The organism is Pseudomonas sp. NPDC096925, assembly GCF_044762545.1.
Classification (GTDB): domain Bacteria; phylum Pseudomonadota; class Gammaproteobacteria; order Pseudomonadales; family Pseudomonadaceae; genus Aquipseudomonas.
In genome coordinates this window covers 190948-300190 of record NZ_JBIWEM010000006.1, presented here as the reverse complement: position 1 = coordinate 300190, position 109243 = coordinate 190948, and the positions used below count along the sequence as shown (strand labels likewise).

Annotated in this window: 112 protein-coding genes, 1 pseudogene and 2 riboswitches (2 of these 115 running past the window's edge); of the genes and pseudogenes, 48 read left to right on the top strand and 65 right to left on the bottom strand. The window is 63.2% G+C overall.

Annotation, left to right across the window (positions count from 1 at the left end; all coding sequences use genetic code 11):
* From ACIQYU_RS18690 to ACIQYU_RS18665, 6 genes are all read left to right on the top strand, one after another.
* Nucleotides 1-349 carry the 3' end of an NEL-type E3 ubiquitin ligase domain-containing protein gene (locus ACIQYU_RS18690; protein ID WP_402801418.1) on the top strand. 4127 nt of this gene lie to the left of the window's left edge, so the window shows 349 of its 4476 coding nt (coding positions 4128-4476); its start codon lies beyond the left edge, outside the window; it ends in the stop codon at nt 347-349.
* Nucleotides 350-459: 110 nt separating this feature from the next.
* Nucleotides 460-4956, top strand: a complete 4497-nt coding sequence (locus tag ACIQYU_RS18685) for an NEL-type E3 ubiquitin ligase domain-containing protein (RefSeq protein ID WP_402801416.1) — start codon at nt 460-462, stop codon at nt 4954-4956.
* 210 nt (nt 4957-5166) lie between these two features.
* Nucleotides 5167-5718, top strand: coding sequence for a DUF4174 domain-containing protein (locus ACIQYU_RS18680; protein WP_207837393.1), 552 nt, complete (start codon nt 5167-5169; stop codon nt 5716-5718).
* 163 nt (nt 5719-5881) lie between these two features.
* The gene (locus ACIQYU_RS18675) at nt 5882-6373 is read left to right on the top strand and encodes an EF-hand domain-containing protein (RefSeq protein WP_207837390.1); all 492 of its coding nucleotides are present in this window, start codon (nt 5882-5884) and stop codon (nt 6371-6373) included.
* A gap of 76 nt (nt 6374-6449) precedes the next feature.
* Complete coding sequence (locus tag ACIQYU_RS18670) at nt 6450-7298, top strand: DUF692 domain-containing protein (protein ID WP_233694272.1); 849 nt, start codon at nt 6450-6452, stop codon at nt 7296-7298.
* Nucleotides 7291-7989 carry a DUF2063 domain-containing protein gene (locus ACIQYU_RS18665; protein WP_207837385.1) on the top strand — a complete coding sequence of 233 codons (699 nt, stop codon included), beginning with the start codon at nt 7291-7293 and terminating at the stop codon, nt 7987-7989. Before ACIQYU_RS18670 ends, ACIQYU_RS18665 begins: the two co-directional genes overlap by 8 nt.
* A gap of 75 nt (nt 7990-8064) precedes the next feature.
* Here the strand turns inward: ACIQYU_RS18665 and ACIQYU_RS18660 are convergent, their stop codons facing one another.
* The 4 genes from ACIQYU_RS18660 to ACIQYU_RS18645 form a co-directional block, all read right to left on the bottom strand.
* A complete protein-coding gene (locus ACIQYU_RS18660) occupies nt 8065-8553 on the bottom strand; it encodes a DoxX family protein (RefSeq protein WP_207837383.1) in 489 nt (162 codons plus the stop codon).
* A gap of 14 nt (nt 8554-8567) precedes the next feature.
* Nucleotides 8568-9185, bottom strand: a complete 618-nt coding sequence (locus tag ACIQYU_RS18655; RefSeq protein ID WP_207837381.1) for a ferric reductase-like transmembrane domain-containing protein — start codon at nt 9183-9185, stop codon at nt 8568-8570.
* A 248-nt stretch (nt 9186-9433) separates the two neighbouring features.
* On the bottom strand, nt 9434-10720 hold the full coding sequence (locus tag ACIQYU_RS18650; RefSeq protein WP_241106489.1) for a HAMP domain-containing sensor histidine kinase: 1287 nt from the start codon (nt 10718-10720) through the stop codon (nt 9434-9436).
* A complete protein-coding gene (locus ACIQYU_RS18645; protein WP_003250463.1) occupies nt 10717-11457 on the bottom strand; it encodes a response regulator in 741 nt (246 codons plus the stop codon). The genes ACIQYU_RS18650 and ACIQYU_RS18645 overlap by 4 nt, the downstream gene beginning before the upstream one ends.
* A 221-nt stretch (nt 11458-11678) precedes the next feature.
* On the opposite strand from ACIQYU_RS18645, the gene ACIQYU_RS18640 reads away from it, so the two are divergent.
* A complete protein-coding gene (locus ACIQYU_RS18640; RefSeq protein ID WP_233694274.1) occupies nt 11679-11954 on the top strand; it encodes a DUF2790 domain-containing protein in 276 nt (91 codons plus the stop codon).
* Nucleotides 11944-12480: a thioredoxin family protein gene (locus ACIQYU_RS18635; protein WP_233687780.1), complete on the top strand. Its 537-nt coding sequence runs from the start codon at nt 11944-11946 to the stop codon at nt 12478-12480. Before ACIQYU_RS18640 ends, ACIQYU_RS18635 begins: the two co-directional genes overlap by 11 nt.
* A gap of 116 nt (nt 12481-12596) precedes the next feature.
* On the opposite strand, the gene ACIQYU_RS18630 is transcribed toward ACIQYU_RS18635, so the two are convergent.
* On the bottom strand, nt 12597-13445 hold the full coding sequence (locus ACIQYU_RS18630; RefSeq protein WP_207837376.1) for a shikimate dehydrogenase: 849 nt from the start codon (nt 13443-13445) through the stop codon (nt 12597-12599).
* Nucleotides 13442-13891: a type II 3-dehydroquinate dehydratase gene (aroQ, locus tag ACIQYU_RS18625; RefSeq protein ID WP_207837374.1), complete on the bottom strand. Its 450-nt coding sequence runs from the start codon at nt 13889-13891 to the stop codon at nt 13442-13444. The genes ACIQYU_RS18630 and aroQ overlap by 4 nt, the downstream gene beginning before the upstream one ends.
* Before the next feature lie 237 nt (nt 13892-14128).
* Between aroQ and ACIQYU_RS18620 the strand changes: the two genes are divergently transcribed.
* The 3 genes from ACIQYU_RS18620 to ACIQYU_RS18610 are packed head-to-tail and all read left to right on the top strand — an operon-like array spanning nt 14129 to nt 19734.
* Complete coding sequence (locus tag ACIQYU_RS18620; RefSeq protein WP_207837371.1) at nt 14129-15382, top strand: TolC family protein; 1254 nt, start codon at nt 14129-14131, stop codon at nt 15380-15382.
* Complete coding sequence (locus ACIQYU_RS18615; RefSeq protein ID WP_207837368.1) at nt 15375-16571, top strand: efflux RND transporter periplasmic adaptor subunit; 1197 nt, start codon at nt 15375-15377, stop codon at nt 16569-16571. The genes ACIQYU_RS18620 and ACIQYU_RS18615 overlap by 8 nt, the downstream gene beginning before the upstream one ends.
* Before the next feature lie 16 nt (nt 16572-16587).
* Complete coding sequence (locus ACIQYU_RS18610; protein ID WP_402801403.1) at nt 16588-19734, top strand: efflux RND transporter permease subunit; 3147 nt, start codon at nt 16588-16590, stop codon at nt 19732-19734.
* A 94-nt stretch (nt 19735-19828) separates the two neighbouring features.
* Here the strand turns inward: ACIQYU_RS18610 and ACIQYU_RS18605 are convergent, their stop codons facing one another.
* From ACIQYU_RS18605 to ACIQYU_RS18580, 6 genes and pseudogenes are all read right to left on the bottom strand, one after another.
* On the bottom strand, nt 19829-21166 hold the full coding sequence (locus ACIQYU_RS18605; protein ID WP_207837362.1) for an MFS transporter: 1338 nt from the start codon (nt 21164-21166) through the stop codon (nt 19829-19831).
* Between the two features lie 219 nt (nt 21167-21385).
* Nucleotides 21386-23536, bottom strand: a complete 2151-nt coding sequence (locus ACIQYU_RS18600; RefSeq protein WP_241106493.1) for a TonB-dependent siderophore receptor — start codon at nt 23534-23536, stop codon at nt 21386-21388.
* Nucleotides 23537-23606: 70 nt separating this feature from the next.
* The gene (locus ACIQYU_RS18595; RefSeq protein WP_233694278.1) at nt 23607-24017 is read right to left on the bottom strand and encodes a DUF2946 family protein; all 411 of its coding nucleotides are present in this window, start codon (nt 24015-24017) and stop codon (nt 23607-23609) included.
* A 59-nt stretch (nt 24018-24076) separates the two neighbouring features.
* Nucleotides 24077-24211 (bottom strand): annotated as a pseudogene (locus tag ACIQYU_RS18590) (ParA family protein); the annotation flags it as partial.
* Nucleotides 24212-24438: 227 nt separating this feature from the next.
* A complete protein-coding gene (locus ACIQYU_RS18585; protein ID WP_233687775.1) occupies nt 24439-26010 on the bottom strand; it encodes a sensor domain-containing diguanylate cyclase in 1572 nt (523 codons plus the stop codon).
* A 78-nt stretch (nt 26011-26088) separates the two neighbouring features.
* A complete protein-coding gene (locus tag ACIQYU_RS18580; protein WP_233687774.1) occupies nt 26089-26568 on the bottom strand; it encodes a hypothetical protein in 480 nt (159 codons plus the stop codon).
* A gap of 188 nt (nt 26569-26756) precedes the next feature.
* On the opposite strand from ACIQYU_RS18580, the gene ACIQYU_RS18575 reads away from it, so the two are divergent.
* Nucleotides 26757-27080 carry a hypothetical protein gene (locus ACIQYU_RS18575; protein WP_233687773.1) on the top strand — a complete coding sequence of 108 codons (324 nt, stop codon included), beginning with the start codon at nt 26757-26759 and terminating at the stop codon, nt 27078-27080.
* A gap of 53 nt (nt 27081-27133) precedes the next feature.
* Here ACIQYU_RS18575 and ACIQYU_RS18570 read toward each other — a convergent pair whose 3' ends face one another.
* The 9 genes from ACIQYU_RS18570 to lpxO form a co-directional block, all read right to left on the bottom strand.
* Entirely contained in the window at nt 27134-28474 is a 1341-nt protein-coding gene (locus ACIQYU_RS18570) for an OprD family porin (RefSeq protein ID WP_207833865.1), read from the bottom strand.
* 16 nt (nt 28475-28490) lie between these two features.
* The gene (locus ACIQYU_RS18565) at nt 28491-29279 is read right to left on the bottom strand and encodes an ABC transporter ATP-binding protein (protein ID WP_207833863.1); all 789 of its coding nucleotides are present in this window, start codon (nt 29277-29279) and stop codon (nt 28491-28493) included.
* Nucleotides 29276-30289 carry an iron ABC transporter permease gene (locus tag ACIQYU_RS18560; protein ID WP_233687772.1) on the bottom strand — a complete coding sequence of 338 codons (1014 nt, stop codon included), beginning with the start codon at nt 30287-30289 and terminating at the stop codon, nt 29276-29278. Before ACIQYU_RS18560 ends, ACIQYU_RS18565 begins: the two co-directional genes overlap by 4 nt.
* The gene (locus ACIQYU_RS18555) at nt 30289-31299 is read right to left on the bottom strand and encodes an ABC transporter substrate-binding protein (protein WP_402801391.1); all 1011 of its coding nucleotides are present in this window, start codon (nt 31297-31299) and stop codon (nt 30289-30291) included. Before ACIQYU_RS18555 ends, ACIQYU_RS18560 begins: the two co-directional genes overlap by 1 nt.
* Nucleotides 31300-31409: 110 nt before the next feature.
* Nucleotides 31410-31607, bottom strand: a riboswitch (cobalamin riboswitch).
* A gap of 28 nt (nt 31608-31635) precedes the next feature.
* Nucleotides 31636-32802 (bottom strand): DUF1624 domain-containing protein, encoded by a 1167-nt coding sequence (locus ACIQYU_RS18550; RefSeq protein ID WP_402801388.1) that lies wholly within the window; start codon nt 32800-32802, stop codon nt 31636-31638.
* 202 nt (nt 32803-33004) lie between these two features.
* Entirely contained in the window at nt 33005-35131 is a 2127-nt protein-coding gene (locus tag ACIQYU_RS18545) for a TonB-dependent receptor (RefSeq protein WP_402801385.1), read from the bottom strand.
* A gap of 108 nt (nt 35132-35239) precedes the next feature.
* Nucleotides 35240-35448, bottom strand: a riboswitch (cobalamin riboswitch).
* Nucleotides 35449-35622: 174 nt separating this feature from the next.
* Complete coding sequence (locus ACIQYU_RS18540; protein ID WP_063915069.1) at nt 35623-36192, bottom strand: GNAT family N-acetyltransferase; 570 nt, start codon at nt 36190-36192, stop codon at nt 35623-35625.
* Between the two features lie 78 nt (nt 36193-36270).
* Complete coding sequence (locus ACIQYU_RS18535) at nt 36271-36615, bottom strand: carboxymuconolactone decarboxylase family protein (protein ID WP_013973174.1); 345 nt, start codon at nt 36613-36615, stop codon at nt 36271-36273.
* 119 nt (nt 36616-36734) lie between these two features.
* Nucleotides 36735-37634, bottom strand: a complete 900-nt coding sequence (lpxO, locus tag ACIQYU_RS18530; RefSeq protein ID WP_063915068.1) for a lipid A hydroxylase LpxO — start codon at nt 37632-37634, stop codon at nt 36735-36737.
* Nucleotides 37635-37792: 158 nt separating this feature from the next.
* Here lpxO and thpR point away from each other — a divergent pair, with 158 nt between their 5' ends.
* Complete coding sequence (gene thpR / locus ACIQYU_RS18525; protein ID WP_207833854.1) at nt 37793-38338, top strand: RNA 2',3'-cyclic phosphodiesterase; 546 nt, start codon at nt 37793-37795, stop codon at nt 38336-38338.
* Between the two features lies 1 nt (nt 38339).
* Here the strand turns inward: thpR and ACIQYU_RS18520 are convergent, their stop codons facing one another.
* On the bottom strand, nt 38340-38936 hold the full coding sequence (locus tag ACIQYU_RS18520; protein WP_207833843.1) for an NAD(P)H-dependent oxidoreductase: 597 nt from the start codon (nt 38934-38936) through the stop codon (nt 38340-38342).
* A 93-nt stretch (nt 38937-39029) separates the two neighbouring features.
* On the opposite strand from ACIQYU_RS18520, the gene ACIQYU_RS18515 reads away from it, so the two are divergent.
* Nucleotides 39030-39626 (top strand): TetR/AcrR family transcriptional regulator, encoded by a 597-nt coding sequence (locus tag ACIQYU_RS18515; RefSeq protein ID WP_233687769.1) that lies wholly within the window; start codon nt 39030-39032, stop codon nt 39624-39626.
* Between the two features lie 48 nt (nt 39627-39674).
* On the opposite strand, the gene ACIQYU_RS18510 is transcribed toward ACIQYU_RS18515, so the two are convergent.
* A complete protein-coding gene (locus tag ACIQYU_RS18510; protein WP_063915064.1) occupies nt 39675-40580 on the bottom strand; it encodes an AraC family transcriptional regulator in 906 nt (301 codons plus the stop codon).
* A gap of 180 nt (nt 40581-40760) precedes the next feature.
* On the opposite strand from ACIQYU_RS18510, the gene calA reads away from it, so the two are divergent.
* Complete coding sequence (calA, locus tag ACIQYU_RS18505) at nt 40761-41813, top strand: vanillin reductase (RefSeq protein WP_402801377.1); 1053 nt, start codon at nt 40761-40763, stop codon at nt 41811-41813.
* Nucleotides 41814-41952: 139 nt separating this feature from the next.
* Here the strand turns inward: calA and ACIQYU_RS18500 are convergent, their stop codons facing one another.
* Nucleotides 41953-43269 carry a hypothetical protein gene (locus ACIQYU_RS18500; protein WP_207833838.1) on the bottom strand — a complete coding sequence of 439 codons (1317 nt, stop codon included), beginning with the start codon at nt 43267-43269 and terminating at the stop codon, nt 41953-41955.
* Nucleotides 43270-43477: 208 nt separating this feature from the next.
* Here ACIQYU_RS18500 and ACIQYU_RS18495 point away from each other — a divergent pair, with 208 nt between their 5' ends.
* Nucleotides 43478-44692, top strand: a complete 1215-nt coding sequence (locus ACIQYU_RS18495; RefSeq protein WP_207833836.1) for a sugar transporter — start codon at nt 43478-43480, stop codon at nt 44690-44692.
* Nucleotides 44693-44847: 155 nt separating this feature from the next.
* Here ACIQYU_RS18495 and ACIQYU_RS18490 read toward each other — a convergent pair whose 3' ends face one another.
* The gene (locus ACIQYU_RS18490) at nt 44848-45771 is read right to left on the bottom strand and encodes a LysR family transcriptional regulator (protein ID WP_207833828.1); all 924 of its coding nucleotides are present in this window, start codon (nt 45769-45771) and stop codon (nt 44848-44850) included.
* 103 nt (nt 45772-45874) lie between these two features.
* Between ACIQYU_RS18490 and nfsB the strand changes: the two genes are divergently transcribed.
* The 3 genes from nfsB to ACIQYU_RS18475 all read left to right on the top strand — a co-directional run bounded on the left by nfsB (nt 45875) and on the right by ACIQYU_RS18475 (nt 47511).
* Entirely contained in the window at nt 45875-46528 is a 654-nt protein-coding gene (nfsB, locus tag ACIQYU_RS18485; protein WP_063915060.1) for an oxygen-insensitive NAD(P)H nitroreductase, read from the top strand.
* 99 nt (nt 46529-46627) lie between these two features.
* Entirely contained in the window at nt 46628-47077 is a 450-nt protein-coding gene (locus ACIQYU_RS18480; RefSeq protein WP_063915059.1) for an antitoxin Xre/MbcA/ParS toxin-binding domain-containing protein, read from the top strand.
* Entirely contained in the window at nt 47074-47511 is a 438-nt protein-coding gene (locus ACIQYU_RS18475) for an RES family NAD+ phosphorylase (RefSeq protein ID WP_063915058.1), read from the top strand. Before ACIQYU_RS18480 ends, ACIQYU_RS18475 begins: the two co-directional genes overlap by 4 nt.
* Nucleotides 47512-47518: 7 nt before the next feature.
* Here ACIQYU_RS18475 and ACIQYU_RS18470 read toward each other — a convergent pair whose 3' ends face one another.
* Together ACIQYU_RS18470 and ACIQYU_RS18465 are read right to left on the bottom strand one after the other, a co-directional pair.
* The gene (locus ACIQYU_RS18470; protein WP_207833826.1) at nt 47519-48673 is read right to left on the bottom strand and encodes a cysteine desulfurase family protein; all 1155 of its coding nucleotides are present in this window, start codon (nt 48671-48673) and stop codon (nt 47519-47521) included.
* A 195-nt stretch (nt 48674-48868) separates the two neighbouring features.
* A complete protein-coding gene (locus tag ACIQYU_RS18465; protein ID WP_063915056.1) occupies nt 48869-49795 on the bottom strand; it encodes a LysR family transcriptional regulator in 927 nt (308 codons plus the stop codon).
* A gap of 140 nt (nt 49796-49935) precedes the next feature.
* Between ACIQYU_RS18465 and ACIQYU_RS18460 the strand changes: the two genes are divergently transcribed.
* Together ACIQYU_RS18460 and ACIQYU_RS18455 are read left to right on the top strand one after the other, a co-directional pair.
* Nucleotides 49936-51165, top strand: coding sequence for an acyl-CoA dehydrogenase (locus ACIQYU_RS18460; protein ID WP_063915055.1), 1230 nt, complete (start codon nt 49936-49938; stop codon nt 51163-51165).
* A gap of 294 nt (nt 51166-51459) precedes the next feature.
* Nucleotides 51460-52860 (top strand): PAAR domain-containing protein, encoded by a 1401-nt coding sequence (locus ACIQYU_RS18455; protein WP_207833824.1) that lies wholly within the window; start codon nt 51460-51462, stop codon nt 52858-52860.
* Between the two features lie 393 nt (nt 52861-53253).
* Here ACIQYU_RS18455 and ACIQYU_RS18450 read toward each other — a convergent pair whose 3' ends face one another.
* From ACIQYU_RS18450 to ribBA, 7 genes are all read right to left on the bottom strand, one after another.
* Entirely contained in the window at nt 53254-54318 is a 1065-nt protein-coding gene (locus tag ACIQYU_RS18450) for a TerC family protein (protein ID WP_207833822.1), read from the bottom strand.
* Nucleotides 54319-54714: 396 nt separating this feature from the next.
* Nucleotides 54715-56022 (bottom strand): substrate-binding domain-containing protein, encoded by a 1308-nt coding sequence (locus ACIQYU_RS18445; RefSeq protein ID WP_207833819.1) that lies wholly within the window; start codon nt 56020-56022, stop codon nt 54715-54717.
* A gap of 157 nt (nt 56023-56179) precedes the next feature.
* Nucleotides 56180-57328, bottom strand: coding sequence for an ABC transporter ATP-binding protein (locus tag ACIQYU_RS18440; protein ID WP_207833817.1), 1149 nt, complete (start codon nt 57326-57328; stop codon nt 56180-56182).
* 19 nt (nt 57329-57347) lie between these two features.
* On the bottom strand, nt 57348-58157 hold the full coding sequence (locus ACIQYU_RS18435) for an ABC transporter permease (RefSeq protein WP_015270845.1): 810 nt from the start codon (nt 58155-58157) through the stop codon (nt 57348-57350).
* 6 nt (nt 58158-58163) lie between these two features.
* The gene (locus ACIQYU_RS18430) at nt 58164-59081 is read right to left on the bottom strand and encodes an ABC transporter permease (RefSeq protein WP_063915048.1); all 918 of its coding nucleotides are present in this window, start codon (nt 59079-59081) and stop codon (nt 58164-58166) included.
* The gene (locus ACIQYU_RS18425) at nt 59078-60103 is read right to left on the bottom strand and encodes an ABC transporter substrate-binding protein (RefSeq protein WP_233694284.1); all 1026 of its coding nucleotides are present in this window, start codon (nt 60101-60103) and stop codon (nt 59078-59080) included. The genes ACIQYU_RS18430 and ACIQYU_RS18425 overlap by 4 nt, the downstream gene beginning before the upstream one ends.
* A 328-nt stretch (nt 60104-60431) precedes the next feature.
* Nucleotides 60432-61553 carry a bifunctional 3,4-dihydroxy-2-butanone-4-phosphate synthase/GTP cyclohydrolase II gene (gene ribBA, locus ACIQYU_RS18420; protein WP_233687763.1) on the bottom strand — a complete coding sequence of 374 codons (1122 nt, stop codon included), beginning with the start codon at nt 61551-61553 and terminating at the stop codon, nt 60432-60434.
* A gap of 78 nt (nt 61554-61631) precedes the next feature.
* On the opposite strand from ribBA, the gene ACIQYU_RS18415 reads away from it, so the two are divergent.
* Nucleotides 61632-61925: a DUF1330 domain-containing protein gene (locus ACIQYU_RS18415; protein WP_402801361.1), complete on the top strand. Its 294-nt coding sequence runs from the start codon at nt 61632-61634 to the stop codon at nt 61923-61925.
* Between the two features lie 114 nt (nt 61926-62039).
* Here ACIQYU_RS18415 and ACIQYU_RS18410 read toward each other — a convergent pair whose 3' ends face one another.
* Together ACIQYU_RS18410 and ACIQYU_RS18405 are read right to left on the bottom strand one after the other, a co-directional pair.
* Nucleotides 62040-62762, bottom strand: a complete 723-nt coding sequence (locus ACIQYU_RS18410) for a pirin family protein (RefSeq protein WP_233687761.1) — start codon at nt 62760-62762, stop codon at nt 62040-62042.
* Nucleotides 62763-62816: 54 nt separating this feature from the next.
* Entirely contained in the window at nt 62817-63836 is a 1020-nt protein-coding gene (locus ACIQYU_RS18405) for an alpha/beta hydrolase (protein WP_207833808.1), read from the bottom strand.
* A gap of 146 nt (nt 63837-63982) precedes the next feature.
* On the opposite strand from ACIQYU_RS18405, the gene ACIQYU_RS18400 reads away from it, so the two are divergent.
* Nucleotides 63983-64867 carry a LysR family transcriptional regulator gene (locus ACIQYU_RS18400; protein WP_333957997.1) on the top strand — a complete coding sequence of 295 codons (885 nt, stop codon included), beginning with the start codon at nt 63983-63985 and terminating at the stop codon, nt 64865-64867.
* Nucleotides 64868-65224: 357 nt separating this feature from the next.
* Here ACIQYU_RS18400 and ACIQYU_RS18395 read toward each other — a convergent pair whose 3' ends face one another.
* The 6 genes from ACIQYU_RS18395 to purU are packed head-to-tail and all read right to left on the bottom strand — an operon-like array spanning nt 65225 to nt 72048.
* Nucleotides 65225-65830, bottom strand: coding sequence for a sarcosine oxidase (locus ACIQYU_RS18395; RefSeq protein ID WP_402801355.1), 606 nt, complete (start codon nt 65828-65830; stop codon nt 65225-65227).
* A 3-nt stretch (nt 65831-65833) separates the two neighbouring features.
* Entirely contained in the window at nt 65834-68737 is a 2904-nt protein-coding gene (locus tag ACIQYU_RS18390; protein ID WP_402801353.1) for a 2Fe-2S iron-sulfur cluster-binding protein, read from the bottom strand.
* Nucleotides 68734-69039, bottom strand: a complete 306-nt coding sequence (locus ACIQYU_RS18385; protein WP_063915037.1) for a sarcosine oxidase subunit delta — start codon at nt 69037-69039, stop codon at nt 68734-68736. The genes ACIQYU_RS18390 and ACIQYU_RS18385 overlap by 4 nt, the downstream gene beginning before the upstream one ends.
* Before the next feature lie 11 nt (nt 69040-69050).
* Nucleotides 69051-70292 (bottom strand): FAD-dependent oxidoreductase, encoded by a 1242-nt coding sequence (locus tag ACIQYU_RS18380; RefSeq protein WP_207833773.1) that lies wholly within the window; start codon nt 70290-70292, stop codon nt 69051-69053.
* Nucleotides 70274-71185, bottom strand: a complete 912-nt coding sequence (folD, locus tag ACIQYU_RS18375; RefSeq protein WP_402801349.1) for a bifunctional methylenetetrahydrofolate dehydrogenase/methenyltetrahydrofolate cyclohydrolase FolD — start codon at nt 71183-71185, stop codon at nt 70274-70276. The genes ACIQYU_RS18380 and folD overlap by 19 nt, the downstream gene beginning before the upstream one ends.
* Nucleotides 71182-72048: a formyltetrahydrofolate deformylase gene (gene purU, locus ACIQYU_RS18370; RefSeq protein ID WP_013973142.1), complete on the bottom strand. Its 867-nt coding sequence runs from the start codon at nt 72046-72048 to the stop codon at nt 71182-71184. The genes folD and purU overlap by 4 nt, the downstream gene beginning before the upstream one ends.
* Nucleotides 72049-72311: 263 nt before the next feature.
* Here purU and ACIQYU_RS18365 point away from each other — a divergent pair, with 263 nt between their 5' ends.
* The 5 genes from ACIQYU_RS18365 (at nt 72312) to ACIQYU_RS18345 (ending at nt 75458) form a co-directional block, all read left to right on the top strand.
* Nucleotides 72312-72713: a hypothetical protein gene (locus ACIQYU_RS18365; protein WP_063915033.1), complete on the top strand. Its 402-nt coding sequence runs from the start codon at nt 72312-72314 to the stop codon at nt 72711-72713.
* A 119-nt stretch (nt 72714-72832) separates the two neighbouring features.
* Nucleotides 72833-73054 (top strand): MbtH family protein, encoded by a 222-nt coding sequence (locus ACIQYU_RS18360; RefSeq protein WP_003256222.1) that lies wholly within the window; start codon nt 72833-72835, stop codon nt 73052-73054.
* Nucleotides 73051-73770 carry a thioesterase II family protein gene (locus ACIQYU_RS18355; RefSeq protein WP_402801344.1) on the top strand — a complete coding sequence of 240 codons (720 nt, stop codon included), beginning with the start codon at nt 73051-73053 and terminating at the stop codon, nt 73768-73770. The genes ACIQYU_RS18360 and ACIQYU_RS18355 overlap by 4 nt, the downstream gene beginning before the upstream one ends.
* Before the next feature lie 57 nt (nt 73771-73827).
* Nucleotides 73828-74379 (top strand): hydrolase, encoded by a 552-nt coding sequence (locus tag ACIQYU_RS18350; RefSeq protein ID WP_402801341.1) that lies wholly within the window; start codon nt 73828-73830, stop codon nt 74377-74379.
* Between the two features lie 26 nt (nt 74380-74405).
* The gene (locus ACIQYU_RS18345) at nt 74406-75458 is read left to right on the top strand and encodes a DUF1615 domain-containing protein (protein ID WP_233687757.1); all 1053 of its coding nucleotides are present in this window, start codon (nt 74406-74408) and stop codon (nt 75456-75458) included.
* A 125-nt stretch (nt 75459-75583) separates the two neighbouring features.
* Here the strand turns inward: ACIQYU_RS18345 and ACIQYU_RS18340 are convergent, their stop codons facing one another.
* The 9 genes from ACIQYU_RS18340 to ACIQYU_RS18300 form a co-directional block, all read right to left on the bottom strand.
* On the bottom strand, nt 75584-76447 hold the full coding sequence (locus ACIQYU_RS18340; RefSeq protein WP_207833735.1) for a metal ABC transporter solute-binding protein, Zn/Mn family: 864 nt from the start codon (nt 76445-76447) through the stop codon (nt 75584-75586).
* Entirely contained in the window at nt 76444-77343 is a 900-nt protein-coding gene (locus tag ACIQYU_RS18335) for a metal ABC transporter permease (protein ID WP_063915028.1), read from the bottom strand. Before ACIQYU_RS18335 ends, ACIQYU_RS18340 begins: the two co-directional genes overlap by 4 nt.
* On the bottom strand, nt 77343-78089 hold the full coding sequence (locus ACIQYU_RS18330; RefSeq protein ID WP_207833723.1) for a metal ABC transporter ATP-binding protein: 747 nt from the start codon (nt 78087-78089) through the stop codon (nt 77343-77345). The genes ACIQYU_RS18335 and ACIQYU_RS18330 overlap by 1 nt, the downstream gene beginning before the upstream one ends.
* The gene (locus ACIQYU_RS18325; protein ID WP_063915026.1) at nt 78086-78988 is read right to left on the bottom strand and encodes a metal ABC transporter substrate-binding protein; all 903 of its coding nucleotides are present in this window, start codon (nt 78986-78988) and stop codon (nt 78086-78088) included. The genes ACIQYU_RS18330 and ACIQYU_RS18325 overlap by 4 nt, the downstream gene beginning before the upstream one ends.
* A 16-nt stretch (nt 78989-79004) precedes the next feature.
* Nucleotides 79005-79574, bottom strand: coding sequence for a DUF6162 family protein (locus ACIQYU_RS18320; RefSeq protein WP_207833721.1), 570 nt, complete (start codon nt 79572-79574; stop codon nt 79005-79007).
* A complete protein-coding gene (locus tag ACIQYU_RS18315) occupies nt 79571-79891 on the bottom strand; it encodes a hypothetical protein (RefSeq protein WP_063915024.1) in 321 nt (106 codons plus the stop codon). The genes ACIQYU_RS18320 and ACIQYU_RS18315 overlap by 4 nt, the downstream gene beginning before the upstream one ends.
* A complete protein-coding gene (locus ACIQYU_RS18310; RefSeq protein WP_207833718.1) occupies nt 79888-80427 on the bottom strand; it encodes a thiamine pyrophosphate-binding protein in 540 nt (179 codons plus the stop codon). The genes ACIQYU_RS18315 and ACIQYU_RS18310 overlap by 4 nt, the downstream gene beginning before the upstream one ends.
* Complete coding sequence (locus ACIQYU_RS18305; RefSeq protein WP_402801334.1) at nt 80424-81617, bottom strand: PepSY-associated TM helix domain-containing protein; 1194 nt, start codon at nt 81615-81617, stop codon at nt 80424-80426. Before ACIQYU_RS18305 ends, ACIQYU_RS18310 begins: the two co-directional genes overlap by 4 nt.
* Before the next feature lie 313 nt (nt 81618-81930).
* Entirely contained in the window at nt 81931-83265 is a 1335-nt protein-coding gene (locus ACIQYU_RS18300) for a lysine N(6)-hydroxylase/L-ornithine N(5)-oxygenase family protein (protein ID WP_207833708.1), read from the bottom strand.
* Between the two features lie 175 nt (nt 83266-83440).
* Between ACIQYU_RS18300 and ACIQYU_RS18295 the strand changes: the two genes are divergently transcribed.
* Complete coding sequence (locus ACIQYU_RS18295) at nt 83441-83887, top strand: hypothetical protein (protein ID WP_233694296.1); 447 nt, start codon at nt 83441-83443, stop codon at nt 83885-83887.
* Nucleotides 83888-83940: 53 nt separating this feature from the next.
* Here ACIQYU_RS18295 and pbpG read toward each other — a convergent pair whose 3' ends face one another.
* From pbpG to ACIQYU_RS18265, 6 genes are all read right to left on the bottom strand, one after another.
* Nucleotides 83941-84867, bottom strand: a complete 927-nt coding sequence (gene pbpG, locus ACIQYU_RS18290) for a D-alanyl-D-alanine endopeptidase (RefSeq protein ID WP_063915020.1) — start codon at nt 84865-84867, stop codon at nt 83941-83943.
* 131 nt (nt 84868-84998) lie between these two features.
* Nucleotides 84999-86192, bottom strand: coding sequence for a tyrosine-type recombinase/integrase (locus ACIQYU_RS18285; RefSeq protein WP_402801329.1), 1194 nt, complete (start codon nt 86190-86192; stop codon nt 84999-85001).
* Nucleotides 86193-86413: 221 nt separating this feature from the next.
* Entirely contained in the window at nt 86414-86728 is a 315-nt protein-coding gene (locus tag ACIQYU_RS18280; RefSeq protein ID WP_402801326.1) for a hypothetical protein, read from the bottom strand.
* Between the two features lie 51 nt (nt 86729-86779).
* The gene (locus ACIQYU_RS18275; RefSeq protein ID WP_402801323.1) at nt 86780-86974 is read right to left on the bottom strand and encodes a hypothetical protein; all 195 of its coding nucleotides are present in this window, start codon (nt 86972-86974) and stop codon (nt 86780-86782) included.
* Nucleotides 86975-87017: 43 nt separating this feature from the next.
* Nucleotides 87018-87413, bottom strand: a complete 396-nt coding sequence (locus tag ACIQYU_RS18270; protein WP_402801320.1) for a phage protein NinX family protein — start codon at nt 87411-87413, stop codon at nt 87018-87020.
* On the bottom strand, nt 87410-87739 hold the full coding sequence (locus ACIQYU_RS18265) for a hypothetical protein (RefSeq protein ID WP_402801317.1): 330 nt from the start codon (nt 87737-87739) through the stop codon (nt 87410-87412). Before ACIQYU_RS18265 ends, ACIQYU_RS18270 begins: the two co-directional genes overlap by 4 nt.
* Nucleotides 87740-88089: 350 nt before the next feature.
* Between ACIQYU_RS18265 and ACIQYU_RS18260 the strand changes: the two genes are divergently transcribed.
* Nucleotides 88090-89172 (top strand): hypothetical protein, encoded by a 1083-nt coding sequence (locus tag ACIQYU_RS18260; RefSeq protein WP_402801314.1) that lies wholly within the window; start codon nt 88090-88092, stop codon nt 89170-89172.
* Here ACIQYU_RS18260 and ACIQYU_RS18255 read toward each other — a convergent pair.
* On the bottom strand, nt 89158-90102 hold the full coding sequence (locus ACIQYU_RS18255; RefSeq protein WP_402801311.1) for a DNA cytosine methyltransferase: 945 nt from the start codon (nt 90100-90102) through the stop codon (nt 89158-89160). The genes ACIQYU_RS18260 and ACIQYU_RS18255 overlap by 15 nt on opposite strands.
* A 13-nt stretch (nt 90103-90115) precedes the next feature.
* Nucleotides 90116-90505: a hypothetical protein gene (locus tag ACIQYU_RS18250; RefSeq protein WP_402801308.1), complete on the bottom strand. Its 390-nt coding sequence runs from the start codon at nt 90503-90505 to the stop codon at nt 90116-90118.
* A 107-nt stretch (nt 90506-90612) separates the two neighbouring features.
* Here ACIQYU_RS18250 and ACIQYU_RS18245 point away from each other — a divergent pair, with 107 nt between their 5' ends.
* Nucleotides 90613-91242: a hypothetical protein gene (locus ACIQYU_RS18245; protein ID WP_402801306.1), complete on the top strand. Its 630-nt coding sequence runs from the start codon at nt 90613-90615 to the stop codon at nt 91240-91242.
* Here the strand turns inward: ACIQYU_RS18245 and yejK are convergent.
* A complete protein-coding gene (gene yejK / locus ACIQYU_RS18240) occupies nt 91233-92246 on the bottom strand; it encodes a nucleoid-associated protein YejK (RefSeq protein ID WP_402801303.1) in 1014 nt (337 codons plus the stop codon). The genes ACIQYU_RS18245 and yejK overlap by 10 nt on opposite strands.
* 126 nt (nt 92247-92372) lie before the next feature.
* Here yejK and ACIQYU_RS18235 point away from each other — a divergent pair, with 126 nt between their 5' ends.
* Nucleotides 92373-92957: a hypothetical protein gene (locus ACIQYU_RS18235; RefSeq protein ID WP_402801300.1), complete on the top strand. Its 585-nt coding sequence runs from the start codon at nt 92373-92375 to the stop codon at nt 92955-92957.
* A 197-nt stretch (nt 92958-93154) separates the two neighbouring features.
* On the opposite strand, the gene ACIQYU_RS18230 is transcribed toward ACIQYU_RS18235, so the two are convergent.
* Together ACIQYU_RS18230 and ACIQYU_RS18225 are read right to left on the bottom strand one after the other, a co-directional pair.
* Complete coding sequence (locus ACIQYU_RS18230) at nt 93155-93424, bottom strand: hypothetical protein (RefSeq protein WP_402801297.1); 270 nt, start codon at nt 93422-93424, stop codon at nt 93155-93157.
* 19 nt (nt 93425-93443) lie between these two features.
* The gene (locus tag ACIQYU_RS18225; RefSeq protein ID WP_402801294.1) at nt 93444-93827 is read right to left on the bottom strand and encodes a response regulator transcription factor; all 384 of its coding nucleotides are present in this window, start codon (nt 93825-93827) and stop codon (nt 93444-93446) included.
* Between the two features lie 247 nt (nt 93828-94074).
* Here ACIQYU_RS18225 and ACIQYU_RS18220 point away from each other — a divergent pair, with 247 nt between their 5' ends.
* Both ACIQYU_RS18220 and ACIQYU_RS18215 read left to right on the top strand, forming a co-directional pair.
* Nucleotides 94075-94413, top strand: coding sequence for a hypothetical protein (locus ACIQYU_RS18220; RefSeq protein WP_392524657.1), 339 nt, complete (start codon nt 94075-94077; stop codon nt 94411-94413).
* Nucleotides 94414-94721: 308 nt separating this feature from the next.
* The gene (locus tag ACIQYU_RS18215; RefSeq protein ID WP_402801291.1) at nt 94722-95039 is read left to right on the top strand and encodes a DUF1654 domain-containing protein; all 318 of its coding nucleotides are present in this window, start codon (nt 94722-94724) and stop codon (nt 95037-95039) included.
* 43 nt (nt 95040-95082) lie between these two features.
* On the opposite strand, the gene ACIQYU_RS18210 is transcribed toward ACIQYU_RS18215, so the two are convergent.
* From ACIQYU_RS18210 to ACIQYU_RS18200, 3 genes are all read right to left on the bottom strand, one after another.
* Nucleotides 95083-95658 carry a hypothetical protein gene (locus ACIQYU_RS18210; protein WP_402801289.1) on the bottom strand — a complete coding sequence of 192 codons (576 nt, stop codon included), beginning with the start codon at nt 95656-95658 and terminating at the stop codon, nt 95083-95085.
* A 115-nt stretch (nt 95659-95773) separates the two neighbouring features.
* Nucleotides 95774-96124 (bottom strand): hypothetical protein, encoded by a 351-nt coding sequence (locus tag ACIQYU_RS18205; protein WP_402801287.1) that lies wholly within the window; start codon nt 96122-96124, stop codon nt 95774-95776.
* A gap of 31 nt (nt 96125-96155) precedes the next feature.
* The gene (locus ACIQYU_RS18200; RefSeq protein WP_402801285.1) at nt 96156-97007 is read right to left on the bottom strand and encodes an XRE family transcriptional regulator; all 852 of its coding nucleotides are present in this window, start codon (nt 97005-97007) and stop codon (nt 96156-96158) included.
* A gap of 88 nt (nt 97008-97095) precedes the next feature.
* Between ACIQYU_RS18200 and ACIQYU_RS18195 the strand changes: the two genes are divergently transcribed.
* From ACIQYU_RS18195 to ACIQYU_RS18130, 14 genes are all read left to right on the top strand, one after another.
* A complete protein-coding gene (locus ACIQYU_RS18195) occupies nt 97096-97272 on the top strand; it encodes a Cro/CI family transcriptional regulator (protein ID WP_402801283.1) in 177 nt (58 codons plus the stop codon).
* Nucleotides 97273-97413: 141 nt separating this feature from the next.
* The gene (locus tag ACIQYU_RS18190) at nt 97414-98271 is read left to right on the top strand and encodes a replication protein (RefSeq protein ID WP_402801281.1); all 858 of its coding nucleotides are present in this window, start codon (nt 97414-97416) and stop codon (nt 98269-98271) included.
* The gene (locus ACIQYU_RS18185; protein WP_402801279.1) at nt 98261-99073 is read left to right on the top strand and encodes an ATP-binding protein; all 813 of its coding nucleotides are present in this window, start codon (nt 98261-98263) and stop codon (nt 99071-99073) included. The genes ACIQYU_RS18190 and ACIQYU_RS18185 overlap by 11 nt, the downstream gene beginning before the upstream one ends.
* 2 nt (nt 99074-99075) lie before the next feature.
* Entirely contained in the window at nt 99076-99372 is a 297-nt protein-coding gene (locus tag ACIQYU_RS18180; protein ID WP_402801277.1) for a DUF1364 domain-containing protein, read from the top strand.
* Nucleotides 99369-100694 carry a tyrosine-type recombinase/integrase gene (locus tag ACIQYU_RS18175; RefSeq protein WP_402801274.1) on the top strand — a complete coding sequence of 442 codons (1326 nt, stop codon included), beginning with the start codon at nt 99369-99371 and terminating at the stop codon, nt 100692-100694. Before ACIQYU_RS18180 ends, ACIQYU_RS18175 begins: the two co-directional genes overlap by 4 nt.
* A gap of 296 nt (nt 100695-100990) precedes the next feature.
* Nucleotides 100991-101380 carry an antiterminator Q family protein gene (locus tag ACIQYU_RS18170; protein WP_402801272.1) on the top strand — a complete coding sequence of 130 codons (390 nt, stop codon included), beginning with the start codon at nt 100991-100993 and terminating at the stop codon, nt 101378-101380.
* A 51-nt stretch (nt 101381-101431) separates the two neighbouring features.
* On the top strand, nt 101432-102649 hold the full coding sequence (locus ACIQYU_RS18165; protein ID WP_402801269.1) for a hypothetical protein: 1218 nt from the start codon (nt 101432-101434) through the stop codon (nt 102647-102649).
* 223 nt (nt 102650-102872) lie between these two features.
* Nucleotides 102873-103193, top strand: coding sequence for a phage holin family protein (locus ACIQYU_RS18160; RefSeq protein WP_402801267.1), 321 nt, complete (start codon nt 102873-102875; stop codon nt 103191-103193).
* A gap of 12 nt (nt 103194-103205) precedes the next feature.
* Nucleotides 103206-103937 (top strand): hypothetical protein, encoded by a 732-nt coding sequence (locus ACIQYU_RS18155; protein WP_402801265.1) that lies wholly within the window; start codon nt 103206-103208, stop codon nt 103935-103937.
* A gap of 170 nt (nt 103938-104107) precedes the next feature.
* Nucleotides 104108-104602: a terminase small subunit gene (locus ACIQYU_RS18150; RefSeq protein WP_402801262.1), complete on the top strand. Its 495-nt coding sequence runs from the start codon at nt 104108-104110 to the stop codon at nt 104600-104602.
* Entirely contained in the window at nt 104586-106634 is a 2049-nt protein-coding gene (locus ACIQYU_RS18145) for a phage terminase large subunit family protein (protein ID WP_402801456.1), read from the top strand. Before ACIQYU_RS18150 ends, ACIQYU_RS18145 begins: the two co-directional genes overlap by 17 nt.
* Complete coding sequence (locus ACIQYU_RS18140) at nt 106622-106852, top strand: primosomal replication protein PriB/PriC domain protein (protein WP_402801261.1); 231 nt, start codon at nt 106622-106624, stop codon at nt 106850-106852. Before ACIQYU_RS18145 ends, ACIQYU_RS18140 begins: the two co-directional genes overlap by 13 nt.
* Entirely contained in the window at nt 106849-108399 is a 1551-nt protein-coding gene (locus tag ACIQYU_RS18135; RefSeq protein WP_402801259.1) for a phage portal protein, read from the top strand. The genes ACIQYU_RS18140 and ACIQYU_RS18135 overlap by 4 nt, the downstream gene beginning before the upstream one ends.
* Nucleotides 108329-109243, top strand: the 5' portion of a protein-coding gene (locus ACIQYU_RS18130; protein WP_402801256.1) for a ClpP-like prohead protease/major capsid protein fusion protein. Its footprint extends 1170 nt past the window's final position; only the first 915 of its 2085 coding nucleotides appear in the window; its start codon is at nt 108329-108331; its stop codon lies off the right edge, out of view. Before ACIQYU_RS18135 ends, ACIQYU_RS18130 begins: the two co-directional genes overlap by 71 nt.

The following is a 109243-nucleotide window of genomic DNA, read 5'->3' as shown; positions in this document are numbered from 1 at the left end:
CGACGAAATGCTCAACCCAGGCGTTGCCAACCTGTCGCGGCAGGATATCGACGCCGCCGCGCAGCTGGTGCGGGTTGCCCAGTCCAGGGACGCGCTGGTCGATTACCTGTCGACCACACCGTTCTGGAAGGAGTACCTGACTCGCGTCTTCGCGACGCGCTTGAGTACGCCGCATTTCTTTCATGCCGAACTGGAAGCGCTGGTCGAGCGCAACGCCGCGCAAGTGGATATCGATCGGCTTCAGGACCGCGTACAGCAGTGGGAACTCAATGTGACCAGGCAACTGACACGGGAGGCGCTGGGCCGCCACCTGGCGGCTGTGATGATACCCGTGGCTGCGCCCAGGTAGCGGTGCCTGGGCGGTTGCCCTTGCCGGTGAAGCGGGTAGTAATCCGCTAGGCACCTGGGTGTCTCGCCCGCCGATAGCCTTGCGTTTTTTCAGCACGCGGAGGCGGCATCATGGGTACCCTGCAAGCCACACACGACCTGCTCGAACAAGCCGAGCAGGACGCCATCATCGCCAAGCGCTTGCCCGGCTGGATGCGCCCGGGCAACCCCGAGCACATGAGGGTCCTGTGCCAGGCATTGAGGGGCAGCCTGGACTGCCGATACCGCTTGCAGGCCTTGTTGCAGCAGATTGTACCAATCGACCGCTTCGCCACGCCCTTGCTGAAACAGGCACTGCAAGCCCGATACGGCCTGAAACAGGACCTTGATCATTTGTGGATGCGCGCGGCATTTGAAAAACCACTGAGCACCTATGCGCCGATTCGCGTGCCTTTGACCGAGCGGGTCTATTACCAGATTCCCCTGCTCGAGGCTGCGTTGCACGGCTTTACCGCTGCCGAGGCCAAGGCCGGTGGCCAGGCGCCGGACTGTGGCCTCTACGAGGCCGACGGCATGCCACTGGAGGCTCCCAGCGCCATGGCCTTTGCCAGCCTGGTACGCGAGCTGGACCTGGGCCAGCGTTACCAGCAGCATCTGGACAGCCACCTGGCAACTCCGCAGAGCAAGGCGTTGTTGGCCGACAGCGTGCGCCACGGCATGTTGATCGATGCCATGCAGGCTCGCCACGCGGGTGTGCTCGACGCAGCAGAGCTCGAGTTGCTGGTCAAACTGTGGCGTGACGGTTGGTTATCCCAGCTCGATGACACTCGGGTGCTGGGCAAGCGCCTCGAAGTGCTGGGTTGCCCGCTGCAGCAGATCCTGGTGCTCGACGTTCGCGATGAGACCTTTGCCCCGCTGCACACCAGTACCAGACGCGTGCTGGTGTATATCCCGGGTGACCCCCAAGGCGCGTGGAGCGCCCATGACGATTTGCAGCAATTTGCCCAGCGCGTGCTGGGGCAGCGCTTGCGCATGGTCACCTACCGGCAGTTTTTCGCTCGCTTCGTGCGGGCGCGTGACAGCCAGGCGTTTTTTTCGCGCATCGGGGCGGGCTACGATGACCTGACGAAATGGGCCAACATCGACCTTGATGAGCGCATGCACCCTATGGGGGCTTATGTGTTCAAAAACCTCGCGGCACTGCGTGTTGCCCAGGTCAAGGATGATGCGCAAGTGTTCGCGCCTTCTGTAGCGAAGCTGGACCGGGAGGTCCAGCAGGCGCACGCGCAGCGCCTGGCGGCGTTGGGGTTGACCGCCCTGAGTGCTGCCAGTCTTTACCTGCCTGCACTGGGAACCGTGCTGCTGGCCATGCTTGCCTGGAAATGGCTGGATGACGTGTTTCAGTCGGTGGCGGCGTGGCAGGAAGGAGAGGTTCGTGAAGCACTGGACCATGTCACCGAGGTGGCCATCGACCTGGCCGTGATCGCTGCCACAGGCACCGCGCTGGGCGGGGCGCGGCGCCTGTGGCAGCGCTCGCTGCGGGTCGACAGCATGCCCCAGGCGCGCCTGGAGGACGGTGCCGTGTGTTTATGGGACGGTGACCTGGCAGCCTTTCGTGGCGAGGCGCCGCCTGCCGATGCGCTGAGTGATGCGCAAGGCGTTTGGCGCCAGGGTGAGCGGGCCTGGGTGGCCATCGATGAGCACTTCTACCGGGTGGTGCAGCGCAGTACCGATGGCTGCTGGCAATTGCTGCCGCGCCATGGCCACGGGCCGCTGCTGTTGCACAATGGTGCCGGAGCCTGGAGGCTCTGGTACGAACAGCCGTTGCAGTGGGATGCGCCTCGCTACCTGTTCAGGCGCCTGGGCGGCCAACTGGCGCAGTTGCAGGACGAACAGGTTGACGAAGTGCTGGGCATCCATGGCCTGGGCAGCGACCAGCTAAGAGCCTGGCATGTACTGGGACGGGCGCCGGAGCCGGGGGTAGTCGACAGCGCCCAGCGGGTGCTGATCGACCAGCGCATTCGTACGCTGGTGGCCCGTTTGCGGTCAGGGCAGCAACCCGAAGACAGTGTGGTGCTGGCGCAGCTCGAAGGCCTCGAAGGGGCCGCTGGCCTTTCCGGGCAAGCCCTGGCGGACCTGGCCTGGGCCCAGCGGCGGCGGTTGTTCGAGCAGGTTTATCAGGCCGAAGCCCAGGTGACGGCAGGCAACCCCGACATCACGGCACTGCGGCGTGTGTTCCCCGGCCTTCATTGGCGTGCCGCACAGGCGCTGCTGGCCAGGGCCAGTGCAGCGGACCGTGAGCGCTTGCAACTGACCGGGCGTATCCCGTTACGCCTGGGCGAGGCCGCCAGGCAGCGACTGACTGACGTGCGCAAGGTTCGGGTGTTCGAAGCGCTGCACTGGGACACCCCGCAAAACCTCGACCTTGCCCGCGTTGTGCTGGCGATGCTCGAGCACTTGCCGGCGGCCAGCGGCGGGATACGCTGGCGGCTGTTCAATGGCGGGGAGCGCGCTGCGCCGGTGGCCACGATGCAGGCGGGTAGCCCGGTCTGCGACCTGGCTTTCGAGGACGGGCTGTTCCAGCGTATCGGCCCGCAAGGGCTGGCCGTTGGTGAGGCGGGCGAGCTGTTCGAGGTCATCAGCCATGCCTATGGCGATGACCTGCGCGCAGCCCTGCAGGTGTCCGAGCCTTTTGCCCATAACCTGCGGGTGCTGCTCACGCGCCAGGCCCTGGCCAGGCGTCAGGCTGTCGAGCAACTGCTCAGCCCTTCGCGTACGTCGGGGCTGCACCTACCCACCCGGCTGGCGGACGGCCGCATCGGTTATCCCTTGAGCGGGCGTCTTCCGGGCGGCTCGCCGAGTGCGTATCGACCCGGGCCGATCCTGCGCCGCGTGCGTTACCTGTACCCGACCTTCACCGATGAGCAGGTGTTTGCCTGGGTAGAGCGGGCGCGCAATTCGGTCGTGGGGCTGGAGCGCACGTTGCAGCAGTACGAACAGACCTTCGACGCACTCACTACCCAGCTGCGGCGCTGGGTTCATGCAGCCCCCGACACCGCCGAGCGAGAGAACAGGCGCAGGTTGCGACGTGCATTGCGCTGCTGCTGGCAACAGATGCTCGAGGAGGGGGCGCACGAGGTGGGGCCTGGCACGGTCTACCGTTGGGACATGACTGAAATGCGCACCAGTAACCTGCCGGCGTTTTCCGAGCAGGTGGTGTTTGCCCATGTGCATGTGCTGACGCTGCAGAACATGCAGCTTGAGGATGTGCCCGAGAGTTTCTTGCGCGCATTCCCGAATATCCGTGGCCTGGAGATGCCCAACAACCGGCTCGCCCGAATCCCGCAAGCGCTGCTGGGCATGCCCAACCTGCAGCGTCTGAGCCTGCAGCGAAACCGCATCCGCCTGGATGCCGGGCAAGCCACCATTCTTGCCAGCTGCCCCAACCTGGTGTCCGTCGATTTGTCGCATAACCCTCTGGGTCGACCGTTTTCGTTGAGTGGGCTGCCGCGCCTGCGCGAGCTGCGGCTTGCCGACACGGGCATACGGGATGTCCCTTATGGTCTCCTCCAAAGCACCTCCTTGAGGGTGGTGGACTTTCGCGACAATCTGATAACCACCATGCCGGAGGGTTTCTATGATTCCCGGCTGTGGATGGAGCACGAAGTGCGCCTCAGAGGTAACCCCTTTAGCGAGCCCGAAGCCCAACGGTTGCATGCAGTGTTGCTTGCCGCAATGGCCGATGGGGGCGCGGCGGCGGTGCCCGCGCGGTTGCGCTGGATGGATGCTGCCGGGATCAGCTTGCGTACCGAGCTCGGTGCCCATTGGGAGGCGCTGGAAGCCATGCCTGATGCCACGCAGTTCTTCAACCTGCTTGAACGCTTGATGGAGACCGAAGACTTCCAGCATCTGACCGGGGCACGTTACCTGGCTGGCCGGGTGCTGGAACTGCTGCGTGCCATGAGAGAGTCGGACGAGCTTCGCGACCTGATGTTCAATGACGCCGAGCAGTTGACCTGCCAGGACAGCGTGGCCCTGCGTTTCAGCGACCTGGAGCTGCGTTTGCTGGCGTGGCGGGCCCGTACTCAGGCGGCGGCGGGCGGGCAGGAGCAAGCACTGCTGCGGCTCGGTCGGCAAATGTGGCGGCTGGATGAGGTCGATCAGTTTGCCCAGCAGGATGTGCTTGCGCGTGAGTTCGAAGGGCGAGGCACAGACCCGATCGACATAGTGCTGGCTTATCGTCTGGGCCTGCGCGAGCAACTTGAGCTCCCGATTCTGACCAGTGGCATGACGTTTCGTACGCTTGCCCAGGTAGGGGCAGCGCAATTGGCGCAGGCGCGGAACTGGGTGCTGGCCAATGAAACCGGGGAGCGGCTTGCCAGTTCATTGATCGTGCGCGATTTCTGGCAAGCTCACCTGCGCGCTGCCCATGCAGCGCGGTTCGAGTTGCTCGACGCCCCCTTCCACGAGCGCCTGGAGGCGTTGCAGGGCAATTTCACCCTGCCCGAGGCGGAGCGTTTGACCGAAATCAATCGGGTGGCCAGCGAGCGGCAGGCGGCGGAACGCGAACTGATGATGACGCTGACGCTCGATGCGCTGGACGGGCAGGCAGAACAGGCGGCGACTTGAAGTCGTCGGTGCCGGCACGGGCAGTGGTATGGCGATGAACTATGCTGATTATCGGGCATCGACGGCGTGCTTGAGCGCCGCATGTGCCTGGGGGAAATGCCAGGTTACCTTTGCATACGCACGTGCCGGCTCGGTTGGTTTAGGCTCGCTTGTAGGATCTTTCTCCCTGATCTGTAGTCTTTGGTTTATCGAGAGAATAAGGAGATACGCATGCTCGTCCGGTCACTGACCCTCGCCACCTTGCTCGCATTTGTCGGCCCCGTATTTGCCGCCGACAGTGACGCGCCGCTGGCCAAGGAACTGGGCAAGGCCAGGCCCTTGGTCGTCATTGCGCCCAGTAGCGCCGACCCGACGTTGCGTGGGTTGAACGAAGCCCTCAAGGACCCGGCCACCCAGGCCGCCTTCAAAGAGCGCAACCTGGTGGTCTACAGCGTCGCCAACATGATGGGCAAGCGTGAGGACAAGAACCTCGAGCAGCAGACCACCATGGCCCTGATCCGCGAGTTGAAGCTGGGTGCCAGCAAAGGCACCAAGGTGATCCTGGTGGGCAAGGACGGTGAGCGGCACATGCTCAAGGACGACGAGAGTGGCGAGGTTATCGACCCGCAGGTGATTCTCAAGGCGGTCGATGACCTGCCCGCCAGCGAAAAAGCCGTGACGGCGCCCGAGCCTGTGGCCGCGGCGGTACCGGAAACCAAAGCCAAGGCCAAGGACAGCAAGCCCGCCAAACCGGCCGCGCCGCCCAAACCGCTGGAAGACTGACCCGGCACAACGGCCCCGGCGCACCTCGGGGCCGTTGTGTATCCCACTGTATCTGCTCACGCCGCAGACCCATTCCCATACAAAACCGCACCCCGTGCGATACATCCACGACATACCGCAACGGCCTAATGGCTCCACATTCCAACCACAGTGGAGCAACACCATGACTCAAGTACGAAACACCCTCGGCCTGCTCGGCGCTGCCCTGATCGGCAGCATGGCTTTGAGCAGCAGCGCCTTTGCCGTCGAGCCGTTGGCCCAGGGTTACCAGCTGGCTTCGGCCAAGGTGGCCGGCGAGGGCAAGTGTGGTGAAGGCAAATGTGGTGGCAGCGCCAAGGCCACCCAGGGCGAAGGCAAATGTGGTGAGGGCAAGTGCGGCGCCAGCGCCAAGGCCGGTGCCGAGGGCAAGTGTGGCGAGGGCAAGTGTGGTGATGCCTCGTTCGCCAAGACCGACAGCAACCACGACGGCAAGGTCTCGCGCGACGAGTTCCTGGTGGTGGCCAAGGACCGTGCCGGCGACTTCGACAAGATCGACCGCAACCATGATGGCTTCATCTCCGAGCAGGAAGCCGCGGATCACCTCAAGGCGATCTACCAGGCTAATGGCAAGGCCATGCCCGAAGGCTTGTTCAGCCACCTGACCGGCAAGCCCTGACCTTCTGCCCCACGAACCGCGCAACGCCCCTCCTGCTGGTCAGGCGGGGCGTTGTGCCTGTTGCGGAGACCTGCTCATGCACCCCACATCTTTGTCTCCCGTCCCTTTACGGGTCGGGCTCGGCCTGCGCCGCGGGCTGTTGCCGGAACTGCTGGCCATGGAAACTGACGCCGTGGACTTTCTCGAATGCGCACCGGAAAACTGGATTGCCGTAGGTGGTGCCTACGGCAAGGGGCTGGCGCAGCTGGCCGAGCGTTTTGCCATTACCTGCCACGGGCTATCGTTGTCGCTGGGTGGCAGCGAGCCGCTGGACCGACATTTCCTTGGCCAGACCCGCCAGTTTCTCGATCGCCATCAGGTACGCCTGTACAGCGAGCACCTGAGCTACTGCAGCGATGACGGGCACCTGTACGACCTGATGCCAATTCCATTCACTGACGAAGCGGTGCGCCATGTGGCCGCGCGGATTCGCCAGGCCCAGGAATACCTGGAACGGCGCATTGCCGTGGAAAACATCAGCTACTACGCCGCGCCGTACCAGGCGATGAGCGAACTCGATTTCATCCGTGCGGTACTTGATGAGGCCGACTGCGACCTGCTGCTGGACGTCAACAACGTCTTCGTCAACGCCTGCAACCACGGCTATGACGCCCGCGAATTCCTTGCAGGCTTACCCCTGGCGCGGGTGGCCGGCATGCACGTGGCCGGCCATTACGATGAAGCGCCGGACCTCAAGGTAGATACCCACGGGGCTGCGGTAAAGGAAGATGTATGGGCGCTGTACGCGGTCGCCTGTGCGCGCTTCGGTGTGCAACCGACCGTGCTCGAGCGTGATTTCAACTACCCGCCGCTGGCCGAACTGCTCGCCGAAACGGCGCGCATCAGCACTGTGCAGCGTGTTTCGGGAGGGCATGCAAATGAATGAGACCTTGCGTGAGCAGCAGTACACCTTGGCCCGGCACCTGCGTGACCCGCAGCGCCATGCGCCGCCGCCTGGCATAGAGGCCCGGCGGCTGAAGATCTACCGCGAGCTGTTCTATGGTGCTATCGAAGGTTTGCTGGCCGGCAGTTTTCCGGTGATGCGCCAGGCGTTGGGCGAACAGCGCTGGCATGCGCGAGTGCGAGATTTCTATGCCAACTATCGCAGCCAGACACCGTTGTTCACCGAGATTGCCGAAGCGTTCGTCGAGTACCTGCAAGGCATCGAGCTGGATGCGCCCTGGCAGTTGGAGCTGGCGCACTATGAGTGGGTCGAGGCGCAGTTGTATCTGAGCGATGCCGAGGACCCGGCCCATGACCCGGCAGGCGACCTGCTGGAAGGGGAGCCACTGTTGTCGTGCGTGGCACGGGTGTTGGCCTATCGCTGGCCGGTGGAGCGGATCGGGGCGGATTACCAGCCAGCGGTCGCGCCAGAGACGCCGACCTTGTTGCTGGTTTATCGCGATGCGGAGTTGAAAGTGCGCTTCGCGCGCCTGGCACCGCTGGCGTACCGGTTACTGGCCTTGGAACAGGGCAGTGGGCGGGTGCGGTTGGAGGCGTTGGGAGGTGGTATGGAAGAGGGGTTGGCGTTGCTGGAGGGGCTGCGCGAGCAGGGGGTTATCATCGGTACAGGTTGAATCGTTGGTATGGGGGGCGCTTTGCGCCCCATCGCCGGCAAGCCGGCGATGGGCTGCAACGCAGCCCCGGCGAAATCACCTGCAGAACCGCCCCCTGAGCCAATGATCCAGGCTCAACCTCCCAGCCCCTTTCAGCAGCAGTGGCAGCAACGCCACCAGGTAGATCAGCGGCAACTTGAAGTTGCCAAAACCCTGGTCGGTAATCGCATACCCTTGGGCCAGCTCGGCCAGGCTCGACCAGTGCGCCGGCCAATGCACCGCGGCAATCGCCACCACGGTCAGCACCATCAGCCCCAACGAGGCCAGCCGGGTACCTAGCCCCAGCAACAGCAGTAACGGCAGGATCAGCTCCGCCCACATCGACAGCTGCCAGTTCAGCTCTGCAGGCAGCAGGTTGAAGGGGAACGGGAAGTTCGCTTGCAGGTCGGCGAACCAGTTGCTGCCATTGAATTTCTCCCAGCCGGATTCGAAAAATTCCCAGGCCAGAAACAGCCGCAACGGCAGGTCGGCGCTCCAGGTACCGAAACGGTCGAAGGTGGTCAGGGTGCGGGTCAAGGTAGTCATGCTGGTTTCTCTCTTCAGGAAAGGGCACGGGCGTTACGGCGTTGCTGACGGGCCAGCTTGGCGGTGAGCTTGACGGCGATGGCGCTGAACATCAGGGCGAACGCCAGCGGGTACCAGCCGCCCATGGGGATGCGTTTGTAGAACGACAGGCAGAACACCGCGGCCAGTACCCACATGCCGGTGCTGTGCAGGGCCTGCCAGGCACGGCCACCCAACAGGCGCATCGGGGCCTTGAACGAGGTGATGGTCAGCAGCAGCAGGAACAGGTAGCCGAGGGTACCGGGCAGGCTGGAGGTGAGCGTGCGGCCGGCCCAGAACAGCTCGGGGAATTGCTGGGCGTAGCGGTAGATCAGTACGCCATGCACGGTGTGGGAAAAGGCGAATGCCAGCCCCAGATAGCGCCGTTCCTGGAGGAGGCGGCGGCTGCTTGTGCCAGGCAGCAGGGTCACCAGCGACGAAGCCAGGAAGGCCAGCAGGAATAGCGCGAAGGAGCTGCGCGCAGTGGCACGGATCGCGCTGCGCAGGCCGTCGGGATCAGGTTGGCTGGCCAGGACCATGGCGGTCATCGCCAGGGTCAGGCCGGCGAGCGTGGCGAACAGCTTCCAGCCGGAGGGAAGGGTGAGGGGTTTCATCAGGGAGGCTCCCGGGGTGTGGTTGTGTGACCGGAAGTGTGTCGGGGAGGGGTATCTGCAGTGTGTCGGCGGTGGTGGGGTTGTGTATCGGATTGTAGAAGTCGCTCAAGCGCCGCAGTCCCTGTAGGAGCGGCCTTGTGTCGCGATGGGCTGCGAAGCAGCCCCAGGTTTTCAGCTTCGGCGCATGAATTGCCGGGGCCGCTTTGCGGCCCGATCGCGACACAAGGCCGCTCCTGCCTGAGATTGCCTTACCTCAGCTCGATCTGCGCGCACAGCCCGCCGCTTGCGCGATTGCTCAGGGTCAGTCGGCCACCCATGGCCTGGATCAGCTGGTGGGCAATCGCCAACCCCAGCCCGGTGCCGCCGGTGCTGCGGTTGCGTGAGCCTTCCACGCGATAGAACGGCTTGAGCACTTCATCCAGTTCGTCACCAGGTATGCCTGGCCCGTTGTCGAGCACGCGGATCACGGTCATGTCACCCTCGCGGCCCACCTCCAGCTCGGCAGCACCGGCAAACTTGAGAGCGTTGTCCACCAGGTTCACCAGCACCCGTCGCAGCGCATGGGGGCGAGTTTCCAGCAGGCTGCCGCTGCTGCCATGGCGCTCGACCCGGGCGCCACTGTCCTGGTAGTCGAACACCAGGCTGTCGAGGAAGGCATCGAGGTTCACCCGGCACGGTGCCTCGGTGCTGGTGTCCATGCTGCGGGCATAGGCCACGCCTTCGCGCACCAGGTGTTCCATCTCGCCCAGGTCGCTCCACAGCTTGTCCTTTTCAACCCCGTCGTCCATCACTTCGACGCGCAGTTTCATGCGCGTGATCGGCGTTTGCAGGTCGTGGGAAATGGCTGCCAGCAACTGCATGCGTTCCTTGAGGTAGGCAGCGATGCGCGCCTGCAGGGCGTTGAAGGCCACGGCGGCGTAGCGCACCTCGCGCGGGCCGCTTTCATCCAGCTGCACGCCAGGCTTGTCCGGGTCGAGGTTGTCCACCGCGTGGGCCAGGCGGGTCAGCGGGCCGATCGCCAGGCGTACCGCCAGCCAGGTGCACAGCAACAGCACGGCCAACTGGATCAGCAACACCACGGGCAGCCAACGTGCCACCGGAACCGGCGATGGGGTTACGTCGATGGTCAGCGGTGCGCCATCAGCTAGGGTCAGGTGTGCCTGGAAGTGCGCGTTCGGGCCGGGGATTTCCTGGAAGGAAAGGCGATAGTCGGCGCCAATGGCCTTGACGATCGAGTCGGCAGCCATGGGCGGGTCGCTGCTGGGCATGGCTTCGCCCGCCAGGCCATGGTCCAGCCGGTAGCGGTAGGTACGCCGCTCCAGGCGTGGCAACCAGGCGGCGCGCTCGGCCGCGGGCAGGCGGTCGAGGATGGCCACCGAGGTGGCCACGTCCTGCTCCAGGGTGCTGAGCATCATCGAGCGGCTGCTGATGTAGCGCTCGTAGGCCTGCAGGCCGAACGACAGGCCGTAGGCCAGCACCAGGCCGGTGAAGAAGATCAGTGCCAGGCGCGAGGCCAGGGTACGTGGCCACTTCATGATGGCGACTCGAGCAGTTGCACCGGCAGCGAGAACACGTAGCCCTCGCTGCGCACGGTCTTGATGCAGCTGGGTTCGCGGGCGTCGTCTCCCAGGCGCTGGCGCAGGCGGCTGACCAGCAGGTCGATGGAGCGGTCGAAGATGTCGGCTTCGCGGCCTTGGGTCAGGTTGAGCAACTGCTCACGGCTCAGCACCCGCTGCGGGTGGTCGAGAAACACCCGAAGCAGGCGATATTCGGCACCACTCAGGGCAACCAGGGTGCCTTCGCTGTCGAGCAGATGGCGCGCGGTGGTGTCCAGCCGCCACTGGCCGAAGCCGAGCAGGCGGCTGCTTTCGCTGATGGTCAGGTTGGGCGGCAGCATGCGCGTGCGGCGCAGCACGGCGTTGATGCGGGCCAGCAGTTCGCGAGCCGAGAACGGTTTGGTCAGGTAATCGTCGGCGCCCATTTCCAGGCCGATGATGCGGTCGGTTTCGTCGTTGCGCGCGGTCAGCATCAGCACCGGGGTGTTGCGGTGCTTGCCGGCGCGCAGCTCGCGGCACAACAGCAGGCCGTCGTCGCCGGGCATCATGATGTCCAGGACGATCAGGTCGACGCTGTTGGCTTCGAGAAAGGCGCGCATCTGCCGGCCGTCGGCGACGATGCTGGTGCGCAGGCCGTTCTTTTTCAGGTAGTTGCCGACCAGTTCGCGGATTTCGCGGTCGTCGTCGACGATCAGGATGTGATCGACGTGTTCCATGCGCTGCGTTCCTGTGCAAGAGGGGATGGGCGCAGTGTACCGAGCGTGTTCGCCCTTGCCTGCGGGGTTTTGTATTGCAGTGTATCTGGCGTGCGGACAGACACAGGAGGAAGCACATCACCGCTTCGGGCGACACATACGGGATACCTGGCTGGCGTGAAATGGCTCTCGACCGGGGAGCACACCTCCCCACCCCCAAAGCGTTACACAGGAGAGATGCCATGAAACTCAATACCTTCGTCAGTGCCAGCCTGTTCGCCGTGCTCAGCTTCGGCGCCATTGCCGCCCAGGCCTCCACGATGCCGATGAACGATACCGGGGTCATGCAGTACCGCTACGGCGACCACCTGGATGTGAAGAAAGTGCTGTCGATACAGGATGACCAGAGTGATGCTTGCGGCCTGGTGAACACCCGCATGGACTACCTCGACTCCAAGGGCCAGCAGCAGAGCGTGCAGTACCGTACCTACGCCACCGGCGGTTGCCATGAGAATTGATCGCCGCTTGTTGTTGAAGGTTGGCGGCATTGCCCTGGCGCTGGCCGGCCTGGGCCTGGCTGGGCACCTGATGGCCCGCGACAGCTACGGTGCCATGCCGTCGCTGTCGGGAGCCAGCCAGTGGCTCAATTCGGCGCCGCTGGATGGCCCCGGGCTCAAGGGCAAGGTGGTGCTGGTGGACTTCTGGACCTGGGACTGCATCAACTGCCGGCGCAGCCTGCCCCATGTGAACGAATGGGCGCGGCGCTATGCCGACCAGGGCCTGGTGGTGGTCGGCGTGCACACCCCGGAGTACGACTACGAGCACGATGTGGGCACCTTGCGTGACAAGGTGGCCAGGCTGGGGATCGGTTACCCGGTGGCGGTGGATAACGACTACAAGGTGTGGAATGCCTGGGGCAACCAGTTCTGGCCGGCGCACTACTTTGTCGACCGCAAGGGGCAGGTGCGCCATGTGCACTTTGGCGAGGGGGATTATGGGGGGCAGGAGCAGGTTATACAGGCTTTGCTGGATGAGAAAGAGTAAGTGGTCTGTGCCGGCCTCTTCGCGGGCTTGCCCGCTCCCACGGGTACTGCACCGCTTGCAGGCTGTGCGATCCCTGTGGGAGCGGGTTCACCCGCGAAGAAGCCAACAACGATCTGTCAGGTGAAACTGGCGAAATGCGCCTGCATCCGCGCCGCATCCGCCTGGCGCCCGCTGAACAGCTCGAACGCCTTCACCGCCTGGAACACGGCCATATTGCTGCCGTCCAGGGTGCGGCAGCCCAGTGCCCGGGCGGCGCGCAGCAGTTCGGTTTCCAGCGGGAAGTAGATGATCTCCGCCACCCACAACCGCGCATGCAGCAGCTCCACCGGCAGCGGCGTGCCCGGCAGCTTGGCCATGCCCACCGGCGTGGTGTTGACCAGCCCGTCCGCCTCGGCCAGGGCCGTGGCCAGGTCAGTGCCGACCACGGCGCGCCCGGCACCGAAATGGGCATTCAGGTTGTCTACCAAGGCTTGCGCACGGGCCGCATCCACTTCGAACAGCACCAGCCGCTCGACCCCTTCACCCAGCAGGGCATGGGCTACGGCGGAACCGGCGCCACCGGCACCCATCTGCACCACCTGGCGCCGTGCCACGTCGGGCAGGCCACGGCGCATACCTTCGGCAAAGCCCAGGCAGTCGGTGTTGTGACCGACCCGCTTGCCGTCCTTGAGCACCACGGTGTTCACCGCGCCGATGCCGCGGGCTTCGTCCGACAGTTCGTCGAGCAACGGCAGGATCGCCTGCTTGAACGGGTAGGTGATGTTGAGCCCGGTAAAACCGGTGTGTTGGGCGGCGTCGAGCAAGCCGGGCAGGGCGCTGTCGTCCAGGTGCAGCTGGTCGGCATCGATCAGCCGGTACAGGTAGCGCAGCGCCTGGGCATCACCTTCGTGTTCGTGCAGGGCTGGGGTGCGCGACAGCTGGATGCCGCGGCCGATCAGGCCGGCGAGGATGGCTTGCTGGCTCATGCGCCGTGCTCCTGCACCCTTTCGGCGAAGTGGCTGATGGCCATGCGGTAGCCATGGCTGCCCAGGCCGCAGATGACCCCGACGGCGATGGACGAGATGAACGACAGGTGACGGAACGGTTCACGCTTGTGCACGTTGGACAGGTGCACTTCGATAACCGGCACTTCGCTGGCCACCAGGGCATCGCGGATGGCCACTGAGGTATGGGTCCAGGCACCGGGGTTGATCACGATGCCGGCGCAGCGACCACGAGCGGCATGGATCCAGTCGATCAGTTCGCCTTCGTGGTTGGTTTGGCGGAATTCAATTTCCAGGCCATGGGCATGGGCAGTATCGGCACAACCCCGGGCCAGGTCGGCGAGGGTTTCGTAGCCGTACTGGGCAGGCTCGCGGGTGCCCAGCATGTTCAGGTTGGGGCCGTTGAGCACGAGAATAATGGGCTTCATTACGGGCATCGCTTTGTTGTTGTTGGATTCACCTAGTTTTGTACCGCCTGGTTAGTTTAGTCAATTGGACTAAACCGCTGTGCCAGGAAAGTGGGCGATTATCGAACCCTGCATGTACACATCCCCGGTAGGAGAGAACGCAGGCTGGATTACAGAATTGTAATTTTTCCGCCACCCCCCCGATAAGCACGGCTTTTTACAGTTCCTCGCCAAAGCTCGCCGACGAGGACCTGTTTCGTGCCCATTCACCGCAAGACCGCCTTGCTCTGCCTGTTGCTGGCCGGCGCCGCCAGCGCCCAGGCCAGCCAGAGCCTGAGCCTGCCCCAGGCGCTTGACGCCGCCTTTGCCCAGAACCCGGAACTGGCCGCGGCTGGCCGGGACATCGGCATTGCCGACGGCGAGCGGCGCCAGGCCGGGCTAATCCCCAACCCGGAACTGTCCTGGGAGGTCGAGGACACCCGGCGTGACACCAGCACCACCACTGTCACCCTCAGCCAAGCGCTGGAGCTGGGCGGCAAGCGCGGCGCACGCATCGCCGTGGCCGGTGCCGGCCAGGCCATTGCCCAACTGGACCTGGAGCGCCAGCGCAACGGCCTGCGCGCCGATGTGGTGCAGGCCTTCCATGCGGCCTTGCGCGCGCAGACTGCGCTTGAACTGGCGCAGCAATCGCAGGCGTTGACCGAGCGTGGGCTGCGGGTAGTGCAGGGGCGGGTGACCGCCGGCCAGTCATCGCCCGTGGAGGCCACCCGGGCCCAGGTGCAGCTGGCCCAGGCCCAGGCCGAAGTGCGCCGTGCACAAACCCAGCGCAGCGTGGCCTATCAGGCCCTGGCACGGTTGACCGGCAGCCCGTTGGCAAGCTTCGACCAGTTGCAGGCCGCCGACCTGTCCCCCGGTGACGCGCCCAGCGCCGACGCCCTGCTCAGCCAGGTCGAGCAGACGGCCGAATGGCGCCTGGCCGCCGCCCAGGTCGAGCGCGGCGACGCGTCCCTCGGGTCGGAAAAGGCCCTGCGCATTCCCAACCTCACCGTCAGCCTGGGTAGCCAGTACAGCCGCGAAGACCGCGAGCGAGTCAATGTGGTGGGCCTGTCGATGCCCTTGCCGTTGTTCGACCGCAACCAGGGCAACGTGCTGGCCGCGGCGCGCCGTGCCGACCAGGCGCGTGACCTGCGCAACGCCGTGGAGCTGCGCTTGCGCAGTGAAACCCGCAGCGCCGTCAGCCAGTGGGCCACGGCCATGCAGGAAGTGCAGGCCTACGACCGCACCATCCTGCCTTCTGCGCAGCAGGCCGTGGACACCGCCACCCGCGGTTTCGAAATGGGCAAGTTCGCCTTTCTCGATGTACTCGATGCCCAGCGCACGCTGATCGAGGCACGCGGGCTGTACCTCGAGGCACTGGCCTCGGCGACCGACGCGCGGGCGCAGGTCGAGCGGATCTATGGCGACCTCGATGGCCTGAGCAACAAATTGAACAGCAGGAGCAACAATGACTAATCCACGCAAGATAGCCCTTCTGGCTGCCGCCATTGCCGCGCTTGGCCTGGGTGGCCTGGCCTGGACCGACAACCTTGGCAAGGCGTCGAGCACGCAAGCCCGGCACGACGATCACGGCGACAGCCACGGCCACGGCGAGGAACAGGCCGGCGAAGGCCACGAAGAAGAAGAGGGCAAGCTGCACCTGTCCATCGCCCAGATCGAAGCGGCCGGTGTGCAACTGGCCAACGCCGGCCCTCGTGAGCTGGGTACCGCCATCAGCTTCCCGGGTGAAATCCGCTTTGACGAAGACCGTACCGCCCATGTGGTGCCACGCGTGCCCGGCGTGGTCGAGGCGGTGCAAGCCGAGCTGGGCCAGGCGGTCAGGCGCGGCCAGGTGCTGGCGGTAATCGCCAGCCAGCAGATTTCCGACCTGCGCAGCGAGCAACAAGCTGCCCAGCGCCGCCTGGAACTGGCGCGCCTGACTTTCCAGCGCGAACAGCAGCTGTGGCAGGAACGCATCAGCGCCGAGCAGGATTACCAGCAGGCCCGCCAGGCCTTGCAGGAAGCCGAGATTGCCCTGGCCAACGCCCGGCAGAAGGTCGCCGCCGTGGGGCCGGCCGGCACCGGCAACCGCTATGAACTACGCGCGCCGTTCGATGCAGTGGTGGTGGAAAAGCACTTGACCGTGGGCGAGGTGGTCGATGAGACCAGCAACGCCTTCACCCTGTCTGACCTGAACCGGGTCTGGGCCACCTTCGCCGTCGCCCCGCGCGATCTGGACAAGGTGGTCACCGGCCGCAATGTCACGGTCAGCGCGCCGGACCTGGGGGCCCAGGTCGAGGGCAAGGTCAACTACGTTGGCAGCCTGCTCGGCGAGCAGAACCGCGCTGCCACTGTCCGCGCCACCCTGGCCAACCCCAACGGCGCCTGGCGCCCGGGGCTGTTCGTCAATGTTGCGGTCAGCGTCGAGCGCTTCAAAGCCGCCGTGGTGGTGCCGGAAAGCGCCCTGCAAACCTGGGAGGAGCAGACCGTGGTGTTTGCCCGCACCGAGGAAGGCTTCGAGGCCCGCCCGGTGAAGACCGGCCGCCGCGACGCCGGTCAGGTGGAAATCACCACCGGCCTTGCCGCCGGAACCCAGGTGGCCGCCGCCGGCAGCTTTGTCCTCAAGTCCGAGCTGGGCAAGGGCTCGGCCGAGCACAGCCATTGATCACGGGGACGCCTGCATGTTCGAACGCCTGATCCAATTTGCCATCGAGCAGCGCCTGGTGGTGATGCTGGCCGTGGTCCTGATGGCTGCGGTGGGTATCCACAGCTACCAGAAACTGCCGATCGACGCTGTACCGGATATCACCAACGTCCAGGTGCAGATCAATACCGCCGCGCCCGGCTATTCGCCGCTGGAGACCGAGCAGCGCATCACCTTCGCCATCGAGACCGCCATGGCCGGCCTGCCTGGGCTCAAGCAGACCCGCTCGCTGTCGCGCTCGGGCCTGTCGCAGGTCACGGTGATTTTCGACGACGGCACCGACCTGTTCTTCGCCCGTCAACTGGTCAACGAGCGCCTGCAAGTGGCACGCGAGCAGTTGCCCGATGGCATCGAAGCGGGCATGGGGCCGATTTCCACCGGGTTGGGTGAAATCTTCCTGTGGACGGTGGAGGCCGAGCAGGGCGCGCTGAAGGAGGACGGCACGCCCTACACCCCGACTGACTTGCGGGTGATCCAGGACTGGATCATCAAGCCGCAACTGCGCAATGTACCCGGGGTGGCCGAGGTCAACAGCATCGGTGGCCATGCCAAGCAGTACCTGATTGCGCCGGAGCCCAAGCGCCTGGCGGCCTACAAGCTCACCCTCAACGACCTGATCGCGGCGCTGGAACGCAACAACGCCAACGTCGGCGCCGGCTACATCGAGCGCAATGGCGAGCAGTTGCTGATCCGCGCGCCAGGCCAGGTGGCATCGGCCGAGGACATCGCCAACATCGTCATCTCCAGTGTCGACGGCACGCCAATCCGCGTCAGCCATGTTGCCCAGGTCGGCCTGGGCGAAGAGCTGCGCTCGGGCGCGGCTACCGAAAATGGCCGGGAAGTGGTGCTGGGCACGGTGTTCATGCTGATTGGCGAGAACAGCCGCACGGTGTCACAGGCGGTTGCCGCCAAGCTGGTGGAGATCAACCGCAACCTGCCCAAGGGCGTGGTCGCGGTGACGGTGTACGACCGCACCAATCTGGTGGAAAAGGCCATCGCCACGGTGAAGAAGAACCTGGTCGAAGGGGCCATCCTGGTCATCGCCGTGTTGTTCCTGTTCCTGGGCAACATCCGTGCTGCGCTGATCACCGCCATGGTCATTCCGTTGTCGATGCTGTTCACCTTCACCGGCATGTTCAGCAACAAGGTCAGCGCCAACCTGATGAGCCTGGGCGCACTGGACTTCGGCATCATCGTCGACGGCGCGGTGGTGATCGTGGAGAACGCCATCCGCCGCCTGGCCCACGCCCAGCAACGCCATGGCCGCATGCTGAGCCGCGCCGAGCGCTTCCATGAAGTGTTTGCGGCCGCCCGTGAGGCGCGCCGGCCGCTGATCTACGGCCAGTTGATCATCATGGTGGTGTACCTGCCGATCTTTGCCCTGACCGGGGTGGAGGGCAAGATGTTCCACCCTATGGCCTTTACCGTGGTCATCGCCCTGCTCGGTGCCATGATCCTCTCGGTTACCTTCGTGCCAGCGGCCATTGCCCTGTTCGTCACTGGCAAGGTCAAGGAAGAGGAAGGCCTGGTAATGCGCACGGCGCGCCAGCGCTATGCCCCGGTGCTGGCCTGGGTGCTGGGCCGGCGCAAGCTGGCGTTCGCCGCCGCCGCCACCCTGGTGTTGTTGTCCGGGGTAATGGCCAGCCGCATGGGCAGCGAGTTCATCCCCAGCCTCAGCGAAGGCGACTTCGCCCTGCAGGCCCTGCGCGTGCCGGGCACCAGCCTGTCGCAATCGGTCGACATGCAGCAGCGTCTGGAACAGGCGATCATTGCCCAGGTGCCGGAAGTGGAGCGGGTGTTCGCCCGCACCGGCACCGCCGAGATCGCCTCCGACCCGATGCCGCCGAACATATCCGACGCCTATGTGATGCTGCGTCCGCGTGAGCAATGGGGCGACCCGGGCAAGCCGCGTGATGAGCTGATCGCTGAGGTACAACGTGCCGCTGCCAGCGTGCCAGGCAGCAACTACGAGCTGTCGCAGCCGATCCAGTTGCGCTTCAACGAGCTGATATCGGGGGTGCGCAGCGATGTGGCGGTCAAGCTGTTCGGTGACGACATGGACGTGCTCAACCGCACCGCCGCGCAGATCGCCAGCAGCCTGCAAGGTGTGCCGGGCGCGTCCGAGGTAAAGGTCGAGCAGACCACTGGCCTGCCGGTGCTGACCATCGATATCGACCGCGACAAGGCGGCACGCCATGGCCTGAACGTGGGCGACGTGCAGGACGCCATTGCCATTGCCGTGGGGGGCCGCACGGCCGGCACGCTGTACGAAGGTGACCGCCGTTTCGACATGGTGGTGCGCCTGTCGGAAACCCTGCGTACCGATGTCGACGGGATGGCCAGCCTGCTGATTCCGGTGCCGGCCAGCGCTGCAGCGGGTGCCGGGCAGATCGGCTTCATCCCGCTGTCGCAGGTGGCCACGTTGAACCTGCAGCTGGGGCCGAACCAGGTCAGCCGCGAGGATGGCAAGCGGGTGGTAGTGGTCAGTGCCAACGTGCGCGGGCGTGACCTGGGCTCGTTCGTCGAGGAGGCCGAACAGACGTTGATCGAGCAGGTGCAGATACCACCGGGTTACTGGACACGCTGGGGTGGCCAGTTCGAGCAGCTGCAGTCGGCGGCCGAGCGTCTGCAGGTGGTGGTACCGGTGGCCTTGCTGCTGGTCATGGCACTGTTGCTGATGATGTTCAACAACCTCAGGGATGGCCTGCTGGTGTTCACCGGCATTCCGTTCGCCCTCACTGGCGGGGTGCTGGCGCTGTGGTTGCGGGACATCCCGTTGTCCATATCCGCTGGCGTGGGGTTCATTGCCTTGTCGGGGGTGGCGGTGCTCAACGGGCTGGTGATGATCGCCTTTATCCGTGGCCTGCGGGAGGAGGGGCGTACGCTGCGGGCGGCCGTCGAGGAGGGCGCGCTGACGCGCTTGCGGCCGGTGCTGATGACGGCACTGGTGGCGTCGCTGGGGTTCATTCCGATGGCTTTGGCTACCGGGACCGGGGCCGAGGTGCAGAGGCCGCTGGCGACCGTGGTGATTGGCGGGATTCTGTCCTCCACTGCACTGACCTTGCTGGTGTTGCCGGCGTTGTATCAGTGGGCGTATCGGCGCGAAGAGGTGCAGGAGGGTTGAGCCCCCGGGGCCGCGTTGCGGCCCTTCGCGGGCTTGCGCGATCCCTGTGGGAGCGGGCAAGCCCGCGAAGGGCTGCAAAGCAGCCCCCAAAATATCAAACGGTACTACGGGCTCCGGGCCGCGCGCTCTCCGTTCCCGCCTCATCATGCAACGAAATCCGCGAAGTCTCCGGCAACGCCAACCCACCCACCAAGGCCACCAGCGCAATCACCACCAGGTAGAACGCCGGTGCCAGGCTGCTGCCGGTCTGCCCGATCAGCCAGGTCGCCACCAATGGCGCGGTGCCGCCAAACAGGGTATAGGCCACGTTGTAGGTAATCGCCGAAGCGGTATAGCGGGTGCGGGTAGGGAAGCTTTCCGACAGCAATGCCGCCGTGACCACACCACTGCACAATGCCCCCACTGCCAGCAGGATCACCCCCAGCAGCGCGCCGGACATCGAGCCGGAGCTGGCCAGCCAGTACGCCGGGAACACGCACAGCATCACCCACAGGCAGGTAAAGCCGATGGTCTTGCGCCGCCCTACGCGGTCCGAGAACGCGCCGGCCAGCGGGCAGCCGACGGCGGCGAACAACAGGGCCACGGTGGTCACCAGCAGCGATTGCGCGCGGGTCAGGTTGCCGACCAGTTGCAGGTAGGTGGCGAAGTAGGTGGTGAACATGTAGAACGACAGCGCGGTCAGCGAGATGAAGGCCCCCAGATTGCGGATCGCCCGGCCATGGTTGCGCAGGGTTTCCTTGAGCGGCGAATGTTCATGCTCCTTGCCCTGGGCGATGGCTTCGCGGAACGCCGGAGTTTCTTCCATGCGCCAGCGCAGGTACAGGCCGACCAGCCCCAACGGTGCCGCGATCAGGAACGGGATGCGCCAGCCCCAGGCATTCATCGCTTCGGCCGACAGGCTGGCTTCCAGGCCATAGGCGATCACTGCCGCACAGGCAAACGCGGAAAAGGTCGAGACCGGCACGAAGCTGCCATAGAAGGCGCGCTTGTCGTTGGGCGCGTGCTCCATCAGGTAGGCGCAGGCCCCGGCATATTCGCCACCGGCAGAAAAGCCCTGCAGGCAGCGCGCCAGGGTCAGCAGTGCGGGGGCTGTCAGGCCGATGCTGGCGTAGGTCGGCAGCAGGCCGATCAGGGTCGTGGAGCCGGCCATCAGCAGGATGGTCAGCGACAGGATGCGCTTGCGCCCCAGGCGGTCACCCAGCGCGCCGAACACGATGCCGCCCAGCGGGCGCAGGGCGAAGGCTACGGCGAACACCGCAAAGGTCTTGAGCAAGGCCACGCTGGCGTCTTCGCCGGTGAAGAACTGGCTGGCGATCAGGGTAGCGAGAAAGCCGTAGACGGCGAAGTCGAACCATTCGACGAAATTGCCGATGGCCGAGGCGGCTATCACCCGGCGCAGTGTGGCGGGGGATACCTCGTGAGGTGTGGGCATGCGAGTGCTCTCCGGTTCCATTGGCAGGCATGATGAAAGTGGCGCGGTCGGGCCGCGCCATCATTGTTGTGCTTGCCAGTAGATAACCGGGCGCTGGAGAACGCTTTGTCGAGGGCGACCTCGGGATACCTGAATCAACCGCGAGTTGTTCGCTTTGCGCGGTCCGCTCCCACAGGAGCCAACGCAGGCCGGGGTGTTCATGCAAGACAAGCCATGCGCTCAGAAACGCATGTCCAGCGCCAGTTCGAAAGTGCGCGGCGGCCCCATGTAGTACTGGTTGTTGTAGGCCTGCTTGGCATACACCTCGTCGGTCAGGTTGCGTACCCGCCCGGTGAGTGAGGTGTGTTCATCCAGCCGGTAGCGGGCGAACGCGCCGAACAGGGTGTAGGCCGGGGCCTTGAGGCTGTTGGCATTGTCGGCATACACCGAGCCCACATAGCGCCCGTCTGCCCCCACCGACCACGCCGGGGTCAGGCTGTAGGTCAGCCACAGGTTGGCGATGTTGCCCGGTACGTTCACCGGTGCGTTGCCCTTGCGCGACACCGACACGCCATTGACCGCCTCGTTGAACTCGTCGTACTGCGCATCGACGTAGGCATAGTTGGCCTCGGCCAGCAGCTTTGGTGTCACCTGCAGCCGCCCGGACAGCTCGACACCGCGCGAGGTCTGCTGCCCGGCCTGGACCGTGAGGTTGGCGTCGTTGGCGTCGCGCACGGCGAAGTCCTTGCGCACGATCTGGTACAGCGCCAGCGTGGCCGCACCGCGCCCGTCGAGAAAGTCGAACTTGCTGCCCACTTCCCACTGCTCGCCCTTGGACAGGTCGAACAGCCCGACGTTGGAGTAGGTCGCTGCCGCCAGCGAGCCGGCCGGCAAGTCGGCGGAGGTACTGTACTGCGCATAGAGGCTGGCCGAGGGCGTCAGCGCATAGGTCAGGCCGATACGCCCGGAAAGCGGCTCCCAGCGCCGCTCGAAGAACGCCGGCGAGGTTGGCGTCACCGCGCCGTAGTTGGTCACTTGCATGTCCAGGTAGTCGTAGCGCAAGGCGGTCAGCAGGGCCAGGCGTTCGGTGAGTTGCAGGCGGTTTTCGGCAAACACTGCGCGGTTGGTCACCTCGTGACGGCGTTGCTTGGTCAGGCCGGCATTCACCCCGGGGATGTCGTCGAAGCTGCCGGGGTCGAAGTGCTCGGCATCGACCACGTCGCTCCAGCTGCTCGAGGTGGGGTAGAGGGTCTGGCGCATGCGCGAATACTCCAGCCCCAGTGACCACTGGCTGGCCAGGCCGAGCAGCTGGTTGTCGTGGCGCAGCTCGATGCGGTCGCCCAGCAGGTTCTGGTCATGGCGCTGCAGGTAAGGGCTGCTGCGGCGTACCTTGCCATCGTCGGTGTAGCTGTAGCGTTCGAGGTTGCGGTAGTCGCGCTGGGCGTTGTAGTGGTACAGCGTGTTCTGCACGCTGGTGCTGTCGCTGAGCTGGTAGTCGAGGATCGAGCGCAGCCAGCGTACCCGCTGCTCATAGCGCCCGTCGCCGACGTTGTAGTTTTCGAAGCGGCGGCTGTTGTCGATTTTCATCGTGCTGCGCCCGGGCAGGATCGGTGAGCCCCAATACGGGCTGTCTTCGCGATCTTCCTGGTACTCCACGGCCAGGGTATGGGTGAGGTTGGGGGCGAGGTCGCTGAGCAGCGAGAAGGCCAGGCTGTCGGTGTGCCGTTCGTTGCGGTCGATGTAGCCGTTGCCATGCCCACGGCTGAAGTCCAGGCGCATGAAGTGGCGGGCATCGGCGGGGTTGCTGGCCAGTGCCTGGTTGATGCCGAACGCCACTTCGCTGTCGTCGAAGCTGCCATAGCGGATACGGCCGTCGATGGTCTGTTGATCGCGGCTGGCCAACTTGGTGATGTAGTTGATCGAGCCGCCTACCGCGCCCGCACCATGCAGGAACGACGACGGCCCGCCGATCAGCTCGACGCGGTCGAGCACCCAGGCATCCACTGGCCGGGTGGCGCTGCTGTAGCCCAGGTTGATGCCGTTGTACAACTGGGTAACCTGGTTCTGGGTGAAGCCGCGGTAGGCGACGAAGCCGCCAAAGCCGGGGTTGGCCGAAGCGTTGACGCCGGTCATGGCGTTGATCACGTCCTGGCTGTCCTTGGCGTCGCGCTCTTCGATCAGGCGGCGGTCCGAGACACTGACCGAGGCAGGCGTTTCTCGTGCGGTGAGGCCCAGGCGCGAGCCGGTACGGATCGGCTCGTCCAGTTGCACGCCGCTGGCGGCGTCGCGTTCACCGTCGATGGTGGTGGCGCTCAGTTCAACCGGGGCAGCGTCCGCCCAGGCAAGGCTGCAGGTGCCCATGAGGAGCACCAGGGAGGTATTGCGAAGCATGTTGGTGTGTCTTCCACGCAAAGGTCATGGCTGACCGCGAGCGCGCGCAATCAGGCGCGCCCGGCTGAGGTCAGGCGAAATGAAGTACGGCTGCGGGGAAAGAGGCGGGGGAGGCGCGGGGGTTGAGGGCGGGGCGTTGATAGCGTGGCGGCGGTTGCGCCCAGCTGCGCACCACGATGGGCGAGGTGGCCACGGCTTGCGCCGGGGTGAACGACCAGCCGCCGCTGCTGAGCGGCACGGCCAGGCTGAACGAGGAACACACTGGGCAGTCGAGCTGGGCCATGTGCTGGTCGCCGCCCGCGCCATCCAGGTCGATGGCTACACCGTGTTCGCTGTTGACCGAGCAGAAACCGCCTTCCAGGCCGGCCAGGCGCAGGCCACCCATCTGGCCGTGGTGCAGGCCGCACAGCACCAGGCTGAACAGGACGCTGGCGTAGAGCGTCCAGGCAGTCAGCGTGCGGGTGTGCCGGGTGGTTTTCATGGCGGCGAATCTATCATCCGGATGAACGCTCGGGTAGTGCTTCGGGCTCAAGATTTTTAGTAGGTGGCATTGGTCTGCGGGTCGAGGTCGACCAGCAAGGTCCGGTAGCCTTCGGCGGTACTGGCGGCGGCAAGGTTGCAGGCGATGCTGGACTTACCGACACCGCCCTTCTGATTGAAAACCACAGGACGCATGAGGCGTTCATCCATGACTGAAACGCGACAGTTTCATGACAAGGATTGTTACAGCCAGCTAAGTTCATTTCTTCATGTGGCAATGGGGCTGCCTTGAGCGGTGTAGTGTCTGTTCCGGCCCTTTTGCGGGTGAACCCGCTCCCACAGGTTATGCACCATCCTTAAGGGCGGCGGGGTGTGGGAGCGGGTTTACCCGCGAAGATGCCAGAACAGGCAAGCAAGGGCGCTCAGGCAACGACTACTCGATTACGCCCCTGCTGCTTGGCCCGGTAAAGCGCCTGGTCAGCCTCGCTCAACGCATCCCCCGGTTCGCTATCGGCCTCGCCATCCCAACGCGCAACCCCTAGCGACACCGTCACCGCCCCCGCCGGCTCCACCGGGGTATCCTGCACCGTCACCCGCAGCCGTTCGGCCACCGCTGCTGCAACGTCCAGGCTGGCCCCTGGCAGCAGCATCAGGAACTCTTCGCCGCCGGTGCGGCACAGCAGGTCACCCTCGCGGCAGCAGCGGCGCATCAGCTCTGCGAGCCGGCGCAGCACCTGGTCACCTATTTCATGCCCGTGGCAGTCATTTACCCGCTTGAAATGGTCGATATCCAGCACGATGGCCGCAAATGCCCGACCCTCGGCTTCCAGCAACGACAGGCTGAACTCCAGGCTGCGGCGGTTGCCCAGGCCGGTCAGCGGGTCGGTCTGGGCGTCGCGGTTGAGCCGGCCAATACGTTCCTGCAGCAGGTTGAGCCCGAACAGCAGCGCGCGCTTGAGCTCGGCCGCTTCGAAGTACCAGGCTGGTACCCGATGCAGGCGCTCGGCAGTGCCGGCACGGTCCATCGAGCGGGCGCCGGCGGCAAGCTGCCACAGCGGCCGGGCGATGGTCATGGCCAGCCACCACAGCAGCAAGCTGCCCACCAGCGCCAACGGTACGGAGGTGCCGACCACGTTGAGGATCAGGTTGCTCAGTGGCGCCAACGTCTGAGTCAGCGGCTGCTGCGCCACCACGCCCCAACCGGTGCTGGGTACGGTGGCGAACCCGGCGAGCATTTCCACGCCGAGGCTGTTGGTCAGTTGCCGGGTACCGCTGCCCAGGGTCGTCAGCTGGTCGATCAATGCGTTGCCTTCAACCACCGTGCCCACGCGCTGGCTGTCGGGGTGGTACAGCAGACGGCGGTTGCGGTCGACCACGTACAGGTAGGAGCCGTCCTTGTAGAAGTGCTCGCCCAGCAGGCTGTTGAGGATGTTGTGTTTACGCAGGTACAGGCTGCCGCTGACATACCCCAGGTAGCGGCCATTGCTGTCGAAAATGGGTTGCGACAGCGCCACCACCAGGTTATTGGCCGCCGTCACGTAAGGCGTCGACACCAGTGCTCGGCGCGCGTGCAGCGCCTCTTGAACGCCGGGCGACTGCATGTGCCTGCCGACCAGGTGCCGCAACGGGGCGGGGGAAATCGCCAGCAGCACCCCGTTGGCATCGATCACGAACGTGGAGTTGAAGGCCAGGCTCTGGCTCAGGACACGCTCGGTCTCTGCCTGCAGGGCAACGGCGTCACCGAACTGCCGGCCTTGCACGCCAGCGCTGAACGACAGTTGCTGTAAAGCGTTGCCGATAAAGGTCTCGGTGATGGTGGCCAGTTTCATCGCGTACACCCGGTTGGCTTCCAGGGCGTGGTCGATGAGCAGTTGGCGCTGCACCCGGTAGCTGGCGAAATAGCTGGCGCACAGCATGACCACGGCGGTAAGGGCGCAGAGCACCAGAATGAGTGTGCGTAAATCCAGGCGCAATCCGTGCTTGGTGTGTGGCAATCCTGACCTCGGGTGATCGAAAAACAGCTATGAAATGGGAATAACCTTACGCGTTATGGCCGCAGCGGGGAACCACGCTCAGGAGCCTGCCTTTTCCAGCGCGTCCAGTTCGTCTTCGACCTGTTGCATGCGCTGCTCGGCCAAGGCCTGCACCTTCGCGTCGCGGGCGGTCTCGCGCATCAGGGCGGTCAGCTTCTCGCTCAGGCGCTTGCCGGCCTCGGTGTCTTCCAGGGCACGGGCCTTGGCCGGGTCCTGGGTGGCCTCGACGATGGTGGCGAACTCGGCATCGCTGAAGTTCTTTTCGCTGTACAGCCGGAACAGGTCCTGGCGCTGGTCCTCGACGGTCAGGTACTTGCGCAGCACGCCCTGGATGGTCGCCTGCGACAGCTGCGGGTGTGTGCGGCCGAGCAGCGCTGCCATGCGCTCGATGTTGTGCGTGTAGGCATCCTGCAGCGGCAGCTGGGCCAGGATTTGTTCTTCACGGGAGGGTTGCTGGTCGCAGGCGGTGAGGGCGGCAGTCAGCAGCAGGGGCAACAGCAACTTCTGGAAGCGAGGCATGGCGTGGCCTGGTTGGGCAGTGAGTGCTGCCGATTATACCGATGTCGGCCGTTGTGGCTGCGCTGGCAGGTCAGAAAGTGCCTACAAAGATGCTGCTCAGCTAATCGACGCGTTCATTTCAAAACCTGCCCGGGTTGCTTACCTTCCGAGGTGCACGGATTTTTCAATGCACCCAAGGGAGATTCACGATGACGCACATGGCCCTGTACAAACTCAAACTGCTGGACGAGTTCGAAGACCGCAGAGACCTGTGGACCTTCGGTGATTTCGAGAACAGGTTGATGGACCTGTGGCGTGGAGCGACGCGGCATGACGCCAAAGGCATCATCCATGCGGCGCACAAGGAAAGGCGCTGGCCCAGGACCGTGAAGCGCTACCTGCTGACCAATTACCGGGTGTTTGGCAATGTCAGCTCAGAGCTGGAGCGGACCTTTGCCGAGGTGGTGGCGACGCTGAGTGCGCAGGAACGGGCGGAGTGGGGGGTGCAGCCTGTTGGCAGTTCGGTCGTCTGATCGGTTTTTGGGGCCGTCATGCGGCCCCAGGATCTTTCCGACCACGCGATACATCAGAACTCACCCCCCAACGGCCATTCCACCGCCAACCGTATCTGGTCCCCATCCAGCTCCGCCTGCGCCGTGTTGCCCCGATGCACGTCATGGCGCAGCGAAAACACGGTGCCCTTGGCCTTGCCACTCTGTACCACATACCGTGCCTCGAGGTCGCGCTCCCAATGTTTGCCCCCCTTGCCATACCCCAGGTACGCATACCCGCCTGCAGGGTCGACATGAGTGCCGTCGATATCGAACCCGCGCACGTACAATGCCGTCAGGTTCAACCCTGGCACGCCGTAGGCGCCCATGTTCAGGTCATAACGCGCCTGCCACGACTTCTCGTTCGGCGCGTTGAAGTCCGACATCTGCACCGCGTTGGCAATGAAGATCGCCCCCCGCGTCACGTAGTCGAATGGCGTGTTGCCGTCCACCTGCTGCCAGCCCAGGCTGAAGCCGTGCGGCCCGTGGTTGTAGCGTGAGACCAGGCTCCAGGTGGTGTTGTCGATGCGCCCGGACAGCGCCTTGCCGGTGTCGGTGGTGCGGTACAAGTTGAGGTCGAGGCTGAGGCTGCGGCGCTCATCCAGGGCATGGCTGAGGGTGCTGCCCAGGTAGTGCTGGTTCCAGCTGTCCTGGTAGCGGGAGGTGTACAGGCTGCCGCTGAAGGCGGCGCCGGGGTTCCACACCACGCCAGCCAGGTCGAAGCTGTTGCCCTGGCGGCCGTTGGAGTAGTTCACCACGAAGCCCTGGTCGTGGCTGGAAGCATTACGGTCGGTACTCTCGTTGAAGTGCCCGGCCACCAGCTTCAGGGTGTCGAATTCGTTGCTGGCAAGGAAGAAACCGGTGGCTGTCTCGGGTAGCAGGCGGCTGTCCGAAGAGCTGAACACCGGGGTCTTGACCCGTTGCTCACCGTAAGACAGCACGGTATTGGACATGCGCAGTTTCAGTGCCGCGCCGGCACGGCTGTATTCGTTTTTCGGGTGCCCCTCGTTATCCACCCCGAGCAAGCGCGCCTTGCCTGCGCGCCCGCCGCCGCTGTCAAGTTGCACACCCAGGTAGGCGTGGGCATCGACCCCGACACCGATCAGCCCCCGGGTGAAGCCGGACTGAAAGGTGCCCATCAGCCCATAGGCCCATTCCTCGGCCTTGCCGTTACGTTCACTGCGCGGCTTGTAGGCGTTGCGCGCGGCACTGTTGCGCCCGCCATGCTTGTAGTCGCGCTGGTCGAATACGCTGCGGTTGAGCAGGCTCCAGCGGCCATCCTCGACAAAGCCGTTGCTTTGCGACTGGGCGGATTCGGCCAGCGCGGCCGGTGCTAGCAGGGTGCCGGTGAGCAGCAGGGCGACAGGGCGCGGCATGGGCAAAGCTTCCTGTTCAGGAGGCGCGAAAACGCAAGATGCGTGCGCCGTCGAAGGGGTCGGTGAGGTAGTGGGCGTGCACGCCGAAAGTGCTTAGCAGGCGCTCGGGGTTGAGCACTTCGAGCGGTTTGCCGAGGGCGACCAGGCGGCCCTTGTCGAGCACCGCGACGCGGTCGCAGGTAAGTGCCTGGTTGAGGTCGTGCAAGGCCACCAGGGTGGTCACCGGCAGGGCTTGCACCTGTTGCAGCAGGCCCAGCTGGTGCTGGATATCGAGGTGGTTGGTCGGCTCGTCCAGCAGTAGCACCTGCGGCCGTTGCGCCAGGGCACGGGCGATGTGCACGCGTTGGCGCTCGCCACCGGACAGCGAGCCCCACAGGCGTGTGCGCAGGTGCAGGGCGTCGAGGTCGGCCAGGGCCTGTTCGACGATCGCGCGGTCTTCCCGGGAGAACGGCGCCAGCGCCGACAGCCAAGGGGTGCGGCCCAAGGCAACGGCGTCGAACACGCTGATCGCATCGAGGGTATCAGCCTGCTGTTCGACCAGCGCCAAGGCTTGGGCGACACGGCGGCGGGGCAATTGTGCCAGCGGCTCGCCCAGCAGCTGCACGCAGCCGCTGCCTGGCTTGCGCAGCCCGGCCAGCACCTTCAGTAGCGAAGACTTGCCGGAGCCGTTGGGGCCGACGATGCCGAGGGTTTCACCGGCGACAACGCTTAGTTCGATATCGCTGAGCACGCTATTGCCGGCCAGTTGCAGCCCCAGGCTCTGGCAACTCAAGGGGGCCATCGGTACAGCCGTCATGACCGTCATGGGCGCCCCCGGCGGCTGACCAGGATCAGCGCGAAGACCGGTGCGCCGAGCAGCGCGGTGACCACGCCAACGGGGATCACCTGGCCAGGAATCAAGGTGCGCGACAGGATGTCGGCAGCAATCAGAAACAGTGCCCCGCCCAGGGCACTGGCAGGCAGCAGGCGGCTGTGCCCGGGGCCAAGCAGCAGGCGCAGGGCATGGGGAATCACCAGCCCGACAAAACCGATGGCGCCGACGATGGACACCATCACGGCGGTCACCAGCGCCGCGCAACTGATCAACAGCAACTGGGTACGCCGTACCGGGATGCCCAGCGACGCCGCCGAGTCGGCACCGAAAGTGAAGGCATCCAGCGCACGGCGGTACCACAGGCACACCACCAGCCCGAACAGCGCCACTGGCACGGCCAGCCACACCGAAGGCCAACGCACGCCACTGAGGTTGCCCAGCAGCCAGAACAGGATGCCGCGCGCCTGCTCGGCGGTGGCCGACTTGGTGATGAGGAAGGCGGTGAGGGCGTTGAACAGTTGCGAGCCGGCGATCCCGGCGAGGATCACCTGGGCGTTGTTGCTGCCCGGGCCGGCTGCGCGGGCCAGCACCAGCACCAGGGCGAATGCTGCCAGGGCGCCGATGAAAGCGCCGCCGGACATGCTCAGCGCCAGGCTGCCCAGGCCCAGCAGGCCGACCAGCACCGCACCGGTCGAGGCGCCGGCAGACAACCCCAGCAGGTAAGGCTCGGCCAACGGGTTGCGCAACAATGCCTGGAGGATCACGCCGCAGATGGCCAGGCCGGCGCCGCAGGCCGCAGCGACCAGGGTGCGGGTCAGGCGGTAGTTCCAGATGATGCCGGCGTCGATCGGGTCGACCGGGTAGCCGGCCTGCCACAGGTGGTTGGCCAGCACCTGGCCGACCACGCCGGGTGACAGGTTGGTTTCGCCGATGGCGGTGCCGGCCAGCAAGGCCGCCAACAGGGCGACCAGGGCAACGGCGATGGGTAACAGGCGCATCATCACTGGGCTGCTTTGCCGCTGGCTAAGGCGGCGGCCAGCGTCTGCAGGCCGCTGAACAAGCGAATGCCGGCCTGCATGGCGTCGGCGTCGAGGATGATGATGCGGTCGTGCTTCACCGCATCCATGTTGCGCGTTACCGGGTCGCTGCGCAGGTATGCCAGCTTCTTCTGATAGTCGTCGGCGGGGTAGCGGCGGCGGTCCATGCGGGCGATGATCAGCCAGGTGGGGTTGGCCTTGGCCAGGGTTTCCCAGCCAACGGTCGGCCACTCTTCGCTGGACTCGACCACGTTGCGCACGCCGAGGGTGCGCAGCATGAAATCGGCGACCCCCTGGCGGCCTGCTACGTAGGGGTCGATGTGCAGGTCGGCGCTGGAGAACCAGAACAATGCCGAGGTGGTGGACAGATCCTTGCCGGCCAGTTGCGCCTTGGCGCTGTCCAGGCGGTTTCTGAGCTCGGCATTCAGGGCTGTGCCACGGTCCTGCACGTCGAAGATTTCCGCCAGCTGGCTGACGCTCTTGTAGATGCTTTCGACCTGGAACGCTTGCAGGCGGGTGCCGTCGGCGCCCACCAGGTTGTCCTTGCCTTCGCAGTCCGACGGCAGCAGGTAGGTGGGGATGCTCAGTTCATCGAACTGCTCGCGGGTGCCGACCGCCCCCTGGGCACCGACCATCCATTCGAACTGCACCGTCACCAGTTGCGGGCGCTTGCCCACTACTGCCTCGAAGCTGGGCTCGTTGTCGGCCAGGCGCGGCACCTTGTCGTTCTGCACCTGGTACTCGGGCAGCACGTTGTTGAACCACAGCGAGGTGGCCGCCAGTTTGTCACCCAGCCCCAGCGCGTAGAGCATCTCGGTACCGGCCTGGCCAATGGTGACCGCGCGCTCCGGCGCCTGGGCGAAGGTTTGCGGTTTGCCGCAGTTGTCGACCGTCAGCGGGTAGTGGGTGGCAGCAGCCTGGGCCAGGCCGGTGAGGCCGAGGCTGGCGAGCAGGGGGGCAAAACGGGGCAGCATGCTGGGCGATCTCCTATCGGACAGTTCGGGTGAGGAACGCACGGACAGGCATCGCCGAGCCCCCGCTGGCGGCAGGGGCAACACTGATAGCCAATCCTGGACACCCCGCCGGTTGGTGAATGTAGGCCGGCAGGTCTCCTGACTGGTGCGTCATGGCCTGGCTCCGCCTTCCCGGGTTGGTGGCCCAGTGGCATCGATGGAGCAGGCTCGGCACCTACAGTTGCGGGGGCAGTTCCGTTTGGCCCGAATTGGCGGGCCTGGGATTCCCTATTGATTCCGTGGTGGAAACCGGCGGCCGGCATGGTAGACCATCGCGCCGCCGGGTGAAAACGCTTTTCAGAAGTACTTCAGCCAGGTGATGTCGCGCCGCCGCGCCTTCAGGCGGGCGAACCAGCGTACCGGCAGGTACAGCGAAACCGCCAGCAGCACCGCCCCCAGCCACACCGCGGCGATGCCGTCGAAGCCGAAGTAGTCGCCATGGTTGCGGCCGAACAGCGCCACGCTGGCCAGGTACAGCAGCTTCAGCACATACAGGTGCAGCAGGTAGAAGAACATGGGGGCTGCACCGAACACCGCCAGGGCGCTGATCCAGCTGGCCTGGCCGGCGCGTTCGAAAGCGCGCAGCAACAGCAGGCCACAGCCCAGGGTCAGGGCCAGGAACAGCAGCGACGGTGGGTACTTGGTGATGTTGAAGAAGCTCATCAGGGTTTGCGTGAGGGTTGGGTAAGCGCTCCACGGCGCCTCGCCGTAGCCGTTGAGCAGGCGCAGCACGACAAAGCCCGGCAGCGCGATCAACCCGGCCAGCAGCAGGCGATGCTGGCGCTGGCCGGCCTCGCTGCCACGGGCGAACCACGGGCCAAGGCCGTAGCCCAAGGCGATGACACCGATCCACGGCAGCACCGGGTAGGAGGTGCGCAGGCGCAGGCTTTCGGAGAACTCAAGCCAGCCCCGGTCATGCAGGATTGCCCATGGCACGTGCAGGGCGGATTCGGCGCCAAAGTGCAGGCCATCGAGCAGGTTGTGGCCGGCGATGATGATTGCGCCCAAGGCGATCAGGGCGGCACGTGGCAACCAGACCAGCAGCGACAGGGCGATCATGCTGACGCCGATGGCCCAGATTACCTGCAGGTAGATGACGCTGGGCGGCAGCTGGAAGGTCCAGGCGAAGTTGACCAGGGTGAATTCCAGCACCACCAGGAACAGCCCGCGCTTGAACAGGAACGCCGAGACATCGCCGCGGCCCTGGTGTTTCTCGCCGTACAGCCAGGCTGACAGGCCGGTCAGCATGACGAACACCGGCGCGCACAGGTGGGCCAGGGTGCGGCTGAGGAACAGCGAGGGCTCGGTGGTATCGATGGCCATCGGGTCGCTGACCTGGCGGTGCAGGAAGAAGGTTTCGCGGACGTGGTCCAGGAGCATGAACAGGATCACCAGACCGCGCAGGGCATCGATGCTCTGCAGGCGCTGGGTGAGCAGGGTGGGGGTGGCACTGGCGCTTGTCATGAAAGTTCGCTGGTAGGAATGGATGTCAAATGAAATGTTATCTTATAACTAAATAATCATGGATTGGTAGATTTTTTGTGCTGCCTGCACCGGCCTCTTCGCGGGTAAACCCGCTCCCACAGGTACGTTACAGGTTTCAAGGTCTGTGATGTCCCTGTGGGAGCGGGTTTACCCGCGAAGAGGCCGGTGCAGGCAGATAGGATCAGAAGCTGTAATCCACCGTCGCAAAGTACGACCGTGGCATCCCCAACAGCCACTGCTGGCCACTGAACGCCGACTGCACATATTCACGGTCGAACAGGTTGTTCAGCTGCAACCCCAGCCGCACATCCGGCAACACCTGCCAGCCGATGTTGGCATCGACCACGGTGTAGCCGGGGGCACTCCGGGTGTTGGCGGTGTTGGCATAGCGCTCATCCACATAGCGCGCGCCAATGCCGGCCTCCATCCGCTGGCCGAAGCCTTTGCTCAGCCACAGGTTGGCGGTACGCCGTGGGATATTGGCCGGGCGATTGCCCGCACGGTCCTGTGCCACGCCGCCGACCACTTCGTCGAAATCGTCGTACCTGGCGCGCACCACCGACGCGTTGGCCGACACCTGCCACTGGTGCGCCAGCGCCAGTTCCAGGGTTGCCTCCAGGCCGTCGGATGTCTGCTGACCAGCCTGTTGCTTCTCGTGGGTGACCGGGTCATCCACCAGCAGCTTCTTCTTGACGATGTGGTAGGCCGCCAACGTCCATTCGCCACGCCCTTCCCAGAAGCGCTGCTTGAGGCCCACCTCGGTCTGCCTGGCTTCGGTCAGGTCGTAGTGCATCTGGTTGGCGCTGAGGCTGATGAGGTTGTCGACCCCGTCCTCGCTGGTGGAGTACTGGCCATACAGCGACAGGTCGTCGCTGACCGCAAACACCAGCCCGGCACGCCAGTTGCCACCTTGCAGGCTGCGGTCGCTGCGGCTGTCGACGGTCAGTTTTTCCTGAACGATGTGGTTCTGGTCGCGGCGCACGCCGGTAACCAGCGACAGGCGATCGCTCAGCTGCAGGCGGTTTTCCGCGAACAGGGCAAAGGTGTGGGTGGTGGACAAGGTTTGCGGGCGCAACGGCGAGGCGCTGTGGAACCAACCCGGTTGCGGCTGCCACGGGTCGACGTAGTCGCCGCCCACATCGTTGTAGGGCGCGTTGCTGTCGACGTTGAAACGGACCTTGTTGTACTCGGCACCGACCATGGTCTTGCTGGCCAGGCCGAACAGCGTGTGGTCGAGGGTGAAGGTCTGGCGGTCGCCGAACTGTTCCTGGTTGTGCTTGATTTCCAGGTAGCTGCCGCGCAGCAGCTGCTGGCGCTCGGCGTCCCAGCTGAAGTCCTCGGCGTTGCGCCAGTGCCGGCGGCTTTTGATGTAGTACAGCTGGTTGCTGGCGCTGAGGTGGTCGTTCAACGTCCAGTCAGTGTTCAGGCGGGTCCATTCATCGACGTAATGCTGCACGTCGTTCTGCACGTTGTAGTTCTTCTTGCGCAGGCTGCTGCGGTAGTGGCCGTCGATCAGCGGGGTGCCGTAGTAGTTGGCAGGCTCCGCATCGCCGCGGTCGTGGGCGAGGGTGAAGCTGAGGTCGTCGCTGGCATCGAAGCGCAGCGCGGCGCTCAGCGCCAGGCTACGTGAAGGGGTGCGGTCGACCCAACCGTTACTGGCTTGCTGGTTCAGGACCAGGCGGTAGCTCAGGCGTTCGCCGAGGCTGCCGCCGCTGTCCAGGCCAAGCTGCTGGCGGTCCCACGAACCGTAGCCCAGGCGCAGGTGGTTGCGTACCTCGCCGGCAAACGGCTTTTTCGGGATCACGTTGACTACTGCACCGGTGGCGCCTTCGCCATACAGCACCGAGGCCGGGCCGCGAATCACATCGATGCGCTCGACCATCCACGGGTCGACCGGGAACGTCTGGGTACCGGCACCGGTGTACAGGCGTGCGCCGTCGAACAAGGTCATCACCGAGCTGTGGCCGGCAAAGCCGCGGGCGGAAAGGCCCGTGCCGCCGTCGCCCGGGGAGCCGACGTAGCTGATACCCGGCGAGCGGGTCACTGCGTCCTGCACGGTGAGGTTGTTGCGCTGCTGGATCTGCTCGGCGCTGATGCTGCTGGTGCTGGCCGGTGTTTCCAGGGCGCTGAGGCCCAGGCGCGAGCCAGCCTGGGTCGGGGTGGCCAGGTCGATGGCGTGGCTGCCCTGGGTGTCGGTGATGGTCGTGGAGGGCAGGGCCAGGGGCTGTCGGTCAAGGTCGTCGGCCAGGGCCGGCAGGGAAACGGCCAGGCAGGCCGCCAGGGGGTGAAGCTTTAACATACGGGACATGTCGTTCCACTGCTGCAGGAATGAATGGATCCCGGTGGAAAACACGCAAAGGCGCACCGTGCCCACAGGTGCGCGCACGGATACCGGCCTGCGCCCGCCCACCGCGGGTTGCCAAGTGAAGCTCCAGGCCGGTCTCCGGGCTTGCGAGGGGCATGAAACCTTCACCTTCCCATGCAGGTGCACAGTGGTATCTCGAAGGGTTCGCTCGCTTACCGTTGCGGGGGCAGCGCCGGACTTGTCGTGGGCAACACGACGCACCGGCTTCCCGTTTCACCCTGCGCGCGGCGGCGCAGGGCACCTGAAACTGGCGGGCATCTGACCATTGAAACGTGGGGGCGTCAAATCTGGTGTGATCATTGGGAGGAGTTGTAGGCAGGCCTGGCCTCTTCGCGGGTAAACCCGCTCCCACAAGTAAAACACCGGCCCAGAAGCCCGTGATATCCCTGTGGGAGCGGGTTTACCCGCGAAGAGGCCAGGCCTGCGAGAGAAGATCAGCGCCCGCGCCGCCGCGATACCCGCGCCTCGATATTCTTGCGCCCGATCAGCAGCGGTGGCTTCTCCACCACTGGCTCATCCGCCAGCCACTTGTACATTACCAGGCAGTCCACCAGCCCCAGGCGGGCGTGGCGATAGGCCTTGGGCAAGCGGCCAACGGTTTCGAAGCCCAGCTTGTGCCACAACGCCACAGCCACCTCATTGGTGGCCACCACCGAGTTGAACTGCAGGGCCAGAAAGCCCTCCTGGCGCGCCTGTTTCTGTGAGTGCTCGCACATCAGCCGCGCCACGCCCCGGCCGCGTGCCGACTCACAGACCATGTAGCCGCAATTACCCACGTGCCCGCCAGGCCCGGCGGCGTTGGCCTTGAGGTAATACGAACCCAGCAGCTCGCCGTCTTCTTCGGCCACCAGCGTGCGCATGGGCAGCTCCAGCCACAGCTGGCGGGCCTGGTCGAAGCTCAAGGCCGGGTCGAATGCGTAGGTTTCACGGGCCTGGACAACGGCCTGGAAGGTGGGCCAGAAGCGTTCGAAGTCTTCCGGCGTCATGGGGCGGATGTGGATCATGCGGGTTCCTGCAAGGGCTGGGCCGCCCAGTCTGGGTGGCGCGGCGCCGTCGCGCAAGGGCGGCGACGCCAATTGCACTCAGCCGTTGGCCTTGCCCACCGCATCCATGGCCCGTGCCGAGTAGACCAGCGCGGCTCCGGCGTTCATCGCCACGGCAACGCCAAGCGCTTCGGCGATTTCCTCACGGCTGGCGCCGTGCTTGACGGCTTGCTGCGAGTGCACGGCGATGCAGCCGTCGCAGCGGGTGGTCACGGCCACGGCGAGGGAGATCAGCTCGCGGGTCTTGGCGTCCAGGTGGTTGGTCTTGGCCCCTGCGCCGCTGGCGGTCATGTAGCCGGCAACGGTATCAGGGGAAAGCTGCTTGAGATCGCCGATGCCGGCCATCAACTGCTTACGGTAGGCGTCCCAGTCCATCATGCTCATCGTCTTCACCTTGGGGAGGTTGCGAGTGGAGCTTTCAGGCTAGTCGAAGAGTGGGATGTGTGAGACTCGTACTTTGGTTGGTTGCGCGCAGGCCTTTGGGCTGCGCGCTCCCGCACCGGTCAGATGTAGATGAACACCAGCACCAACGCCGCAACGAATGCCCACTTCTCCAGGTAGTAGCGCGTGCGGTTGCGCTTCTTCAGCGCCTTGCCACGTTCGCGGATCTTGTAGATGCGGGTGAACAGCCGGTTGATGCCACCGGTCTTGTCGCCGGCATCGTTGGGTGCCGCGGCGGCGGCCATGACGTTGCGGCTGAACCAGCGGTTGAACGCGGTTGCCCAGCGGTACTTGAGCGGGCGTTCCACGTCGCAGAACAGGATGATGCGGTTGTGCTCGGTGGTGTTGGCCGCGTAGTGGATGTAGGTCTCGTCGAAGACCACGCCCTCGCCATCGCGCCATGAGTACTTCTCACCGTCCACGTCGATGTAGCAACCGTCGTCGTTCGGCGTGTCCAGGCCCAGGTGGTAGCGGTAGGAGCCGGCATACGGGTCACGATGGCGCACCAGCTTGGCGCCCGGCGGCAGGGTGGCGAACATGGCGGCCTTGACCGTGCCGATGCCTTTGAGCAACTCGGTGGTGCGTGGGCACAGGGTCATCGCCGACGGGTGGCTTTCGCCGTACCACTTCAGGTAGAAGCGCTTCCAGCCGGTCTTGAAGAATGAGTTGAAACCGACATCATCGTAATTGTCGGACTTCTTGATTTCGCCCACATGCAGCAGCTGGCGGGCCTCTTCGCGGATTTCCTGCCAGTGGTCCTGCAGTGTCTGCAGCTCGGGGAAGGCCTCCACCGGCAGGTAAGGCTTGGCCGGATGCCTGGAAAACAGGTACAGGAAGCTGTTGACCGGTGCCAGGAAGCTGGAGTGGTCGCCCAGCTGACGGGTCAGCTTGTGGCGAACCCGACCGCGCAGGTGAACATAGGCGATCGAGAGGACGAAGATGAGTACGAGTGCAATTTTCATGGACGTTTACTTGTCGAAAAATGGCCATGCGCCATGGCATGAGCCCGCCAGCATAAACAATCATGGGGGTAGTTTGTACTTATTGTTACGCAATGACGGGGCGACTTAGGTTTAATGCCCTGCAGCCTTGCGCAAACGTTTCATGTTCAGGAGTTCGTATGATTCAGGACGTACGCCCCAGCGGTACCCCCTTCAAGCGGCTGTTCTTCGCCTTGCCGGTCAGCGATGCCCAGCGCCGCGCGCTGGCTCAGTGGCGACGTGACTTGAGCCTGCGCAGCGGCAAGCCGGTGCCGGCCGCCAACTTCCATGTAACACTGCTGTTCCTCGGCGATGTGGATACCGCCCAGGTGCCTGCAATTTGTGCGGCAGTCGACCAGCTGGCGCTACCGGCCACGGCACCACGGCTGTTACTGGACCGCTTGCAGGTATGGCAGCGGGCCAGCGCCCTGGTGCTGGAGGCGCAGCAGACGCCAGCGGCCCTGTTGCAACTGGTGTACAGCTTGCAGCAGGCACTGCTGCCGTTGGGGGTGGAAGCGGCGGACCGTGAGTATCGCCCGCACCTGACGCTGGCCAGGGATTACCGCGGCCAGCCGCCAGAGGCCAGCAGCGCGCCGGATTTCTACCTCGCCGCCCGCCATTTCACACTGTACGAGTCGCGCAAGGGCGCTTACTGGCCGTTGGCGCAGTGGCCGCTGTCGAGCTGATTCAGGCCGTGGCCTCGCAGTCTGCGAACATCCGCTCACCCAGCCTGCGTGCCGTGTGCAGGTGCGGTGCCGGGTCCGCGTCTTCGCTTTCGTCAAGCAGGGTGGAACTGAGTACCTCGGCGCCGCAGTAGTCGAAAATGCCGTGCTCGATCTGTACGCGCATCGCCTCGCCATAGCCATGACGTTCGAAGGTGCCGCCATCGGCACCGGCGACACCGACCAGGTGCACCTTCATGCCGCGCAGCTTCTTGACGGTGATCCCCCCTTCATAGTCGAACGCCCAGCCATTGCTGAACACCCGCTCGACCCAGCCTTTGAGCAAGGCCGGCAGCGACCACCAATAGATGGGGTAGACCAGCACCAGCGTATCGGCGCGCTCGATGCGCGCCTGCTCCTTGAGTACATCCGCCGGCGGGGCTGCGAGCCGGCGGTGCACCGCATGGTCGGCCAGGCCGAAACGCGGGTCGAAACCTTCACTGGCCAGGTCGGCGATTTCGCTGCCGTGGCCGGCGTTGGCCAGGCCGTTGGCGATCTGCCGGGCCAGGGCATGGGTGAGGGATTGCGGGTCGTGATGGCCGACGACGATCAGGGCGTGCATGGTGGTCTCTCCAAGACAGGGATGCAGGATTACCCGGAGCGCTATATACTCAAGGTAAGTTACGTTTGGTAAGTTACTTTTGGTAGGTTATAGATGTCAAGCGATGATCAAGCCCGCTCGCGCAAGCGCCTGAGCCGCGACGAGCGCCGTCGGCAGTTGCTCGATGTGGCCTGGCAATTGGTGCGGGAGGAAGGCACCGATGCCCTGAGCCTCGGCCGTTTGGCCGAGCAGGCGGGGGTGACGAAGCCGGTGGTGTACGACCACTTCGAGACCCGCACAGGGCTGCTGGTGGCGCTGTATCAGCAATACGACGCACGCCAGACGCGAATGCTGGAGCAGGCGCTGGTGCGCTGTGATGCCAGCCTGGCCAGCCGCGCCGGGGTAATTGCCGAGGCCTACGTGGACTGTGTGATGAGCCAGGGGCGTGAGATACCGGGAGTGTCGGCGGCATTGGCCGGCTCGCCGGAAATGGAAGCGCTCAAGCGGGCGTATGAGCAGCCGTTTCTGGACAAGTGCCGCGAGGCGTTGGTCGGGTTTTCGCCCAGTGGCAACATTGGGCTGGCGGGCATGCGCCTGATGGTGGGGGCGGCGGATGCCTTGTCGCAGGCAGCTGCGGCGGGGGAGCTGGACGCCGGGCAGGCCAAGGCCGAATTGCAGGCAGCAATAGTGGCGATGGTCGAGCGGCAATGAAGCCTTGAGAGTGCCCGGGCTGCTCTGCAGCCCATCGCCGGCAGGCGATTACACCGGCAGGCTCTGATGCGGCAACTCATCCCCCGGGCTGCGGGCGAACTGACGCTTGTACTCGCGGCTGAACTGCGAGGTGCTCTGGTACCCGACCCGGTGCGCGACCTGCGCCACCCCCAGGCCTTCGCCGATCAGCATTTGCTGGGCTTTCAGCAGCCGCAGGCGCTTGAGGTACTGCATCGGTGCCATGTCGGTGCAGCGCTTGAAGTGCTCGTGGAAGGTCGAAACGCTCATGTTGGCGCGCGCGGCCAGCGCTTCCACGCTCAGCGGCTCGGTGTAGTGCTCGCGCAGGTGGGCAAGGGCGGCGCCGATGCGGGCGAAGTGCCCCTGTTGCTCCACCAATGCCCGCAACACGCCGGCCTGTGGGCCGCGCAGGGCGGTGTACAGCACTTCGCGTACCCGCGCCGGGCCCAGCACCTTGGCGTCCATTGGGTCCTGCAGGCAGCGCAGCAGCCGTTCCACGCATTCGCGCATCGGAGCATCGAGTGCCGCCGAGGTCATCGACTGCGGGGTTTGCGCCTGCACCGCGGCATCCGGCGCCAAGGCCATGCTTTGCACCAGTTCACCCAGCACGCCGCGGTCGATGTCCACCGCCACGCCCAGCAACGGCGCTTCGGGGGTGGCGAAGGTTTCGCACATGAACGGCACCGACAATGCCTGCACCAGGTAATGCCCGGCACCGTACTCCAGGGTACGCGGCCCCAGGCGCGCCAGCTTGCTGCCCTGGGCCAGGATCATCAGGCTGGGTTCGTAGATCTGCGGGCTGCTGGCCACATAGTGCTCCCAGCTCAGCACCTGCACCTGGGGCAGGTGCGTGGGCACGAAGCCCGGGCGCGTGGCGAGGCTGCGGATCAGTGCGCAAAGCGGCGCATTGGCGTCGACATGGCGGGTCAGTTGCATGATGGACCTGGGCAGAGAATCGGACAGTCTAATCATCGCAGAATGACGGCCCGGCGCCAGGCACTGCATGGCATCTTCGGAGAATCAGGCATGGATGCCGGAGAATCAGCTGTGGGCGAGGCGGCGCATGGCGCGCAGAATGCGCCGCCTGAATCGTTTCACTTCTTAGCGAGGCCCTGCATGTACACCGCCATCGGTTACGCCGCCCAGACCCCTACCAGCCCCTTGACCCCCATGACCTTCGAGCGCCGCAGCCCGCGCCCGGACGACGTCGCCATCGAGATCCTGTACTGCGGTGTGTGCCACTCCGACATCCACCAGGCGCGCAACGAATGGGGCATTGCCGTGTACCCCCTGATGCCTGGCCACGAGATCATCGGCCGGGTCACCGCAGTGGGCGACAAAGTGACCGCGCACAAAGTCGGCGACCTGGTCGGCGTGGGCTGCATGGTCGATTCGTGCCGCCACTGCGAAGCCTGTGCCAAGGACCTGGAGCAATACTGCCTGGAAGGGCCGACCATGACCTATGCCACCCCGGACCGGGTCGACGGCAGCAACACCATGGGCGGTTACTCCAGCAGCATCGTGGTCAGCGAGCACTTCGTGGTGCGCATTCCGGCCGGCATGGACCTGCCCAGCGCCGCGCCGATCCTCTGCGCCGGCATCACCACCTATTCGCCGCTCAAGCACCACGGTATCGGCCCCGGTCACAAGATCGGCATCCTTGGCATGGGCGGCCTGGGCCACATGGGTATCAAGCTGGCCAAGGCCCTGGGCGCCGAAGTGACCCTGTTCACCCGCTCCCAGGCCAAGGCCGAGGAAGCCCGCCGCCAGGGTGCCGACCATGTGATCGTGTCTACCGATGCCGAGCAGATGCGCGCTGCGGCGGGTCGCTTCGACTTCCTGCTCGACACCATCCCGGTGCAGCACGACCTCAATCCGTACCTGGAAACCCTCAAGTTCGATGGCGTGCACATCCTGGTCGGCCTGATCGAGCCGATCGACCCGGCGGTGCATGCGGCCAATCTGGTGATGAAGCGTCGGGTGCTGGCGGGGTCGTTGATCGGTGGTATTGCCCAGACACAGGAAGTGCTGGACTTCTGTGCCGAGCACGCCATTCGTTGTGATATCGAGCTGCTGGATATTCGCAACATCAACCAGGCGTATGAGCGGATGATTGCCGGGGATGTGAAGTACCGGTTCGTGATCGATATGGCCACTTTGCAGGGCTGACTGATGGGTTGCCTGTGCTGGCCTCTTCGCGGGTGAACCCGCTCCCACTGGTAAATCACAGCTTCCGAAGTCTGTGCAGTACCTGTGGGAGCGGGCGAGCCCGCGAAGAGGCCGAGACAGGTAATGAATACTGGATCTGTTACCAGGCCAATGCCCTGTCCCAGCCTTTCCAGAACAACCACCGCCGTACCTCGCCATGTGCCCCGGTACCGATCTGCCAGGCCGGCCGCCCGCTGTCCAGGGCAATCACCGAAACAAACCCGGCATGGCTCGCCGCCACCAGCGTACGCCCGTCGGCACTGATATCCAGCGCACTGATGGTCGACCCCAGGTAATGCTGCCAATGCTCCACGCCATCTTCGCCAAACGCCCGCAGGTAACCATAGGCATCCCCCACGATATATTCGCCGTCGCGTGCCACACCGGCATACACCCGCGCGCCATCCTGCACCAGCGGGGTGCGCGGGTCCTGGCTGTAGTAATCGGTATCCAGCCCCGGCAAGTCGGCCACCCTGACTGCCAGCGTGGCGCCACTGTAGAAATGGCAGGCATTGAGTATCAACTGGTCTCCCGCGCGGTTGAACAGCGCGAAGTGCGGGTACTCGCTGGCCGGGCCGATTGCTGCCACGGGCCTGAGCTGCTCGTCCAGCACCAGGTGACGGCTGCCTTGCTCGCCGACCACGATCAACTGGCCATCTGCCGACACCGCACCGTGCTCCATGCTCAGCCCCAGGTAGATGTCGTCCGGGTCGGTGCCTTCGTCCAGCTCGTCGAGCACCCGCGCCTGGTGTGGCAGCAGGCGGGTCGCGCCGTGGCGGGTCAGCAGGAAGATACCCTCGGCACTCACCAGCAGCACACGCTGGCCATCCGGGAAGGGGATCAGCGCGGTCGGCGTGGGCGGCAGGTCGAACGGCTCGAACGGGTAACCCGGCGGCAACCCCTCCAGCCCCGTGGGCCAGGCCAGGCGCAGCACTTGCGGGCCGCCCCAGCCATCGGTCACGCGCACGCCCTCGGCATTGGCCAGGGCGAAGTAGCGGCGGGCCGGGCAGCGGCCGAAATGATCGACGCCGATCACCGGGGTCACCCCGTGACGGTCGATGCGCACCACCTGGCCTTTGTCATGCGGCATGCCGATACGTGCCAGCAGGCTGCCGTCGTCCAGCAGCAGGACGTTGCAGATGCCTTGTCCGTTCTCCTTGATCAGCGCCAGCAATGGGTGGTGGGCGGGCGGCCAGGCTTCGCGGAAGGCTTGCTGCTCGAAGGCTTCGACACCAGGCCGGTTGGCGGCTTGCAGGGCTTCGAGCCAGGCATCGAGCAAGTGTTCGGTGGCTTGCGGCAGGGGTTCTTCGAGGTCATCCCAGCCTTGCGCGCGGCCCTGCGCGACATAGTCGTTGACAGCCTGGGCGTAGGCGGTGACCGCCTGCTGCCACTGCTGCTGTGGGGGCTGCTGGTCCATGAGCGGATCGGGCTCCTTGTTGCTGCATACGCGTTTCATACAAAGCGCGCATGGTACTCCTTCTACCCGCCTCGCGGTTGTGAGGCCCCGGCGTGACGCGTACCATGCCGGCATTCCTTCCAATAACAAAGCGTGCGTCGACACCCCGGCAAGCGGGTGGCTGGCGTGCGTCCTGTTGCCTTGTCTGCGGAGAACCGGTTTCCACCCCATGAACGGACCCACACCTACCAACATGCCACCCACGGCGGGTAGCGGCAGCTGGCTGAGCGTCATTGCTCTGGCCCTGGCGGCCTTTATCTTCAACACTACCGAGTTCGTCCCGGTGGCGCTGCTCAGCGACATTGGCCGCAGCTTCGACATGAGTACTGCCCAGGTCGGCCTGATGCTGACCATCTATGCCTGGGTGGTGGCGCTGGCCTCGCTGCCGATGATGCTGCTGACCCGCAACATCGAGCGGCGGCGCCTGTTGCTGTTCGTGTTCCTGGTGTTCATCGTCAGCCACTTGCTGTCGTGGTTGTCACAGAGCTTTGCCATGTTGCTGGTCAGCCGCATCGGCATTGCCCTGGCACATGCGGTGTTCTGGGCCATCACTGCCTCCCTGGCGGTGCGCGTGGCACCGCCCGGCCAGCAGGCCAAGGCGCTGGGCCTGCTGGCCACCGGCACCACCCTGGCCATGGTCCTGGGCATCCCGTTGGGCCGTGTGGTGGGCGAAGCGCTGGGCTGGCGCATCACCTTCCTGAGCATTGCCGGGGTGGCGCTGGCGACCATGCTGTGCCTGATGAAGTCGCTGCCGCTGCTGCCCAGCCAGAACTCGGGCTCGCTGCGCAGCCTGCCGGTCCTGTTCAAGCGCCCGGCGCTGGTGATCACCTATGTGCTGGTAACGCTGGTGATTACCGCACAGTTCACCGCCTACAGCTACATCGAGCCGTTCGCCCTGCACGTGGCGCAGATCGGCGGTGAGCGCACCACGCTGTTGCTGCTGCTGTTCGGCGGTGCCGGGGTGTTCGGCTCGTTGCTGTTCAGCCGTTACAGCGAGCGCTTTCCGCATGGCTTCCTGGTGGGTTCGATCGGCCTGCTGGCGGCATGCCTGTTGCTGCTGTTGCCGCTGTCGGGCAACTTCCATGTGTTCGCCGCGTTGAGCATGTTCTGGGGGGTGGCGATCCTCAGTTTCAGCCTGTCCTTGCAGTCCAAGACCCTGAAACTGGCATCCGATGCCACCGATGTGGCCATGGCGCTGTTCTCGGGTATCTACAACATCGGTATCGGCGGCGGCGCGTTGCTGGGCAGTATCGTCAGCAGCCAGCTGGACGTGGCGGATATCGGCCTGGTGGGCGGTAGCGTGGCGGTGGTCGGGTTGCTGCTGGCCGTTGTCAGCACCCGGCGGTTCCGCGAGGCGCTGGGCGGGGTGCCTGGGCATTCCTGAATGACCGTGCCGGTTTTTTCGCGGGCACGCCCGCTCCCCCAGGTACTGCATCGCTTCTGACGTTGATGCAGTACCTGTGGGAGCGGGCGTGCCCGCGAAGAGGCCGGTACTGGCAATAGAAGGCTCAAACCAGTACTGCAGCCCATGCCCGCTGTTCAGTCTGGAACGATTGTGCAGCCGTTGGTCAGCGCCCGGTTGCGCAGTGCCTCGAAGCGTTCGCGCAGCCACAGATGCAGTTGTGCCACTGCGGGCGTGAGTTGCTTGCGGTGCGGGCACACCAGGGTGACCGGGGCGGGTTCACCGAGGTATTCGGGCAGGACGATTTCCAGTTCGCCGGCCACGATGTTGGCGCTTACGTCCAGCCACGACTTGTAGACGATACCTTCACCCTGCAAGGCCAGGCGGCGGATCACGTCGGCATCGTCGCTGACCAGCGGCCCGCGCACCTGCACGGTACGGTTGCCCACCCGCCATTTGTCATAGACCCGGTTGTGCTGCATGTACAGCAGGCAGGCGTGCTGCTGCAGGGCGTCGGGCGTGAGCGGGTGGCCGTGGCGGGCCAGGTAGTCGGGCGCGGCGACCAGCACCCGGCGGTTCCAGTCGGCCAGCGGCAGGGCAATGTAGTTGGCGTCCTGGTTGAGGCCATAGCGGATCGCTACGTCCACCGGGTCGCGGTTGAGGTCGGCGATCTGGTCGGACAGGAAGAAACGCAGGTGCAGGGCCGGGTGTTCGCGGCGGAAGGCGCTCAGCCAGGGCAGCAGCATGTTGCGGCCCAGGTCGGACGGTGCCGACACTTGCAGGGTGCCGCGCAGGGAGCTGGGGTTGCCATGCAGGTCCTCACGGCCCTGACGCAGGCTCTCCAGCACATTCAGGGCGGTCGGCAGGTACAACTCGCCTTCAGCGGTCAGGCGCAGGCTGCGGGTGGTGCGGGCGAACAGGCGCACGTCGAGTTCGCGCTCCAGGCGCTTGATCGCGGCGGCCACCTGGCCCGGCAGCAGCTGTGCCTCGTGAGCGGCGGCGGTAAAGCTGCCCAGCACGCTGCTGCGGACGAACAGTTCGAGGTCGGCGATGCGCAGCATTTTCACTCCTGGGATGAAAGTGTTGCTGCATTGTGCCGGTTTTTCTTTTCTGCAGGAAAGATAAGATGCCCGGCAAATCCCCCGTTCATTCCCGGAGTTTTGCATGGATACCGTCTCGCTGGCCAAGCGCCGCTACACCACCAAAGCCTACGATGCCTCGCGCCGTATTCCCCAGGCCACTGTCGATGCTCTGCTCGAGCAACTGCGCCACAGTCCGTCCTCGGTCAACTCGCAGCCGTGGCATTTCATCGTTGCCGACAGTGCCGAAGGCAAGGCCCGCCTGGCCAAGAGCACCGCAGAGCGCTATGCCTACAATTCGCCGAAGATCCTCGATGCCTCGCATGTGATCGTGTTCTGCACCCGTACCGAGATGAGCGAAGCGCACCTGAATGCCGTGCTCGACCAGGAAGCTGCCGATGGCCGCTTCCGTGATGAGCAGGCGCGTGCCGCGCAGAACCAGAGCCGCCGGCACTACGTCGACCTGCACCGCTTTGACCAGAAAGACGTGCAGCACTGGATGGAAAAGCAGACCTACCTGGCGTTGGGTACTGCCTTGCTGGGGGCTGCTGCACATGGGCTGGATGCCACGCCGATCGAGGGCTTCGACAGCAAGATTCTCGATGCCGAACTGGGCCTGCGCGAACGTGGCTTCACCAGCGTGGTGGTTCTCAGCCTGGGCTATCGCAGCGAGACGGACTTCAATGCCGGGCTGAACAAGTCGCGGTTGCCGGCTTCGCAGGTGTTCACCTTCCTGTGAGATTGGGGGGGGCCGCTCTGCGGCCCCATCTTCCCGGTCGGCTTGCAAAATCCGGCATATGCCGCATACTTCTCGGTAAACGCCGGAAGGGAGAGCGCCATGCTTGCCGAAGTGCTTCGCGACAACGGTTACCACGAGTACCGGGCGCGCCTGCATGCACTGCTGGAAATCCCCGAACTCGCCAGTGATTTCGAAATCCACACCCGCATCACCCATGGCTTTGCCGCCACCTGGCTGGTGAAACTGACCGAACTCGGTGTGTTCACCCCCGTGGAGCGTGACCAGATCATTCCCCTGCGTACCCTGAAATCCCGCATCGAACGCGACCAGCCACTGACCGTGGAAGAAAGCGACCGGCTGTTCCGCTCGGCCCATATCACCGCCATGGCCGAAGCCGTCTTCGGCGAAGCGGGCAAGGCCAAGCGCTGGCTGTCCAAGCCCAAGGAGCGCTTCTCGGGGCTGACCCCCATGCAGATGCTCACCACCCAGCAAGGCACCACCCAGGTCGAAGAGATGTTGCTGCAGATCGCCGAGGGTTTTGGCCTGTGATTCTGTGGCGCATCAGCGCCTATGCAGATTTGAGCGGAACGGGCGGCTTGCGTATCAGCGGCCGCTGGCACCAGGCGGGCCGGCCAGTGGTGTATGCCGCCACCAGTCCGGCCGGGGCGATGCTCGAGGTGCTGGTGCACCTGGAGATCGACCCTGAGGATTTCCCCTCCACCATGAGGCTGCTTCGCATCGAATTGCCCGATACCGTTTCGCAAGCGCAGTTGCCCGTATTGCAGCCTGGCTGGTCGAGCCAGACCGAACTGACCCGGGGCCTGGGCAACCGCTTTCTGGATGAGTGTTCGGCATTGCTGCTGCCGGTGCCGAGCGCGATCATGCCCAGCACCACCAATTACCTGTTCAACCCGCGCCATCCACAGGCAAACAGCGCCAGGCTCGAGGTCGAGGACTTCACTCCGGACAGCCGGCTTTTCTAGGGCAGCTTCACCAAAGCGCTGCTGATGCCGCTGTCAGCACCCGGCCAAACACTTCTAGCGCCTTGTCCACTTCAGCCTCGTTGCTGAAACGCCCGATGCTCAGGCGCACGCTGTTGCGTGCCTGGCGCTCATCCAGCCCCAACGCCAGCAGCACATGCGAGGCTGCATTGCTCGCCGAGTTGCAGGCCGAGGTAGTCGACAACGCCAGCTCGCTGGCCAGCGCCGCACTGTTGAAGCCCTTGTTGTCGATACACAGGTTCAGCGTGTGGGGAATGCGCTGGTTGGCGCAGCCGTTGAGGGTGACGCCGGGCAGGGCCAGCAGGCCTTCGCGCAGGCGCCTGGCCAGTTGCTCGAGGCGCAGGTGTTCGCTGTCGCCGGGCTGGCCGGCCAAGGCAAAGGCGCTGCCCATGCCGGCAATCTGGTGGGTCGCCAGGGTGCCGGAACGCAGGCCCTGCTCATGGCCGCCACCGTGCATCTGCGCGCGCATCAGCGTACGGGCGCGCGGCCCGACGTAGAGTGCACCGATGCCCTTGGGGCCATACACCTTGTGCGCCGAGAACGACATCAGGTCCACGGCCATTACGCTCAGGTCGATGGCCAGTTTGCCCACCGCCTGCGCCGCATCCACGTGCAGCAGGGCACCGTGGGCACGCACCTGTTCGCCAATTGCGGCAAAGTCGGTGATCGTACCCAGTTCATTGTTGACCGCCATCAGCGACACCAGGCGGGTGTCGGTGCGTAACGCTGCCTGTACCGCTGCGGGCTGAATCAGGCCGGCGGCATCCGGTGTCAGGCGGGTAATGGCCCAGCCCTGGCGCTCCAGTTCGGCCACGGTGTCGAGCACGGCCTTGTGTTCCAGCTGGCTGGTGATCAGGTGCCCGGGCTGGCCGAGGCCTTGGGCAATGCCCTTGAGCGCCAGGTTATTGGACTCGGTTGCACCCGAGGTCCAGACCAGTGCATCGGCCTGTGCGCCGACCCGTTCGGCCACTTGCTGGCGGGCTTGCTCCACGGCGCGGCGGGCGGCCTGGCCGAAGGCATGGCCACTGGACGCCGGGTTGCCGAAGTTGGCCTGGCTGCCAAGGCTGGCGAGCATGGTTTCGATGACCCGGTCGTCGACCGGAGTGGTGGCGGCGTAATCGAAGTAGAGCGGGGCGCTAGGCATTGGGGCGGGTCCGTGTCTGTTGCCGTGAAATCGGCGATCGTTGAAGCAAGCGTACCCACTGCTGGAGAGACATTTTTCGCTTCCAGCGACTCTGTTCTCAAGATTGTTGAAAAAAATTTCGCTCTAATAAGTTATACATAGAATATTTTTCTCTTGGCCGGGAGGGGCTCACCAAAGGCCCCTCGGTAGCCCTCTTCAGGCCGACTCCACAGCCTTCTCTTCCTCGGCCACCACGCGTTCGCACAACTCGGTGATCTGCTCGCGCATCCAGCGGTTGGCCGGGTCCTGATCGGTGCTTTCATGCCAGTACAGGTGCGTTTCCAGCGCTGGTACCTCCACCGGCAGTGCTTGGTAGCGCAACTGATGGCGGCGGGCAAAGCGCTCGGGGACGGTCATCGCCATGTCGGTCTGCTGCAACACCTGCGAGGCCATCAGGTAATGCTGCGAGCGCAAGGCAACCTTGCGTTGCACGCCCATCTTGCCCAGGGCCAGGTCGACGTAGCCCAGGCCATTGCGGCGGCTGGAGATATGGATGTGGGTCATGCCCAGGTAGTTGTCCAGCGTCAGCTTGCGGTCTGCCAGTGGGTGGCCCTGGCGCAGGGCGCAGACATAGCGGTCTTGCATCAGTTTGACGTGGCGTACCTGCGGGTCGGTGTTCAACGGTGCGTCGATGGCGAAGTCCAGGCGGCCGGCGGCGAGTTCCTTGGTGGTCTCGCGGCGCTTGCACAGGAAGCTCTCGATCAGCACCGCCGGCGCCAGGCGGCGCAAGCGCTGGAACAGAGGCGGCAGGATCACCGCTTCGGTCAGGTCGGTCATGCTGATGCGGAAGGTCTTGTTGGCCTGTTGCGGGTTGAAGATGCGGCTTTCCTGCACTGACGTGCGCAGCAGCGCCAGGGCATTGCGCACCGGGCCGATGATGTTCTGCGCCATGGGCGTGGGCACCATGCCTTGCGCAGTGCGCACGAACAGCGGGTCGTTGAAGGTTTCACGCAGCCGCGACAGGGCGTTGGACACTGCCGGCTGGGTGATGCCGACGATCTGCCCGGCGCGGGTCAGGTTGGCTTCGGTGTAGATCGCATCGAACACGATGAACAGGTTGAGGTCGACCTTGCTGAGGTTCATGGGCGCCGCTCTTTGTTGGAATTATGGGGCGATCATATATCGGTTATGAATGTTTATACACGTGGAAAATAGACTAGGTGGATGGGCCCATGCTGCTCTAGGCTCTGGCCCATGTACTCCGAACCGTGAAGGTAGCCCCGATGGATTTCGCCTATTCGCCCAAGGTCCAGGCACTGCGCGAGCGCGTCAGCGCGTTCATGGACGCCTATGTCTACCCCGCCGAGGCGGTGTTCGAGCGCCAGGTCGCCGAGGGCGACCGCTGGCAGCCCACCGCGATCATGGAGGAGCTCAAGGCCAAGGCCCGCGCCGAAGGGTTGTGGAACCTGTTCCTGCCCGAATCTGAATACGGCGCCGGCCTGAGCAACCTGGAATATGCCCCGCTGGCGGAAATCATGGGCCGCTCGTTGCTCGGCCCGGAGCCGTTCAATTGCTCGGCGCCGGACACCGGCAACATGGAAGTGCTGGTGCGCTATGGCAGCGAGGCGCAGAAGCGCCAGTGGCTGGAGCCGCTGCTGCGTGGCGAGATCCGCTCGGCGTTCGCCATGACCGAACCGGACGTGGCCTCCTCGGATGCCACCAACATGGCTGCCACCGCGGTGCGTGATGGTGACCAATGGGTAATCAACGGGCGCAAGTGGTGGACTTCCGGCGCTTGCGACCCACGCTGCAAGGTGATGATCTTCATGGGCCTGTCCGACCCTGAAGGGCCGCGCCACCAGCAGCACTCGATGGTGCTGGTGCCCACCGATACGCCCGGGGTGAAGATCGTCCGCCCGCTGCCGGTGTTCGGCTATGACGATGCCCCCCATGGCCACGCCGAGGTGCTTTTCGAGAACGTGCGGGTGCCGTATGAGAACGTGATCCTGGGTGAGGGCCGTGGCTTCGAGATTGCCCAGGGGCGCCTGGGGCCGGGGCGTATCCACCACTGCATGCGTTCGATCGGCATGGCCGAGCGGGCGCTGGAACTGATGTGCAAGCGCTCGGTGGAGCGTACGGCTTTCGGCCGGCCATTGGCGCGCCTGGGCGGCAACGTCGACAAGATCGCCGACTCGCGCATGGAGATCGACATGGCCCGGCTGCTGACACTGAAGGCGGCCTACATGATGGACACGGTCGGCAACAAGGTGGCCCGCAGCGAGATTGCGCAGATCAAGGTCGTGGCACCGAACGTGGCACTGAAGGTGATCGACCGGGCGATCCAGATTCATGGCGGGGCAGGGGTGAGTGGCGACTTCCCGCTGGCCTACATGTATGCCATGCAGCGCACCCTGCGCCTGGCTGACGGGCCGGATGAAGTGCACCGGGCAGCAATTGGCAAGTATGAGATCGGCAAGTACGTGCCGGCGGAGATGTTGCGTAGCGGGCGGTGATTTTGCCGGCCTGTTCCGGCCTCTTCGCGGGCCTGCCCGCTCCCACAGGTACCGTGCCGCCTCCGAGCTGCGCGCAGTACCTGTGGGAGCGGGCAAGCCCGCGAAGGGGGCCCTTGACGGTTCACTGTGTCTTCAGGTCCACCCCCCGATCCTTGGCCGCCTTCGTCGCCAGCAGACTCATGGGCTTGCTCATCTCAAACTTTGTAAGAAACTTCTGAATTTCGACCCAAGCCACTTGAGCCTCCCTTGCTGATGTTAGGTTTTCAACCTCAACCATGCACAGGGAGTTTGCATATGCGTGTCAGTCTGGAGGGAAAAGGTCAGGCAGTAGATAGCGATGTCACCACTACGGGGGCTGTCTGCATTGCCACGGACGCCAGCTATCTTGACGAGGGCCGAATGGTGCTGCGCGAAGGTGATCGCACCGCGCCATGCCCCCTCTGCGGGCAGGAGGGGATGGTCGCTGAAGGGGTGGACCACTTCATTTCCGATGGCCGCCGGGTGGCCATGGACGGTGCGCTGGTAGTCTGTGGCTGTCCACCGGGCAGCAATCGGGTGGTCGCACCGTTGGGTGAAGCATTTCCGCCCCTGCGTTCCCTTGGAGGGCGCGCGAATAGCCACTCTTCCGCGCCATCAGCCGCGATCTACCCCGGGCGTTTCTCCCAACCCATAGTAAGTGCGTTGCCCGGAACCCTGGAGCCCGGGTTCTATGTAGTGCCTCGGCGCATGTCATTCGCACAGGTGCTGCTGCAATTGGCCGAGCACGATGCCACGTTGCCAATCTCCCGGCTGCAACGGCTTAACCCGACGTTCGAGCAAGGCTTCAAGGCAGGGGAAATCTTCGTTATCGGTGACCCTGACAATGGTGATGCCTGCACCCGCGAGGAGGGGCAGTTGATGGCGGCGGCGCAGCACGCACGCCGCGCGCTGGCGGTGCTCGATTTCGCCGAAGCGGACTTCATGATGGAGCACCAGGCCGAAATCGCCGGCTTGCTCAGCAATGCCAGCCAGTCCATGGGCGTGGGCAAGGACATGCTGGAACAAGGTTTGAAGCAGGTCAGTAATACGCTGACCAGTATCGAGCAACTGCATCAGCGCGAGTTCATGCGCCATGGCCACTTGAACAGCCCGGGCTTTTTTGCCGAACGGCGACAGCTGCTGCAGCAACTGGATGGACAGTTGAAAGCGGCGTACCTCAACAAACAGCTGAACCTGGGCAGCTATGAGCGGCTGAAGAAGAGCTTGAACATTTCGACCAAGAGCCTTGTGCACCATTGGTCGAAAGCGGGCGGGCCGGGGCAGATTCCGGGGTATGCGACGCACCTGGACAAGGTGGCGCGGCTCAGCAAGTACCTGGAATATGGAGGGTATGCTGCAATTGGGTTGGGTGGGACTTCGTCTTATCTTAAAGTACAAGAGGTTTGTCGAACTGGTGAGACTGAAGCTTGTAAAAAGGTCAGGCTGACCGAGACAGGAGGTTTTGCTGTTGGGACCGCGGGAGCCATGCTTGGTTCCTCAGGAGCAACCCTTGTATCTGGAACAATATGTGCCGTTATTACTATGGGCTCTGCAGGTCTGGCCGCGCCAGTGTGCGGCATAGTGCTGGTGGGAGCCAGCGGTATGGCTGGAGGAGCGCTGGGCGGGATGCTTGGTGAGTCGGTAGGCGAAGTTATTTACGAGGCGACCAGTGATTGACATTACTGGCTGGCAACCACTTGCCAAATTGGTAATTCTACTCAGCCCTTTTGTTATCGGCATGCCAGGGCTAGTCCTTAGTGCTGTCTCGACGTTGACAAAAGATTATGGCATCGCTTGCTCGGCCATTACGAGCAATCCCTATTTCGAAAGCATTAAGCGTGCATGGGGTTCTGGATCATTTAAGTGGCGCTGGATGACCCTTTGTACGGTGAGTGGACTAGTTGCATTTCCGTGGCTAGTACTGCGTATGGGGCAACTGGATGTCGGTGAGTTAAATGCGTTTCCGCGGAAGCTTAAGCGTAGGTTGAAGATATCCGCGTGGCTAATCATGACTGGTTTCATCTGGATGGTGGTTGTATGGGCACTATTTAAATTCAAGTAGAGCGGGGATCAGACCCGCATCTGCGGGTCTTCCTCTTTCTGGCTGGCTGTACTATCGGCATTTGAAGGCTGTCTGGATTGAGCCTCCTTGCTTTCCGGCTTCTCCCTCCGAGTCTTGAGCAACGAAACCACCACCCCACCCAGCAACAACCCGAACGTCACCCCCAACGACAGCAACGCCGGCACCTTACCCACCATGCCGTGATAAAAGATTTTGCAGCCAATGAAGATCAACACCAGCGCCAACGCGTACTTGAGGTACACAAACCGGTGCATCAACGCCGCCAGCGCAAAATACAGCGAGCGCAAGCCGAGGATAGCGAAGATGTTCGAGGTGTAGACAATGAACGGGTCCTGGGTGATGGCGAAGATTGCCGGCACGCTGTCGACGGCGAACACCAGGTCGGCCAATTCGATCAGTACCAGTGCCATGAACAGCGGGGTGGCATAGCGCACTGCCTTGTGCTCCCCGGGCGGGGTCTGGTGCACGAAGAAGTGCGAGCCGTGGATCTGCTCGGTGACCCGCATGTGCCGGCGCACGAACTTCAGGATCGGGTTGTTGGCCAGGTCGGGACGGCTGTCTTCTTTCGACAGCGCCATCTTCACCCCGGTAAACAGCAGGAAGGCACCGAAGATATACAGCACCCAGGCGAAGTTCTGCACCAGCGCCGCGCCCACGCCGATCATGATCGCCCGCAGGAACACCACCCCGAGGATGCCCCAGAACAGCACGCGGTGCTGGTAGCGGCGGGGGATGGCGAAGTAGCCAAAGATCATCGCCATGACGAACACGTTGTCCATCGACAGCGACTGCTCGACCAGGAACCCGGTGTAGAACTCCAGCGCCGACTGCGCACCCAGCTGGTACCAGACCCCGGCGCCGAACAGCACGCCGACGCTGAAATAGCCCGAATACAGCAGCAGGCTTTCACGCATTTCGATTTCCCGGTCGTGGCGGTGCAGCACACCCAGGTCGAGTACCAGCAAACCGATGACGATGGCCATGAACACCAGCCACAACCAGGTGCTGGTACCGAGGAACGGGGTGGTGAGGAATACCTGTAGAGCTGTCATGAGCCCCTCCTTGAATGTCGACGTTGCATGGCAACAGTGATCCGACATGGCGGCCTGGCAGCCGTCAGAGGGGCCCGGTATCACATGGGCTTGAGCCTAGACCCGTTTGCCGGTGATGCCGAATGGGGAGCTGTTACATTTCTTTGCCAGGCTGGCACACAGTGTACGCACGCACCCTTTAGGAGCAGCACATAAGTCATTGAATTAGCAGGGACCCTGTGGGAGCGGCTTTAGCCGCGAACACCGGCGCAGCCGGTGCCATGCACCGCGTTGGATTCTTCGCGGCTAAAGCCGCTCCCACAGGGTACGCGGACCGCTTGCGAATTCAGCTCTCCAAGCGACAGCGCAGCCCAAAGGGCTGGGAAATCTCCTACAGGGATGTGCGCTGCTTTCAGATCAATACACCCACACTTCCACCCGACGATTACGCAGTCGCCCTTGCTCCAGCTCGTTTCCTGCCACCGGCAGTTCATCCCCCATACCCGTCACTTCAAGCACCTCCACGCCATCGCGCGCCAGCTCACGGCGCACGGCCTGGGCCCGCAGGCGGGAGAGCAGGGCGGCGCGACCGGGTGTCTCCTTGGGGTCGCCAAAGCCCACCAGCACCGCTTTACGCTGCAGCTTGCCGGCGTTGCGCAGGTACTCGGCCACCCGCTGTACATCACGCAGGGCCTTGTTGTCGAGGCTGGCGCTGCCTTCCTGGAAGCGGAAGTTGACGCTCAGCCGCTGCGCCTGCTGGGCCAGGGTGCGATAGCGCGGCGGCATGTTCGCCAGGGGCGCTACAGGTTGGGCCTTGATCTGCTGCGAAACGAAGCCCTGCCGGGCGACGATCGCCTGGCCGGCCGGGCTCTGGGCAAAGTCAGCCAGGGCCCTGGCCTGGGGCTTGGGGTTAGCCGGCAAATAGAAGTACAAGCGCCGTGACAATGGGTAGTCTTCGCTGGCCACCAGCGCGCGCTCCGGCAACATGGCAGGTGCGTCGCCCTCGGCCACCGCCAGCACCTTGGCCCCGTGTATTGCTGCCAGGCTGCTGAAGCCGATGGCCTGGCGGTCGGTGCTCACTCGCGCGGCCAGCTCGTCGCTGGACTCGAAGCGTTGGGCCTTGGGCGAAAGCTCGCCGTGCTGGGGTTCCAGCACCAGTGCCTTGAAGGTCTCAAAGGTACCGGAGCGGTCGTCACGGGCGTACAGGTGGATGGCCCCGCCACTGACGCCCAGTTGCTCCCAGCGCTGGATCTGCCCCGAGAAAACCTGCGCCAGTTGCCGGGTAGTGAGCTGCGGCAACGGGTTGTCAGGGTGAACGATGACTGCAACGCCATCCAGGCCGATGACTTGTTCGGCGGCAGCGGCGCGCAGGTCGCCCAAAGCCTGCAGTTGGCGTGCTTCGCTGTCGTTGATCGGCCGCGAGGCGGCGGCCAGGTCGGCGTCGCCATGGCCCAGGGCGAAGAAGCCGGTGCTGGAACCGTGGGCGGCGATATCGATGCGCAAAGGCTGGCCGTGCGCGTCACGTGCGGTGATAACGGTCTCGTTGGCCAACTCGCCCGGGTGTTGTTCGATGGCAGTAGCTTGCTGTGCGCGCAACTGCCCTTGCACCAGCGCCGGCAGCAAGGCCGCGCCAATGGTGTTGGAGCCTTGCACGCGCAGGGGCGCGGGCTCGGCCAGGGTCGCCAGCGGTAGCAGGGTGAGCAGCAAGACAAGCAGGCGGGGCATGCCGGGAGGCCTATGGCATAGGGTTGGCCGGCAGATTACGACAGTGGCGTGATGATAATGTGACGGTGTTGTTCACATCTTGAGTTGTGCAACGCCTGGTAGACCGAGCGCCGCCCGCGCGGCGCTCGGTCTACCAGGCGTTGCAGCACTCAAGATGTTAATGCGCCCCGGCGGACTTGCTCAGGTCACTCTCTGCCCACTCGGTATAAATGCACGCATCCGCCACCGCCCAGCGCACCTTCACGGTATCCCCCGGCTGCATCGGCATGCCCGCGGCCGACAGCGCCTTCACCGTCAGCTCGGTGCCGCCCGCGGTCACCACATGGCAGGTCTGGCTCTCGCCCAGGAACAATACTTCGCCAACCTTGGCGCTGACCTCGTTCCAGCCCGCCGGCAGCGGCTCGCGCGTGGCCTGTTCGGTGGTCAGGGCCAGGGCCTTTTCCGGGCGTACCATGATCAGGGCATCCTGCGAGGCGGCCAGGCCCGGGGTCAGGCGGATGGCCACCGGCTGGCCCTCGAAGCTGCCCGCGCCATTGCTGCTGGCCTTGATCCGCAGGAAGTTGGAGTTACCCAGGAACGAGGCGACGAAGGCATTCGGCGGGTTCTGATACAGGTCGTAACCGGTGCCCAGGCCGACGATCCTGCCGTGGCTGAAGATGGCGATGCGCTGGGACAGGCGCATGGCTTCTTCCTGGTCGTGGGTGACGTAGACGATGGTGATGCCCAGGCGCCGGTGCAACTGGCGCAGTTCGTCCTGCAGGTCTTCGCGCAGCTTCTTGTCCAGCGCGCCGAGCGGCTCGTCCATCAGCAGGATGCGCGGCTCGTACACCAGCGCCCGGGCAATCGCCACACGCTGCTGCTGGCCACCGGACATCTGCGACGGCTTGCGGTGGGCGAACTTCTCCAGCTGCACCAGCTTGAGCATGGCATCGACGCGCTTGCTGGTTTCGCTGGCGCCGAGCTTGCGGATGGCCAGCGGGAAGCCGATGTTGTCGCGCACGTTCAGGTGCGGGAACAGTGAATAGCGCTGGAACACCATGCCGATGTCGCGCTTGTGCGGTGGCACGTTGACCAGCGACTGGCCATCGACCAGGATCTCGCCGCTGCTCGGCGTTTCGAAGCCGGCCAGCATCGACAGGGTGGTGGACTTGCCCGAGCCGCTGGAGCCGAGAAAGGTCAGGAACTCGCCGTCCTGGATTTCCAGGTCGAGGTTGTCCACGGCGGTGAAGTCGCCGTAGTGCTTGTTGAGGCCGCGCAGGCTGACCAGGGTCTTGCCGTGCGCGTTGTCTTTGATCACTGCACTCATTGTTGTTTTCTCCGCGCGCTCAGGCGTTGGCTTCGGTGCGCCGGCGCAAGGCGGCGGCAATGAACATGACAAGCAGCGACAGGCCGATCAGCAAGGTCGAGGCCACGGCGATGACCGGGCTGAGGTCCTGGCGCAGGGTGGTCCACATCTTCACCGGCAGGGTCTGCAGGTCGGGGCTGGCCATCATCACGCTCAGCACCACTTCATCCCACGACACCAGAAAGGCGAACAGGCCGCCGGCGATCATCCCCGGGCGAATCGCCGGGAAGGTCACCTTGAAGATCGCCTGCAGGCGCGAGGCGCCACAGATCACCGCGGCATCCTCGATCGACTGGTCGAACAGCTTCAGCGAGTTGATGATCGAGATGATGGTGAAGGGCAGGGCGACGATCACGTGGCTGACCACGAAGGCGAACAGCGTGCCGGTGTAGCCAAGCTTGAGGAACAGCGCGTACACCGCCACGGCAATGATCACCAGCGGCACAATCATCGGCATGGTGAACAGCCCGTACAGCAGCTCGCGGCCGGGGAAGCGGCCACGCACCAGGGCGAATGCGGTGGGCAGGCCGAGCAGCACGGCGGCGATGGTGGTCAGCACGGCCACCTTCAGGCTGGCCAGCGCGGCGTCCATCCACTCCGGGTTGGAGAAGAACTGGCCGTACCACTTGAAGGTCCAGCCCGGTGGCGGGAACACCAGCCACTGCGATGAGCCGAACGACAGCAACACGATGAACACCACTGGCAGCAGCAGGAAGGCCGCGATGACCCCGGTGGTCAGGTACAGGCCTGTACGCAGCGGGCGGCCCATGGCATTGGGAGACAGGAGCATGGTGGTTTACCTCGCGTTGCCAACCGGGGATTCCGGCTGCAGCTTCAGGTACAGGTAGAAAAGCACCAGGGTGATCACCACCAGCAGTGCGGCGGCGGCGCTGGCCAGGCCCCAGTTGAGGAACGACTGCACCTGCTGGATGATGAATTCGGGCAGCATCATGTTTTGCGCACCGCCCAGCAGGGCCGGGGTGACGTAGTAACCGAGCGACATCACGAACACCATCAGCGCCCCGGAGAACAGCCCCGAGCGGCACAGCGGCAGGAACACCTTGCAGAAATTGGTCCACGGGCTGGCGCCGCAGATAGAGCCGGCCTGCAGCACCATCGGGTCGATGGCATGCATGGTCGCCTGCAGCGGCAGCACGATGAACGGGATCATGATGTAGCTCATGCCGATCACCACGCCGGTCAGGTTGTGCACCATTTCCAGCGGAGCATCGATGATACCCATGGCCATCAACGCCTTGTTGATCACCCCCGAGCTCTGTAGCAGCACCAGCCACGAGTAGGTGCGCGCCAGCAGGCTGGTCCACATCGACAGCAGCACGATGTTCAACAGCCAGCGGCCCCAGCCCTTGGGCACCAGGGTTATTGCCCAGGCCAGCGGGAAGCCCAGCAGCACGCTGATCAGGGTGACCACGCCGGCCACCGAGAAGGTGTTGAACAGTACCCGCGCATAAGCCGAGTTGGCGAACAGCTGCTCGTAGTTGCCCAGGCCCGGCGTTGGCTCCAGCACCCCGCGCAGCAACAGGCCGGCCAGCGGGGCGAAGAAGAACAGGCCAAGGAACAGCAGGGCCGGCAGCAGGTTGCGGCTGCCTTTCCAGCGCTGGCTCAGGCTGACGCGGCGGGGGGCCGTTCCCGGGGCGCCGGTGCCCGTGGGGGCACCTTGCGCGTTATGCAGGGCGTTGATGGCGACTTTCATTTGACCAACCACTCATTCCAGCGGGCTGCAATGGCCTGGCCGTTCTTGGCCCAGTAGGCGAAGTCGAGGGTGACCTGGTCCTGGGCGTAGGCGGTCGGCAGATTCTGTGCGAGGTCTTTGTCGAGCTTGGCCACGCTGTCGACGTTCACCGGCGCGTAGGCGGTCTTGTTGGCGAATTCGGCCTGGCCTTCGGCGCTGCTGGCGTTGGCCAGGAACTTCATGGCGGCGTCCTTGTTCTTGGCGCCTTTGGGGATGACCAGGAAATCGGCCATTACCAGGTTCTGCTTCCAGCTCACGCCCACCGGTGCACCGTCCTGCTGCAAGGCATAGACGCGGCCGTTCCAGAACTGGCCGAGCGAGGCTTCACCGGAGGCCAGCAGTTGCTGCGACTGGGCGCCACCGCCCCACCAGACAATGTCTTTCTTGATGGTGTCGAGCTTCTTGAAGGCGCGGTCCAGGTCCAGCGGGTACAGCTTGTCGGGGGTTACGCCGTCGGCCAGCAGGGCCAGTTCCAGTACGCCGGGGCTGGGCCATTTGTACAGGGCACGCTTGCCGGGGTAGGCCTTGGTATCGAACAGTGCGGTCCAGTCCACCGGTTTGTTGGCACCGAGCTTGCCTTCGTTGTAGCCGAGCACGAAGGAGAAGAAGAACGAGCCGACGCCATGGTCGGAGACGAAGCGTGGGTCGATCTTGTCGCGCTTGATCTGGTTGAAATCGAGGGGTTCGAGCAGGCCTTCGCTGGCGGCACGCAGGGCGAAGTCGGCTTCGACGTCGACCACGTCCCACTGCACGTTGCCGCTCTCGACCATGGCCTTGAGCTTGCCGTAGTCGGTGGGGCCGTCCTGGACGACTTTGATGTCGGTGGCTTTGGTGAAGGGTGCGGCCCACGCTTCTTTCTGGGCGTCCTGGGTGGTACCGCCCCAGCTGACGAAGTTCAGGCTGTCGGCGGCCTGGGCGGCCTGACATGCCAGGGTCAGCAGGCTGGCGGACAGCACTGCGGTTACACGTTTGCTCAACAGCATGGTTACGCCCTCGTTGCTTTTGTTATTCGAGGCGGGGCTTGTGGTGCGCCCGCCAACAGTGTTCGGGGAGCAGCTAAAACAAAGTGTCTTGTGGCCGTTTGTGGTTGTAGGTGCCGGCCTGCAGATTTAAGGTCTACGGGATATCATATTATGGTATTCCAAACTTTTGGCAAGAGGTATGAGGCGACCGGCCATCACTCCGTCCTTTCAGAAACAGCGCGGACCCTGTGGGAGCGGGTTCACCCGCGAATGCGTTGGTGGCTTCACCATCGTATTCGCGGGTGAACCCGCTCCCACAGAGCCCTGCCAGGTCAGTTGCTTATGTGCTTTAGCCGACCATGTCTGGCTCGAACGGTATGCTCTGCACCACCTCCAGCTCATACCCGGCCAGCCCCGCATATTTCAGCGGTGGGCCCAGATGGCGCAGCTTGCCCACGCCCAGGTCCTGCAGAATCTGCGCCCCGGTGCCCACCTCCGAATACACTTTCGACTGCCCACGCTGGTAAGGCCGCACCGGCTGGGTCAGCTGCGGCACGCGTTCCAGCAGTGCCTGCGAGGACTCATGGTTGGCGAGGATCACCACCACGCCAGCGCCTTCCTCGGCCACCTTCTGCAGCGCCGCCCATAGCGTCCAGTTGGCCGGCCCGGCGTATTCGGCACCGACCAGATCACGCAGTGGGTCGATCACGTGCACCCGCACCAGGGTCGGCTGCTGGCGGCGGATATCGCCCATGACCATGGCCATGTGCACGCCACCTTCGATGCGGTCTTCGTAGGTGACCAGGCGGAAGGTGCCATGCACGGTCGGCAGTTCGCGTTCGCCGATGCGCTTGATGGTCTGCTCGGTGCTCAGGCGGTAGTGGATGAGGTCAGCAATGGTGCCGATCTTGATGCCATGCCGGGCAGCGAACACTTCCAGGTCCGGGCGGCGGGCCATGGTACCGTCGTCGTTGAGCACTTCGACGATCACCGAGGCCGGGGTGAAGCCCGCCAGGCGCGCCAGGTCGCAGCCGGCTTCGGTGTGGCCGGCACGGGTCAGCACACCGCCTTCGCGGGCGCGCAGGGGGAAGATGTGCCCGGGTTGCACCAGGTCTTCGGGGCGGGCGTTGGGGGCCATGGCTGCCGCCACGGTGCGCGCCCGGTCGGCGGCGGAAATACCCGTGGTAACGCCCGTGGCCGCCTCGATCGACACGGTGAAGGCAGTGCTGAACACGCTGCCGTTGGCTGGCACCATCTGCTCCAGGCCCAGGCGTTGGCAGTGTTCGTCGGTCAGGGTCAGGCAGATCAGCCCGCGCGCTTCACGGGCCATGAAGTTGATGGCCTGGGCATCGCAACGCTCGGCGGCGATCAGCAGGTCGCCTTCGTTTTCCCGGTCCTCGTCATCCACCAGCAGGACCATCTTGCCTTGCCGGTAGTCCTCGAGAAGTTCTTCGATGGTGTTGAAAGCCATGTTGCACGCTCACTGTGGTGGGGTGATTATTATGGTATACCATCATACACAAATATCGCCGTAACAGGAGAGCAGCGCATGAAGGCCTATTGGATCGCCCATGTGGACGTGACCGACCCCGAGCAATACCAGCAGTACACCCAGCGCGCCCCGGCTGCCTTCAAGGCATTCGGCGGCCGCTTCCTGGCCCGTGGCGGGCGTAGCGAGGCGATGGAAGGGCGGCCCACCCCTCAGCGTAGCGTGGTGATCGAGTTCGAATCTTACGAGCAGGCGGTGGCGTGTTACCGGTCCGAGTTGTACCAGCAGGCATGCAGCCATCGTCAGGGGGTGGCGAAGGCTGAGGTGATCATCGTCGAAGGGTTCGAGCCTTGAGTTGAACTTGCGGCCTCTTCGCGGGTAAACCCGCTCCCACAGGTACGCCACAGATTTCGAAGACTGTGGCGTACCTGTGGGAGCGGGTTTACCCGCGAAAGGGCCGGACCTGCCTTATGGCATGCCAGGCAATTCATGCGGCCGCAGGTCGAACACCAGCACCTCGGCATCCACCCCGTTGCCCAGTTCCAGCACCTGTTCCTGCCTCACCCGCACCCCATCCCCTTCATTCAGCACTTGCCCATTGAGCTCGATGCTGCCCCGGGCCACATGCACATAGGCATGGCGGTTTTCCGGCAAGGTCAGGGTGGCGCGTTCGTCACCGTCGAACAGACCGGCATACACCCGCGCATTCTGCCGCACCTGCAACGACCCTTCGGCGCCATCCGGCGAGATGATCAGGCGCAGCTTGCCGCGCTTTTCCTCGGCACTGAAATGCTGTTGCTGGTAACGCGGTGTTGCCCCTTGCACGTTCGGCACGATCCAGATCTGCAGGAAGTGCACCGGCTGTACCTGGCTGTGGTTGAACTCGCTGTGGGCCACGCCGTGGCCAGCGCTCATCAGCTGCACATCGCCCGGGCGGATCACCGAGCCGGTGCCCAGCGTGTCCTTGTGCTCCAGCGCGCCTTCCAGCACGTAGGAGAAAATCTCCATGTCGCGGTGCGGGTGTTCGCCAAAGCCCTTGCCTGGGATGACGCGGTCGTCGTTGATCACCAGCAGGTCGGAGAAACCTTGCTCGTCCGGGTTGCGGTAATGGCCGAAGGAGAAGGTGTGGAAGGACTTCAGCCAACCATGGAAGGCCAGGCCGCGGTCTTGGGCGTTGCGTACGGTCAGCATGACAGGTCTCCTGAACGGGCAGGGCACCAGGCCCTGCCGCATGGGTGGATGAGGTTATTGCAGGTGCACTTTCAATTCACCGGCAGCCTGTCGCATCGCCGCCTTCACAGCCGGCACCTGGTTCAACGGGTTGAGCAGCCCATAGTCATGAATCATCCCGTTGTAGCGCACCGAGGTCACCGTCACACCTGCCGCATTCAACTTGCGGGCATACGCTTCACCTTCATCGCGCAGCACGTCGAACTCGGCCGTCTGCACCAGTGCTGGCGGCAGGCCCTTGAGCTGTTCGCTGCTGGCGCGCAGCGGCGAGGCGTAAATCTGTTCCCGTGCCTTGGCATCGGTGGTGTAGTTGTCCCAGAACCATTTCATCATGCCGGTGGTGAGGAAGTGTCCCTCGGCAAACTGCTTGTACGACGCGGTCTCGAAGCTGGCATCGGTCACCGGCCACAGCAGCAGCTGGAAGCGCAGGGCCGGGGTGCCGGCCTCTTTGGCTTTCAAGGCAACTACTGCCGCCATGTTGCCGCCGACGCTGTTGCCGGCCACAGCCAGGCGCTTGCCGTCCACGCCGATTTCCTTGCCATGCTCGGCCACCCATTGGGTGGCGGCGTAGGCCTGGTTGATCGCCGTCGGGTAATGCGCTTCCGGCGACGGGGTGTAGTCCACATAGACCGCCACCGCACCAGAGCCAACCACCAGATCGCGGATCAGCCGCTGGTGGGTCGGGAAGTCACCGAGTACCCAGCCGCCACCGTGGAAGAACATGAACACCGGCAGGTCACCCTTCACATTGGCCGGGCGTACCACTTGCAGCTTGATCGACTCGCCGTTGGCCTGGATGGTGCGTTCCTTCACTTCGATACCGGAGAGGTCGACCTTGACCGAAGCCTGGGCGCCGGTCAGCACGGCGCGGGCGTCTTTCGGGCTGAGCTGTTCCAGCGGCTTGCCGCCGCCTTGCTCCAGGGCTTCGAGGAAGGCCTGGGTGTGCTGTTCGACGCCCGGGCTGCCAGCGGCGAAGGCGCTGGAAACGGACAGGGCCAGCAGGGAGGCGGTAAGGGTTTTGTGGACAATGTTCATGAGCGAATCCTTTTCTGTGCAAGTGTTGGTAGTGGGCGTCTTGCCTGGCCTTCAGGGCCATCGCTGCGACTTGTGCGTAGATTAGGGAGATGCATCGATGGGAAAAAGCCGCTATAAAGCGTTTGACTGTCACTGTGAGCAAGACAATGAACCCTTACGAAGACATGCGCATCTTTGCCCAGGTGATGGAGGCCGGCAGTTTCACCGCCGCTGCCGACCGCCTGGGCATGTCCAAGCAATCGGTCAGCCGGCGCCTGATGCAGCTTGAGGAGCGCCTGGGCGTGCGCCTGCTCAATCGCTCCACCCGGCGCCTGGACGCCACGCCGCTGGGCCAGCACTACTACCAGTCGGCGCTGCGCCTGCTCGGCGAAGTGCAGCAGGTGGAGCACGACATCAGTGGCCAGGCACAGGCCTTGCGCGGCACCTTGCGCCTGAGCGCGCCGCTGTCGTTCGCCATGGCGCACCTGGGCTGCCTGCTGACCGAGTTTCTGCAGTTGCACCCGCAGGTGGATGTGGAAGTGGATTTGAGCGACCGCGCCGTGGACCTGATTGGCGAGGGTTATGACCTGGCGCTGCGGATTGGTGCGCTGGAGGATTCCAGCCTGATTGCCCGGCGTATTGCCAGTGTCGAGCGGGTGTATTGCGCGAGCCCGGCATACCTGGAAGCGCGGGGCGTGCCGGCCAGGCCGGAGCAGTTGGCTGGGCATGACTGCCTGCCCTATGGGCATTCGCGGCAGGTGCAGTGGCAGTTCAGGCACGGCGGCAAGGCCCAGGCGATCCAGGTGGCCGGGCGGATGCGGGCGAACAATGGCGAGCTGCTAAGGGATGCGGCGATTGCCGGGATGGGGGTGACTTATCTGCCAACCTTCATCGTGGGCCAGGCACTGGCAGATGGGCGGCTGGTGACGGTGCTGGATGAGTGGCGACCGCCGGCGCTGCAGCTGTCGGCGGTGTACCCGCAGCACCGACAGGTGGCGCGGCCGGTGCAGGGGTTTGTGAACTTCCTGCGTGAGCGGTTGGTGCAGCTCTGACCTTCAGTACCGTGTGGGCTTCTTCGCGGGTGAACCCGCTCCCACAGGTACTCCACAGCCCCCAAGCCTTGTGATGACCCTGTGGCAGCGGGCATGCCCGCGAACACCGGCGCAGCCGGTGCCAGCCACCGCGTTGACTTCTTCGCGGGTGAACCCGCTCCCACAGGTACTCCACAGCCCCCAAACCTTGTGATGAGCCTGTGGGAGCGGGCGTGCCCGCGAACACCGGCGCAGCCGGTGCCAGCCACCGCGTTGGCTTCTTCGCGAGCCTGCCCGCTCCCACAGGTATGCCACAGCACCCAAGCCTTGTGATGACCCTGTAGGAGCGGGTTTACCCGCGAAGAGGCCGGTACAAGGTTATTGCATCAACTCCTCCACCCCGACCCAACCACCATCGAACTCGTCCATGGCATCCAGCACTGCTTCACGGAAATACGCCAGCGACGCCCGATCAAACAACAACTGCAACGCCGGCCTCTCATCACTCCCCACATTCAGCACGATCACGTTGATCCGCGCCGCCGAGGTCTGCGCCACCGCGCCAACGGGAAACGCCTGGGCACGCAAGTCCACCCCGCACAACTTGGCCATCACCGCGCTGCAATGCACCCCTGACAGCTGCAGCCAGGCATGGCTGTCCTGGCGCGGCAGCAGGTAGTTGCGCTGGGCTTCCTGCACCCACCCGGCCTCTTCGGCAGCCACTCGTGCACCGTGATCGGCCAGGCTGCCCAGCAGCAGGTACTCGGTCTGCGACAAGCGCGCTACCCAGCCACCGTCTTGCTGGCGCACGGCCTGGTTGGGCAGCGACGGCAAGTGGTAGCCACGCGCCTGCAGATAAGCGGCACTGTCGCCTCCACGAAACCCGACCCGTGCCAGATCGGTCAGGTCAGTCAACGCGCAGGTGTGCACCAGCTCGGCCCGCGGGTTGCGTAAAACAAAAGCTTCGGCTTGCAAACTGGTCATGGCTCAGAGCTCCTGGCGCAGGTTGTCGGGATCGTGGAAGGGCAGGGGCACCACCTTGGCATTGACCATCACGCCACCCTCCACGCGGATCGGGATATGCATGCCAGGCGTAGCCTGATGGGCGCCGGCGTAAGCCAGTCCGATGATTTGCCCCAGGGTTTGCGAGTATTCGCAGGATGTGACGTTGCCGCTGATGTCCGGGCCGTCCAGCACCAGATGCCCCTCCAGCGGTTGCGGGCTGCCCTTGGGCAGGGTGAAGCCGACCAGTTTGCGCTTGAGCGGCTGCGCTTCGAGGATCTCGATCGAGCGCTTGCCGACGAAGAATGGCTTCTTTCGGCCGATGGCCCACTGCATGTCGATCTCCGCCGGGTGGGTCATGCCGTCGGTGTCCTGGCTGATGATCACATGGCCCTTTTCCAGGCGCAGCAGGCGCTGGGTCTCGACACCGAACGGGCGAATGCCCAACCCCGCGCCGGCTTGCATCAAGGCGTCCCACAGGCGCTCGGCGTGCCGCGCCGGCACGTGCACTTCGTAGCCCAGTTCACCAACAAAGCCGACCCGCAGGATGCGCGCGGCAATGCCAGCCACCTTGCCCTGGCGTACGCCGAGGTAAGGGAAGGCCTCGGCCGACAGGTCCACCTCGTCACACAGCTTGGCCAGCACCTGGCGTGACAGCGGCCCGGCCAGGTTGACCGCGGCCAGGGCGGCGGTGACGTTGGTGATGTCCACGTCCAGGCGCCACTGCGCGTTCCACTTAAGCATCTGCTGGTAGATGCGTTCGACGCCGCTGGTGGTGGCGGTGACGTAGAAGTGCTGCTCGGCCAGTCGAGCGCACACGCCATCGTCGATCACCACGCCGTGCTCGTTGGTCATCAGCGCGTAGCGGGTGCGGCCGATGGCCAGCTTGGCGAAGCCGAAGGTGTACAGGCGCTCAAGCAGTTCGGCGGCGTCGGGGCCGCGCACGTCCAGGCCGCCGAGGGTGGAAACGTCGATCAGGCCGACCTTCTCGCGCACGTGGCGGGCTTCCTCCTGCATGCAGCGTTCGCGTTCCTCGGGCTTGCCATAATAGGCCGGGCGCTGCCAGATGCCGGCGGGCATCATCTTCGCCCCGGCTTCCAGGTGGCGGCGGTGCATCGGCGTTTGCCGGTACGGGTCGAAGGCGCGGCCAGCGACGTGGGCCAGTTTTTCTGCCTGGAACGGTGGACGAGCGGTGGTCACCCCGGTCTCGCTGATGCTGCGCCCGGTGGCGTGGGCCACCAGGCGGGCGGTCGGCAGCGCCGAATGGCGGCCCTGGGAGGGGCCCATGCCGACCGTGGAGAAACGCTTGACCAACTGCACGTCGCGGTAGCCGCTGCGGGTGGCGTTGATGATGTCGCGCACTTGCAGGTCTTCGTCGAAGTCGACGAAATCCTTGCCTTTGGGGTGGGGGAAGATCGGCCAGGGGAAGTTGACCTTGGCTTCGACGCTGAACACTGGCTGCGTCGGCGATTCCAGGCCCAGCGCTGCCAGCGCTTCGGCAGCCCCGCGAGTGGCGTCGGCCAGTACATTGCCCAGTGCGTGACAGCCGTTCACCGAGCCAGCGATATCCAGCCCGGCCGGCAGGTTGCTGATGGCGAACTCGTCGCGGCTGACGTCGTAAGCCAGCTTGCCACCGGCCTGGCACAGCAACTGGTAAACCGGCATGTAGCCTGCCGACATGCACAGCAGGTCGCAGGCCAGACGCAGGCCATGCGGGCCGACCTTGCCCTGGCCGGTGATCGGGCGAATGTCCACGCCACTCACGTGGCGCATGCCTGCTTCGTGCAGGGCCTCGTACACGGTGCTGCCCAGGTGCACGGGTATATCGCGGCGCTTCAGTTCGGCAGCCAGTGCGGCATCGGCTGGCGCGGCGCGCATGTCGACCACCGCGGCCACGGCCACGCCTTGCTCCTGCAGGTCGAGGGCGGCGAGGTAACCGTCATCGTGGCCGGTGAGGATTACCGCGCGCTGGCCAGGCTTTACCGCGTACAGCTTCATCAGCCGCTGCGCGGCGCTGGTCAGCATGACCCCCGGCAGGTCGTTGTTGCGGAACACCACCGGCTGGTCGAACGAGCCGGCCGCCACCAGGCAGCGGCTGGCGCGCACCTTGTACAGGCGTTTGTGCTGGATCACCGGCAGGTAGTTGTCGGTGAACCAGCCATTGCAGGTGGCTTCCAGCAGCACCTGGATGTTCGGGTGGCCCTCGACGGCAGCCAGCAGTTCCTGGCGCAGGCTGGCGGCGCGGGTGCCGGCGATGTCGAAGCGGGCGTAGGTGAGCGAGCCACCAAGCACCGGCTGTTGCTCGATCAGCAACACCTTGGCCCCGGCATCGGCCGCGTCCAGTGCCGCACGCAGGCCCGCCGGGCCGGCACCGATTACGGCCAGGTCAACGAACAGATAGGCCTTGTCGTGATACTGCGGTTTGAAGCCGAGGTCGAGCACGCCCAGGCCGGCCTTCTTGCGGATCAGCGGCTCCCACACTTTCCACATGCCCTTGGGCTTGTAGAAGGAACGGTAATAGAAGCCCACCGGCATGAAGCGCGAGAACTTGCCCAGGTACGCGTCGCGGTCGTGCTCCAGGCTGCCGTTGAAGTTCTGCCCTTCGACCACCAGGCCGTCGCGAACGGCTTCCAGGTCGGCCAGCACGTTGGGCTCGTCCGGCAGTTGCACCAGGGTGTTGGCGTCCTGCCCGGCCATGCTCAGCGGGCCGCGCGGGCGGTGATACTTGAACGAGCGCGACAGCAGCCAGCGGCCGCTGCCGAGCAGGGCACTGGCGATGCTGTCACCGGCAAAGCCCTGGCAGGCCTGGCCGTCGAACTGGAAGCGCAGGGGCCGCTCGCGGTCGATCAGCAGGCCCATGGGCGCGGGGAGGCGAGTGTGGCTGTTCATCCGGCAATCTCCGGGGTGGCGGCGGGGGCGAAGTCGACGCGGCGGTCGAACAGTTCTTTCGGGTCGAAGGTGCGCAGCACCTGGTCGCTTACCGTGTGGCGTTCGGCCAGGAACCAGTAGCTGGAGGCGTTGTGCAGCCACCACTCGATCACCACCCCGGCCAGGTTGTCGCTGTTGAACACATAGTCGGCCCATTCGGCGTCGCTGCAGGTGGCCGGGTCGGGCATGTGCTTGAACTCGCCGCCGTAGGTGAACTCGCTGATATTGCGCGGGCCGTTCAAGGGGCAGGTCAGGATCTTCATCGTCGTCGCTCCTAATGGCTGGCCGCAGTGGCGCCCATTTCGTTGACTTGCTGAAAGCGGCTGAAGCGCTCCAGGGCGAAGGGGGCGATCAGCTCCGGTACCTTGCCGCCGCTGGCGACCAGCTCGGCCATGGTCTTGCCGCAGATTGGCGTGGCCTTGAAACCCCAGGTGCCCCAGCCGGCGTCCAGGTAATAGTTGTGCACCGGCGACAGGCCCATGATCGGGCTGTAGTCCGGGGTCATGTCGGTCATCCCGGCCCACTGGCGCATCAGCTTGGCGTTGGCCATGAACGGGAACATCTCGATGGCGTGGGCCAGCAGGCTTTCCTTGAGGTCGAGGGTGGAGCGGGTGTTGTACAGCGGGTAAGGGTCGGAGCCGCCACCAAAGACGATCTCGCCACGGCTGGTCTGCTGCACGTAGCAGTGCAGCGCCGACGAGCTGACCAGCGGATCGAGGAACGGCTTGAACGGCTGGGTGACCATGGCCTGCAGCGGGTAGGTGTGGATCGGCGCGCGGATGCCGGCCTTGGCCATCAGCAGCGAGCTGGCGCCGGCCACCGCCTGCACCACGCAGCCGCACTGCACGGTGCCACGGTTGGTCTTCACTGCCTCGATGCGGCCGTTACGGATCAGCAGGTCCTGCACTTCGGTCAGCTGGTGGATCTCGACGCCGCGCTTGGCCGCCTGCCTGGCGTAGCCCCAGGCCACCGCGTCGTGGCGCGCGGTAGCGCCGTCGATGTGCCACAGGCCGGCCAGTACCGGCAGGTGGCCCGGGTCCAGGTTCAGGCTGGGTACCAGTTCGCGGATCTGCTGGCGGTCGATCATTTCGGTACGGCCACCGAAGTGCTTGTTGACCTCGGCGCGCTGGCGGAAGGCGCGCACGGTGGCGTCGGTATGCGCCAGGGTGAGCTGGCCGCGCTCGGAATACATGATGTTGAAGTCGAACTCGTTCGACAGGTTCTGGAACATGCGCACCGATTCTGCGTAGAAGCGCACACCTTCGCTGGTGAGATAGTTGGAGCGGATCACTGCTGTGTTGCGCGCAGTGTTGCCGCCGCCCAGATAGGCCTTTTCCAGCACGGCGACATTGGTGACACCGTGGTATTTGGCCAGGTAGTAGGCAATTGCCAGGCCGTGGCCACCGCCGCCGATGATCACCACGTCATAGCGTGGCTTGAGTTCGCACGGTGGCGGCAGGTCGACCTCCATCGGGTAGTCGGCGCTCAGGCCGTATTTCAGCAGGGCGAAAGGCATGTGGTGCGCTCCTGGTGGGCGGCCTGTTGCTGCAGGTCGAGGGCGAGCAGGGTGTTTTTCATCAGGTAGGCGATGGTCATCGGGCCGACGCCGCCGGGCACCGGAGTGATACCCGCCACCCGGGGCAACGCGGCGGCGAAGTCGACATCGCCGACCAGGCGGCTGTGGCCGCCTTCATCGATGCGGTTGATACCGACATCGATCACCACCGCGCCGGGCTTGAGCCAGTCGGCACCGATCAGCCTCGGCTTGCCCACTGCGGCCACCAGGATGTCGGCCTGGCGACACAACGCCGGCAGGTCGCGGCTGCGCGAGTGCACCACGGTCACCGTGCAGTCCGCCTGCAGTAGCAGGGCGGCCATGGGCTTGCCAACGATGTTCGAGCGGCCGACCACTACCGCATGCTTGCCGCGCAGCTCGCCACAGGCATCGCGCAGCAGGCGCATGCAGCCGCTGGGCGTGCACGGGGTGAGCACATCGCGGCCCTGGGCCAGGCCGCCGATGTTCTCGCTGTGGAAGCCGTCCACATCCTTCAGTGGGCTGATCGCCTGGAGAATGCGGTGTTCGTCGATATGGGCCGGCAACGGCAGTTGCACCAGGATGCCGTTGACCTCGGGGTCGCGGTTCAGGCGCTCGATCAGCGCCAGCAGCTGGGCCTGACTGGTGTCGGCGGGCAGGCGATGCTCCAGCGAGCGGATACCCACCTCCTCAGCACGCAGCACCTTGTTGCGCACATACACCTGGCTGGCGGCATCGGTGCCTGCCAGCACCACGGCCAGGCCCGGTTGCACGCCGCCCTGGCGCAGTTCCCGAACCTGCTCGCGCACCTCGGCCAGCACCCGCGTCGCGGTGGCCTTGCCGTCGATCAGCTTGACACCGGGAATGGCGCTCATTTGAAGATCACCGTGCGGTCGTGGTTCAGGAACACCCGGTGCTCCAGGTGGTACTTCACGGCGCGGGACAGGGCGATGGTCTCGGTGTCGCGGCCGATGGCCACCAGGTCGTCCGGTGCATAGGCATGGTCCACGCGTTGTACTTCCTGCTCGATGATCGGGCCTTCGTCCAGGTCGCTGGTAACGTAGTGGGCAGTGGCGCCGATCAGCTTCACCCCGCGCTGGTAGGCCTGGTGATAAGGCTTGGCGCCCTTGAAACCGGGCAGGAACGAATGGTGGATGTTGATCGCCCGGCCCGACAGCTGGCGGCACAGATCGTCGGAGAGGATCTGCATGTAGCGCGCCAGCACCACCAGTTCGGTGCCGGTGTCCTCGACGATGCGCAGCAGCGCGGCTTCCTGTTCGGCCTTGGTGTCCTTGCTGACCGGCAGGTAGACGAAACGGATGCCCTGGCGCTCGGCCATCGGGCGCAGGTCCAGGTGGTTGGAGACCACGGCGGTGATCTGCATGTCCAGTTCGCCCTTGGCATGGCGGTACAGCAGGTCGGACAGGCAGTGGTCGAACTTGCTCACCATCAGCAGCACGCGCATTGGCCGGGCGCTGCTGTGCAGGCTCCACTGCATGTCGAAACGCTGGGCGACATCGGCAAAGCCGGCCTCCAGCTGCGGCGTGTCGCCCGTGACACCGGTGTTGTAGCGGAACACCGCGCGCATGAAGAAGCGCCCGTTGTCCTCGTCGTCGAACTGCGCCATCTCGCTGATGTAGCAACCGTGCTCGGCCAGGTAGGTGGTCACTGCGGCGACGATGCCGGACACGGCCGGGCAGCTGACGCGCAGGATGAAGTGATCGGGAGCGGGGTGCATGTCGGATAGGCCTCGTGATGGAGTGGGGCAGATCGGGCACAAGGGCAAAAGAAGCTTCGCGAGGAGGCGAAGGGTTGTTTCTTTGTAGGAATATAAATTTCCTTTAGGCGATTTATAGGCGAAGTCAGGGTTGGCGGTCTATAGGTTTGTGAAATTTTTTATCCTCTCAGGAAACTTTTTTCAGGCCATCGCAACTCCTGGGGGACCGGCTTGCCGGCAATAGGGCCCGCACAAGAGGCACAAAAACTGGCTATGCTTGCCCAATGACCAGTTCTCCCCCCCTGCGCCAACCCTGTCCGCCTGGCGCCTGCGACTGTGGCCGCGAACACCTGGCCAACCACCCGCAGACAGCCCAGCGCATCCTCCTGCTGACCCGCCAGGAAGAAAAGCGCCTGCTCGAACGCCTGGAAAACCTCAAGGACCTGGAAGACCTGCAGCGCCTGCAGCAACGGATGTACGAAAACCTTGGCATCCGCGTGCACATCGCCCCTGGCTTCAATGAAGTGCGGACCATGCGCGGCATCGTCATCGAACTGGACGACCAGCCCGGGCTGTGTCGCAAGACCCGGCAGTCGATTCCGGCGGCAATCCGTCGTGGGCTGGAGCGCAACCCGCAGGTTGCCTTCCGGTTGCTCGATACCCACGACCTGCTGCGTGATACCTGATCTTTCATCCCGGCGTGGGAGCGTCAGGCCCCACTAATTTTTCCGCCGCACGCTACGTCTACTTGAAAGCCCCCCTGCGCCAGGCGCGCAGCGGCATTCATCACTCAAGGAGACAGGCAATGACTTCCGTTTTCGACCGCGACGATATCCAGTTCCAGGTAGTGGTCAACCACGAAGAGCAATACTCGATCTGGCCCGATTACAAAGCCATCCCCAATGGCTGGCGTGCCGTCGGCAAGAGCGGCCTGAAGAAGGATTGCCTGGCCTACATCGACGAGGTCTGGACCGACATGCGCCCGCTGAGCCTGCGCCAGAAAATGGCCGAAGCCGCCGCCCAGTGACGGCGTTGAACCTGCTGTGCCTGCCGTATTCCGGGGCCAGCGCCATGGTCTACAGCCGCTGGCGGCGCAAGCTGCCGGCGTGGCTGCAGGTACGCCCGGTGGAGCTACCCGGGCGTGGTGCGCGCATGGCCGAGCCACTGCACACCGACATGCAGGCCCTGGCCCGGCAACTGGCCGCCGAACAGCGCCTGGCGGCCAGCACTCCCTACGCGCTGCTCGGCCATAGCCTGGGCGCATTGCTGGCCTTCGAACTGGCCCATGAGCTGCAAGCGCTGGGCTGCCCGCCGCCACTGGCCTTGTTCGCCTGCGGCACCGCAGCGCCGACCCGCCGTGAGGACTACGACGGCAAGAACTGGCGCGAGCCCAGGAGCGACGCCGAGTTGATCGGCGAGTTGCGCGAGCTTCAGGGCACGCCCGAGGAAGTGCTGGCCAACGCCGAGCTGATGAGCCTGACCTTGCCCACCCTGCGCGCCGACTTCCTGCTCTGTGGTACCTACGCCTACCGCCAGCGGCCGGCGTTGCAGTGCCCGCTGCACGTGTTGGGCGGCATGCAGGACCGGGCCAGTGACGAGCAGTTGCAGGCCTGGCGCAAGGAAACCCACGGCGCGTTCTCGCTGCAGATGTTCCCCGGCGGTCACTTCTTCATCCATGAACATGAGGACCGGGTGCTCGCTGCGCTGGCCGCGTCGCTGCAACCGCTTCGGCTGTCCGCCTGATTGACGTTACCGCTTGCCTGGGGGAGGCTAGGCCTTTTCCCAGGCAAGAGGCAGACAATGCTGATCGATCCCCGCAAGGCCACGCTGCTGGTCGTCGACATCCAGGAAAAACTCATCGGCGCCATGAGCGACCCTGAAGGCACCCGCGCGCGAGCCCGCTGGTTGCTGGCGGCGACGGCCGAGCTGGAACTGCCGACGGTGATTTCCGAGCAGTATCCCAAGGGCCTGGGCCATACCCTGGCCGAGCTGCTGGCCGCAGCGCCGGCCGCAGAGGTGGTGGAGAAAAGCCATTTTTCCTGCGTGGCCGCCGAGTGCCTGCCAGCAAGTCTGATGGCCCGGGAGCAAGTGATTGTCTGCGGCATGGAAACCCACGTCTGTGTGCTGCAGACCGTGCTCGGCCTGCTGGCACTGGGCAAGCAGGTGTTCGTGGTCGAGGATGCCTGTGACAGCCGTACCCCGGCGAGCAAGGCCGCAGGCCTGGCGCGCATGCGGGCGGCGGGGGCGCAGGTGGTGACCCGCGAAATGGTCCTGTTCGAGCTTATGGGCAGTGCCGGCCACCCACTGTTCCGCCACATCAGCAAGACCTATCTGGTCGGTGAACAGCCCTGAACGGCCGGTTACTGGCTGCCGGGTTGATGGCCCTGGCGCTGCTGCAAGGCTGCGCCGGGCGCCGTGAGGAAGCGCCCGAGGCGGACCCGGCCAAGGTCCGCGCCCAACTGCTGCGGCTGTTGCCCGCCCAGGCCAAGGACCGGGAGGGCTGGGCCCGGGACATTCAGGTGGCGTTCGAGGCCCAGCGCATTGCCCCCGGCAAGAGCAACCTGTGCGCGGTGCTGGCGGTGACCGAGCAGGAGTCGACCTTCAGCGCCGACCCGCAGGTGCCCAACCTGGGGCGTATCGCCCGTGAGGAAATCGACCGCCGCGCCGCGCGCCTGCATATCCCCAAGCTGCTGGTCGACGGTGCACTGAAGACGCCGTCGGGTAACGGCAAGAGCTACCAGCAACGCTTGCAGGCGGTGCGCAGCGAGAAGCAGTTGAGCGAACTGTACGATGAGGTCATCGCTCGCGTGCCGCTGGGCAAGACCTTGTTGGGCGGGCTGAACCCGGTGCATACCGGTGGGCCGATGCAGGTCAGCATCGACTTCGCCGAAAAGCATGCGCGGGATTACCCCTACAGCCACGACGGCAGCATTCGCCAGGAAGTGTTCACCCGGCGCGGCGGCATGTATTTCGGTATCGCCCACTTGCTAGGCTATTCGGCCAACTACGATCGCCAGCTGTATCGCTTTGCCGATTTCAACGCGGGCTGGTACGCCAGTCGCAATGCGGCATTTCAGGCGGCACTGAGCAAGGCGACGGGGGTGACGCTGGCGCTGGACGGCGATCTGGTAGCGCCGGGCTCGATCATGCCGGGCACTACCGAACAGGCAGCGCGCAAGCTGGGGGCGAAGCTTGGGTTGCGCAACCCGCAGATTCGCAGCCAGCTGGAGGAGGGCGATAGCTTGGCCTTCGAGGACAGCAAGCTGTACAACGGGGTGTTTGCGCTGGCGGAGGCCGCGGCCGGCAAGCCGCTGCCACGGGCGGTGCTGCCGGGGATCCAGCTGAAAAGCCCGAAGATCACCCGCAAGCTGACCACGGCGTGGTTTGCCGGGCGGGTGGATGAGCGCTATCAGCGGTGCATGAAGCGTTAGCTGTCTACGTTTTGCACCGGCCTCTTCGCGGGCTTGCCCGCTCCCACAGGAATAGCACAGGGCCAGAGAGCAGTGAGGTACCTGTGGGAGCGGGCAAGCCCGCGAAGAGGCCGGCATAGGCGCTATCAGCTTTCGGCCAATGCCCCAACCACCTGATCCACACTGGCCTTCAATCCGGCAAGCGCATCCTCAGGGTCACTTTCCACCACCACCAGCTTCGCCCCGGCTGCCTTGATCACCTCGGCCACAGCCGCCTCCGGCTGCCGGTGGTCCAGCACCAGTGCCACATCCTGCGCCTTCAGATTGTCACCCAGTGCTTTCAGCGCAGCCGCATCCCACTCGGCCGGCAACGGTTGCTCGACCACGTCGAGGTTCAACCCGCTGGCCAGATAACCCAGCCGCTCCGACAAGCTCACCACCGTCAGATTGTCGACTTTGGCCAATCGCGTCTGGCTGCTGGCTGACAGCTCCAGCAACTGGCGCTTGAGCCCCGCCAGGTTGCCCTGGATCTTCGCCTTGTCGTCTGGTGCCAACCGTTCCAGGTCATTGGCCACCACATCGGCCATGCGCCCGAAGTTGCTCGGGTTGAGCCAGGGGTAGGCGCCATAGGCCTCGTCACCGTTCACCGCAATACCCGGCAGCGCGCCATCCAACGGCCGGGCGGCGTCGATCTCGACGATCCGGATATTGCTGCGCCGGGCCATCGGGTACAGCGGGTCGTCACGCCAGATCGAGCGCACGCCGATCACCGCGTCGGCCTGCTGCGCGGCCTTGTGCAGGCCGGCACCACCGCGCCCGCTGAAATAGGACGGCTGGCGGCTGGCCGGCAGGTTGGCGGGCGCTGCACGTGTGAGCTGCACCGCTGTGCCGTCGAGCAGGGCGCTGGCCAGGCTGTGGGTGACGGGCAGGGTGGTCAGCACTTGCGTGGCGAAAGACAACGACGGCAGGCCGGCCAGGGCCAGTACCAGAGTCAGGCGTTTCAGGTTCATGCCGGGTTTCCTTGCAGGCGGGGGACGAGGGCGCGGGCCAGCGCCGCGAGGGCGAAGCAGATGCCGGCCACCAGGATGATCGCGGCGCCGGACGGCACCGGCAGGTCGAAAACGATCGGCAGCAGGATGCCGAGCAGCGTGCTCAGCGTGGCGATCAGCACCGACAGGAAGAAAAAGCCCTTCAGCGACTGGCTGACCAAGCGTGCGGCGGCAGCGGGAATTACCAGCAGCGCCCCGACCAGGATCGCCCCGATCACCTTCACCGAGGCGACGGTGACCAGGGTCACCAGTACCACGAACAGGTAGTCCAGGGTTTTCACCGCCACGCCGCGCACGGCCGCCAGTTGCGGGTTGAAACTGGCCAGCATGATACGGTTGTACAGCGGCACGGCCAGCACCAGCACCAGCGCCGCGACGATGCCCAGCACCACCAGGTCCTGGCCGCTGACGGTCAGCACCGAGCCGAACAGCACGTTCTCGAGGATGTGCACGTTGATCTTGCCCGCCAGCATCAGCAGCAGGCTGGCGCCCAGCGCCAGCGACACCGACAGGAACACGCCGATCAGCGTGTCCGGCGATAGCCCGGTGCGATTGCGCAGGAAGTTGAGCAAGATGCCGAACAGCAGGCAGTAGCCGAACAGGCTGCCATAGGGGCCGGTGTAGGGCTCGCCCAGCAGGATGCCGATGGCCACGCCGGTCAGCGCGGCATGGCCGACTGCCTCGGAGAAGAAGGCAAAGCGCTTGACCACCACCAGGGTGCCCAGGCCGCCCAGCACCGGGCCGATCATCAGGCCGGCCAGCAGAGCGTTGACCACGAAGCCGTAGGCCAGCGCCTCGGGCAGGTAGCCGGCAGTGGCCCAGTCCTGGACCGTTTGGCGAAAGGTTTCAAAACTCATCAGGCAAGGCTCTCGCTACGCGGGTGAACGGAGAACAGGCCAAGCAGGCGCTCCGGGGTCAGGGCCTGGGCGGGTGGGGCGTCGAACAGTACCTGGCGGCTCAGGCCGGTAACCCGGTCGGCCAGGCGCAGCACGGCCTCCAGATCGTGCTCGATCCACAGCACGGTGGTGCCGGCCTGGCGCCAGCCCAGCAGCAGTTGCTCGAACACCTGGATGCCGGCTTCATCAAGGGCCGACATCGGCTCGTCCAGCACCAGCAGTTGCGGCTCGGGGATCAGGCCCTGGGCCAGCAGCACGCGCTGGCGTTCGCCGCCAGACAGCGCGCCCATGCGCCGTTTGCGCTTGTCCAGCATGCCGACCTGTGCCAGGGCCGCGTCGATGGCCGGCTGCACACGGCGCGACAGGCCGAGGAAGGCGGGGCGGCGCTGGCACATGGCAGCCATGAAGTCGTCCACGGTCATCGGCAGGCCACGGTCGAACTCCAGTGCCTGCGGCACATAGCCGATCACTTCGCGTTCGCCGGGCCAGTGCAGGGTCAGCTGGCCCTGGTGCGGCATTTGCCCGAGCAGGGTCTTGATCAGCGAGCTCTTGCCGCCGCCGTTGGGGCCGACGATGGCATGCACGCTGCCAGCGGCGACGTTGAAGCTGACCTGTTCGAGGATGCGGGTGCGGCCCAGGGTCAGGTCGATGCCGGCGAACTCGATGCGCGGCCCGCAGGCTGCCACCAGGTTGGCGGCGGCGGTCATGCGCGGTTCTCCTGAATGGCGCGGACCACGGTGTCGAGGTTGCGCTTCATCTCCACCTCGTACTTGTCCTTGGTGTATTCGCCGTAGGAAATGTGCGTCAGTGGGTACAGGCGCACGCCGGATTCACGCTGGATGGTTTCGACATAGGCCGATGGAAAGTCCATTTCCGAGAAGATCACCCGCACGTCCAGCGCCTTGAGCTGGTCGATGGTCTTCTTCAGCTGGGCCGGACTGGGTTCGATGCCATGGGCTGGCTCGACCACCGCGGTCACCTCCAGGCCGAAGTCGCGCACCAGGTAGTCGTAGGCAGCATGAATGGTGGCGACGCGGAAGGTGGCGCTGGGGGCCTCGGTGACCTTGGCCAGTGCGTCGGCACGCAATGTGCGCAGGCGCTTGGCATAGGCACGGGCGTTTTGCGTGTACAGCCTGGCATTGTCCGGGTCGAGCTTGCCCAGTTCGCGGGCAATGTTGTTGACCTGGGCGATGGTGGTGCTGATCGACAGGAAGGTGTGCGGGTTGACCACCTTGCCGGCGCCGCGGGCAGCAATGCCGGTGGCTGCCAGCAACGGTACGTTCTGGTTGGCCTCGATGGTGTTGATGCCGGGCTTTTCGCTGGCGGCGATCATGCGGTCGGCGAAATCGTCATGGCCGACGCCATTGAGCACCACCACGTCCAGTGTGCCGATGCGTTTGATGTCCTCGGCCCGTGGTTCGTAGGCATGGGGGTTGAAACCTGCCGGAATCAGCGGCACCACTTCGGCCTTGTCGCCGACGATGTTGCTCACGTAGCTGTAGTAGGGGTGCAGGGTGATGCCGATGCGCAGCGGCTTGCCGTTATCGGCCAGGGCCAGTGCCGGCAGGGCAAGGGCCAGGAGCAGGGCGAGGGCGGAGCGGAGCATGGGGGAGTCCTTGGGTTCAGTGACGGTGTTCGCGGGTGACCCCGGCGTCGTAGTGGCTGACCACCTGCTGCCAGCCGGCGGCGATCAGGGCGGCCTGGCCGAGGTCGTCCGGGGGCAGGGCGGCGCTGTCCCGGCGCAGCCAGACATCGGCCTGGCCGGTGCTGTCGGCCGGCAGGATCAGCAGCAGGCTGCCGGCCACTTCCGGGGCCTGGCTGCGGCCCAGGTAGGCCCCGGGTTCCAGCCACGACCATTGGTGGCTGCCGCGGCTCTGGCTGCCGGCATCGACCACGAACGGCGGCAGGCCCTCCTCGGCCAGGGCCTGTACGCTGGGCGCGGCGGCGTTTTCTTCACGTAGCAGCAGGATCTCGTCGAAGGCCACCCGCAGGTCGGTGTACAGGCCTTGCTCGGCGGCGGTGAGGTCGCGACGGGCGTCGATCTGGTGGCTGGCAATGGCCTGTTCGTCCTCACGTTCGCCGCGCAGCAGCACCACGCTGGCCGCGAGTACCACGATCAGCAGGCTGACCAGCAGCACGTAAAGGGTTTCGTGCCCGGCACCGGCCGGGCGGATAACTTGGGCGCGGCTCATGGCTGGGCGATATCGGCATAGTCGACTTCAACCACGTGCCCGGGGCCGGCATCGAACAGCACGTAGAATTCGCCGTCCGGGCGCTTGAAGGTGAGGGTCGAGTCATCACCGAGCTTGCCGCCGACCAGCACCTGTTCGTCGTAGCCGATCACATCCAGGGTTACCCCGGGGGCACCGCTGCCGTCCGAGAAACCGCCGGTGCACTTGACCTGGCCGCTGGCCAGTTCTTCGCATTCGCACATCGGGTTGTGCGCCAGGGCCGGGCCAGCGGCCAGCACCAGCAAGGGCAGGGTGAGGGTGCGCATCACGTGCTTCATTTCTTGCCTCCTTGTTTCTCGAGCCAGGCCACGGTGGCTGGCGATGCCTTGGCCAGCGGGACCGACGCCTGGTGCATGCTGCCGTCCCAGCCTTCCAGGGTGATCCAGATCTGCGCATCGGGCTTGGTGCGTGGCGGGATCGGTAACGAGGTGCCCATGTTGTACGGTGCACCGAAGAAAATGGTGCCGGCGGCGCGCAGGCTGCGCGGCTTGCCGATGCGCAGGTAGGCTGCCTTGACGCCGTTGATGCAGGCCTTGCACAGCGATGCATTGAAGACCTTGAAGTGGCCGGCCGGGCCGTCGGCGCGGGGGGGCTCGTCACGCAGTTCGGCCAGGTCCAGGGTATAGGGGCCGACCTGGATGTCGCTGATCACATTGGCGCCGAGGCCCGCTTCGCCGCGGAACAGCTTGGCGTCGGCGAAGTACTTGGGCATGAAGCCCAGCGGGATGAGGATCAGCAGGATGTTCAGGTGAAAACGCCACTTCAGCCATCGTTGCTTCAGCGGGCTGGCGGGCACGGCTTGGGCCTGGCTCATGGGCGGATCTCCACGGGGGGGGCATTGCGCGTCATGCGCGGCGTGCGCTCGCTGCGCTTGAGGGCGGCGGCGGTGGCCTGGGCGGTGCGCTTGGTCCAGATCAGCAAGCCGCTGAACACCATCAGGGTGAGGACCAGGCCGAAGAAGAACCACACCAGCTTGATCGGCAGGCCGCCGAAATCACCGGTGTGCAGAGGGCGCATGGACTCGGTGACGAACTCCAGCGCCGAGCGGTCGCTGATCAGGAACTGGCTGTCGACATTGCGCGTGTAGGGGTTTACCGAAGCGCTCTGGAACATCAGCGGGTACCAGCCCGGCCCGGCCAGGGTGACGTGGCTGTAGGCGGTGGCCGGTAGCGAGATGAAGTTGATTTCCAGCCCCGGGATCGCCAGGCCGGCAATGCGTGCCGCTTCATCCAGGTCGATGCGCGGTGCCGGGCTGCCAGTCGGGGTTTGCGGCACGTCCTCACGGGCGATCACCGGCACGACGGGCCGGCTGGAAATGGTGATGTGGTTGTCGGCCAGGATCGCCTGGATCAGGAACCAGGTACCGGTGATGGAAATGACCGCAATGAACCAGATCGACCAGACCCCGGCCAGGCGGTGCAGGTCGCCCCAGAAAATCCGCGAACCATGGCCGGTGCGCACCGGCTTGAAGAAGCCCTTCCAGAACTTCTTGTACACCACCAGGCCGGTGACCAGCGAAGCCAGCATGGGCAGGCCGAGCAGCGACACCAGGTACCAGCCCCAACTGAAACCGTTGGTGAACGGCACCAGCCACCAGCCGTGCAGAGCGCGGGTGAAGGCTTCGAAGTTGAAGTCCGGGGTCTTGCCCTGGATGGCCCCGGTGTAGGGGTTTACATACAGTGTCGGGCTGGTTCCGTCAGGCAAGGTGACATTGGCTTTGACCGCAAAGTGCGAACCGTCGGGCTGGTTGAGCCGCTCCACCACCATGTCCGGCTCGGCCTTGTGCAGGGCTTCCAGGAGTTGCTGGAAGCTCAGGCGCTCGACGTCGGCGCCGGGCTTGTTGGCGCGCACGGCCGGGTCGGCCAGCCAGACGATTTCCTGGCTGACCACGGCGAGCATGCCGGTGAAGCAGACGATCAGGACAAAGAACCAGATCGGCAAGGCGAGCCAGCTGTGGACCAGGAACCACAGCCTGGATTTGGATTTTTTCGGTGATTTGGCCATCTGACGGTCTTCTGCAATGGGGAGTCGAGCGTGTGCCCAGCCAAAGAGGGGCTGTACTGATAAAGACGAATGAGAATCGAAAACCTGCCGCTTTAAATGCAAGCAAATGTTTCAAGGTTGAGGCCAATGCCTGTCAGTCACTGTCATTGGGGCTCTGCGCAGCCCATCGCCGGCAAGCCGGGCTCCCACAGGGAACGCGCAACCTTGAGGTCTGTGCTGTACCTGTGGGAGCCCGGCTTGCCGGCGATGGGCCGCAAAGCGGCCCCAATCGATTCAGGCCAAGGGCGGCCTGGAAGGCATGAGGCAGGAGGGATCAGGCGCGGGTCAGGGCCACTGCCGGTTGCGGCTTGCCGTGCAACTGCCCCAGGTCCTGGTACAGCGCGCGGCCAATTTCTGCGGCGCGTGCCGGCAGCACCGAGAGCAAGGTGTCGCTCAGGCCGTGGCTGTTCTCGCAGAAGCCCTGCAGGTACACCGAGGCCTGCAGGTCGGGACTGGCCAGCACGCGGTAGTTTCGGTCGACGTTGAAATCGTCCAGGTAGCCGGCCAGGGGCGCCAGCAGATCACGGTGCGAGCGGCGTTCGTAGCCGGTGGCGAGGATCACTGCGTCGTAGCGGTGGGTTTGCTGCTGGCCGGTGGCGAGGTCGCGCAAGGTCAGTTCCAGGCCTTCGCGAGTGGCCACCACGGCTTCGACCTGGCGCCGGCACAGCACGTTGTGGCGGTACTGGTGGGCGACCTTCTGCCGGTAGAGGATGCCGTAGATGCGTTCGATCAGGTTGAGGTCGACCACCGAATAGTTGGTGTTGTGGTATTCGCCCAGGAGCTTGCTGCGCTGGTCGGCCGGTTCGTTGTAGACCAGGTCGGTGTAGTCCGGCGAGAAGATCTCGTTGACGAACGGGCTGTCGTCGGCAGGCTTGAGGGCCGAACCGCGCAGAATCATGTCGACCTTGACCGACGGATAGCTGTCATTGAGGTCGATGAACGCCTCGGCGGCACTCTGGCCGGAACCGATCACGGCAATGCGCATCGGCTTGCCGGTGGTGCACGGCAGCTTGTTCAGACTGCTCAGGTACTGGGAGTGATGGAATACCCGCGGGTCGTCCTTGAAGGCGCCGAACTTTTCCGGGATTTTCGGCGTGCCGCCGCTGCCGACCACCACCGAACGGGTGCGGCGGCTGTATTCGCGGCCTTGTGCGTCGCGCGAGACCAGGCGCAAGTGCTCGACCCGACCCGCGTGCACTTCCGGCTCGATGCGCAGCACCTCCTCGCCATATACCGCCTGGGTGGCGAAGTGCTCGGCGGCCCAGCGCAGGTAGTCGTTGTACTCGAGGCGGCAGGGGTAGAAGGTGCCGAGGTTGATGAAGTCGGCCAGGCGCTGCTTCTGGTGCAGGTAGTTGACGAAGCTGTAGGGGCTGGTGGGGTTACGCAGCGACACCAGGTCCTTGAGGAACGAGATCTGCAACTCGCTCTGGGTGGCCAGGGTTTCGCCGTGCCAGCGGTAGTCCTGCTGTTTGTCGATGAACAGCGCGTCGAGGGCATGGCCCTGGGACTCGGCGAGTTCTTCCAGGGCGATGGCCAGGGCCAGGTTGGAAGGGCCGAAGCCCACGCCGATCAGATCTTTGATGGTTTCCTGCTGTGAGGGCTGGCTCATGGCTGCGATTCCCTGAATGGTCGAATTTGGACGCCCGCCGGGGCTCCGGCTCCTGCGCAAGTACATGAGTTGGAACGAGCCAGACGAGGGGGAATTTAAGCGGGCTAAAGAACTGCGTGAGGCGGCCGATAGGGGGGGTTACGGCAAGGACCGATCTTTCTGGCAGGGAATCGACATGAGCGGAATTACGGCAAGCAACCTGATGATCAATGGCGTCTCAGCGCAGACGCTGAGCGCGAACGCAGCTACTGAACGCGAACAGGCAAAACAGGCCGGTGAGGCACTGGGCCCGTTGAGTATCAGCAGTGACAGCATGAGGGTCTCAGCGGGTAGCCAGGCGCAATCCACCGACAGTGAAGACAGTGGCGACTCGCAGGCGGTTACCGAGCTGCGTCAACTGATCAAGGATCTGCAGAAGCAACTGGCCGAGGAGCAGAAGCAGTTGGCTGCGTTGCAGAACAGCAAGATGGACGAGGCTGCCAAGGCGGCTGCAGTGGGGGCCAAGCAGGCGAGCATTGCCACCATCAACGGGCAGATCATGGCGGCCACGGCGCAGTTGCTGGAGCTGTTGCAGCAAGAGGGCGGCAGCAGTGCGGGCGGGATGGTCAGCGCCACGGCTTGAAACCTTGGGGCTGCGATAGGGCCCGTTCAGGGCCCTATCATTTCTGGCTCAGCTCACTCGGCCGCCAGGCGCCCCTTGTTCTGCCGCTCCGCCTTGTACTGCATGGCCACCGCCGGTGCCGGCTTGGCGGCACCGGTTTCCAGCCACTGGCGCATGCGGCTGGCATCGGCGAAGTGGGTGTACTTGCCAAAGGCATCGAGAATGACCATGGCTACCGGGCGGTTGTCCATGCGGGTCAGCAGCACCAGGCAGTGCCCGGCTTCATTGGTGAAGCCGGTCTTGGTCAGCTTGATGTCCCAGTTGCTCTTGTTCACCAGGTGGTCGGTGTTGCGGAAGCCCAGGGTGTAGTTGGGCTTGCGGAAGGCCACGGTCTTCTCGCGGGTGGTCGACAGTTCACTCAGCATCGGGTACTTGCGCGAGGCCATCAGCAGCTTGGCCAGGTCGCGGGCGCTGGATACGTTCTGCGTCGACAGGCCGGTCGGCTCGACGTAGCGGGTATGCGCCATGCCCAGGCTGCGGGCCTTGGCATTCATTGCCTTGATGAACGCCGGGTAGCCGCCGGGGTAATGGTTGGCCAAGGTGTTGGCCGCACGGTTTTCCGAAGACATCAGGGTAATCAGCAATGTTTCGCGGCGGTCGAGCTGGCTGCCCAGGCGCACACGCGAATACACGCCTTTCATTTCCGGGTTGTTGGCAATGGTCATGGTGAGCATCTCATCCATGGGCTGCTTGGCATCCAGCACTACCATCGCCGTCATCAGTTTGGTCACCGAGGCAATCGGCACCACGCGGTCGGCGTGGCTCGAATACAGCTCCTGGTTAGTGTTCAGGTCGATCAGCAGGGCGCTGCCAGAGGCAAGGTGCAGCTTGGACGGGTCGCGTTGAACCTGGGCCGGGGGTTGTGCAGCAGCGGTCGACGGAAGGGTCGCAGTACCTGTGAGCAACAGCAGCAGGCTGAGGATGGACAGGGATGTTTTCACGTTGAGGCTCACTAAAAGTTGGTATGTCGTTGGCTGTGCAAGGGTTTTCCCCCTAAAAACCGCTGCATTCTGGAGTATGGCTGAATTGCTGTCGAATGCCTTATGACTAAAGGGCGCAAGGTGAACGAAATTTAATCTTGTACCAATTTTGTACCAATTACGCTCGTTTCAAGCTTCGCCAGCTCGGCCCAATCGTTCGCCGAATTCAGCCATTTCGCGTAGGTCGAAAGCAGCACCTGAACCGAGTGCCCAAGCTGTCCTGCAATGAAGGCCGGATTCATCCCTGACATGAGGCACATCGTGGCATAGGTGTGCCGGCAGTTGTACTGTGGGCGATGTCTGAAACCCTTCGCTTCGACAGCGTGGTTGAAGTGCTTGCCTGCGGTTTCAGGCACAGTGATGTGCGGCGATGACCCCGAAGGTTGGAAGATGAAAGGCGATTCGGTCGAGACTCGCCGCTTCTGCTTCAACCGGTCGTGTGCGATCTGCTTGGCCCGGGCCAGTGCGCCCAGGGCACGGCTGTTCAACATAACGGTACGAGTGTATTTGGTCTTGGTCCGCTCCATCACCTGCTTCTCAACGACAATTCGGCAGACGTGAGCCGTCTTCTTGTCGAAATCGATCTCGTCCCAGCGCAGCGCCATGATTTCGCCTGTGCGCATGCCGGTGTAGAAGGCAAACTCGTAGAATGCCGCGAACACCTGGTTGCACCGGGAAAAATTCGCATACATCCATTCAATCAGAGAGTCTGCTTCGTCCACCGTGAAGGGGTCGACCTGTTTCTTGTTTTTCTGCGGCAGCTGGATCGATGCCGCCGGGTTCCTGTCTACTACCTCGTCATACATCGCTGCGCGAAACATCGCCTTGACCCTGGCGATTGCAGCGCGCTTGACTGTCGGGCTCTTCCACTCCGTCTTCGCGACCACATTCCTTAGCACCATTGGTGTGACTGCCTTGATAGGCAGCGTTGCTAGGTGGGGCATCCAATAGTTGTTCATCAAGCCTTTGTAGTTGACCCGAGTGTCGTGTACCACTTCCAGGCTGTTCAGCCAGCTTTGAGCGTATTCGCCAAACATCAGCTCCTTGGCTGGCGCCGTATAGCTCGAGGCGGGAAATAGCTCGGCGTACCGTCTTTCATCCAGAACGCCGTGCTTGGCCAGGCTGATTACTTGAGCGCGTAAATCGGCTGCCGCTTTGATCCCCTTGGCGGTTTGGGGATACGCGAGAGTTTCGGAGCGACGCTCACCGTTCCAAGTAAAACGGATCCGGATTGAATTGCCGATGAACTCGACTCCAGCGGGTAGCCCCAGCTTCCTTCTAGCCACGCTTCGTATCTCCTGATGCTATAAAAAATCCGGCCGTCGATCTTCTTCCAGACCCCCTCGGGTATTACGCCGCGGCTTCGCTTACCTTCTAGGGCCCGCTTGGTCGTACCGACCAGCTCAGCCATTTTTTCCTCCGGGACCTTGTCGGACACGTAGGTCACCGGTTTGCGTTCTTCGTCTTGCATGGTGGTCTCCACGCCGCCGGTGGCGGCAGGTTGGTGTCAGTCGCAGCTGCTGGAGCTGGATCCGCTGTCGCTGGAACTGCTGCTGTCGCTCGACGAGTAGCTGCTGCCGCTGTCGTAGCTGCTGTAGTCCCGACTGGCGCACGAATTGCTCGAGCGAGTCGGCTCGTAGCTGTCCGCCAGATGTATGGGATGCATGGGGCTGACCGGGCTCATGGAGTTGAGCGGGTCGAGCATCGGGTCTTGCCGACCGGATGCCGGGCTGTGGCCACGGGCATACCCGGTCGGACCGAGCGCGGCGCGTTGTGCCGGCTTCTTTTTGGGCTTGAACAGGCGGGCCAAAAAATTGAGCATGAGTCTCTCCATGCCCGCGCATGACGGCGGGCTTGAGTGGTAAGGGGAGGGTTATGGCTTCGGGTAGCCGTCGGCGATGCGGTCAGCGATGTCTTCAAGCTTCTCGGCCATGGCGTACATGTCGTTGTTATCGCGACGACTGACGACGCCTGATCGAGTGACGTTCCGACCGGAAAGAATGGCGATGGCCAGGTGGATCAGCGCTGCTTCAAGCTTGCGCCGCAGCACGCCGGTGTGCGGAATCATCGCTGCGCCTTCCATACCAGATTGGCCATATTGGCGAGGGCGATCATTGCATCAGCTCCTTAGGTACCTGGACGGTATCGCCAAGCTTGTGGTTGACGAGGCCCCGGCAGAAGGCGATTAGGGCTGTGGGGCCGTAGCACCACACTCCTGCACCGGCCGGGCCACCGGCGTAACACAGATCGGCAGGCAGCCCCGGAATGTGCTGAGCGGTGCCGCTGTGCTTGTCGATCAGTTGACCGCCCTGTGCCCAGTTGGTGGATGGTCGCCAGCCGAAGTTCTCTGCTGCGCCGCGGATACTGATGCTGCAAGGCAAGCCGCCAGGGTGCCACACGGTTGTACGGCACTCGGGATCTATCCCGAACCCCTCAGCCATGGCCACAGCCCAGTCCAGCGGCGCGCCGGCCAGGTTGGATACCCTCACTTCGATCAGGCCGGTCATGGCTGCACCTTGTGGCGGACCCATACGCAGACAGGACCGTCTTCGGTGTCGTGGATCGAAAAGATGAACCAGCCTTCACCGGTCGGCTTGCTCGGCTGCCAAGCCGTGCAGTCATAGTCGCCGCCGGTGTCGAACCATTCCGCATTCAGCTCTTCCGGGCCGTCGTTTTCCATCTCGAGCACGCAGTACTCCAGACCGTGGTCGCCGAACCAGCTGAATGGCAGTACGCATTCGTCGCCGTCGTCCGGCCAGGCCGGATGGGTCCAGAAGCCGTATTCGTCGCGAGCGACCTGCAGCTGCTGGATGAGTTGCTTTTCTGCCGGCATGACTTCTTCCTTGGCCGCTCCTGCGACCGGCTTGTGCTTAAATGGCGGGGTTTCGATATGGATCTTTCGGTTAAGGAGAACGCTATGTTTGCTTGTGGTATCGCCCTGCTTGCTGTCGGCTTGGGCACCTCAATGCCAGGCCTCTGGATACCAGGCGCCGCCCTCATGGCTGCTGGAGCAGTGAAGCGCGTCCGAAGCTGATCCCTGGCCGCCATATCGCGGCAGTGAATAGAGGGGGGAGGGGTTACAGATCGAGACTACAGCTATGCTGACGCGCGGCTGAATTCGAACGTCTTGGGAACCCAACGCTGATAGGATTTGGCGCACTTCCATGCAAAGAGAGTGAGCAGATGGGGCAAGTTTTCCAAGTGGTTGATGATGACGGCACGAGGTTGGACGCTCACTACGAGATCGATAGCGAGTCGATCATTTTCCACAGCCGGGGTGGAACCAAAGGGAAGGGTGCAACCAATACAGACTACTCGCTCGGGTTAGCTGTGCTGCTGGATAAGCTGGAGGGTCATGCGGTGGGCATACAGCAGGTTTGGGTCGATAGCAGCCAGGTGCAGGCTTTGCCGATAACGGACCGAACAATTTTCGGATTATCTGACGCACACGGCTCTACTCAGGATGCGCTGAAGCTAATAGCTTCCCGTATGAAATCCGTTGGGCGCATAGGTAGTACCTCCGGTGGTAATTCAACGCGCCGAATCCGAATCCGCGTAGGCAACGAGCATTCAGGCCAGTTGGAAAGCATCTTGGGCGGGCTGCCAGTAAAAAAGGATATGCGGAGTCTAGACAGGGTCCCTGCTGAGGATTTGAGAGGCGTTACTGCAGAACACGTCTGGCTGGCAATCGAAGATATGCGCAATGGCACTGAACCGCCAGGGTTTGGACCTTCAACTGACTATGACCTGCTCGTCGATGACTGTCTAAGGCTGCCACCGAAAGCGGTATTTGGGCTAGCCGCCACTAAGGCCTTAGGCTTCACTGTGTTACCCAAGCATTTCACAGCAGGTGTAGGGTCTGTCTGCTTCGAAGTACTCGAGGCAGCGGGGTTCAATGTCGTTTCTAAAGACACCTTAGCCACTGGGCAGGTACATCCTGTTCCCTCTGACGATCACTCTTGGACGGAAGGCCAGCCGAAATTAGTGGAACACCTGCGCCGTGAGCGTGCCAGAGGGGCGGCACAGGCTAAGAAGGACCTATTTCGACGCGTGCATGGCCGACTATTTTGCGAGCGTTGCATGATGGACCCGGTGCAGATTTATGGCGATGAATATGGTGAGGCTTGCATTGAGGTGCATCATCGGGAAGTGCGCGTGTCAGCTATGACGGCGAACCACAGGACCAGCTTGAGCGATCTTCAATGCCTTTGCGCGAACTGTCATCGTGTCGTTCATCGTGAGCTAAGAAATTTAGTCGCTAGATAGCTGAAGCTGGATGCGTCGACCGAGCCATTGGACCACGGGCACGGCCTTACTGTTGCCGACCGCCTTGTAGCGTGGGCCGTCTGGGCATTCCTCCGCGGGCTTGCCGCGATAGGGGATCATGGTGTGGCCGTCGGGGAACCCTTGGCACCGCTCCCACTCGAGAGGGCTGGTTCTGCGGATGCCTTCCGGTTCCAGCACATATGCCTCTCTGTCATCGAGAGAGCCACCCCCTTGTGCCGTGAGAGTAGGATGAAGTGCGTACTCCTCCGGCCGTCCCGGTGGGCTATCCCTGCGAGTGCCTTCGCGCTCAAAAAGTACTTCGAGGGGATCGAACCTTGCTCGAGCACTTGCGACAACGAACACACGGCGGCGTCGTTGGGCCAGGCCGAAATATTGGGCATCCAGAACCCGCCATGCGACTGTTCGCGTGGGTCCATACACACAACCAGCGTCCTTCCATTTGCCCCCTGGCGGTTGGAGTTCTTCGGATTCGCCCACCAGGGCGCCGAGGAAGCAGCCAAACGCGTTGCCTTTGTCGGAGAGGACTCCGGGGACGTTTTCCCAGAGGCAGACGGCCTCGGGCTCGCCGCGTATGGTTCGAACATGGTCAATTGCATCGAACAGCTCCACGTATTTGATGGTGAGGGCGCCGCGGGGATCGGCGAGGCCTTCGCGCATTCCGGCGACGCTGAAGGCCTGGCAGGGAGTTCCACCGACCAGCACCTCGGGCGCCTTGATCTTTCCGGACAGCACCATGGCTGCCAGGCGGGTCATGTCGCCGTGGTTCGGCGTGTTCGGGTACCGATAGGCCAATACCGCGCACGGGAAAGGCTCGATCTCGGCGTACCAGTCGGCAGTCCACCCCAGTGGGTGCCAAGCCTCGGTCGCAGCTTCAATGCCGCTGCAGACGCTTCCGTAGGTGATGGGCATTGGTGGTCCTCGGCTATGCAACCTTTGGCGTCATCTCGGGCTGGTAGTCGACCCAGCCAATCTTCGGCGCCTTCGTTTTCTTGTCGATGAGTGGATTGCCCTCGGCGTCAGTCAGGTTGCACCTGGCCCTGATCCGGAGGTCTCGGCAGTTGCCGCCCTTGCGGGCGAGCGAGACAAACTGCTCGGCATACTGTGGCGCATCAAAGGTAGGGCTGAGCTGGCGCACCTTCTTGCCCTGCATGATCTTTAGCGCCTGCTTGTCGACCGCCTCATCCAATTCAGCGACTGTGAGGTCGATGGGGGGGCAGCCAACCTTTCCGCTGGGCTTGGTGGTTTTGGTCGTCTTCCTGGCCTCGGCCAGCGCTACATCACGGGTCATGCCGAACACTGCGAATGTGCTCATGGTTCTTCTCCATTGCCGGAAGGGTTGGCGGTATTTGAATTGAGTAGGCTGTGTGGCATTCTCTCGCCTGGTCGCTAATCAAAATATCTAGGAGTGAGTGCTCGGAAATGACGCAAGTAGAAGAAGAACTTAAAAGGTTCATTGAATCTGAGCGCGAGAAGTTTGAGAGGCTTGATAAGCGGGAACGTAAGTACAAGCAGCAGCGAATGTCTTTTGCCGCTGCGATGGCCATAACTAGTATTTTGGGTGTCAGTTCAATCGGATACAAGTTGCTAGTGCAAGATAGACCAGAGCGGTTCGACGCAAGCTCTCTAATAGCTGAGCTTTACAAGCAGCGGGATTTAGTTGAGGTTCCTGATTACGAAAAGGCGAAAGAAGATCTTGTGAGTAGCCTGAAATCCACCATGGAGGAGTCAGGTGACAGGCCTTTTTTAGGTCTTGGCAACGCAATTCTCACAGAGGATCTATCTAGGCTGAAAACACGTGTAGAACTGCTTGAAAAAGCTATAAGTGATAATCCGGAAAAAGCGCTCTCTATTCCGATGCTTCGCCGAGATTATGATGAGCTTGGTCGAAAGTTTGAAGAATACAGAATATCTGCAAAAGTCGATTCAGACAGGCTATGGGCCCAGCAGAACACAATACTCCAAGGTATCGGAGCGCTATTGTTAGCGGTAGCTGCTGGTGCTGTCACTATTCTTTACCGTGCTGTTAAGTCTGGAAAAGGTCAGGACTGATTTGCGCTTTTAGTTAGCTGTCTGGCGAGTTGCGTTGGTAGATTTCTGATGGTCAAGCTGGCGCTTTCGTGATCGAATTCGATCTTGCTACCCAGCAGGTGCGCTTCGAAGCTGATCGACATGCCTTCGGCGCGGCCGGTGTAGCGGCGGTACTGGTTCAGGGTGCGCTTGTCGGCGGCAAAGCTTTCGGATATCCCGTAGTCGCCGGCCCGGATGAAGTCGGCGAAGGACTTCGGCCTGTCTTCGTCCAGGGCCTCGGACAGCTCGTCCAGGCTGACCGGCTCGCCGATCTTGTCCTGCGCTTGGGCATAGGCCACCAAGTGCTGACTCTTCTCGCTGGCGGTTTCGGTGGGCAGTTCTTCGGCCTCTACGAAATCTTTGAAGGCCTTGAGCAGCGTGCGGGTTTCGCCTGGGCTGTCGATCCCTTCCTGGCAACCGATGAAGTCTTGGAAATAGTGCGAAAGCCGCTTGCCGCTCTTGCTCTTGATGAACGAAATGTATTGCCGCGACGCTGGATTGTTCTTCCACTCGCTCAGGTTGATCCGAGCGGCAAAGTGCAGGGCGCTGGTATCGAGGTGGCGCGAAACCGACACGGAGAGGTCATCGGCAACCGAAATCGTCTCGGCCTGACGCAGGATGGCGATGGTCAGGTATTCGGTCAGGCCCTGCTGGTACAGCGCGAACAGTACGTGACCACCAACAGCCAGATTAGATTCCTCCATGAGTCGCGTTAGGTGCTCAACCGCCGTGCGGGTGAAGTCGATGAACTGCATGTCGCCGCTGGCGACCTTGGCCAGCCACCCGCTGAGAGGGTAGGCGCCGGCCTCGCTGTGGAAGAAGCCCCACGCCTTGCGGGTATTGGCGTTGTAGCCGTCGTTCACATCGTTCACCAGGTTCTCGATGGCGCCGCTATCCGGCAGGCTGGCGCTGGCCATGTGCAGGGCTGCGGGGCTGCCGTCCGGCTTCTTGTCGATGAAGTGCATCACTGCGTGGTGAATGGGCATGGTGGAACCTCCGTGGCCGGATGTGCTGTGGTAGCATAATGATATTGACGTGCGCGTCAGGAGAGGCTGCGACCTATGAAGCTGTCACTGCTCTTTATCTTTCTCAATTAAAGGCGAGAATTTTTGATGGATCCAACTAGCGCTGAAGATTATATCAAGGGAAAAGAAAGAAAGCGGCAGATTCGAGATTTAGGGTTAGCTGGAGTTGCTGCAGTTGGTTCAGCCATCATGGCCGCGTTTTCATTTTCCGGATTTATTGACACCAAAAGCAATACTTCAGACGCTGTTGAGGTTGTGGTTTCTAGTTTCAGTAGACAATATGCGTCTGCAGAAAGTCTGAATGATTTCAAGTATCGGCTAGATGTGCTGAATAATGAGATTAAGTCCTTGCAGCAAGTAAAGTTACCTCCGCAGTCAGAGGTGGATCTTGCCCCCATTGAAGCTAGACTGTCTGAATTGTCGAAACGCTTGTCGGATCTTGAGACAGCTATTACTTCCGACCCGGTAAAGGCTCTCGCATTACCGATCCTCAAAAGAGATTACGAAAACCTTTCCAAGGCGGTACTCCAGGACAAGGTGTCTATGCGAGAGGATTTGAATCGGATCTGGCAATTTATTTTTTTATGTTTGGGTGGACTAGGCTCGATTGGCGTTGCGTTCTCGATATGGTGGGCGAAGAGTGTAGGCAAGCAGCCCGATAAGCCTGTTTAGGGTTTGCTCGCTTCTTTTTATATTCCATCTCAAGTTGGGTCGTGCCGGTGACTCTATGCAGCCTGGAGATGTTCCAGTTGATCAGTACCTGCTGGCCGCTGGGGGCGATGTTCACCACGGCGGCGTGGTTGGCCTAGACCCCAGTGCCCGACAGGATCTCACCAAGCGAGCCCGCATGTTGTGGGGTTTGCGCTTGCTCATTGCTGCGTACCGGTCTTGCTCGCCGCGCCGGCCTCCATCGCATCCACGAACCGCAGCGCGGCCCGGTAGCTGAAGGCGAAACCGTGCACGGCGCCGGTGGCGATCTCGACCACATCCCACATTCCGCCCTTTCCCGAGGCTTGGTAGCGCGGTGCTGGCTGGCCTACCTTGGCTTGCGCCTCGGTCCTGGCTGACTTGCTGCGCTCGAGCAGGGCCGCGAGCACGGCAATCTTCTGCTCGAAAGCAGGGTGCATTGCTGTCTGCATAGTGTGATCCTCGGGTAGGTCAGGCGTGGTATTCGTAGGCTTCGGCCTTGCGAACGATTCGAACTTGGGCGGTGCGGCGCTCCGGCGCGCGGCGGTCGCGGCGCATGGGGTCGCTGTCGCCAACCACCGCATGCATAGCGATGAGGCCGGCGAGGGCGATGCAAAGCGGGCTGATGATCTGCTGGCGCATGGCCTTGGTGACCGCCTCGATGCGGCGGCCGGCCTCCAGCTTGAACAGAGCGGCCTCGATGCGATTGGCCACGGTGCCTGGGCTGACCGCCATCTGGCGGGCGATTTCTTTGGTGGTGAGGCCTTGGGCCACCCACAACAGTGCTTCGAGCTCACGGGGAGCCAGCGCCTTGCCGAGCTGGCCAATCCATGAGCCGCAAGTGATCGTTTCCATGAAGAGTCCTCGGTGGGCTGCATTGGTCGTGACGCTCGCTGCCGGTACCACCCGTATCAGGGGAGGGCAAACGCCCCGGCCGATGCAGCCTAGTGACGGGGAGCTAGGTTGAGCGGGCAGTTTTGGTCATGCTGAGTCGGTGCCAACTGCTTGATGGCCAGCGGCCATCTCACCACTGCCCAGGTGACGGGCTTTGCGCTAGGCTGAGCGCTCTCACACAACACAGCCAGCAAAGGAGGGCGCAACTGTGGCAGTTTCCGTGGTTGCAAAATTCGTCGCGGATGAATGGTTCAAAATCATGGCGATTCTTTCGTTCTTGCTTCTCGTCGCAGCTATCACAGTTGATCTCAAGGTGGATAACTCGATGATCGCTTTAGCTTCCGCAGCCGGCCTCTTTCTGGGACTGGCCGAAATGGCGTTCAGACCCTACCGGGTACGCTTAATCCCCAATCCTGATGGTGGGGTTCTGAAAGCTTATGGACGCCCCCGCCAACTTAACGTGTCCGGATGCCTCCTGATGATTGCTGCGCTCTTGTTTGCTGCCGCAGCGGCGTACCGTGGATGGCAACTTCTATCTGCATTTTGATTTCCCGTCTGGCCCTGTCGCCAAGGCCAGCCAGTGAAATCGGTGTTGCTCAGCAAACCTGCGGGCCGACATGTCGAGCGAGGAAGCTTGCTGTGTTGCGTAATGTCCACCAGAACTCAATTGCCGGATTTACTCGGCGCCTGGTGGCTCATCTGCTGGTTTTTAAAGAGCGGTGGCTGCCGTAGCTGCCAGCCCGGTGCAAATGCAAGCGAACTTGCATTCATAAAAGCATGCTTGTTTTTTAAATGCAAGCAAACTTGTGTGTTTTTCTCGTACTGTATGGATATCCAGTGTGTAGGGGCTTTCTGATGTCAGCGCAGGAAATTGCAGTTCGAATGGAAGAGCTAACGAGCCTTGAGCGGCTGGGTTTGAGGGTTTCAGCGATGATCAACTCGCCACTCGCGCAGCACGGCAGGAAGGTACTGGTCCATCGTTTGGACACGGACAGGGATCAGGATTGGAGCGCGATCATAGATCTGTTGTCAGAGACAGACGGCTTGGACATGGCGTTTTGTGATGACGGTTCGGTGATCCTTCAATGGGATGCACCAACGGATGATGATCGGGTGATAGAGAGGGAAGTGGAGCTGGACCTGGTGCGCCACGAAGAGGAGGCGCCTTTCTGACGACATGAAAAAGCCCGCGGATGCGGGCTTTTTCTAAGCGCTTTTAGCCATTCGGAGGCTTTTTGGAATCAGCTTTGATTTTTTCAAGCAAAGCCCGAGTCTCGGCAGACTGTGATTTAGCTTCTTCAATCAGCTGCTGTAAGGACTGCTGCTGTGTGGTCTGCTGTTGGCCAGCTGCAAAAATTGATGTGGCGCTTCCGACGATGGTGGAATTAGCACCCCAAAGACCAATGACCGTGGCTATGCCGACCGATACTGCGATCCCCAGAATTGCCCAAACAGTGCTCTTGTTTGAGGCTTGGACTTCCTTGACTTTTGCGGCTAGATCGCCGGAGAAGCCATCAACTTTTTCGCTCATAAGCTTAACGGACGAGGTGATCGAGTCCAGCTTGGCATCAATGACTTTATCCCTATCCTCTAGACGCTTGGACGTGGCTTCAAAGCGTTCAGCATAAAGCTTATCCCGCATGTTTTGCTCATGCCGATAGGACTCTTGCTCTCTGCGCCATGCCTCAGCACGACGCTCCTCCGCTTGTTCCAGACGCTCGAAACGCCTATCCATCCGATTTTCAATGTCGGATAGAGTGGCCCTGAGCTCTTCACGAGTGATGTCATTCATGCGAGCAGTATGTACCCTCTCTTGATCCTTGTCAGCATTAGGCTGCTGGTCCTGTGATGGCCTCCCATACATGGGCATCACATTCTCTAGCGAGTCCCGTAGTTCGGCGGGCGACTTAAATTTGCTCGCTGTCATCCGGCCCTGCCTCATCAAGGTTTTCTAGTTCAAGCTGCTCTGGCGCAGGGTTTTTGTCCACCCATTCCCGCACGATTCTTGCCAGGTGCTGGCGTACAAACCCACATTCATTGCAATAGATAGCAAATGTATTAAGGGCCTTCTGACCCTTGCCATCGCGCAAAGATGTATAAAGCCGATACGCAGAATCGGTTTGGTTCGTACCTATCATTGTCCACTGCTCATTGCCGCATGCAGGGCATGTGGTATCACCCGTTACTTCCACCAGAAATCTCAAAAAATCATCGATGGAGACTGCGTACCTGTGCTTCGGGACCTCTTCTTCCGACATCGCTATTTCCTCAAATCGTCCCTACGGAGGGCTATACCTTTCGCGCATTCCAGACCAGCAAAACCTTCGCGTGAATCGTCAGGTCGTCGACGCGAGCTGACTGCTTCTCATAATTTCGGTTGTCCGAAATAAGCCAGACATGATCCTCGTCCTGTCGCTGCAGGCGCTTGATGAGTAGATCGCCATGCCAGGTGAGGACATAAACACCTTCTCCCTGGTACTCGTTCACTCCGCGGTCAACGATCACGGGATCTTTGTCGTTGATGGTGCCTTCCATACTCTGTCCCCAGCCCGTGATCATGGCCAGGGCCTTGGCAGCGGTGTAAGTCACACCTTTCTCGCGCAGCACCTCTTCCCGGATGACCACATTCCTGATGACTTCGCTGTACTCGGCCGGCACCTGGCCATGGCCCATGGCTGCCCGGATGTCGTACTGTGGGATAGAGATGTCGCCCTTGGTAACAGGGTTGGCAGCGATCAAAAAACCGCTTTCCTTCTCCCCTTGAGGGTCATCCTCGACTGCGCTGACGATACGCTGCCTGGCCTCGGCGGTCAGGCCTTTTCCATGCTTTTCAAGCATCTTACGGACTGCGTCGGCGGCGGAGCTTGGTGCACTTGCCTGCTTGTCCTGCTCTTGCTTAGCGGCCCCTTTGCGTGGCGGCTCGCCCTTACCTGACAAAAGCCAATCGACAGTCGTGTCGTAACCCTCGGCTAGCGCGACGAGATTTTCGTTCTTGATGTTCTCTGTATCACCGGCGAACCACTGGCGGACAGCCTCATAGCTGATGCTGCAGGTGTTTGCGATGTCGCGTTTGACATTGCGAACGCCCAGTTCGGGGCGACGAGTCAGGACGAGCTTGGTGATTCGATCAGTAGTTTTCATTCGCGCAATCTACAAGGTTGCTTGTCAAGCATGCTTGTTTTGAATATGCAAGCATGCTTGAATGTCGAGACGAGCAGAGGAGGTCGCCATGACCAAAAGCCAGGCAATCCAATATTTCGGGTCGATTTCCGCCCTGGCGAAGGCGCTAGGGGTGACCTATGAGGCCGTTCGCCAATGGGGTGACGTTCCTGAGCTGCGCCAGTACCAAATCGAGCGCTTGACCAAAGGGGCGCTGAAGGCAGGAAGGAGGGACGCCGTTGCGTGACCTTGTAGAAATTCTCGCCTATCTGGCATTGCGCCAGTAGATGACTGAAACACCTGCGAATTCATCCAGTATTGGAATCGCGGACGAAAAAAAACCGCCTGGCAGGGCGGCTTTCTCTACAGCATTTGAACGGGTTTAAGCATGACAAACATCGTCCCACTTGACAAGTCCAGGGGGTTTACCCGGATGGACAACCAGCTCATGGATGGCCTGCTGGCTATCGATCTCCCGGCCCGGGAGATGAAGATTGTGCTGTACGTGGCCAAGGCCACCATCAACTTCGGGGCGGGCTCTCAGCGCATCCCAGCTTCCGACATCGCGAAAGCCATCCACGCCCACCCTGACAGCGTATCCAAGGCGGTTTCGAGCCTGCTGCGTCGTCGGGTTCTGTTCCGCGAGGGCGGTGCACGGGGTGACATCGGCGTGAATGACCCGAAAGACTGGGTCTACGTCATTGATCCGAAACAGACCAAAACCGCCGACTCGGCTGAAGTGGTCCGAATCGGCGATGAGTCGAAACAGACCAAAACCGCCGACTCCCTTCCTTATTCTAAGAATCTAACCCCCTATGTATTTCTTCCTTCGGAAGAGAATACATGCCCCCCCAGCGATGAGCAGCCGGCTCCGGCCAAAGCTGACCGCAAAGCACCGTTCGGGAAGGCCGCCATGCTGGCTGACAACCCTCACGGCCTGGATGAATCGCTTATCGCTGACTACCTGACTGTCCGCAAGGCTGCCAAGGCGCCAGTGACCGCCCGGATTTGGGCTGGGCTGAACGTCAAGCTGGAGCAGTGCAAGGCCTTCGGCATCCAGCCAGCCCAAGCTCTGGAAGTCGCCGTCGAGAACGGGTGGCGCGGCTTCGAGGTGGAGTGGGTCACCAAGCGCATCAGTGCGCAGTTGCCTGCTCAGGCCAAACAGCACAGCCGTCACCACGGCTTCGACGACCGCGACTACACCGCCGGCCTGGCCGCGCGAGAGGACGGCACCTATGCGATCTGAATCGGTGATCACCATGTCCGAGGTGAGAAACGCCGCGGGCTTCCGTGTCCAGCCCGCGCACTGCGAGCATCACGGCGACTTCGAGCAGCGTGTAACCATGCTGATGGGCCGCGAAATCGTCGGGCGCTGCCCTGTGTGCGAAAAAGCGGCCGTTGCCGAGCGCGAAGCCAAGCAACTGGCGGAGGAAACCCGCCTGAAGCGTGAGGCGATGACCCGCAAGCTGGGTTCGGCGCTGATCCCCAAGCGCTTCGCCGACCGCACCCTGGCCAATTACCGCGTCGAGCACGAAGGGCAGCGCAAAGCCTTGGCCTACTGCACCCGCTACGTGGCAGCTTTCTCGGAAATTGAGCGCACCGGTCGCTGCCTGATGCTGCTGGGCAAGGTCGGTACCGGCAAGACCCATCTGGGCGCCGGCATGGCCAACGAGCTGATGCGCAACACCTCGGCAACGGCCGTGTACCGCACAGTCGGCGCCGTCCTGCAATCCATCCGGGCGACCTATGACCGGCATAGCGAGCAGTCAGAGGCCGACATCCTGTCCAGCCTGATCGAGCCGTCGCTGCTGGTCCTGGACGAGGTAGGGGTCAGCAAGGAGCAGCCCAGTGAATTCGAGCTGACCACCCTGTTTTCAATCATCAACGGGCGCTACGAGCAAATGCGCCCCACGGTGGTGATTTCCAACCTGGATGCGAGCCAGCTGCGTCACGCGATGGGCGAACGGTGCTACGACCGCCTGCGCGAAGGTGGCGGGGTGATTGTGCCCTTCGAGTGGGAATCGCACCGAGGCAAGGAGGAGGCCTGACCATGCGGCAAACCAAGCTGACCAAGGCCGCGCGCGGCCGGGAGTGCCAGGTGCGCATCCCGGGCGTGTGCAACGGCAACCCGGAAACCACCGTCCTGGCGCACTACCGCATGGCCGGCACCTGCGGTGTTGGATACAAGCCGAACGACCTGCAGGGCGCCTGGGCCTGCAGCGCCTGCCACGATGTTTGTGATGGTCGCCGTAGCGACATCGGTCGTGACCAGGCCAGGCAGTACCACGCCGAGGGCGTCATGCGTACCCAGGCCCTGCTGCTGTGTGAGGGGCTGGTTTCGGCGTGAGTGCAACTGTAGCGGTGAAGCTGTCCGATGCCGAGATCCGACGGCAGTCCTCTGTGCTCGGAGTGCGCGACCTACGAGACCCGCGCCACCCGGGCTTGAGGTTTCGATTTGACCAGAGCCGACAGGCTGGAACGTGGTTCCTGGTTGTTCGCCGCAAGTGGAATCGGCTCGCACGCTTCCCAGAGTATGGTCCTGCGGCCATCCTCGCCGAGTTGCCTGGCCTGCGGCAGCGCTTGCTTGGCCGCCCGGATGAGATGGTTGCATTGGCTGGCCTAGTGACGTTCAGCGACCTGCTGGCCTGGTTCAAGGACCGAGTTGCAAGTGACGCCTCGCTGTCCGATTCGTGGAAGAGCACTGTTCGCACGGTGGTCGATAAGCACTTGCAACCCCGCCTTGGCGAGTTGCCGATACTCGCCCTGACCCCAGCAGTGCTGGACAAGTCGCTGATGTGGCCGCTCCAGGCTGAATGCTCCACGTCCTACGTTCGGCAGATTTTCAGGGTGTTGAGCCTGGCTGTGAGCACGGCCCGGGCGCTTGGGCTAATCCCCAGCAATCCTATGGCTGAGATGAAATTCACGAACTTCATCAAGACCAAGATTTCACCAAAGGACGGCCGACTCCGTGCCGACCACCTACGAGAGGTTATGCCTGCGCTGGGGGCGCTATTCGGCTCCTCGCCCGTCGACGCCATGCTGGCACTGCTGATGATCTGCCACGGCACCCGGGTGGGCGAGAGCCGACAAGCAGAATGGGCTGACTTCGCCCTGGGGCACGCTGAGTGGTTCATTCCAGCCAAACGCACCAAGACGCGCACCGAGCACCGATTGCCGCTGACTCCGCAAGTGTGTGCCCTACTGCGCCGGTACCGTGCCATCCAGCTCGAAAGCGGGTATGCCGGCAAGTACCTGTTCCCAGGCCGCAAAGGGCAGCCCATGAGTGCCAGCAAGGCCTCGTCGGTATTCCGTCGCCTGGCCAGTCGCAAATGGTCAAGCCACGACCTGCGGAAGGTGGCGCGCACCGCTTGGCTCGACATGGGGGTGGACGGGTTTATTGGCGAAATGCTGCTCAACCACTCGCTCGGGAAAGTTGCTGATACCTACATCAAAACCAAGGGCAACGGCCTGCGACGAGAGGCCTTGGAACAATGGCATGAGTGGTTAGACGGGATCGGGTTTGCGTCTATTCACGGGTTGACGGGCGTGCAATCCGCAATTCCTCACCAAGGGCCGCAAGCTAAGCCGCGCAAGGGGCGCAGCCCAATCAACGAATTAGTTACAGGGGAGAATGCAGAACGTGAAAAAGGGTCCTCAGGATGGCTTTAAACGACCTCGTTTCGATCTCGTTCTTTGTTCGGCCTGCAGGGGGAGAGCGGTCGTTCAGGGCTTGTTTTTCGAATTGGTTTGCACTGAGTGCAACGGCTCCGGTTGGGTTATTGATGGCTCCAAGTTGGTGCTTTCGCTTGAGGAGTTGGTGACTCAGTTGAGTTTCAAGCTTCAAGCCGCGGAAAAAGAGATCCTCGAGCTTAGAAGTCTAGGCAGGTCAGGCGGTGCAGAGCGGTACTACAACGAAAGCAACCGCCGTGGGGCGGGTGGAACAAATTTCACAGGGGATTGAGAGCATGATGATTCGCAAGCCAGCAGGCCGGCCGTTGGGCGATACCGAGTATCTTTTGGAGCAGTGGGGATGGTGGCGTTTGGATGGGGCGGGTGTGCCAATTTACACTTCGCCGACTTTTGCGTTGATGCAGCAAGCAGTGCCACAGCCCGTGGCGAGTAAGAACTATTGCATCACTGATGACTGGGCGCTGGCCATCGACAGTGCGGTGGCTCGGCTTTCTGCGCGCGATCAGCAAATGGGCGATATCATCTGGCTATACTACGGCGCAAAGTGGCCGATGGCGCGGGTTGGCAAGCACTATGGCATCAGTGAAGGTAAGACCCGAGAGCTAGCCAGGGCCGGCGCCGCTTGGATCGATTGTGCGGTGAGCGAAATGCGACCGGCCGCCTAAATATTTTTTATCTATTAGCACTCCCAATCTAGCCAGGAAGGAAAATAAAACGTGGAAATGGAACACTCATCACAAATTGTGGAAGTGATGAAAGCCTTCTTGGGAAGCCTTAGATTCTCACCTCCTGGCGGCCGATGGGCCTTTCATGCTGGATCGAAGTATTTCGGTGGTGGTGGATTTGGGTTGGAGCTTTACGTAGACTTGAATAGCAGAAGTATCGCTGCGCTCAAGCTCCTACGGAGTGTCTGCGGTTGCAAACTTGATGGCACGGTGGATCAAGCGATTGAAGTTCTTCAGGACTATTTCATTGAAAAGATCAATTATTTAGGTGGTGGTAATCTGATTTTTGAAGCGGTCTCGAATCGGGAAAGTACAGTGCTGGATCGTGTTTCTGAAGAAATGGTAGTGAATTTTTCGGCTGGTTTCTCGAACTATCTCGATAACAAGTTTAATGAGTGTCTTTATCTAATACCTATGACAGGACTTTCCTGTGTGGACGAGATAAACGAGCCGTCATGTGTTTGGTGGTCTTGGAACAAAGATCTAGGTTTGCTAGCAGATAAATTCAACTTCCTGCGTAGCGAGATAGCCTCCGGGCAATTTCCGCCTTTACGCAGAGGTTTCAGAATAACTCCGCTTTTTAAGGATGACTCTTGGCTAGGCTGCTTTGCGACTCATGATTCTCATGGGGAAGCTATGCTTCGACGCATAGCAGGGGCACTGTTTCTTGGTCTTGAGCTCAAGAACTCGTTGCTTATTTCAGGTGCAAAACAGCCTGAGGGTCTTTTTGTCCTTAAGCAGGGTAGCTATAGTTTTAGCTCTGTTCCATCGCCATTACCTCATTTGATTGCGCCTGTTGAAGTAACATCCGCTACGGTCGATTTCGTCCGTAAAGCGATGATCGCAGCTGCGAGCGACAACCGGCTGGCTGTAGCTTTAGAGTGTTGTGGTGCAGCCTGGAAACAGTCTGAAAGAGACAGGTTTATGCAGCTATGTGTCGCCTTTGATGCGTTGTTTGGTGTTAATGGTCGGGTCAATCAGAGTATAAAAGAAGGTGTTAAGAACAACGCCAAGGGTATAGTGGAATCAGAGGAAAGATGCCGATTGCTTCTTCGAATGAGAAATGATCTGCTACACGGAGAGGCCTTCGCCCTGGCTCAATGTTCAGATTATCTTGCGTATCACGAACGCTTTGGCGTTCGACCATCTCGAGACCAGATCAGCATGCTGCGAGCGTGTGTTTGGAACCTGGCCATCACCCCTACCTGAAATCGGTGCACAGAAATCCTTTTCCGCGCGGAATAGTTGTGTTTTTATAGCAGCGTGTGTTGCTGTGAACGCAGCGCGACGCTTACTAAAGCCCGGCCCTGAGCCGGGTTTTTTATACCTATTACTTGCCCTGCCATAGCGCAGGGCTTTTCGTTTTCAGGCCTACGCCTGCACTTAGCGGATACCGATGTCGTAGGCACCGACCTAGTTTTGAGGAAACCAAATGGACAACGAGCATCAGGCGCTCGCCGACATGCCGCTGTGGCTGTTGGTGTTGCTGAGCATGGCCGGATTGTCAGGAGAGATGTTGCGGGCATCGGGTGCGGATCTGAGCTTGCGCCAGATACTGCAGCGGGTAGCTCTTCGGTTCCTGGCTTCGGGTTTGCTCGGTATGGCAACGCTGCTGATGGCTATGGCGATCTGGAGCAACCTCTATCTCGCGGCAGGGCTCGGCATTGTGATTGCGGTTATCGGCGCTGACGTAGCCGGTGGACTGTATACCCAGTTCCTGGCCAGGCGAGCTGGACTTCAGACCGAGAAATAACCCGGGGGCTGCATGATCGACCTGAAGCTTGATATCGACAGTGTGCCCCTAGCTCGAGAAATTTCGGACATTCAGAGAAAGCAAATCCCCTTTGCTTTGATGCTCGCTCAGACGCGATTGGCCACTAAACGCATCAAGCCGGGTATTGCCGAGGTGATGGGCAAACGCCTGGATCGTCCAACACCGACTACCATGCGCAGCCTGTTAGCCAGGGCAGCCACCAAAAGTCGTGGCGCGCAAGTCTGGTTCAAGGACCAGTGGACCACTGGCATACCCGCTGACACATACCTACAGCAGGCGGTCCAGGGCGGCGCGCGGCCGTACAAGCGCTTCGAGAAGTCGCTGATTGCCCACGGCTTAATGAGGTCAGGGCAGTTCGCGGTGCCCAATTCTGACCTGTTGAACCAGTACGGCAACGTTTCGCGCGGTGTCATGACTCGCATCTTGTCGGGGCTTGGCGCGGCTGAAGCGCGGCGTGGCTATCAGGCCAACGCTACCGGCAGCAAGCGCAGTAAGCGCAAGGGCAACGCCGAGCGCTATTTCATCGGAACGGTGGGCGATGATACCGGTGTGTGGGAGCGAAAGACTCGTAAGCAGGTTTCGCCGGTGTTCCTTTACACCGGCGGCGCACCGCAGTACCGGGTGATTTTCCCGTTCTTCAAGATCGGTGAAAACATCGTCAAAGCGCACGGTCAGGCCGAACTGGCCAGCGCCCTCCGCGAAGCGATTCTGACCGCGAAGTAAGGCCGCCCGCTGTCCCCCGGTAACGGGTCCTCCTGGCCCCACCGGGCATTGGGGGTAATTCGGGCCCCGCCGTTTCGCTATGTATGACCCAAATTCGGAGGTTGGTTGTTGTTTAGTCCATGACAAATCCAACGATTACCCGACAGCCGTACTGGCTGAACAAAAAACGCATGGCCGAAAGCCTCGGGATTTCGGTTACAGCCTTTGACAAATGGGGCGTCGAGCCGGTCCAAAAGATCGGCCGAGAATCGTTTTACGACGTTCGTTCGGTGGTGGATAACCGCCTTAAGAACCAGAGCGGGAAACAACAACTTGCCGGCGATGACATTGACCCGCTTGCCGAGCAGAAGCTTTTGCAAGAGCGCCTGCGGCTGACCAAAGAGCAGGCCGACGCCCAAGCGATGCGAAACGAGGTCAAGCGGCGCCACCTGGTGCCGGTCGATTTCGTGACTTTCGCCCTGAGCCGAGTCACCAGTTTAATCGGCTCAACCCTCGACACGGTGCACACCAAGGTCAAGCGCAAGCACCCCGATATCGAGCCTCGGCACCTTGAAGCGGTGCAGCGCGAGGTGGCCGTTACGCGTAACGAAGCGGCGAAGCTGAACGAGCGTTTGCCGGAGATTTTGAATGAGTTCATTTCCGCCATGGATGACGACGGAGGCTGACCCACCATGGCTGGCATCGCTAGCCGACGCAATCAAGGTCGGGCTGTCGGCGTTGTACAAAGAGCCGCCGATGACCGTTGTCGAATGGGCGGACAAACATTTTTACCTGTCGTCGGAGTCTTCTTACCAGGAAGGCCGATGGACAACCGCGCCGTTTCAGGTGGCCATCCTCAACGCGATGGGCAATGACCTGATCCGTGAAGTCAATTTCGTGAAGTCGGCGCGCCTCGGCTACACCAAGATGCTGATGGCGTTCATTGGCTATTTGGTGCAGCACAAAAAGCGGAATGTGCTGATGTACTGCCCGACTGAGGGCGACGCCGAGGGCGTCATGAAGCGGCACATTGAGGGCATGATCCGTGATGTGCCGTTGGTCCTCGATCTGGCGCCCTGGTACGGCATGAAGCACCGCGACAACACCCTGGAGGCCAAGTGTTTTGCCAACCGCAAGATGCTGTGGTGCCTGGGTGGCAAGGCGGCGCGCAACTATCGGGAAAAGAGCCCGGACACTGTCATTTACGACGAGCTGTCGAAGTTTGACGAGGATATCGAGGGAGAGGGGGCGCCGACGTTCCTGGGCGACAAGCGCCTGGAGGGCGCCACCTTCAAGAAGTCAATCAGGGGCTCAACGCCGACCGAGGCCGAGAAGTGCCAGATTACCCGCGCCGCCATTGAGTCGCGGCATGACCTGCGGCTCAACATCAAAGCGCCTTGCTGCGGCAACGAGCTGGTACTGGCGTGGGGTGGCAAAGATGAGCCGTTCGGCATCAAGTGGCGGCTCAATGATCGTCATGAGGTCGAAGCGGCCTGGTATCTGTGCCCGCATTGCCAGGGCGGTACGTTCGAGTATCACGAAATGGTCGCGGCGGCCGAGGAATCCGGCCGCTGGGTCTGCGAGCGCTCGGGCATCTGGACACGCGACAGCATGGAGTGGTTCGACGCTGATGGAGCGCCGACCGTAACGCCGCGCTCAGTGACATTCAGTGTGTGGACGGGCTATTCGACGTTTACCACCTGGGTCGATATCGCGACCGACTTCGTCAAGGTCGGCAACGACCGGGGCAAGCTGAAAACCTTCGTCAACACCACGCTAGGCGAGGTGTGGGAGGAAAACCTGGCCGAGAAAGTCGACTGGGAACAGCTGCGCGACCGTCGCGAGGTCTATGCGGCCCAGGTGCCGGCGCGCGCCTTGGTTCTGACAGGGGGCGTCGACACCCAAGACGACCGTTACGAGCTTCGGGTGTGGGCGTTCGGCAAGGACGAGGAAAAGTGGCTGATTTACCGTCGAGTGTTGACGGGCGACCCGGCCAGTGTCGAGTTGCTGCGCCAAGTCGGGTTGGAACTGCATCGCCAGTTTACCCGCGCCGACGGCACCAAGATGGGCGTTTTGCGGTGGTGCTGGGACTCCGGCGGCCACCATTCGGAGACGGTGCGGGCGCAAAGCCGAAAGCACGGTCTGCACTGGGTGATCCCGATTTTCGGGGCCAGTACCTACGGCAAGCCCATTGCCAACTTCCCGCGCAAGAAGGACAAGAAGTCAAAAACCTACCTGACCGAGATTGGTACCGACAACGCCAAGGAGGTCATTTACAACCGCCTCAAGCTGCAGCCGGACGGCAACCGCCCGGTGCCTGGCCTGATCCACTTCCCGGCCGACGATTCGATCTGCGACGACGACGAGCTCAAGCAGCTGACCAGCGAAACCAAAAAATGGGTGCTGGTGAAAGGGCGGCGGGTGTTGCGCTGGGATGCCAGCAAGAAACGAAACGAGGCGCTCGACTGCCTGGTGTACGCCCTGGCGGCCTTGCGCATCAGCCAAGAGCGCTTTGGCCTCGACCTCGACCTGCTGGCCAGTCAGAACCCGGAAACCGGAGTTTGGGAAGTGCCTGCAGAACCAGCACCAACGGCCGAGCCGGAAGAACCACCAGCGCCGGCACTTCCGCCGTCGCCGGCGCCGGTGGCGCCGCAACCAGACCACCAGCCTGCCGCCGGCGGCTGGGTTGAAACAGGAGCAAGCGGATGGCTGACGTAAATGCCGTAGAAACCTTGACCCCCCAACAGATGGTCGCGCTTTACATGCAGGCCGAGGCCGACCTGGTGGCAGGCGGAAAGGATGTGACCCTGAATGGTCGCCGTTTCGTGTATGCCGAGCTGAACCAGATTCGTGACGGCCGACTGTACTGGGAGCGCCGAGCAGTGGCCCAGGCGCGCGGGGGGCGTCCGGGCTTCGCCCTGGCGACGTTCCAATGATTGGGGATCTGATCGACAAGGCCATTGCGCCGTTTTTTCCCAAGACGGCGCTGAGCAGGATGCACGCGCGAAGCGTGATCATGGCGTTTGAAGCCGCCAAGCCCACCCGGACCCACAAGGCCAAGAAGCAGACCGGCAGCGCTGACCGATCACTGAATCACACGCTCAAGTCGATGCGTGAGCAGTGCCGCAAGCTGGACGAAGACCACGACATTGTCACCGGGCTGTTTGATCGTCTGGAGGAGCGTGTGGTGGGCGGTTCCGGCATTGCGGTTGAGCCGATCCCGCTGCACCTGGATGGCACGGTGCACCGTGAGTTCGCCGCCGCCATCAATGCGCTGTGGGGGGAGTGGTCGCTTAAGCCCGAGGCTTCGGGAGAGCTGACGCGGCCGCAGATGGAGCGCCTGGTGTGCCGCAGCTGGCTGCGCGATGGCGAGGCGCTTGCCCAGGAACTGATGGGCAAAGTGCCGAACTACCAGCACCTGCACGGTGTGCCCTATGCCCTGGAGCTGCTGGAGGCGGATTATCTGCCCATCGAGTACACCGACGATTCCAAGGGCATTGTCCAGGGCATTGAGCGCAACGGGTGGCGCCGCGTGCTGGCTTACCACCTGTACAAGGGGCACCCCGCCGGCCTTCGCGGCGGCCTGGCGCAAAACACCAAGCGCGTGCCGGCCGAGCAAGTGATTCACGTTGCCTACCGCAAGCGCATTGGTCAGAGCCGTGGCCAGCCGCTGCTCCACGCGGTCCTGATCCGCCTGGCGGATATCAAGGACTACGAGGAAAGCGAGCGGGTGGCGGCGCGGATCAGTGCGGCGCTGGCCATGTACATCAAGAAGGGCACGCCGGATGACTATGTGCCGGCCGGTCCCGGCGAGACTCGGACCGAGCGGACCTTCCCCATTGCGCCTGGCGTAGTGGTCGACACCCTGTTGCCGGGTGAAGACGTAGGGATGATCGAAAGTAACCGGCCTAACCCGTTCCTCGAGGGGTTCCGCAACGGACAGCTCAAGGCGGTGGCGGCCGGTACGCGTGGCACCTATTCCAGCGTGGCGCGCAGCTACGACGGCACCTATTCGGCTCAACGCCAGGAACTGGTGGAGGGCCAGCTGGGTTACGACCTGCTGCAACATGAGTTCATCGACTACTGGTGCCGCCGCGTGTACCGCAATTGGCTGCGCATGGCGATTCTGAGCGGCCAGCTCAGGGTGCCGGCAGATGTGGATCCTCGGACCATCTACGGCGCGTTTTATCAGGGGCCTGTGATGCCGTGGATCAACCCGGTGCATGAGGCTGATGCCTGGGAAACGCTCATCAAGATCGGCGGCGCCGACGAGGCGGAAATGGCCCGTTCACGTGGCCGCAACCCGTCCGAGCTTAAGGCGTCTCGCAAGTCCGAGATTGCCGACAACCGGGCAAACGATCTGGTGTTCAGTTCGGATGCCTACCACGAGTATTACGGGAGAAACCAACCCAATGAACAAACGAAGAAGGCGGGAAAGTCCGCCCGTACTGGGGCCGCGCGCGGCGGTGGCGACGACGGCTGACCCGGCTGCACAGACCTGGTACACGCTGCGCGCATCCAGTCAGCGTGGCGTGGTCGACCTGATGCTGTACGGCGAGATTGGCGCCTGGGGTATCTCTGCGAACCAGTTTGCCCGCGATCTGAAAGCCCTCGGTGACGTGTCACAGATCAATTTGCATGTGCATTCCCCCGGCGGCGACGTATTCGAGGGGATGGCCATGTACAACCTCCTGCGCAATCACCCGGCGCGCGTGGAGGGCACCGTGGACGGCTTGGCGGCGTCGATGGGTAGCGTGATCCTGATGGCCGCAGACGTTATCCGCATTCCCGAAAACGCCATGGTCATGGTGCACAAGCCTTGGGGCATCCAGGGTGGTGACGCGGACGAGATGCGCCGCTACGCCGACCTGCTGGACAAGGTCGAGGATTCCCTGGTGGCGGCGTACACGAACAAGACCGGCAAGACCGCCGACGAGGTCAAGGAGCTGCTTTCCGCTGAAACGTGGATGACCGGCGCCGAGGCTGTCGAGCTGGGCTTTGCCGATGAATTGGTGGGGGCGCTGGAAGCCTTCGCCGCACTCAACTCTCAACGCATGCAGGAGTACACCAACATGCCCACCGCTGCACAACCGATGTTCGCCCCGCGTGGCCAGACCCAGCCACCGGCGCCGGTGAACCAGCCAACCCCGCCGGTCAATCAGCCGACCCAGCCGCCGGCGAACGAAACCCCGGCACAAATCGAGGCTCGCGTGCTGCAGGCCGAGGCAACCCGCCGTTCCAGTATCACCGCCGCCTTTGCCATGTTCCCGACCGTCGATGGCGGGGCAGCCCTGCGTGACGAGTGCCTGAACGACACCAATTGCAGC

Coding starts and splice junctions, on each gene's coding strand:
- ACIQYU_RS18685 (WP_402801416.1), top strand. CDS start 460: ATGGGTACCCTGCAAGCCACACACGACCTGCTCGAACAAGCCGAGCAG.
- ACIQYU_RS18510 (WP_063915064.1), bottom strand. CDS start 40,580: ATGCAACTGACCCGCCATGTCGACGCCAATGCGCCGCTTTGCGCACTG.
- aroQ (WP_207837374.1), bottom strand. CDS start 13,891: ATGAAGCCCATTATTCTCGTGCTCAACGGCCCCAACCTGAACATGCTG.
- ACIQYU_RS18155 (WP_402801265.1), top strand. CDS start 103,206: ATGATCGACCTGAAGCTTGATATCGACAGTGTGCCCCTAGCTCGAGAA.
- ACIQYU_RS18560 (WP_233687772.1), bottom strand. CDS start 30,289: ATGATGCGCCTGTTACCCATCGCCGTTGCCCTGGTCGCCCTGTTGGCG.
- ACIQYU_RS18270 (WP_402801320.1), bottom strand. CDS start 87,413: ATGACCGGCCTGATCGAAGTGAGGGTATCCAACCTGGCCGGCGCGCCG.
- ACIQYU_RS18520 (WP_207833843.1), bottom strand. CDS start 38,936: ATGCACGCCCTGATCGTCGTCGGCCATCACGACCCGCAATCCCTCACC.
- ACIQYU_RS18650 (WP_241106489.1), bottom strand. CDS start 10,720: ATGAAGTGGCCACGTACCCTGGCCTCGCGCCTGGCACTGATCTTCTTC.
- ACIQYU_RS18300 (WP_207833708.1), bottom strand. CDS start 83,265: ATGAGCCAGCCCTCACAGCAGGAAACCATCAAAGATCTGATCGGCGTG.
- ACIQYU_RS18340 (WP_207833735.1), bottom strand. CDS start 76,447: ATGAACCTGAAACGCCTGACTCTGGTACTGGCCCTGGCCGGCCTGCCG.
- ACIQYU_RS18170 (WP_402801272.1), top strand. CDS start 100,991: ATGATGATTCGCAAGCCAGCAGGCCGGCCGTTGGGCGATACCGAGTAT.
- ACIQYU_RS18480 (WP_063915059.1), top strand. CDS start 46,628: ATGCTTGCCGAAGTGCTTCGCGACAACGGTTACCACGAGTACCGGGCG.
- ACIQYU_RS18500 (WP_207833838.1), bottom strand. CDS start 43,269: ATGGACCAGCAGCCCCCACAGCAGCAGTGGCAGCAGGCGGTCACCGCC.
- folD (WP_402801349.1), bottom strand. CDS start 71,185: ATGAGCGCCATTCCCGGTGTCAAGCTGATCGACGGCAAGGCCACCGCG.
- ACIQYU_RS18445 (WP_207833819.1), bottom strand. CDS start 56,022: ATGCCCCGCCTGCTTGTCTTGCTGCTCACCCTGCTACCGCTGGCGACC.
- ACIQYU_RS18565 (WP_207833863.1), bottom strand. CDS start 29,279: ATGACGGTCATGACGGCTGTACCGATGGCCCCCTTGAGTTGCCAGAGC.
- ACIQYU_RS18550 (WP_402801388.1), bottom strand. CDS start 32,802: ATGACAAGCGCCAGTGCCACCCCCACCCTGCTCACCCAGCGCCTGCAG.
- ACIQYU_RS18635 (WP_233687780.1), top strand. CDS start 11,944: ATGAGAATTGATCGCCGCTTGTTGTTGAAGGTTGGCGGCATTGCCCTG.
- ribBA (WP_233687763.1), bottom strand. CDS start 61,553: ATGGCTTTCAACACCATCGAAGAACTTCTCGAGGACTACCGGCAAGGC.
- ACIQYU_RS18540 (WP_063915069.1), bottom strand. CDS start 36,192: ATGATCCACATCCGCCCCATGACGCCGGAAGACTTCGAACGCTTCTGG.
- ACIQYU_RS18680 (WP_207837393.1), top strand. CDS start 5,167: ATGCTCGTCCGGTCACTGACCCTCGCCACCTTGCTCGCATTTGTCGGC.
- ACIQYU_RS18215 (WP_402801291.1), top strand. CDS start 94,722: ATGTCAGCGCAGGAAATTGCAGTTCGAATGGAAGAGCTAACGAGCCTT.
- ACIQYU_RS18490 (WP_207833828.1), bottom strand. CDS start 45,771: ATGCTGCGCATCGCCGACCTCGAACTGTTCGTCCGCAGCAGCGTGCTG.
- ACIQYU_RS18275 (WP_402801323.1), bottom strand. CDS start 86,974: ATGATTCCGCACACCGGCGTGCTGCGGCGCAAGCTTGAAGCAGCGCTG.
- ACIQYU_RS18495 (WP_207833836.1), top strand. CDS start 43,478: ATGAACGGACCCACACCTACCAACATGCCACCCACGGCGGGTAGCGGC.
- yejK (WP_402801303.1), bottom strand. CDS start 92,246: ATGCCCATTCACCACGCAGTGATGCACTTCATCGACAAGAAGCCGGAC.
- ACIQYU_RS18670 (WP_233694272.1), top strand. CDS start 6,450: ATGCACCCCACATCTTTGTCTCCCGTCCCTTTACGGGTCGGGCTCGGC.
- ACIQYU_RS18580 (WP_233687774.1), bottom strand. CDS start 26,568: ATGCCTCGCTTCCAGAAGTTGCTGTTGCCCCTGCTGCTGACTGCCGCC.
- ACIQYU_RS18295 (WP_233694296.1), top strand. CDS start 83,441: ATGAGCGGAATTACGGCAAGCAACCTGATGATCAATGGCGTCTCAGCG.
- ACIQYU_RS18440 (WP_207833817.1), bottom strand. CDS start 57,328: ATGAGTGCAGTGATCAAAGACAACGCGCACGGCAAGACCCTGGTCAGC.
- thpR (WP_207833854.1), top strand. CDS start 37,793: ATGATTCAGGACGTACGCCCCAGCGGTACCCCCTTCAAGCGGCTGTTC.
- ACIQYU_RS18280 (WP_402801326.1), bottom strand. CDS start 86,728: ATGCTCAATTTTTTGGCCCGCCTGTTCAAGCCCAAAAAGAAGCCGGCA.
- ACIQYU_RS18425 (WP_233694284.1), bottom strand. CDS start 60,103: ATGCTGTTGAGCAAACGTGTAACCGCAGTGCTGTCCGCCAGCCTGCTG.
- ACIQYU_RS18360 (WP_003256222.1), top strand. CDS start 72,833: ATGACTTCCGTTTTCGACCGCGACGATATCCAGTTCCAGGTAGTGGTC.
- ACIQYU_RS18535 (WP_013973174.1), bottom strand. CDS start 36,615: ATGAGCATGATGGACTGGGACGCCTACCGTAAGCAGTTGATGGCCGGC.
- ACIQYU_RS18185 (WP_402801279.1), top strand. CDS start 98,261: ATGCGATCTGAATCGGTGATCACCATGTCCGAGGTGAGAAACGCCGCG.
- ACIQYU_RS18195 (WP_402801283.1), top strand. CDS start 97,096: ATGACCAAAAGCCAGGCAATCCAATATTTCGGGTCGATTTCCGCCCTG.
- ACIQYU_RS18395 (WP_402801355.1), bottom strand. CDS start 65,830: ATGACCAGTTTGCAAGCCGAAGCTTTTGTTTTACGCAACCCGCGGGCC.
- ACIQYU_RS18460 (WP_063915055.1), top strand. CDS start 49,936: ATGGATTTCGCCTATTCGCCCAAGGTCCAGGCACTGCGCGAGCGCGTC.
- ACIQYU_RS18345 (WP_233687757.1), top strand. CDS start 74,406: ATGGCCCTGGCGCTGCTGCAAGGCTGCGCCGGGCGCCGTGAGGAAGCG.
- ACIQYU_RS18385 (WP_063915037.1), bottom strand. CDS start 69,039: ATGAAGATCCTGACCTGCCCCTTGAACGGCCCGCGCAATATCAGCGAG.
- ACIQYU_RS18435 (WP_015270845.1), bottom strand. CDS start 58,157: ATGCTCCTGTCTCCCAATGCCATGGGCCGCCCGCTGCGTACAGGCCTG.
- ACIQYU_RS18365 (WP_063915033.1), top strand. CDS start 72,312: ATGACCAGTTCTCCCCCCCTGCGCCAACCCTGTCCGCCTGGCGCCTGC.
- ACIQYU_RS18610 (WP_402801403.1), top strand. CDS start 16,588: ATGTTCGAACGCCTGATCCAATTTGCCATCGAGCAGCGCCTGGTGGTG.
- ACIQYU_RS18310 (WP_207833718.1), bottom strand. CDS start 80,427: ATGAGCCAGGCCCAAGCCGTGCCCGCCAGCCCGCTGAAGCAACGATGG.
- ACIQYU_RS18200 (WP_402801285.1), bottom strand. CDS start 97,007: ATGAAAACTACTGATCGAATCACCAAGCTCGTCCTGACTCGTCGCCCC.
- ACIQYU_RS18405 (WP_207833808.1), bottom strand. CDS start 63,836: ATGAACATTGTCCACAAAACCCTTACCGCCTCCCTGCTGGCCCTGTCC.
- ACIQYU_RS18150 (WP_402801262.1), top strand. CDS start 104,108: ATGGCCGAAAGCCTCGGGATTTCGGTTACAGCCTTTGACAAATGGGGC.
- ACIQYU_RS18645 (WP_003250463.1), bottom strand. CDS start 11,457: ATGGAACACGTCGATCACATCCTGATCGTCGACGACGACCGCGAAATC.
- ACIQYU_RS18410 (WP_233687761.1), bottom strand. CDS start 62,762: ATGCTGACCGTACGCAACGCCCAAGACCGCGGCCTGGCCTTCCATGGT.
- ACIQYU_RS18320 (WP_207833721.1), bottom strand. CDS start 79,574: ATGAGCCGCGCCCAAGTTATCCGCCCGGCCGGTGCCGGGCACGAAACC.
- ACIQYU_RS18245 (WP_402801306.1), top strand. CDS start 90,613: ATGACGCAAGTAGAAGAAGAACTTAAAAGGTTCATTGAATCTGAGCGC.
- ACIQYU_RS18330 (WP_207833723.1), bottom strand. CDS start 78,089: ATGACCGCCGCCGCCAACCTGGTGGCAGCCTGCGGGCCGCGCATCGAG.
- ACIQYU_RS18305 (WP_402801334.1), bottom strand. CDS start 81,617: ATGGCCAAATCACCGAAAAAATCCAAATCCAGGCTGTGGTTCCTGGTC.
- ACIQYU_RS18600 (WP_241106493.1), bottom strand. CDS start 23,536: ATGCTTCGCAATACCTCCCTGGTGCTCCTCATGGGCACCTGCAGCCTT.
- ACIQYU_RS18315 (WP_063915024.1), bottom strand. CDS start 79,891: ATGAAGCACGTGATGCGCACCCTCACCCTGCCCTTGCTGGTGCTGGCC.
- ACIQYU_RS18135 (WP_402801259.1), top strand. CDS start 106,849: ATGATTGGGGATCTGATCGACAAGGCCATTGCGCCGTTTTTTCCCAAG.
- lpxO (WP_063915068.1), bottom strand. CDS start 37,634: ATGAAAATTGCACTCGTACTCATCTTCGTCCTCTCGATCGCCTATGTT.
- ACIQYU_RS18605 (WP_207837362.1), bottom strand. CDS start 21,166: ATGCCCACACCTCACGAGGTATCCCCCGCCACACTGCGCCGGGTGATA.
- purU (WP_013973142.1), bottom strand. CDS start 72,048: ATGCACCCCGCTCCCGATCACTTCATCCTGCGCGTCAGCTGCCCGGCC.
- ACIQYU_RS18260 (WP_402801314.1), top strand. CDS start 88,090: ATGGGGCAAGTTTTCCAAGTGGTTGATGATGACGGCACGAGGTTGGAC.
- ACIQYU_RS18145 (WP_402801456.1), top strand. CDS start 104,586: ATGACGACGGAGGCTGACCCACCATGGCTGGCATCGCTAGCCGACGCA.
- ACIQYU_RS18595 (WP_233694278.1), bottom strand. CDS start 24,017: ATGAAAACCACCCGGCACACCCGCACGCTGACTGCCTGGACGCTCTAC.
- ACIQYU_RS18205 (WP_402801287.1), bottom strand. CDS start 96,124: ATGTCGGAAGAAGAGGTCCCGAAGCACAGGTACGCAGTCTCCATCGAT.
- ACIQYU_RS18400 (WP_333957997.1), top strand. CDS start 63,983: ATGAACCCTTACGAAGACATGCGCATCTTTGCCCAGGTGATGGAGGCC.
- ACIQYU_RS18225 (WP_402801294.1), bottom strand. CDS start 93,827: ATGGAAACGATCACTTGCGGCTCATGGATTGGCCAGCTCGGCAAGGCG.
- ACIQYU_RS18415 (WP_402801361.1), top strand. CDS start 61,632: ATGAAGGCCTATTGGATCGCCCATGTGGACGTGACCGACCCCGAGCAA.
- ACIQYU_RS18250 (WP_402801308.1), bottom strand. CDS start 90,505: ATGAGCACATTCGCAGTGTTCGGCATGACCCGTGATGTAGCGCTGGCC.
- ACIQYU_RS18665 (WP_207837385.1), top strand. CDS start 7,291: ATGAATGAGACCTTGCGTGAGCAGCAGTACACCTTGGCCCGGCACCTG.
- ACIQYU_RS18350 (WP_402801341.1), top strand. CDS start 73,828: ATGCTGATCGATCCCCGCAAGGCCACGCTGCTGGTCGTCGACATCCAG.
- ACIQYU_RS18235 (WP_402801300.1), top strand. CDS start 92,373: ATGGATCCAACTAGCGCTGAAGATTATATCAAGGGAAAAGAAAGAAAG.
- ACIQYU_RS18210 (WP_402801289.1), bottom strand. CDS start 95,658: ATGAATGACATCACTCGTGAAGAGCTCAGGGCCACTCTATCCGACATT.
- ACIQYU_RS18265 (WP_402801317.1), bottom strand. CDS start 87,739: ATGCCGGCAGAAAAGCAACTCATCCAGCAGCTGCAGGTCGCTCGCGAC.
- ACIQYU_RS18380 (WP_207833773.1), bottom strand. CDS start 70,292: ATGCCTTTCGCCCTGCTGAAATACGGCCTGAGCGCCGACTACCCGATG.
- ACIQYU_RS18615 (WP_207837368.1), top strand. CDS start 15,375: ATGACTAATCCACGCAAGATAGCCCTTCTGGCTGCCGCCATTGCCGCG.
- ACIQYU_RS18470 (WP_207833826.1), bottom strand. CDS start 48,673: ATGCCTAGCGCCCCGCTCTACTTCGATTACGCCGCCACCACTCCGGTC.
- ACIQYU_RS18335 (WP_063915028.1), bottom strand. CDS start 77,343: ATGAGTTTTGAAACCTTTCGCCAAACGGTCCAGGACTGGGCCACTGCC.
- ACIQYU_RS18545 (WP_402801385.1), bottom strand. CDS start 35,131: ATGTCCCGTATGTTAAAGCTTCACCCCCTGGCGGCCTGCCTGGCCGTT.
- ACIQYU_RS18575 (WP_233687773.1), top strand. CDS start 26,757: ATGACGCACATGGCCCTGTACAAACTCAAACTGCTGGACGAGTTCGAA.
- ACIQYU_RS18190 (WP_402801281.1), top strand. CDS start 97,414: ATGACAAACATCGTCCCACTTGACAAGTCCAGGGGGTTTACCCGGATG.
- ACIQYU_RS18570 (WP_207833865.1), bottom strand. CDS start 28,474: ATGCCGCGCCCTGTCGCCCTGCTGCTCACCGGCACCCTGCTAGCACCG.
- nfsB (WP_063915060.1), top strand. CDS start 45,875: ATGGATACCGTCTCGCTGGCCAAGCGCCGCTACACCACCAAAGCCTAC.
- ACIQYU_RS18140 (WP_402801261.1), top strand. CDS start 106,622: ATGGCTGACGTAAATGCCGTAGAAACCTTGACCCCCCAACAGATGGTC.
- ACIQYU_RS18640 (WP_233694274.1), top strand. CDS start 11,679: ATGAAACTCAATACCTTCGTCAGTGCCAGCCTGTTCGCCGTGCTCAGC.
- ACIQYU_RS18455 (WP_207833824.1), top strand. CDS start 51,460: ATGCGTGTCAGTCTGGAGGGAAAAGGTCAGGCAGTAGATAGCGATGTC.
- ACIQYU_RS18655 (WP_207837381.1), bottom strand. CDS start 9,185: ATGAAACCCCTCACCCTTCCCTCCGGCTGGAAGCTGTTCGCCACGCTC.
- ACIQYU_RS18450 (WP_207833822.1), bottom strand. CDS start 54,318: ATGACAGCTCTACAGGTATTCCTCACCACCCCGTTCCTCGGTACCAGC.
- ACIQYU_RS18230 (WP_402801297.1), bottom strand. CDS start 93,424: ATGCAGACAGCAATGCACCCTGCTTTCGAGCAGAAGATTGCCGTGCTC.
- ACIQYU_RS18430 (WP_063915048.1), bottom strand. CDS start 59,081: ATGAAAGTCGCCATCAACGCCCTGCATAACGCGCAAGGTGCCCCCACG.
- ACIQYU_RS18180 (WP_402801277.1), top strand. CDS start 99,076: ATGCGGCAAACCAAGCTGACCAAGGCCGCGCGCGGCCGGGAGTGCCAG.
- ACIQYU_RS18660 (WP_207837383.1), bottom strand. CDS start 8,553: ATGACTACCTTGACCCGCACCCTGACCACCTTCGACCGTTTCGGTACC.
- ACIQYU_RS18255 (WP_402801311.1), bottom strand. CDS start 90,102: ATGCCCATCACCTACGGAAGCGTCTGCAGCGGCATTGAAGCTGCGACC.
- ACIQYU_RS18160 (WP_402801267.1), top strand. CDS start 102,873: ATGGACAACGAGCATCAGGCGCTCGCCGACATGCCGCTGTGGCTGTTG.
- ACIQYU_RS18515 (WP_233687769.1), top strand. CDS start 39,030: ATGTCAAGCGATGATCAAGCCCGCTCGCGCAAGCGCCTGAGCCGCGAC.
- ACIQYU_RS18390 (WP_402801353.1), bottom strand. CDS start 68,737: ATGAACAGCCACACTCGCCTCCCCGCGCCCATGGGCCTGCTGATCGAC.
- calA (WP_402801377.1), top strand. CDS start 40,761: ATGTACACCGCCATCGGTTACGCCGCCCAGACCCCTACCAGCCCCTTG.
- ACIQYU_RS18465 (WP_063915056.1), bottom strand. CDS start 49,795: ATGAACCTCAGCAAGGTCGACCTCAACCTGTTCATCGTGTTCGATGCG.
- ACIQYU_RS18675 (WP_207837390.1), top strand. CDS start 5,882: ATGACTCAAGTACGAAACACCCTCGGCCTGCTCGGCGCTGCCCTGATC.
- ACIQYU_RS18555 (WP_402801391.1), bottom strand. CDS start 31,299: ATGCTGCCCCGTTTTGCCCCCCTGCTCGCCAGCCTCGGCCTCACCGGC.
- ACIQYU_RS18325 (WP_063915026.1), bottom strand. CDS start 78,988: ATGCTCCGCTCCGCCCTCGCCCTGCTCCTGGCCCTTGCCCTGCCGGCA.
- ACIQYU_RS18630 (WP_207837376.1), bottom strand. CDS start 13,445: ATGAGCCAGCAAGCCATCCTCGCCGGCCTGATCGGCCGCGGCATCCAG.